Genomic DNA, 115,343 nt, shown 5'->3' with positions numbered 1-115,343 from the left:
GAAACTGGAGATGCCTCGCAACTGGAACCTTTGCTGGATCAGATCAACAATGAGATTGATCAGTTCACTGCCGATGGAGCCTATGATGGTGCTCCCACCTATGACGTTGTCCTGCGTCACAGCCCAGGAGCAAGGGTAGTCATTCCACCGCGCTCGAATGCGGTTGAAAAGCCCAACGCCCAGGCGTTCTGCCAGAGACACGACCACATCGCATCCGTGCAGATAGACGGCCGGCTTAAATGGCAGGCATCTACCGGCTATGGCAAACGAGCATTGGTTGAAACCGCGATGGGTCGATATAAAGGCGTCATTGGACAGCGTTTGCGCGCTCGGTCATTCCTCGCTCAACAGACCGAAGCTGCGATCGGCGTCGCCATTCTTAACCGAATGCTCGCCTGCGGACGACCGAAATCCGTTCGTTGCCGAGCCTCGGCAGGAGCAGCCAAATAAGCGGACCCATCAAAGAACGAGATCCGCTGATTAGCTGAGCCGCGCACCAACGTCAGCTGGCAAGACAAACAAGGAAATTGCGGTGATCTTGTCAATATCTCCCTTCATGGTTCGAATCCACGTGTCAGCGATGGGGCGCGCGCTTGGCGTTTCGTCACGCTCTGCAGCAGTGACCAAGGGCATCAGTGAAGGCTTGATCAATGTATATGACAAGCAGTTGGAGTGATGGGCATTCTACCAGCACCTCCATCAGTTGCCTGTCGCGACTAGTACAGCTGTTCTAATTGCGCCTTATGCACTTCTATTGTTTATTTTTTTGCGGGTGGCCATGTGCCTTTCAGGCTGTCCGCTTCAATGTTATCAAAAGAGGAAATAACATGGAACATTTGATGGTTTCGCAGGAAGATTCGTATTCGACCCTGCGCGAGTTAACTGATACCGAGCTTGATAACGTCAGTGGCGGCTTGTCTTTCGAAGCTGCGGGATACAAGTTCGAACACACGGGCATCGCAGGCGGCGGATCGATGACCACAATCACCAAGGGCGGCAGCTACGTTTATTATGACGTGTGCTGGCCAAAATGATGGCTTGGGGAGATCGACTTCCGTGATAGTTGCGACGGATTTGTAGATCACCCGATCAAAGTTCATCTTATGAGTCTTCAGAAGCGGCCGAGCCTTTTGCAGAAAGGGCTCGGCCGCACAATTAGTGAATGCGTACCATCTTTTTGATCGAAAATTCACGAGCTCGGCAAACGTCTTGCTGTTTTTCAGAGGGCAGAAGTTGGCTTTTCTGATCTGCCGACTCGCATTAGCATATCGGCAACAGCAAGAGACGAGGGCCTATGAGCCACAATAACGCGTGTTATGGGCAGATGCTTGATGGCCTGGTTCACGCGCTCTTCATTCTCCTCATCCAGATGGCTTGTCGCTTCATCGAGAAAAAGGATCTTGGGCTTGCGATACAGCGCCCTGGCGAGCACGATTCTCTGCCTCTGCCCTCCTGACAAAGCACTTCCCATATCGCCGACTACGCTGTCGTATCCCATTGGCATGCGCATGATATCGGCATGAATAGCGGCAACCTCCGCGCAGAATTGCACATGCCTGACGTCAACTTCACCTGCAAAACCTGCAATATTCTCGGCAATGGATCCCGCAAATAGCCGGTCTTCCTGGAGTACAAAGCCAACATGATCGCGGAAATTTGCAAGCCCCAGTGCGGCGATGGACTGGCCGGAGAATGATACCTCGCCGCGCGTTGGTTTTATCAGTCCACCCATGATTTTAAGCAGTGTCGATTTTCCTGCGCCAGAAGGCCCTGCGATTCCTAAACATGCCCCTGCGGGAATATCCAGATCTATCCCGGACAGGACCTCCGGCTCGTTCTCCGAATATCGGAAGGCAATGTCCCGCAACGCCAACGACCCATATGCAGCAGCGGTCCTATCGACGCTTACAATAGGTGCCGGATAGGTTTGCTCGTCGGTAGTCAAGGCAATATCCGCAATTCTCTCTCCGTGCAGAGACATCATGCGTAGAGAAATTGCTGTGTCGAGGAAGCTATTGATCCTGTCGGCAAACTGATCTTTGTATGTCAAGAAAGCGACGAACATCCCGACGGAAAGGGTTCCCCCGAGAATGGCATGGCCTCCCAGGTAAATCATGAGGATTCGATCCGCTCCGAAAAGGGCTTGCGCTGCCGCCTGAAAAACAAGGTTGAATCTCTCGGTCTCTATGTTTGCGCTGACGCGTTCGACAAGATAGTTCGTCCAAAGGGAGCGGCGTTGCTTCTCAAGACCGAGTGCTTTGAGGCTTGCCGCCCCGCGCACGGTCTCAATGAAGTGAGACTGTTCTTTAGCTTCATGGATAATCGCCTCGTCGGACAAGGCACGATATCGGGGGTAGGTGAGCGAACGCAAGACGGCATAGAGGCAGACGGAGGCGATCGCGACGAATACGAGGCTACCACCGTAAATGATCATCATCGCAACGAGCGCAATCGACATCAGGCCATCCACCATGGCGAAAACCGCCTTGTTGGTAACGGTTCTCTGGATTTCATCCAGGGACCCGAACCGGGACACAATATCCCCCACATGGCGTTTCTCGAAGAAATCGAGAGGAAGCTGCATCAATTTGTCGAACAGCCCGACCTTCCACTGAAGGGTAATGCTCGACCCGACGCCAAGGGCTGTCCTTGACCTGATAAATCCAAGAAAGACCTTCATAAACAGAAGAGCAGAAAGGCCGATGGCTATCAGAGCCAGAAGGTCGTAATCTGACGTCACGACAACCTGGTCTAAAACGAGCTGGAAGCCGATCGGCATCGCAATCGTCACTGTTTCGAGAAGGAGGGAATGCGCGAGGATCGCTAGGACGACTCTGCCGAGACCCTGCGTTCTTGAGACCATTCTCCAAACGCTCACTGCGTCTTTTTCCGTCTTCTCGAATTTTTCTGTCGGCCAGGCCTCAAGCGCAACACCAGTAAAGTGCTTTGACGCCTCGCTGATCTTGATGACGCGCCGACCGTGGCCTGGATCATGAAGGACGAGACTGCGCCGACCGACCTTGGTTAAAAGCACGAAGTGGTTATGATCCCAGTGAAGAATACAAGGCAACCGTAGCTTCGAGAGTGCACTTAGCTCCGCTCGTAGCGCTCGGGTGGCGAGCCCAAGCGCCGCGCCCATCGTTACAAGATTGCGAATTGTGACGCCTTTGAGGGAAGTCGGAAATTTGCGCCGAATTGCTGGCAAATCGATCTGATAGCCATAATGACCAGCAAGCATCGCCATGCACGCAAGACCGCATTCGGTTGCTTCAGCTTGTATGATGATCGGCGGCTGTGATCGCATTCCGCTGGACATTTTTGAGCTGAGAAGGGACAGGACTGGCGGGACATTCATCGGACTAATCCGTCCGTGGAAGTTGCGCGTCCCAAACTGTAAAGCGGATCCAATATCCACTGATAGAGTGGGCGCGCGTCAGCCAAGATGCTTGCCTCCAATTTCATTCCAGGTTGTATCGAGACCAATTTTCCGTATGCAAGTACCGCTGGTTGGTCGGGGTGAACGGTGACGCGGTACATATGTTCACGCTGGCCGGCTTCTGGTGTTCCCAGGCCGGAGACCTGCATTTCTTCTCCCGACAGCGTCGTACCAGAGATTGCGGCGACCACCCCGCGGTATTGTCCAAATTTCTGATAAGGGAACGAATCATAGCGCATGAGAACGCGTTGCCCCTCCTTGACGAAGCCGATGGCACTGCTGGGGACGAGCAACTGCGCTGATAGCGGATCGCCTTCGGGCAGAACCGAAAGAAGCGGCGCGCCACTGGAAACCGTCTGACCAACGTGGCCGATTAGCGCAGTTACAGTGCCATCTCTCGGCGCAGTGAGAGTGATTTCCCATTTTGCTTCGCTCTCAGAAAGCCGTTGTTCGACGTCGATGATTTCCTGCTTCATTTTGCTTAGCTCGGACGCGGCGTTGAGATCGAAAGAGGCTAGCTGGGACAAAGTGTCTTGTAAGCGCGTCTCGATTTCGGCTCGATCACGCATCAATTGTTTTATCTGTGCCTGCTGTGACATGACGTTCTGCAGGCGTGGTTCGTAATCAGAATCCTTGGCAAAGCCGCGTTTTAAATTGGCCTTCTGCTTGTCGGCCATTGCCTTCAACAGATCAACATGTTCCGACGCCAGGGCAATCTGGTCGTCAATCAGCCTTCCCTCGGCTTCGACACTCTGGCGAACGTGTTCTAGTCCGGCCTTTTTTTCTCGGTTGATCGCATCCTGCCTGCCGAGGTCAGCGCGTAAAACTCCTCTCTTCTCTCTCAATAAAGCGATCACAGCTTCTTCGGTGGATCCACTCGACGCCGTGATATCGAGGCGAAGAGTGTACAACGGTTGACCGAGAAAGACTTTGTCTCCGTCGTTAACCCATTGCTTGCTGATCCATCCGTTCTGGGGTGAAGCAATGCGGCTGATTCCAGTCAAAGGCATCATGATCCCCTCAACCCGGACTCGCCGTGCGTAGTGCCCGAATGTTATCATCAAGACAGCGGCGGCAACGAGCAACAGCGACACCACCGCACTCAATTGAAACGGTAAGCTCTGAATGACAACCGGTCTACCCATCCAACCGAGAGACTGAGCTTCACGAACTTCTGGACGGAAGAGATGTGGAGGTTCGTGTTTCAAGGTCGGCTCCTGGCGGTTGGGAGCCTGAAGTGCGATGCTCCGTAAGGTCGTAACCATCGCGGACGCCGTTACTCTTATCCGCGGCTTGGCGTCCTGCTGCGGCTTTCATTAATATGAGTGCATCATTTATCGCAAAACACACCGCAATGTAATTAGTACAGTTGTGTTATGGCGGCGGTCTAGAGAAGGCTTTCCCCATTCAAGGTCTACAAAAGCAGCATAGCTCACCCCAATCTCGCAGGCACGTGCCTATGGGTGGAATTTCTAGAGGATCATTCGAAGAGTCAATCGCTAACTGTTTGTATTGTCGCAAGATTTGAGAAGACTGGCTCGATCTCTTTGCTCCTGCATGACCTTAGGGCAGAGACCCTATCCCGTTCATGAAGTTCGCCGGCGGCGCAAGAGCGCCGCCATTTACCTCACCCTTGCGGGGCTTCGGGATTGTTGGTGATTTTCGGCGTCCGATCATCCGTCGTTCGCCCTGAAATAAAAGTGATCGTCGGAACGTCCACGTCATGTTGCCTAACGCGGATCGAAGGACCGTCCGGCAAGCGACGACCAACATCGCTGCTGACGACAAGGCTGCTCGGCTCCACGAGGCGACGGATGACCGCATCCCGATGATCCTTGCCTACGGCGCTAGCCTCCTCCCCACGATACAACTCTCTCAAGGATTTCTGCACGAAATCCGGTGGCGGAACGCCTTCCTCCTTCCAGCTACCGGGCGGGCACAGGATTGCTTCGATCCCAAAAAAGTGCTTCGGCAGATGGCTCAGCCGCTTGTGATCCAACCTTTTCTTCGGCGCTGAAGCCAGCTTCAGCTCCAGCTCAGCGGCGATGTCACTGGCAAAGGCCAGAATTTACGCCCAACCCAAAACGTAGGCAACTGCAAGCCAGTTAACGTGACAACACCAGACGAACAGTTTCCCGGCCGACAATCACGCCACGCTCGGTCAGAATGTCTTCCACCTCGGCCGTGCTCAGGGCAAACCGATGGTAGATCCAAACCAAGTAGGCAATAATTTCACTCGGAAAACCAACCTCCTTCAGACGGGGAAATGAGCTGGGTACCTTCATTCGTCTCGCTACCCGAAATGCTGGGGTCAAACAACCTGGCAATACCAGCTACACTATGCCGGTGAGAGTCGCACTATCACGCCAAAGCTCCTGTGCTCGTCCCTCGTCATACGATTCAACCGAAGACGGAATTTCGCGCATGCCCTCGAAATATCTTCCGTTCGTTGCGGCAAGCGCCGGGTCCACGATCAGTCTCGCCAGCGCCGAGCCGGACTCCTCGGGCGTGTGGATGTTCTTCACCAGGATCAATCGCAACAATGGGAGCAATCTTGGAAGGATGGCATGCCATGCAAAGCGCGCGATCGCGGGATAGTCGCGGGCAAGCCCGGTTCCCGGCATAATCCGGGATCGAAGGCGTTGACCGTGATGCCCACAGGCAGCAGTGGCGCGAGGCCATAGGTGAAATAGACGTTGGCAAGCTTAGTGGTCGAATAGCGCCGACCACGGTCCGCCCCGGCGTCGTCATTTGCCGCTTCCGGACCGAGTTCGCCTTTGGCCAGCGCAGCTGGCGTGTTCCAGGCAGGCACGGGCACACCGGCGCTGGCCGGCACCTTCGCCAGCTCCGCTGGATCATGCACGCCGCTGGCCACGACGGCGATGCGACCCGGCTTCTCCATCAGCGGCAAGAGCAGGTTGACAAGCAAATAATGCCCCAGATGACCGACACCGAAAGTCGTCTCGAAACCATCGACTGTGAACGTCTTTGCACCTTGCACAGCGGCATTGCAGACGAGGCCATGAAGCGGAGGCAAACTCGCCGTTTTTAATGTGCCGTCCAGCTTCGCCGCAAAGGCACGGATCGATGCAAGGGATGCGAGATCAAGATCCATCGCTTGGACCTTCGCGCCGGGCGCCGCGAATTCACGCAACGCTTCAACAGCGCTTTGCGCACGTACCGGATCGCGGCAGGCAATAACGACGTGCCACGGCGGAGACGCCGCAAGCAACGCGCTGGCGCAGGCATAACCCAGACCGGAATTGCCCCCGGTGACTATAACGGTCTGCAACGGCGGAGCGCGGTCCGAGCTATTACCATTCACCATCATCAAAAGTGCCCCCAATGCCAGGCGCCATCGAGCGAACGCTTCGCCTCCTAAATAGTGCGGCATATATTTTATTCAATCTTCAGATGTACGATCCGCCTATTAAACTTGTTGAACTGCTCTCGCTCGGCCGAGCGGAAGTCGCTGGAGCATCATGCGGTAAAGGGGCTCTACAACGCTAAGCGGCCGTGAGGTGGCCGCCAACTCGGACAGTATCTCCGAGGGCGAACTGGTTTAGCTCCGCGATGGCAGTAAAGATGACACGAAGGGTCTGACCGAAGATGGAATCGACGACCTTCAAAATCTCCTTTCCAACATACGGGCGTGCGACGGTAGAATACGTCAGTTCCTCGATGGCGAACAATGCGATACCGATACGATCGAGCGTGTCATGGCCGATGAGGCAAAGCGCATCCCATAGTCGTCCGCTCGACCAGACGAAAATGCGTTCGCCGGACGTGTGTGGACGCTCCCTCGAATGCAAGCAAAATCTTCACTCAGTCTTGAACGTTGTTCGGGTGCTGACGTGTGTCCGGCCTCTCGTTGCGACCGTAGTACGTCGCGGGCCCATATGGGAGTTCGCAGATCAGGTCCAACACGCTCACGCGCACTCGAGGTGCCGTCCGGCAGAACTGGTTTTCCTAATCCCGTCTCTTGACCGTTTGTCCATATCCTTCGTTCGACCTGCCTACACTCGCAATGGCGGATTAGAAATCCTCTCCGCCAGAGCTGATCTTATGCTGCGATCCTCTTTTCCTCGTAGCGGCCTCCGTTTGTCATAAGCGCCCAGGCAATACGCCCCATACGGTTGGCGAGTGCAACGGTGATCAGCATCGGCGGCTTTTTGCCGATCATGCGCGACAACCAGGACCCTTCAACCGCCCCGCGCCTTGACGCCCAGCGAACAACGGCTGATGCCCCTATGATCAACAGTCGTCGAAGATCTCGCTGCCCCATCTTCGAGGTCTTGCCGAGCCGTGGCTTGCCGCCAGACGAATGCTGCCGCGGTGTCAAACCCATCCACGCGGAGAAATCTCGACCTCGTGTAAATGTCTCAACTGGCGGCGCTAAGGCTTCGAGCGCCGTTGCGATGACAGGGCCAATTCCGGGAATGCTCATGAGCCGCTTGGCAACATCATCATGCCGAGCCCTCCGACCAATCTCCAGATCAAGTTCCCGAACCTTATCAATGAGTGCCCGCAGCGTCAAAACCAGTGCCAAACAGGGTGCGCGTGCTGCCTCCGTCAAGCTTGAGCTATCATCTTCAACGTGATTGATCAGAACTCCGACATGTGAGGGCCCTTGTGGAACGGTAATTCCAAACTCTGCCATTAGACCACGCAGCGCATTGATAATCTGGGTCTTTTGCCGCACGAGAAGGTCACGTACTTTGAATACCGTCGCCGCAGCCTGCTTCTCCTCACTTTTGACTGCGACGAAACGCATAGTTGGTCGCATAGCCGCCTCGCAGATAGCTTCCGCATCGGCTGCATCGTTCTTCTGGCGCTTGACGAACGGCTTGACGTAAATGGGCGCAATCAGCTTCACTCGATGCCCAAGTTTGGCAATCTCGCGGCCCCAATGGTGGCTTCCGGCACATGCTTCCATCGCCACAACGCAAGGATCGACCTCCGATAGGAAGGAAAGCAACTTCTTGCTCGAAATCTTCCGCCGAAAAAGCACCGAGCCGTCTACGCTGGCCGCATGGATTTGAATTATGCTTTTGGCCAAATCCAAGCCGATTATGCTAACCTTTTCCATGGACGCTCTCCTTTGTAATGGTTTCCAACACAACCATTCTGGCACGAAGATGCCGTTGAGTGGGAGCGTCCACCCCATCGCTCACGCTGATCTGAAGCGAAAGCGATAGGATCGTAACGCCGCAATATAGCGCCGCCTTCGCGGCGGCGCTCCCCAATGCTAGGTTCGAGATCATCCCTCGCGCCGTTCGCGTGACGCAGACTGAGCGACCCTAGGCAACGTTCACATTCATCGACGCCTTCATCGCGTAGATTGAGCGGTCGCCCGTAGACGGCGACAGTTTTGATGGGGTCCCCTGCGCGGCGTCGCTCCATCAGCCACTCGCCTTTCCGCAGCTAAATCAGGGCTGCCGAGGCCGCTGTCCTTCGTCACCATCAACGAAACTTCGGCACGCTGCACATCGCGCAATGCTGTCTGCCTTGTTTCGTCTGTCTCGCGACCGTCGAGCGGACGGGTATCTGCTACCGTGCCGAGGAGACCGCTGTCATTCATTCTTGAGCTTCTCTTCGACATCGGTCCGGCTGTTCCCGACAGACTTTACAGCCTCCTTGACCTCTGACTGGGACACGCCCTCCTTCTTCGCCTCGTAGCTCACTTCGTGATCCTGTCCTGCCGCGACACGAGCCCTGTCTTGATTGCGTCCGCGAGTTGTGGTTACCATTTCGAACCTCCTGGTTGGTTTGCGGAAATAACTCACTCGGATTCTTGAAGTTCCTTCGCCACCTGCCGCACCGTCAGGGCTGTGCTCGATAAGAAGTGGTTGGCGTCCTCGACATGTTTGGTCCGATATCCATCCTCCCGAAGGAGACGCTCGACGTATCGGAGCTCAAATCGAAATGCTCAGCCTGTGTTACCGGACCGTGTTCTCAGCTCGTGCTGTAATTGTTCAGATGTCGTACCTGTCCACGTTCGAAAGCATGATAGAATGATAGAACGAGTGCGGCTCCAAGTATCCGAGGAGAAACGAAATCTCTGGGATAGCAGCGACGTGAACTGATGGGGTGATGCCCCCTCCGGCCGGCATCGAAGTATGATGCCTGCCCAGCGCCATGGTGGCGCTCACGGAGGAAAGGCAGATGACGCAGGTGCATATCCTTGCGATCGACCTCGCGAAGCGGAGCTTCCAAGTCTGTGGAACTGATCGCGGCGGGGCAGTTCTATTCAACCGGCTTCTCTCGCGAACCCGATTACAGCAACTTTTGAACGAGCAGTCGCCGTGCATCGTCACTATGGAGGCCTGTGCCACCAGCTATTTCTGGGGCCGCTTTGCTCAAGGCTGTGGTCATAATGTACGGCTAATTCCACCGATCTACGTAAAGCCGTTTAACGTGACAACACCCACTTTTGCGTCTTGAAGCAGGCTGCTTAGCTCGACACGAAATGCTGTGATGACTCACGACACCAAAGACGCGTTATGACTCATCATCAAAAACGTTTATTAAATCATCACCTTGAACGCGTATTGATTCAACGTTAAAAACGCGCATATAAACGACATCAAAAACGTGTAATGATGCAAGCATTGCCTTATGAGACGCGGCATTGTGAGTTCGCGCAAGAACAACGAGGTCGTGAGAACCAAAATGGCTACACCAAATGAAAAGTTGGCTGACGCCCTGCAAGCCCTCAAAACATTGCAGGATGGCGGGCGTCGAATATTCAAGTCCGACGAGTTCAGCCGACTACACCGAGAGCGCCTTACACGGAGCGGATTTCTCCAAGAAGTCATCCGCGGCTGGCAAATGTCAACGGCACCCCAGTCCCAAGACGGCGACACAACCCTTTGGTACGCTTCATTCTGGGAGTTCTGCTCCCTCTACTGCAACGACCGCTTTGGACGGGAATGGCATCTGTCACCGGAACAATCGATGCTACTCCACGCAGAAGCAACTGCGATTCCGCCCCAGGTGATCGTCAACAGTCCAAAGGCAACGGGCAACAATTTATCACTGCTTTTTGGCACATCCATCTACGATCTCAAGACCAAGCAAATGCCACCGCGCGAGGATCTCATCGAGAAAAACGGATTGAGGTTCTATACTGCGGACGCCGCCCTGGTAAAAGTTGCTGAAGCGTTTTTCCAAAGATCACCTATCGAAGCCCAGATCGTGCTGAAATCCATGCGCGATGTGTCGGGTGTCCTCGGTCGATTACTCGACGGAGGGCATTCGGCCGTGGCAGGCCGCCTGGCCGGGGCATTTCGGCGCATAGGAAAAGGCGAGTTCGCCGACGATATCTTGAAAACGATGAAAGGCGCGATGTACGACGTTAGAGAGACCGACCCGTTCGATCAAAACCAGCAAGTCTCCACCTTAGCTGTCGGTGGATCTCCCATTGTGGCGCGCCTCAATGCTATATGGGAAAGCCAGCGTCAGGCGGTCCTCGATGTTTTTCCTGCTGCACCCGGACTTCCCTCGGACACAGTCGCTTTCATGAAATCGGTCGAGGACATATACAAGAACGACGCATACCATTCACTTTCGATCGAAGGCTACAGCGTTACTCCGGAACTCATTGATCGCGTGCGCGCTGGTACGTGGGATCCGGATGTGGATCAGCAGGATAGGCAAAACCGGGACGCCCTGGCAGCACGCGGTTATTGGCAGGCATTTCAGAGCGTGAAGGAATCTGTTACTGAGATTCTCCGCGGTGCACCGGCAGGAGCCGTTATCCGTAAACAACATAGGGATTGGTACCGCGAACTGTTCGGCCCGTCGGTCGCCGCAGGTATTCTGAAACCCAGCGCCCTCGCGGGCTATCGAAACCACCCTGTATATCTCCGCGGATCATGGCATGTACCACCGCGTTCCGAAGCAGTTCCGGATGGAATGGAGACCCTGTTCGATCTACTGGAGAAGGAAAGCGAGCCAGCGGTTAGGGCAGTCCTTGGCCACTGGTTGATAGGCTATGTTCATCCCTACCCTGACGGCAACGGACGGATGGCGCGCTTCCTGATGAACGCCATGTTCGCCTCGGGTGGGTTTCCATGGGCAGTGGTTAGGGTTGAGGATCGGTCAACTTATTTGGCCGGCCTTGGACAGGCGAGCGTCCACATGAACGTCAAACCGTTCGCGGAATTCATCGCTGAGCGCACCTCTTGGTCGATGAGTAAGGCACTCTAAAATCATCGATCGCCTTGAACGGATTCCAACCTTCAACCCGTCTTTTATAAGACAGCGATTTTGTCTAACTCATTGAATTTTCAATTTCAGGCAGGCTAGTACAATCCGACCTGTACGAATCCGGATGGCGGTTGACTTCCTTGTAGAGCAGGTAGCGGAAGCGTCCCGGGCCGCCGACATAACAGGCCTGAGGACAGAACGAGCGGAGCCACATATAGTCGCCGGCCTCGACCTCAACCCAGTCCTCGTTCAAGCGATAGACGGCCTTTCCCTCCAGCACGTAGAGCCCATGCTCCATGATATGCGTTTCCATGAAGGGAATGATGGCGCCCGGCTCGAAGGTGACGATGTTGAGGTGCATGTCGTAGCGCACATCGGCCGGATCGATGAAGCGGGTCGTCGCCCATCGGCCCTCGGTATCGGGCATGGGGTGCATCTCGCAAGCGTCTTCATAGGTGAAGATGGCCGGCGGCGGTTGCAGGCCATCCACCACCTAGGTGTTTGATCCCGGACTTTAATGGTGCATTATTTTCCCTCGAATGGAAGGAAGCACTATGGGCCAGGTTCTACACGGTCGCGCCACAACGACAGAGGCAATCCGTCGAGCAATACAAAATAGTCAAGAGAGCCTGAGAGCGCTCTCAAAGCGGTATGGGATCAACCCGAAGACCGTTGCCAAGTGGAAGAAGCGCACATCGGTTGCCGATTTGGCGACCGGGCCGAAGGAACCGCATTCGACAGTCTTGAGCCTTGAGGAGGAGGCCGTGATTGTCGCCTTCCGCAGGCACACGCTTCTACCTTTGGATGATTGCCTTTATGCCCTTCAGCCAACAATCCCGCATCTGACGCGCTCGTCCTTACATCGATGCCTACAGCGCCATGACATTTCACGACTGCCGGAAGTCGAGGGCGACAAGGAGCCAAAAAAGAAGTTCAAGAGTTACCCCATTGGCTACTTTCACATCGATATCGCTGAAGTCCAGACCGCTGAGGGCAAGCTCTATCTGTTTGTGGCCATTGATAGAACGTCCAAGTTTGCCTTCGTCGAGCTTTACGCCAAAGCCGGAAAGATGAATGCAGCCCAATTCCTGCGCAATCTGGTCAAGGCTGTGCCCTATGCCATCCATACGGTTCTGACGGACAACGGCATTCAGTTCACCAATCGGGCCTGCGATCTCTACGCCTTCCATCACATCTTCGACCGGGTCTGTGACGAGAAGAATATCGAACACCGGCTGACAAAGGTGAAGCATCCTTGGACCAATGGGCAGGTCGAGCGAATGAACCGGACGATCAAGGAAGCGACCGTCAAGCGTTTCTACTACGACAATCACGACCAACTCAAAAGGCATCTCGCCGACTTCATTGATGCCTATAATTTCGGGCGAAGGCTCAAGACCCTAAAAGGCCTCACGCCCTACGAATTCATTTGTAAACGATGGACTTTGGTGCCGGATCGTTTCATCATTGATCCGATCCATCAAATGCCGGGACTAAACATCTAGGCCTCATGTTCGGGGCGCTCGCCGCCTCACCTCCACGGTAATCCCCCCGCAAACTACCCGGGTTTAAAAGTAGAATTTTCTCACAACGATTTTGGAGAGGATTTCGATGAAGACCTCACGATTTAGCGACGCTCAGATCATGGCGATCCTTCGGCAAGCCGAGGACGGCGTTCCGGTGGCGCAGCTTTGCCGGGAGCACGGCATGAGCGACGCCAGCTTTTATAAATGGCGGGCGCGGCTGGGCGGCATGGATGCGTCGATGGTTTCGCAGATGAAGAGCATGGAGGACGAGAACCGGCGACTGAAGAAGATGTATGCGGAACTGAGCATGCAAAACGATCTTCTGAAGGAAGCGCTCGGAAAAAAGCGCTGAGGCCATCTCAACGCAAGGAGATGGCCATGCAAGCGGTTCAGGATCACGCCACACGCTGGCTCTGGACATACAACAACGATAGACCCAATATGGCCATCGGCGGCATCACGCCGAGGCAGAAACTGACAATGCCAGCCTAAATTCTACTGGTCGGCCCCGTTAATACGGGGGGATTACCACCTGTCAGGTTGAAAATAGCTGCCTGGCCTTTGCGCAAAGTGCGCATGACCTCAAAACCCTTGATCGTGGCGTAGGCGGTTTTCAGCGTTTGAACCCTCTCACCGGTCTGATCACCTGCTTCAGCTTGCCGTGATCAGCCTCAACCAAGTTGTTCAGATATTGAACCTGCCGATGCACGAGCTCTCCGGGGCATTTGCCTTCAGTCTTCAGTTCTGTAAGCGACGATACCGTCGGCGTCGGCCAGTGTCTTGTCAGTGTTGATGACAGTCGGCTTCTCCCAATCCTTCAGGCAATTTAAGACTTTACCGTGAAAGCGCTTTGCCACTTTGGCATTGCGGGTTGGGGAAAGATAAAAATCGATCGTGTTGCCGAATTTGTCGACAGCCCGGTAGAGATAAGTCCATTGTCTGCGGACCTTTACATAGGTTTCGTCGACACGCCAGCTCGTTGATTGCCGTCTGCGCCAGCGCCAGCGCAGCCGTTTTTGAATCTCCGAAGCGTATTTCTGGACCCAGCGATAGAGTGTGGAGTGATCCACCGCCACGCCCCACTCACCCATCATGTGCTCAATGATCGCGGTAGCTGACACCATAATGACAGTACCAGCATACCTCCCAAAGGATAACCTCACCCTGAAAATGTCGCCACTTGAACCGAAGGTCCGCGTAGCGATGGAGGTGCTCCCCTTCTTTCCATGCTGAAATAATATCCTGTGAATACTTTGTGACGTGCCCCCATAAATTGGGCCATTTTGAACTGGAATTTTCCACTTATGATCCCTTTTGGGAAGAAGAGGAGAATTTGATGAAGGCCTCGAGGTTTACGGAAGCGCAAATCGCGTTTGTGTTGAAGCAGGCGGAAGGTGGAACGCCCATTGGCGAGGTCTGCCGCAAGGCAGGAATTTCCGATGCGACGTTCTACAATTGGCGCAAAAGATACGCCGGCCTGATGCCCTCGGAGATGAAGCGCCTGCGGCAGCTGGAAGAGGAAAATGCCAAACTGAAACGGATCGTCGCCGACCTTTCGCTGGACAAGGCCATGCTCCAGGATGTGCTGTCAAAAAAGCTCTGAGGCCTGACGGCAAGCGTAATCTTGTCGACAGGATCAAGACGTTTCGATCCGACGCGCATGCGCTGTGTTGAAGATCGACCGGTCCCTTTATGTCTACAAGTCCAAGCGCGGCGATCAGGCCGAACTGAAGCTGAAGATCAAGGATATCTGCCAGACGCGGGTGCGCTATGGCTATCGTCGTGTGCATGTCTTGATCAGGCGTGACGGCTGGGTGGTGAATCCGAAGAAAATCTATCGTCTTTACAAGGAGATGGACCTGCAACTGCGCAACAAGGTGCCAAAACGGCGCGTCAAAGCAAAGCTGCGATCGGACCGCACCGCAGCCACCCGTTCGAACGACGACTGGGCCATGGATTTCGTGCATGACCAACTGGCCACAGGTCGCAAGATCAGGGTTCTCACGGTTGTCGATACCTTCTCGCGCTTCTCTCCGGCGGTAGATGCCCGCTTCAGCTATAAAGGGGAGGACGTCGTGCAGACCCTCGAACGCATATGCCGGCAGGTCGGTTACCCGGCCACCATTCGGGTGGACAACGGCAGCGAATTCATCTCTCGTGACCTCGATCTCTGGGCCTATCATAGAGGCGTCGTGCTTGACTTCTCGCGGCCGCGCAAGCCGACGGACAACAGCTACATCGAGAGTTTTAATGGCAAGTTCCGAGCAGAGTGCCTGAACGCCCACTGGTTTATGAGCCTTGACGACGCGAGGGCAAAGATGGAGGATTGGCGTAGAGACTATAACGAGTTCCGGCCACACAGCGCGATCGGCAACAAGGTGCCGATTTCGCTCATGAACGGCTCATCGGCACCTGCGCCAACATGAGCCTTAACCCCGGAAAATTCCAGCTCCCGCTGGCCCAAAATCGGGGTGCACGTCATACCGCGGAAAACTCTACTTATGAACGGTCCAGTTTTGGGGGATCAGAGCACATTTGAAGGGGCGTTTTGATAGTTAGCAAAAAAACTACTGATGATGAATTGCACCCTCATAAGTACCACCATCAACAACACCGACCAAATGGCTGGAAAATAGTGAAGGGCTACACCTCCGAGAGCTGTCCCGCACAAGATTCCCACCTGGCGACAGATAGAGATCCGGATGGAGAGCTTCATGCGCAGCTATTCATCGCCGGCCAATTGGACGATCCCATCTAAAACGCCGGCGTTCATGGCGGTGCCTACCGAAAACAGAACAGCGTAAGCAAACAGCCATGGTGCAGATGGAAAACTAAGCGCACCGACTGCCAAAGCGGCAACACCAAGAAGTCTCAAAGCTTTGTCTTGACGAATAACATAACGACGGTTCTTCCGATCAGTCACCATTCCGGCATAGACAGAGAAAACGAGTGAGGTCGCGCTGCTGGCGAAGAACAATTGATTTGAGGGCAATACCGGTAGCAAGGGCAGTGTCGGATTCGCTGGTTTCGCGGCCACGCGACGGTGTCCAGGTTGGCAGGCAAGGCGACCGAGTTGATGACGGTTCCATTGCGGGAGTGAGCGAAACGATGCGAGAGAGGGTAAATCATGAGTGCGGGTTATACCGAAAAAATCGCAACAAACGGCACGAAGCGTCGTGAATATTAGACGTCCAATAATCTTGCATTATCAGTTTTTATATTCATTCTGGAAGGAAATATCCTGATCTACCAGCACATTGAACTTGTAGCCGGGGCGAATTTCGAGGGTCGGCTGGACATCCATATTGCGCTGGATGGTTCGATCAGCAACCCGACCGAACGTTTCTGCGAAATTCCTACGCGCCGCATCCGAGGCTGTATCCTGTGTTGCCAACGTCGAGCTCTCCGGAATGGCCACGTCGATCCCCGTCCCGATCAGGGCAATCAGCATGGCCGAGCCGAAAGTCTTCAAATAATGGTTGTTCACCTTGTCATTGAAACCGCCATACCCTTGCGCATCGGTCCCCGACATGCCGCCGATCTGCAAAGTCGAACCATTCGGGAAGATGATGTCGGTCCAGACAACCAGCACACGTTTCTGTCCGAATGACACTTTGCTATCGTAACGGCCGAACAGCTTTGTGCCCTGCGGGACCAGCAGACGATGCCCGGTGGCGCTGTCATAGACGTTCTGGCTCACCTGGGCGGTGATCCTGCCCGGGAGATCGGAATTGATGCCGGTGATTAGTGTGGCGGGTATGACCGACCCGCGTTTCAACTCGAAGGGCGATTGCTGAGGCACCACACGGTTCGACAAGTAACCGAGATCTTTGAGATCAGCGTTGAGAAAGTCCTCTTTTGAGTTCTGTCCGTTGGGATCGGCGTTTTGACCACCCAAGCCAGCGCGCAACGCAGCCGCATAGAGATCGGACGGCTGCCCCGCCGTTGCGGACGGCGTTGTGGCAACTGCGGTCGTGTCCGCTGTCGCGCCTTTTGCTACCCCGCGCGCTTTGAACTTGCTGTGATCAATGGCGAGCGGCGCGTCGTATGCGGCATTGTTCGCCTGCAGGCGAGCCATCCGCTGGCGTTGCTGCTCCCGCAGATATTGCTCTTGCTGTTCTCGCTGAAGTCGAGCGCGCCAGACCTCTTCGGGCTCAAGCTCACGGACCCGCTGCTGGTTCTCTCGCCCTTCCGGCTGCGACGCGAAGGGATTGCTGGTCTTCTCTTCGACCCGCTTTGTTTCGACCGGCGTCGGCTTGAAGGTGGTCTGCTGCTGCGGCTCGCCGATAATGCCATCGGCGACGCCGCGCTTGATCTGGTCGGCGTAGGTGGAGGCAGGGTTGCCCGAACTTGTCTCCGGACCGCGGTCCCTACCGAAGTAGAGCCCGCGGGAGGCTAGGCCATAAAAGATGACGGCAAGGAATGCGACCACCAACACGATAATGACGACGATCGGCAGGCGGTTGATCCGCCGCATTCCAGACTGGGATTGGTTGCCCTGTGCGCCGCCGAGATTGAGAGATTGCACCATGGTTGTTCTCCTCACCCGCGCCGCATCAGCGACAAGGCGCTTGCCGGCGTCGCGCCGTTGTCCGTGACTGCGTATGCCCGTCCGAGCTCGATAGTGTTGGTCGAAAGCCGGGCCAGCACCTGACCATCAACAGCCAAGATCACATAGGCGAGCGGGATGACCGCGGTGCCGCTATCGGTCTTCTGATCGGTAACGACGGCGTAGCCCCATCCCTTCAACGTGGCTTCCAGCGCCTGGCCGAAGGGCGAGGCATCCGCTTTAAGGGCGACCGTCGCCTTCCCCGGCCCGATCTGTTCGGCAAGGCGGCTGATCATGTCTCCGGCAATGGCACTTGCCGCCTGGCCGGAAATCTCCGGCGGCGCATTGCTCGTGGCGAGGCCTTCGGCTCCGGTAGACTGGCATCCGGCGAGGAGGATGGTGAGGGCGCAGGCTGCGGCAAATCTTCGGATTGGGTTCAGGAAGCTTTTCGCACGGGCAAAGGTATCCATCATTGCCCTCCCCTTTTGATCGTTACCTTTTCCTGTTTCCACCCGACGCCGGAAACGAGCACTGCGCGGTCGATATGATAGTCGACGACCATCATGTTGCTTTTCAAGCGGTAGTTGACGATGCGGTTCTGTCCGCCTGATGTCACGAATAGGACGGGTGCATCCTGGCCGGAGATCGAGCGTGGGAATTGAATGTAGGTCTTGAGCCCATCGGAATAGACGCGGGTCGGTCGCCAGCCAGCGCTGCCCGAAACAGAATAAGAGAAGTTCAGCTGCTCGGCGGGGACACCCGCACCTGGGACGGTGCTTGCCTCCAACCGCGCGTTGACGTCAGCAAGCTTGGTTGAAACATCCTCTGGATATTCAAAGCCAACACGAGCCATATATTGGGTCGAATGGGACTTCAGCTGGATATGATAGGTGCGCCTCGACGTCGTCACCACCATCGAAGTAACGAGACCGGGCTCCGACGGCTTGACGATCAGATGGATGGCTTGACCTCCAGCGGCTCCCGATGTCGCGGGTTCGACCTTCCAGCGCACGGTATCGCCGACCAACACGTCGCGGACCACCTCCCCGCCCTGAAGCTCAATGTCGCAAACCTGCAGCGGCGAGCAGACGACGGAGGGCTGAACCTCGCCATAGAGGAAGATCACCTTGCCATCAGCGCCCTTGGTGACGAGACCCCGCGACCCACGCCATTGGGTGGAAATCCCCATCCCCTTGGCCTCGTTCGCAGTGACGCCGTCAGCAGCTAAAGCGTGGAGAGGGTTGAGCAAGACCGAAGTTAACATCACTGACCCAAGGGTACTTAAAGTCAGCCTGGCCGAAAAATTCTCAAGTCGGATAATCATGTTCAGGCCATGCCTTTCAAAGCTGTGCTGTCCAGTCGAAATCGCGGAGATAGAGACCAATGGGGTTCAAGCGAATGACACCCTCATCCTGCGGTGGAGTGAGGGTCACGGTGGCGATGCCACGGAATCGGCGGACGGCGGTTTCCTTGCCGCGCCGGTCGCGCTCAAATTCGGTCCAGTCGATCTGGTAACTCTGGTTCGACAGCGCGACGATGTTGTTCACTTCGATAGCCACGGTCGAATTCTTTGCTTTCTCGAAGGGCGAGTTCGAGCGAAACCAGTCATTGACCTTCTCGGTTGCCGGGTCCGAGGTCCTGAGCAGTGCATAGGTCCGGTCGATATATTGCTTCTGCACCACTGCATCGGGCGTTACGCTCCGAAAACTCGAGACGAAACTGCCGAGGGTGGCGCGTACCACCCGCGGATCGGCATATTCGATCTGCTGCGGAAACCCGGCATTGACCGCTGTACCCAGCTTGTCGACCTCGACCACATAGGGGATGAGCTTCACCTGGGTGCTCTGGTAGAGTGCGTAACCAAAACCGATCATCGCCATGGTCATGCCGATGATACCGACGATCCGCCAGGCGGCGGCGGCCTTTACGTAGGATCCATAGCGCTCGTTCCATTCGTTGCGCGCAGCGAGATAGGGATTATCTGGCATGTTTTGTCCGGCCATGGTGGATCGGCCTCCAGTCATTTGGTGTCGTTGATCGGCGGGGGTGGAGGCGGAGCTCCGGGGCGGCTGGCCTGCTGGTCGAGTTTGGCATTGGCAAGGCCGAGCAGCGAACCGGCATAGGCACCGGGTGACCCGACCGCTTTGTCTTTTGCGGCCGAACCGACAGCACCTGCCGCGCCACCGATGCCGGCCTCCATGCCGCGCATCGCGGCACTGCCAAGGGACGCTCCCCCTGCCCTTGCCGCACTTGCAGCCTGAAACCCTCTGCTGGCTGCTGCGGTAGCCAAAAAGCCGGCGCCCGCCGCAACAGATGCGGCCTGTCCGCCGTGGCGGATCGACTCCATGCCACTGGTTACGGAGGCGCCCTGAACGACACCCTGCAGGATTGGCGGCACATACATGGCGATGACGAAGACCACGACCGATATGCCGGCGATCGCGAGCGTCGTGATGAACTGCTCCGAGGTTGCGGTTGGTGCCTCCGCCAGGCCCAGCAGGATGTCGGAGCCGATCTTGGCGATCATCACCAGCGCCATCAGCTTCATGCCGACAGAAAAGGCGTAGACCAAGTATTTGATGGCGAAGTCCTTGGTATAGGACGTTCCGCCCAATCCGAGCATGATCATGCCGGCAAGCAAGCCGACATACATCTCGACCATGACCGAGACGAAGATGGCAGCAACAAGCGAGAAGCAGACGACGACCACGACCATGGCGAAGACGGCGGCTATCGCCAGGGCATTATCCTCGAAGAGGCCAAATTTCGCCTGTTCCGACATCTTGGTCGCAACGCGAATGCCGGCGTCAAAAATGTTGGCCGGCGACGCAGACCCACCGCCAGCACCAATTTGGTAGAGGCTGTCGACGACAGCCTTGGCGAAGGCCGGCCCCCGGTCGAGGATGAAGGCGAATAATCCGATGAACATGATGCGCTTCACCAGCTCGGCAAACCAGCTATCAAGCGAGGCAGCGCTAATCGCCAGCCACACGGCGGCGATGCCGATCTCGATCCCCGCCAGGATCCAGAACAATGACCGGGCCGCATTCATGACCGTCGTCTCCCAGCCTTTGGCTGCAGTAACAACGGAATTCTCCAGGGTGGTCAGCACCTGACCCTGTTGTGCAAAGGCCGGCGCGCTCGCAAACAACACAAGGCCGATCGCGACCAGGGCGAGTTCGAGGCGGAGGGGACGTGCAACGATCACCATCTCGGTTTCATTTCCTGGCCACCGCGAATGTCGCGATCGGTATCGCCACCGAAGAATTTTTCTCGATGTTCACGTCGGGCCGCATCGGATGTGGTTGCTTGCGAAGCTTCTCCCGTTCCAGACACTGACGCCGGATGGGGCTGCACGATCCACCGGGCGACGCCTACACCCGATGCGACGATCCCCACGACAACAAGGATGATAACAAGACGCGGGCTCACCAGCGAGGCTCCATCGTCTGCCCACTGCGGATGTCATGCTCGCTTCCGCTGAAGAACTGTTCACGGCGCGCCTGGGCCAAATCCTTTTGCGCCTGTTCCGACTGGAACCATGTGCCCATCATCGTCATCTGCTGGGAAACCAGGCCACGCAGCTTTTGCATTTGCGCGACCTGCTGGGCGGCGATCTGGTGTCCGACCTGCAGCGCCTTCATCTGGCCGTCGGCCGTCTCCGACATTGATCGCAGCGACGACATCGTGCTCTCCTCGCTCGAGAACTGGTCCGCTGTAAGGTTCGCGGCCTTCAAGGTGCCGCCGATCGTATCGCGATTGGTGTCGGACCAGTTCTGATAGGTCGACGAGAAGCTTGCACCATCCGGTAGATTGCTCTTCATCTCGGAAAAACTCTGGAAGCGCTGTTTCAGGACATCGTCGATATTGCCCATCGAGAAGGCGACGCCCTGCCCTTGGGCCACGACGTTTTGCAAGTTTTTCAGGTCGTTCTCGACCTGGCCCCAGACATGGTTTGGCAATTGCGCCGTGTTTTGAAGCATGTTGTTGTAGATGTTGATCTGGTTCTGGATTTGCTCGGCAAGCTGCGAGATCTGGGTAATCTGGTTGTTGACCTGCTCGGCCGACTTGCCGACAAGTGAGATCAGTTCGGTATTGTTGGCGAGCTGTGTCCATTCGGTTGCCTGTCCCGTCACGCCGCCGGCCTCAGCTGGAAGCGGCAACGCCATCGTAAGCGCAGCCACAACGACGGCGACCACGTTTGCAGTCTCAAGAGGTCGGAAAGAGTGTTTCGGCATGTGCGATCCCCCTTTGCTGGAGCCAGTGGAGAGGCCAGGAGGCCCCCTGTTCGGAATGCAGGGTGCGAATTTGCTTCAGGTCTTCCTTACCCGTCGCTCCGTTCGGTAGGCAGATCTTTGTCGGGCAGCTCTCCTTCAAGACATCGATGATCCCGGATCGCTCGGCATCCGAAATCGACTGGGTGGCAAGTACGACGGCGCAATTGGCTTTGCGCAACACCTTCAGCCATTCGCGGATCTTGTCGCGAAACACCGGATGGCCGAGCATCAGCCAGGCCTCGTCGAGGATGATGAGACTGGGCGCGCCGGTTAGGCGTTTCTCGATGCGCCGAAACAGGTAGGTGAGAACTGGGACGAGATTGCGCTCGCCCATGTTCATCAGTTCCTCGATCTCGAAGCACTGGAAAGCGCCAAGCGCCAAGCCGTCCTCTTCGGCATCGAGCAACTGACCCATCGGACCGTCGACGGTGTAGTGGTGCAGCGCGTCCTTGATTTCGCGCATCTGGACGCCGGAGACAAAGTCCGACAGCGAGCGGCCGCGCGCCTCCGCCATCAGTGCGATCTGTCGGGAGATGGCGTTGCGATAATCCGGGGTGATGGTCACACCTTGCAGCGCCACCAGCATCTCGATCCATTCGGCCGCCCAGGCACGGTCGCCCTCGGTCGAGAGTTCGGCGAGCGGGCAAAAGGCAAGCGCCTTCACCTCACCACTAGCCGACGGGCCGATATCGCCGCCGACCTGGTAGTGATCGCCGTTGAGACCGAGGGTCAGCGGCAGCATCGAGCCGCCCTTATCGAAGGCAAACACCTGGGCATCGGCATATCGGCGGAACTGTGCGGCGATCAGCGCCAGCAGCGTCGATTTGCCGGAACCGGTCGGGCCGAAGATCAGCGTGTGTCCGACATCATCGACGTGCAGGTTTAGTCGGAACGGCGTCGAGCCGGATGCTACCTGCATCAAGGGCGGCGAGGCCGGCGGATAGAACGGGCAAGGCGCGTTAGGACTGCCCGACCAGACGGAATTCAGCGGAATGAGATCGGCGAGATTGCGGGTGTTGATCAGCGGCTCGCGGATATTGGCGTAAGAAACCCCGGGCAGGCTGCCGAGGAAAGCGTCCGTGGCGTTCAACGTCTCGATGCGTGCGCCAAAACCTTCGGCCTGGATCAGGCGGCGGATGGCTTCGCACTTCTCCTGAAGGCGGGCCTGATCCTCCTCGAACAGAACGATGACCGGCGTGTAATAGCCGTAGGCAACCAGCTGTGATGAGGCTTCGGCGATCGCGTCCTCGGTTTCCGCCACCATCAGCATGGCGTCCTGATCGACCGAGCGGGATTGCGTCTGAAACAATTGGTCGAAGAACGGTCGCACCTTCTGCTGCCACTTCTTGCGGGTGCGCTCAAGCCGCGCCCTCGCGTCCTCCGCGTCGAGAAAGATGAAGCGAGACGACCAGCGATAGGTGAGCGGCATCAGGTCCAGCGTGTTGAGAATGCCCGGCCAACTTTCGGCTGGCAGACCGTCGATCGCGACCACGCCGAGAACGCGGTTCTCGACCATTGGTGTCAGACCATGCTGCAACTCGGCCGTCACCAGCCAGTCGAGGTACATGGGAATATCCGGCAGGCGCACCGGGTGGTTTTCGCCGGTGACGCAGAAACGAATGAACTGAAAGAGTTCGTCGTATAGCGCGACGCGGAATCCGCCCCGCTCTGGCGTCTCTCGCGTCATCATGCGACGGATCGACACGACGTTGGCGAGATACTGCTCGACTTCACGGATCGAGGTCAGAAAGCTCTGCAACATCGTGTCGGCATAGGTCGCAGAACGGCTGGCCGCATCTGAATAGACATACCGCGTCAGGCCGGAGCGCCGCGGCTCCGGCGGCCGCCAGGTCAGGATCAAAGCATGGCGGCTCTCGAAATGCCCCCTCTCCTTCTGGAAATGCGCCCGCCGCTCATCGTCGATGGCGCGCGTGACCGGATCGGGAAAGTGGGATTGAGCCTCGGTCGGATAATCGCCGGTCGGCACCCGGATGGCCTCGACCTGGATCATCCATCCCGAGCCGAGCCGCGACAGGATGGCGTTGATCTGTCGCGACACCTCGTTACGCTCAGCGTCGGTAGAGCTTTCGCTATCCGGCCCGGCGAAATACCAGCCGGCCATCAGCGAGCCGTCTTTCAGCAGGATGACACCGTTATCGACGAGACCAGCGTAGGGTGCCAGATCGGCAAACGACGGTCCGGAATGACGAAACGATTTGAGGGCGACCATCGAAAGCCCCCTTCAAAACTTGCGCCACGGCGACGACGTCGCGCGGTAAAAGGTCTTGTAGGAAATATGGCGGAGGTAGACCTGCCGCATAAGCGGGTCGGCTTTGGCCATCATGCGAAGTGCCGCAACAGCCACCAGCCAAATCGCGATGCCGAACAGAGCCGCGTACCAGGTCAGCACGACGAAAATTAGGATGACCGCCGCAAGCGCGGTCAGCAACACCAGTTCGCGGTCGGCGCCCATCAAGAGGTTCGGGCGCGATAACGCCCGGTGTACCCGCGAGCGTGCGAGAGAGGAACCAGCCTCAGCCATGGGCCCCCTCCCCCACAGTGGCCGCCGTCATCGAGGGCTCGGTCATGCTGCGCCCAGCCTGCGAATGAGCCTCGCCGATCGAGGCACCGGTCGCGCCGAAGAGAGCGACAATCTGGGTAGCTCCGAGAAGTACCCCGCCAACGAGGGCGACGTAGCAAAGCCGCCTCGCGAAATCATTCAATTCGCCGCCGAAGATCAGCATCGCACCGGCAATGGCGACCGCCGCCAACGCGATAAAACCGGCGACGGGTCCAGTGATCGATTGCTGGATTTGCTCCAGCGGCGATTCCCACGGCAGACTACCGCCGCCCGAAGAGGCGAGTGCGAAGTCGGCATAGCCGACAGAAACGGCGGCAAGCGCTGCGCCAACGAGAAGAATGGAGATTTTACGCGACATGGCTGTCCTCATCGATCTGGGCATAATGCTCGGTCTGGTAGCGGCCGTTGCGGTATCCCTCGATGTGGATGACCTCACGGACCCGCCTCCCCTTCCCCGTTCGCTCAATGGAAACGACGAGATCGACGGCCTCACCGATCACCTCCTGCATTGGCTGCTGGCTGGCTTCCGCCGTCAGTTGCTCCAGTCGGCGTAGAGCTGACATCGCCGTGTTGGAATGGATCGTGGTGACGCCGCCGGGGTGGCCGGTGTTCCAAGCTTTCAGCAGCGTCAGGGCTGCACCGTCGCGGACCTCGCCGACAATGATGCGGTCGGGTCGCAGGCGCATCGTGCTTTTCAGTAGGCGGGCCATGTCGATGGTATCGCTGGTATGTAGCGACACGGCGTTCTCGGCCGCACATTGGATCTCAGCGGTGTCTTCGAGGATCACCATCCGATCCTCCGGGGCAGCAGCCACGACCTCGGCTATGATTGCATTGGCGAGAGTGGTCTTCCCCGATCCCGTGCCCCCTGAAATGACGATGTTCATCCGTGCGTCGATCGCGCTACGGATGGCGGACGCCTGGGCCTCGGTCATCACCTTCGACTTCACGTAGTCGGTGAGCGGGATGAGGCGCGAAGCGCGCCGGCGGATGGTGAATGCCGGACTTGATACGATCGGAGGCAACAGGCCCTCGAAGCGGTGTCCGCCGATTGGCAGTTCGCCAGAGATGATTGGTCGCTCGTTGTCGGCCTCCGACTGGAGCGCGTGGGCGACGCTGCCAATGACGACTTCGGCGGCGGTAGAGCTCATCGCGCCGGCAGCTGCCACGCCATGCCCCAGCCGTTCGATAAACAGCCGGCCATCGGGATTGAGCATGATTTCGACCACCGTCGCGTCTTCAAGCGCAACGCAGAGCTGGTCGCCCAGGGCGTCCTGCAGTTTGCGGACCAATCGTGGATGGGAACGAAGTTGGGTCACGCAGCGCTCCTAACCTGATGACCGCGATATCCGGCTATGATCGACCGATAGTCCGGTGGGCGGACCCGCTCAAAGCTTTCCCGATCGGCTGGAAGTGTCCCAGCCACTGCCACGGTGTTGCCGATCGCCACGGGATCGCCAAGCCGCTTCATTGGCCATCCGGCTCGGTTCAAGATGCGCTCAAAACGGAGGTCGGTTGCTGTGACGATCTCGTCATAGCCGTTTTCCATCGACCATTCGATGATGCCTGCAAACATGGTAAGTGTCGCGAAATGCAGTTGCCCCCCTCCCCTGCCCGCAGGCAAGGATGTGTCGACGCAAAAGCGGGAGCTTTCGATCATTCGGTCAGATGCGTTGAGGGAACCGGTTGCCAGCAACTGCGGAAACGTTCGCTCAAGCATGGTCGGTCCTATTGCCGGAAGGAGACGAGCGCAGCCGACGACCCTCTCATCATCGGTGATCGCAAGTATGTAGGTCGGGTCGAAATCGTCGTACTCGTCTCGTTCTCCTGCCTCAGTAATCGTGACTTCCCACTCAAGACGTTCGCGGAAGACTGCCGCGCGCAAGCAGTGCATCTGTTTTAGGAGATTTGAACGATCGACGTATCGATCCGGGGAAGCGGTCAGAATCAGCATTTCTATCTCCGCATGATGTGGACATGCGGCAGACAAACCATCTCTGGCGATTGATGGCTATCTGCAGATCTGCAGATCTGCAGAGAGCTGAGTCGGCTTGTAACTGCGCCTTCGGTTGTTCAGACCCGGCAAAGCCACAGGATTTTGTCTGCAGATCTGCAGAACCCAGGGAATAGATATTACGTTAAGAATCAGCTTAACGTGCGGATACATATCGAGAATTCAACCTCCCGCCAAAATTTCAGGAAATTGTGTTAACTTCTTGTTAACTCTAATTCTCTTGCAGCATCGCTAGAATCGTGCGTTATCATGAGACGGCATAAGCGCGTCTGACGCTTGCAAACCGTCTTGAACCTGAGGTTAAAGTGAACGTGATCGACAGGCACATCAGTAGAGCAGCAACGTCTGCACATATCACGCAGCGCGCTGAAGCGCTGTCTGCGCGACTCCGTGCGGTCGGTGAGCGCGCCTTTCCGCCAACAGCGCAAAAGTCGCTTCGCTCATTCACGTCTGGCGAAGTTGCCGAGATAGTTGGCGTGTCTGATGGGTACCTGCGCCAACTGTCGCTGGATGGCCTTGGCCCCGCGCCGGATATTGGCGCGGGAGGACGGCGCTCCTATACCTTGGAGCAGATCAACGAGTTGCGGCGATACCTCGCTGAGGCGCGTCCGAAAGAGGCTGGGCGATTTTGGCCACGTCGTCGTGAAGGTGACAAACTTCAGATCATAACCGTCGCAAATTTCAAGGGAGGGTCGGCCAAAACGACCACCTCACTTTATCTCGCACAGGGTTTGGCGCTACAGGGTTACAGGGTTCTCGCAATCGATCTCGATCCTCAGGCTTCGCTTTCGGCGATGTTCGGGTATCAGCCCGAGTTTGACGTTGCCGAGAATGCCACCATCTATGGCGCAATCAGATACGACGACCAGCGCGTGCCGATGAAAGATGTGATCCGTTCGACATACTTTACGGGCATCAGCATTGTCCCTGGCAATCTCGAATTGATGGAGTTCGAGCATCAGACGCCTCGCTTCATGCTTCAGAACCGAGGTCGGCCGGAAGATCTGTTCTTCAGGCGTGTCGCGAGCGCCATCAATCAGGTTGAAGATGAATACGATATCGTCGTCATCGACTGCCCTCCTCAGCTTGGCTTTCTAACCATGGGGGCTCTCAATGCCGCCACGGGTATGATTGTTACCGTCCACCCACAGATGGTGGACGTCGCGTCTATGAGCCAGTTCCTTCTCATGACGTCCGATCTTGTCTCCGTCATCGAGGAGGCGGGCGGTAAGCTTGATTATGATTTCCTAAGGTTCCTTGTTACTCGCCATGATCCGCGCGACGTCCCTGAACAGGAAATCGTCGGTCTGCTTCGCGACGTATTCGGAACTGATGTCATGGCTGCAGCAGCCTGGAAGTCGACTGCGATCGCCAATGCCGGTTTGACCAAACAATCGCTCTATGAGCTTTCGCGTGGTGCTGTAGGTCGGTCGACTTACGATCGCGCCATGGAATCGATCAATGCCGTCAACCATGAAGCTGTCGGCTTAATCAATGACGTATGGGGCAGATGATCATGCTTCACGATCAAAGAAATCAATCGTTTAGCTTGTTGTCAGCTGACGACACAATGTCATTGCCTCTACGAGGGCTAGGTTTTTATCGGGGAGACCAAAGATGAGCAAACGAACTCAATCCGTTCGCAATCTCTTTGCCGCTGGGCCTGATGTGGTGCCCACGGCGGAGACCCGTCAACCGATGCAGCGTGTAGCGTCAGGCGCGGTGCGATCCTTGAAAGATACGTTCTCGGAAGTTGAGAGAGATTACGAGGAACTCAAGCAGCGGGTTGCGGACGGCGCTTTGCCGATTGAACTCGATCCCTCACTGATTGATCCCTCCCCTTTCGCTGATCGTTTCGCAGATCAGGATCCTTCCGCTGTCGAAGCACTCAAGACTTCTTTCCTGGAGAACGGCCAGGAAATACCTGTCCTCGTTCGCAACCATCCGACCGAGCCCGGCCGCTATCAGATTGCCTACGGCCATCGCCGTGTGCGCGCTGCCAGTGAACTCGGCATCAACGTCAAAGCTTACGTCCGCGAGCTGGGGGACGACCGGCTCATTCTTGCACAGGGCATCGAAAACTCCGCGCGCGAAGACCTTACCTTTATTGAGCGCTCGATGTTCGCTCTCAAACTCGAAGACGGTGGCTTCGATCGGACACTCATTCAGACTGCTCTCTCAGTTGATCGTCAAGAGGCCTCGAAGCTCATCAACGTAGGCCGCGCGGTTCCCACATGGCTAAGTGAAGCGATAGGAAGAGCTCCGAAAATTGGTCGGCCTCGGTGGCAAGAGCTTGCCGACGTGCTGAAGAGCGAAGGCGCGGAAACCAAAGCGCGCAAAGCAATGAGGGACGGTTCTTTCGACCACAAGACGTCCGATGATCGCTTTATCGCAGTGCTTCGTGCCGTTAAGGCAATCGATAAGCCGATCTCTGTGAAACCCCAAGCCGTTGTCGCAAAGTCTGCAGATGGATCCGAGATCGCGACACTTGCTGTCTCAGGGAAGGTTTGCAAGATCCAAATTGATAGAGATCGAGACGAGGCATTTGCCAAGTTCGTGATGGATCGTATTCCCGATCTTTACGAGAGCTTCCGGCAGAGCGCGTCCGGATCCGAAAGTTAGAGAAGGAAGAAACCGCAAAAGAAAAAGGCCCCCAAACGTTGCCGTCGTGGAAGCCTCTCTCATTGGTCTAAGCAGCCCGAGAATCGCATTTCCATGAATCCCAGTCAAGAGTCTTTGGCACCGTTTTGGTGAGCGGATTTCTTTTGCCGATCGAAAGGTGAAAGAAAAATGCAAAATGGAAGTGTGACGACGCCCTTCGGGCGGCGACCGATGACGCTTGCGTTGGTCAAGGCCCAATTCAAAGCATCCGAGATTCGAGAGGGAAAGTCTGCGGATAAGTGGAAAGTGTATCGTGACGTTTGTGACGCGCGAACGCTTCTTGGCTTGCGCGATCGAGCGCTTGCCGTACTCAACGCCCTCCTGTCATTTTATCCCGAGACGAAACTCAGCCACGATGAAAACCTCGTGGTCTTTCCGTCCAATGCCCAGTTGATCGCTCGAGCAAACGGTATCGCTGGGACGACCCTGAGAGAGAACCTGGCAGTGCTCGTAGATGCAGGGTTGATCAATCGCAACGACAGCCCCAATGGCAAGCGCTACGTGAGGCGTGCCAAGGACGGTGCTGTCGAGACAGCTTATGGGTTCAGTCTTGGCCCCTTGCTTGCAAGGTCGGAAGAATTCGCCCTCATGGCGCAACAGGTTGCCGAAGACGCCCGACGCCTGAAGGTTGTCAAAGAACGCACGACTATCGCCCGCAGGGACGTTCGAAAACTCATCACTGCTGCGGTTGAAGACGGCGCGGCTGGGGACTGGGCGATGATCGAGGCCGCCTATATCGCAGCAGTAGCAAGGCTGCGGACAGCCAAATCGAAAACGGACTTCGAAGCAATCCTGGACGAATTGTCGCTTTTGCGGGAAGGCATTCTCAATATACTGGAATGTCAGGTTTTTTCCGAGAAATCCGGCACCAATGATAGCGATATCCGCCAGCACATACAGAATTCAAATACCGAATCTATAACTGAACTTGAACCTAGCTCCGAAAAAGACCAGGGCGAAAAGACGGAGGAAAACCTTGAGCGTCGTATCGAGACACTCAAGGTTTTCCCAATTGGATTGGTCATGCGTGCGTGCCCTGAAATTGCGGCCTATGCACCTGGTGGCGAGGTGCGAGGGTGGCGAGACCTGATGTCTGCCGCAATTGTTGTCCGGTCCACTTTAGGTGTAAGCGCGTCCGCCTATCAGGATGCCTGCGAGGTTATGGGCGCCGAGAATGCGGCCGTCGCGATTGCTGCGATACTTGAGCGGGCAGGGCACATCAATTCGGCTGGTGGATATCTCCGCGACCTCACGTCCAGAACGCGGCGCGGTGAATTCTCTCTGGGGCCAATGCTGATGGCGCTTCTCAAAGTCAATTCAGTCGGGGCAATGCGGGCATGAAATAAGCAGAACAACTGCGGATGTGTGACTTTTCGGCAGATTCGCGTGCTGTCGTCAGCTGACAACATACTAAGGCATTGATTTTGCAACACTTGGAAAAACAAGCTGAAGGGGATCGTCGAGACCGGGTGACGTGGTTTAAGATGGTCAAGACGCGTCAGGGTTCGATGAGCGGAGTTTCTGAGCGGATCGAACTTTCCGAGAATGCGAGGATAGTGCCGGTGGCCTCGCTCGGTCAGTCTAAGGGCAGAATATCCGAGTTATGACCGACCAGCGTGAAGCGGACTGCCGGCAAGAAAAAACTCACCTCCGCCATTGCACTGGGCAATGCCGCCACGCTTTGCCAGCTGAGACGTAATGGGGTAGCTTCTGGCCGAGCCGTGTTCCACGGATCGCCCTGGCTACACTGACCATCACGTCCCGGCAGTGATGGTCGCCGAGCAACATTGTCTGAACTGGTCGCGCCCGCGATACGTCTGCGGCGATTTTGACTATCGATTTTACCAGTCGGCTCATCCCTCGATGAGCTATCCGGGTTTTCTGTCCGGCGCCAGCCTGCATGGACTGACGGAGGCTGCGCGGCAGCTTGGACTCGGACGCTCCACCGTCTATCGGGAAATTCATCGGCTGTGTATCCAACGAGCCTGCTTTCGTTGCAAAGTCACATAAAAGCCGCAACGCCGCAGGTTTTAGCTTAAGGATGCGACAAAGGACTCCAATTCGGATAGATCATTTGTTATCGCTGTTGTTGAAGAGCATTGGCGCATCGAGGTAGACTTTGCCTAAGTAAATACCGGTCTCAATCCAGTTTCACCCGTACTGCCGGATAGCAACATGCTGTCGGCGTATGATCATGTTCATCGGGTGGTGGCAAGAGACCGGTTTGGCATTGTTACAATGTGCCATGTGCAGCTCCGCTGTCTCAGCTCTTCAGCCGCCCAAAACATCGCCACGCCGTGCCCGCAAGGGTTTTCTCATGCACCATCTTGGTGGACTTCCGAACGGAAGACCAAGACGATATGTGCAATACACTTCGGGTCCGATGGACCATTATTCCCCAGACTGCTCCCCAGCCTTGGATTGTGTGCAGCGGATGTGGGGGCCTCAGAGCCTCCCAATCCAGCGGCAAAATCCGGCTCAACGCCAATGGTCGCAAGCTTGATGCGTGGCTTATCTACAAGTGTGTGACCTGCGAAAAGACATGGAACCGGCCAATCTTTGAGCGACAGAATGTCCGCGACATCGATCCTGTCGTCCTTGAAGCGCTACAGTCCAACGATCCACAGTGGATACGGACGGAAACGTTCAACCTCGAAGCTTTGAGGCGCAAGTCGCAGCGCGTCGATGAGTTTGCGGATTTTCGCATCGAAAAAGCGATTCTGCATGAAACTGACAATTGGACGAAATTGCAGATAGAACTGGTGGTTCCATTTCCAACGAGCACACGCCTTGACCGTCTGCTGGCGTCAGAGTTGAGCGTTTCGAAGATGCCAAGCATAAGCCCTATCAGGGATGGAGACACGAGCAGTTCAAAATCCTGCGCCAAGACGCGCCAGATAGTGAACCGCGCCGCGAACTCTCATAAAGCTCTGTGGGCGGATAGCAAACTTCCGAATGGTGGCAACGGAGATGTCGTTGCCACCAACGTGCTTTTTGCTTTCGCTTCGGGGTGAAGGTCGTGCCTTGACGCCCTGCTTGCACGTTAAGCCGGTCGGCGTTTTGGTCGATCAGCAAACACAATCAAACTGTGTGACGCGCCCTTAACCGCCGGACGTGACCCATGATCTTTCAATTTTACCATCCGAATCGAGCCCAATAGTCCATCGGAAAAGACGCTTTTCATGCTCGACGTGGTAGGTGTCATCTCCGTTATCTTGGACCCCAATAAATCTAATAGACTTTATCGCACCCTCCTTTCCAATAAAGGGCTGCAAGCCACTTAGTTGAGGGCATCGCGTTGGTTTCCCGCTGAACAACGGTTGGCGTGAACAGGGACAGAACACTCAGGCTGCCCGCGCTCCGTCAGAGATGACAAGTGTTTTCCGGGACCTGCTTTTGGCGGCCTGCTCCCAGAGGAAGTCGCCGGAGAATGCGATATGCTCCCATCCGACGGGTGAGGTATGTGCCATCATCGCGTCATCCACGATCTTACCGGTCGAACGTATATGCGCAAGGGCGTCGGCCATATAGGTCGAATTCCAGTACACGATCGCGGCGATGACGAGGTTAAGGCCGGACGCGCGGTACTGTTGGGCCTCATGGCTGCGATCGATGATACGGCCCTGCCTGAACGTGCAGATAGCCTGCGTAAGGACATGACGCTGCTCACTTTTATTCAGGCCAGCCTGGCAACGCTGGCGCAGTGCCGGATTCTCCAGCCAATCCAGCATGAACAGGGTTCGCTCGACCTTGCCGATTTCCTGAAGGGCGACATCGAGTTGGTTCTGACGCTCGTACGCAGCAAGTTTTCGCAGCATGGCCGAAGGTGCGACGTGACCCGATTTCAGAGAGGCAACGAGCCGCAGGACATCATCCCAATGCTCTCGGATGATGTCCGCGCGGACCCTCTTTCCGAGAAGGGGCGCTAGGTGCGGATAGCTGCCGGTCGGCTCGATCGGAATGAGACGTCGATCCGGGAAATCGCGCAGCCGCGGGCAAAACCGGAAGCCCAGAGCAGTGCAGAGAGCGAAGACGTGATCGGTGGCTCCGCCAGTGTCGGTGTAGTGCTCCGAGATATTGAGACTCGTGCCATGATGCAGCAAACCGTCGAGGACATAGGGCGCTTCATGCGTAGCGGCCGAGATGACCTTCACGTGGTAAGGGCCATGCTGATCCGATACATGGGTATAAAAGCCGAACCCCGGATCGACGCCGTATCGGGCATTCACATCACCGCCGGTTTTTGCACGCTTTCCACCCCGGAAGAATTGACCGTCTGAGCTTGAAGTCGTGCCATCGCCCCAGACCGACGCGATCGGCAGCTGGTGGTGCGCATCGATGATCGTTGATAAGGCGGCGGTATAAGTATCGTCCCGAATGTAGGCGTCCTTGGTCCATATCAACTGATCTCGGGTGATGCCTTCGCTGGCGCGGGCCATGCGGGAGAGGCCGAGATTGGTGGCATCGGCGAGGATTGCGGCCAGCATTGCACTGTCGTTCGGGCATGTCTGTCCCGTCCTCAGGTTCGTAAACGCTCCAAGGAAGCCGGTCTGACCGGCGACCTCGTGCAGCAACTCGGTGATCCGTATGCGCGGCATCATACCTTCGATTTGGCTGACCAGAGTTTCCGCACTCGCGGGCACCACTGATTTCAAAGGAGTGATGCTCAGGCGGCTTCCATCGAAGTTGACGCCTTCAACCTGATTTTTCTGGAGACGTTTTGAGAACCGCTTCAGCCGCCAGTCCAGTTCCCGGCCCCGCTGCTCCAGCCAATCGTCAGCAGATGCGGGCAGCCCTAAATCTTTGACGACTGGCGCCGCCATTTGCGGAGGCAGGAGATAGCTGTCGAAGCGGCGATATGACGATGAGCGCTCTACCCAGACGTCGCCCGACCGCAGCTTATTGCGCAGATGCGCGAGTGTCGCGACCTCGTAGAGCTTACGATTGATCTTGCCGTCCGCGCCGACCACGATCTTCTGCCAATCCTTTTTGAACGGCATAGGCGCGTCGGCAGGTAATTCGCGTTTTCCCGTTCGATGAGCCTCTCTAAGCACCCTGACAGCGGAAACGGTCCGCGCGCTGCCTCTTCCGGCCTTGAACTCAAGCGCCTCGATCAGGGCCGGCGCAAATTTTCGCAATGTCGCGTATCGGTTAGCGGCAACAATCAGCGGATCCTGATCCGCAGTGTCCGCTATTTCTGCCACCTCTTGGCGCGCTCGCAACAGGTTTGCCCAGCCGACCGATGCATTGATGGTGTCGATCGGATCGCTGTCAGTCTCGATGGCATCCGCCAACGCGTCAATTGTGCCTCGAAACAGGCGCATCAATCGCGACACATCCTTGGCTGTCGCCTCGTATCTTCGGGCCTTGGCGTTCTTGGCGCGGGTGAACATAGAACCGATCAGCTTGTCCGCCATATCGATTGCGGCATCTGTCAAGCGCTCTTCGGCGTCGATCAGGAATGCTACCAATGTCGCTCGTCGTCGTGAAAGGGTGTAGCGCTCGATCATATAGGACGGCGACATACGCCCTTCACGGACAAATTGGCGATACCGGTCGGGATGCAGGGCCATACTGTTGGCTGCCGGAATGCCGATCGCCCGGACAAAGGACAAACGTTCCAGAATATCGCGAACGTTGTCGGCCTTCGCAGCAACGGGCATGGCCTTCAGCCACGCCAGAGACGACAGGCCAGTCTTCGAACCAATCTGAACGAGGCTATCGAGCATGCCGAGCTGATGGGAACTTAAGCCCCTGATAAGCTCCTGGCTGGCATGTTTACGAGCTCGCGCCCTTCCGGCAATTCCTGCTCTCTCGATTGTCGAAATGGTGGGAAGCACGATGCCCGCCTGCCGCAATGTCGTGACAATGTGAATCGCGATCGGCATTCCCTTATCTGTCGCCGTCGCGGCGACCGCTCCCGCTTCGATCATCGTAGGGATATCACCGCGTTCGGCCGCCCGCATGCCCATCATCTGCGCTATTTCACGCGCATGGTCCGTCATCGTCTGGCTTCGAAGAAGGCCATAGCTGGCTAGATCGTCAGGTCGAACGTCGATCTGCTCTGCCACGAAGGAAACCATTGAAGCCGGGATCGTGCCGAGGATTCGAGCCAAAGGCACACCTGGATGACGAAGGGTACAAAGCTGTAAGGCGAAGCCAAGCTTATTGTGATCCTCGCGCCGATACCGGATCAGGTCGAGATCATCTGGCTCAAAGGTGTAGAGGCGAGCCAGGCCGTCTCGGTTTTCAGGAATGGATAAGAGCTGTCGCCGTTCATGCTCGGTCAGAAGTTCATGTTTGCGCATCTCTACCCCTAAATCGTCCACAAAAGGCCCTGATAATCTATGGACAGCAGGGAATAAAGAGACGTATTCTATGGACGATTTTTCAGTGTCGGAATGAGGATGACTGCCACCGTCCACAGAACGGCCGTTTCGGAGACGCTATCATGGGGGCAATCCTCGGCTATGCACGTGTCTCGACCGGCGATCAGGATGTCGCGGGTCAGACGCTACGCCTTGAGCATGCCGGTGCAATCAAGGTGTTCACCGACGTGAAGTCCGGAAAGAGCATGGACCGGCCTGGTCTCACAGACCTGATTGCCTATGCTCGCGCTGGCGACACACTGGCGATCGTTCGGCTCGACCGCCTTGGCCGGTCGTTGGCTGAACTGCTCGAAATCGTGAAGATGCTCCGCGAGCGCCAGATCGACCTGTTGAGCCTGGAGGAAAAGATCGATACGTCTTCCGCCTCCGGCGAGCTTATCTTCCACGTATTCGGCGCCATCGCTCATTTTGAGCGACGGCTGATCTCGGAGCGGACGAAGGACGGTATCGCCGCAGCAAGGGCGAAGGGAAAGAAGCCTGGTCGCCAGCCACTTGACCTGAAGAAAGTCGAAGCCGCCATTAAACTCATCGAAGCAAAAACGTCGCCAACAGAAGCTGCACGGCAACTCGGGCTCGGGCGATCAACCATATACAGGGAAATGCGTCGCCTAGGTCTCAGCCGCCCTGCGTAAACGTCGTTTCGATCCGTCGCTATCGTAAGCGATACGTCTCCTACCAGAGTTGCAAATGCGGCAGTCCCTCGCGGTTGTATGCTGCCAACACAGTGTTGTGCATTAGAACCATAATCGTCATTGGCCCAACGCCTCCGGGTACTGGTGTAATGGCACTGGCTCTCTCAAGAGCGGCTGAGGAATCCACATCACCCAGCAGCCGCTTTTTGCCATCCAAAACTGCTTTCGTGGTTCCCACATCGATCACCGTTGCCCCTGGCTTGATCCAATCACCTTTGATCATCCCGGCTTGGCCCGCCGCTGCTACCACGATATCCGCCTGACGCACTTTGTCAGCAAGGTTTCGCGTTCGAGAATGCGCCATTGTTACCGTGCAGTTCGCTCCCAACAATAGCTGTCCCATCGGCTTGCCGACTAGGATAGAGCGACCGATAACGATTGCATCGAGCCCTGTTAGATCGCCCAGTTGATCACGAAGCAGCATCAGGCACCCGAGCGGGGTACAGGAGACCAGCCCAGGTCGCCCGGAGACCAGACGACCGGCACTTTCGGGGTGGAGACCATCAACGTCCTTATTCGGATCGATTGCCTGAATAACCGCCAACTCATCAATGTGAGCGGGAAGCGGCAACTGTACGAGTATGCCGTCTACCTTATTATCGGCGTTCAATTCTTTGACGAGTTCCAAGAGTTCGTCCTGGCCCGTCTCGGCGGGAAGAATATGCTCGAAGCTGGCCATGCCGAGCTCCCGGGTCTTCCGCCCCTTGCTTCGGACATAGATTTCGCTGGCCGGATCACTGCCAACAAGTATCACTGCCAGACCCGGCACGCGTCCGGTCTTTTCTATAAAAGCTGGGACGGCGGCAGTTATTCGGTCTGCCAGCCCGTCAGCATAGGCTTTTCCATCAATGATTTTCGCGCGCATATGGGCTCTCTCTTAAGAAAGTGATCGGATTGTCCGACGGCCCAGGCGAACGGCGCATGTTTCGTGCGCTCCCCGGTGGTCCTCCACCTCAAATCGCCAGTTGCGCACGCCTCAACTTAAGCGGCTCCAAACTTCACGTCAAAGTCAAAATTCGGGTCCCAGTTGTTTCGGAGGTCGCAATTTGTTCACTCGTAGCGTTGTTTGGCGGGAAAGCAGCGCGACGCCCTCTAGTTGATCGCGTATCGCTTGAGCTTGCTCGGACGCCATCTCATCATAGTTCGGATTTCCTGACGTTATTCCGTCGATAAATCGGCGGAGCGCGTCCTCTGTGCCTGCTCCAGGTAGATTATTCTTGATGCGACGCTCAAGCGCAGTGATCAGTTGGTCTGCTGTTTTTTTATCGATACGTTTCCAATGTCTTTCAAAGCCATCCTGGTGCAGAATGAGCTCTGTCACTTGATCACGTGAATTGGTGATGAAGCTTACTTGAGCGTGAACAACAGTTGTAAAAAACTTTTTGTCACTTTCCGCGAAGATTTCTATGGGTGCTTGCCCTGTGATTTGGCTGAAAAATCTTCCGCCTTCGCGATAGATTTTAAAGAGGATGCCCGGTTCCAGCTGATAATAACCCACGAACTTATCGAAACGTTGAGAAGCGAACGGAATCGCGGTTCGCGGCGCGGATTGCTCCGCTAATTTTTGGCTGCGTTCATCTGTTGAAATCCCCAAACTGTCGGCGTTGTTTTGGTTGGATGCCGCGCCATTGCGTTCTCCCTGGATCTTCGCCGATAAGGTGTTCCAATCGGGGAGCCCAAGCATCTTCGAAACGAGCTCGAGGCTTTCACTATGACTGATCGTAAGGTCTTTTATGGCAAGAGAATCGCGTAGAGTCCGAGCCATGACTTTTGCTTCACGGTAATCGCGCATAGACGTGTCCTTTGCATGAGCGAACCAAGAGCGCCAGATGGTTGCGTTAGCTGACTTAGTCGCTCGGGCAAAGGGAAAGCCGTCGAGGCGTGATACGTTCACCATTCCCTCACGGGAGCAACCAGCAGGTCGTATCAACCTTTGCTGATGCTGTATCAGGGCGAAAACAGAGTCAACTACGGAGTTGCCTGCAGTTTATTAAATCCAAGGCTAGAGAGCATATCCCTATTGTGAACACGCCCTGCTAGGCGGCCCGCATCATCCTGCCGGCAAGCCGTAAGGATCTGAAGCTTTCGGGAATTTGCTGCTCGGTGTCCCAGGAATAGATGCTGGTCAGGTTGATATGCTCCTATCAGCTTCGCATCAGCTGACGGGAAGGGTCTTGCCTGCCTTACACGATGATCAGCAAGCATCAGCGAGTGATGAAGGAGGGGTGTGCTGCTTTGTGAGATGGGCTTTCGACTTGGACGGTCTGAAGTCGACACCTTCGCAGGATCCAGACACTCGAACATGGAAGAGCTGCGCATCAACGTGTTGAAGGTGCAATGGCGGTTTGCCTTTGCCTTCGATCCGGAGCGAAAGGCTGTGGTTCTCTGCGGTGGTGCGAAGAGCGGTGTGAGCCAGAAGCTCGTCCACAAGCGGCTGATCGACCTGGCGGACAAATGGTATGACGAGCACATGAGCGCGTTGGATAAGAGACATAGCTGATGTCGATAAGTGGTACAGACGCTTCCTGAAGATCAACAGCGCGCCGTTGCGAAGCGCACCGACGAGCTTGTTGCGGCGCACAATCTACGGAAACTGGGGGCATTTGCTGGACGGACGCAGGAAGATGTGTCTGCTGGGACAGGTTTCAAGCAGACCAACGTCTCAAGACTGGAGAAGCGCGCCGATATGAAGTTGTCGACCCTTCGCGATTATGCCGAATCCCTTGGCGATACGTTGAAGATCGTTGCTGATGTTGCGGGCGAGAAAGTTGATCTTTCCAGCATCGCTGAGCGCTCTCGCCCCGGTTCGCAGGTCTGAGACGGCTCGCCGGGTGGGGGAGGGAACTATAGCCCAGCGGCTTTGGTCAGATTGACCCTGAAGCGATCCCTTCTCCGCTGGTACCTGCGGGTCATCTCGGCTGAGGCATGACCGAGTTGCTTCTGGATATAGCGTTCGTCGACTTCGGCGGAGGAGGCGAGACCGGCGCGCAGGGAATGGCCGGAGAATTTGAAGGCGCGCTCGATCTCGCTGAGATCGCCGCGAACCCCGGCAGCCATGGCAGTCCGCTTCACCAGCCTTGCCACTTCCTTATCGTTCAAGCGTTCTGGGCCAACGGACTTGCCTTGTCCGGTGACGCGGCGGAACAGGGGGCCATGGGCAAGCCTGGCAAAGGTGATCCAGGTTTGAACAGCCACCACCGGGCAGGTGGTGTCGGAGGAGCCACGGCCGATCTCGACCTCGCGCCAGCCGGTCTTGCCGCGCAGGGTGACGAGCATGCCCTTGTCGAATATTTCGATCCAGCCGCGCCCGTCTTCGGTCTGGTCAGCCTTGATGTCGAGCCCGACAATCTCGGACCGCCGCAGGCCACCGGCATAGCCGATCAGCAGCATGGCCCGATCGCGCAGGCCGCGCAATGTTCCTCGATCGAGTGTCTCGATCATGGCGATAATATCCTCGGCCAGCACCGCTTCCTTCTGCACGGGTGGGCGTGCGTGGCTGTTGCGAATGCCGGCCATGACGGTGGCGATATGCCGATCCTTGCGATCGAGCATCAGCCCGCGTTGCGCGTAGTTCCAAGACAATGAGGAGAGGCGACGCTCAACGGTCGAGACAGCATTTGCCTTGGCGCCAGGTTTCGATGTGCCAAGTGCCGGTGTGCCAAGTGTCGGCGTGCCAACGGTCTCGCCTGAGGCACAGGCGGTGATATAGAGGCCAACGGTCTGTGGGTCCGGGGGGAGGGGAGCCAAATTCAAACGCCGGCACCAGGCGCTAAAATGCTTCCAATCGGAGGCATAGGCTTTTCGGGTATTGGCAGAACTTGCCGCCGCCACATAGTCGCGGGCGCGGTCCGCCAGGCTGGCAAGATGCGTTGGCATCTGCTCGTCGGTGGAGGAGAGGGGAGGGGCCTGCATCGAGGTGCCAGCGGCCGACACCTGCGGCGCGCAAACATCACCCTCAGCCGCCGTGCTGAGCGACGGCGCGCCGCTCTCCTGGAGGGGAATATCGGTGTTTTGCGCGATGATTTGGGCCATTTCTTTATAATGCGCATAATGTCCGATAATGCAATCTTATTGGACGTATTTATTTGGCGACGGGGAGTGCGGTTATTTCCGTGAATTCTCGTCTAAACCGCGCATCTGATCTACACTCCGGCGCATGGATTCGCTCACGCCCTCCGCCTCAACCGCTCCCACCTGGTCGCCTCGCCTGCCAGGCTGGACGCTAGCGCGGCGTCGCGACATCAACGAGACGGACACCGCCTTCGCCGCCGGTATAGCTCTAAAATCACTAGGCCGTAGACTCATAACGATCTGATCCAAATTCTTGCTGCTGCCAATTTGACAGCGGCGAGAAAGTTCAATGGGTCTTTGTCGTAACGGGTTGCGATGCCTCTGAACTGTTTGAGTTTGCTGAAGAAACGCTCAACGAGATTGCGCTGTCGGTAAACCCATTGGCTGAAAGGGAAGCTTCCCTTCCGATTGCTCTTGGCAGGAATATTGGCCGATGCCTGCCTTTGCTTTGCAAATGCTCTGATCGCGTTGGTATCGTAGGCCTTGTCCGCCAGCAGTATCGCACCCTTGGAGATTGTCTGTAACAATGGTTCTGCCGTGCGACCATCATGGGCTTGACCGGCTGTGAGTGCGAGACGGATCGGTCGGCCATCGGCATCGACAACGGCGTGGATTTTGGTGGTCAAGCCGCCACGGGAGCGTCCCATGCAGCCATCGTGTTGATCCCCCTTTTTCCCGTGGCCGCATGTTGATGAACACGGACACAGGAGCTGTCGATCATAACGATATCGCCGTCGAAAGCCTTGGAAATCTCGCCCAGAACATGATCCCATACACCCGCCTTTCGCCATCGCACGAACCGGTTGTAGCAGGTTGTATATGGGTCATATCGATCAGGAACGTCTGCCCAGGGTGAGCCTGTCCGAAACCGCCACAAGATGCCGTTGATCACACGCCGGTCGTCAACACGTGGCACCCCACGCGGCTTGTTGGGCAACAAGGGCTGGATGACAGTCCATTCGAAATCGGTGAGATCAAACCGGCGACGGGTCATGAGAGGCCTCCAAATCAAGGCCTCAGTGAATCAAAATCAGGCCGATTTGCAAACCCGGTTTATGAGTGCGCGGCCTAGACGATCTGATCCTCGCCGACACGCCATGGCTCGGCTGCTGGCGCGATCGCCTCGCCCTGAAATCAGCCGCCGTCGCCGCCAGAATGCTCGGCCGAAAGGAGGAGGAAACCGCCATCCGCGATGCGGTTTTGCTCACCGCCACTGGCGGCGATCCTGGGCCGGCCGGAAAGCTGTTTTTGGCCACGCGAATGCTGACGCGGCGATCGGACACGATCGGCTCGGTCTTCGTCAAAGAGCTTGCGGGAATGTTAGAACTTCGCTGGGACGAGGGGCTTGCCTCGATTCCAGACATGGTCGATTCTGCCGTTCGCCCGGATGCCGAGGTATTGGCGCTTGGGCTTGCCGAGGCCGTTTTGGCGCATAAGCTGAAATGGCCGCGACCAATTCCCCTCTTGCTGCCTGAACGCTATGGCCCGGCCTTCCGCACGATCGGCGGTAGAGGCCGCGTCCGGCCAAGCGAACCGGCTTATCCAAAAGCGATCTGCCTGGCACTGGTTGACGGCGTCGATTCTGCCCTCCGCTCCGCCGTCGAGATTGACCGCCGTGCCGCACGGCTACTGGCTGTAGTGCAGAAGCTTCGAACAAAAGGCGACGAGCCGGTGATCCATAAATTGCTGAACGAGGATGCCGTGGCAGCCTCCGCGTCTACCAGCGGCATGTCGCGCTGGGCGGCCAACCGGTTGTTCGAGCGGCTCGAAAGGTTAGACGCCGTGCGCGAACTGTCGGGCCGATCATCATTCCGAATGTTTGGTTTGTGATCATGACCGAATTCACTGCAGCCAAATCATCGCGTCGGAGGGCAAGCGCCGCAGACGAACATCTGTATGATCGTGAACTGGATCAGTTCCCGCCGGAGATGCGCTGGCGGGAATGGATGCTGCGGGTCGAGGCGGTGATTTTTGCTTCGGCCGAGCCTGTCAGCCGCGAGACCCTGGCGCGGATGGTCGGAAAAGACTGCAGCATCGATCTGCTGGTCGACGATCTGCGCGAGGACCTCAGTTCTCGGCCCTACGAACTGGTGTCGGTCGCCGGCGCACGGGGAGGGACGGCTGCTCTGTCGGACTTCGAGGCGATGGTGCTGATGGCGGTGGGATATTTCCAACCGATTACCCGCGGTGAGCTTTCGAAGATCTTCGGCAAAGAGGTAAGCCGCAACACGATTGGTGCGCTCCGCGGCGCGGGTTTCATCGGTTCTGGACCGCGAAGCCCGACCCCGGGCGCGCCCTATACCTACGTGACCACCCAGCATTTCCTTTCGGCCTTTGAAATGGAGACGTTGCGCGATCTGCCAAACATAGAAGCACTGGAAGATGCGGGATTGCTTAGCCGGGATTCACTGCCAGACGTGGTGGAGGCGCTCAAAGATTTGGAAGAGGAGGAGACATACGATCAATAAGCGAAGGAGTCTGGTGTCAGCAAACCGCATTCGCTTTCAACGCCAGCTTCTTTGTATTTGCTTAAACTACTATCTATAGCAGAACATCCGGGCGTTTACTTTGCGACCAGCTCGTGTTCGGACCCGCAAAAGTGGCGGCCAGTCGCTCTGCCATCTGATCAACTCGCCGGCGTCCTTGGACGATTGCCACCGCCAATTTTTGCCTTCGGCATGTCACCGTCCGTCTTCTTCGACTCTAAGATAATCTCCGCGTTGGATGCCGAATCGGCATAAATTACACGAACCTTTTGTAGTCTTTCTTGACTGCGCATCGAAGTATCGTCATCGTTACGTTGGCGCAACTATTAAGCGAGGACGTAATCCTGATGAGAACGCTCTTAATTGCCATAGGTTTCATTGCGGGGTCGACTTGTTGTGCCTCGCAGGCGTTTGCCGACTACTCTGTCTTTCACGGACCCGGCTTCGGAGGCACGTGTACCGTAAGGGTCTCAACAGCGAGCGCCCCGCAGTACCCTGATGTGTTTGTTACTAAGCCAACCTTCGAAGCGGCTTGCAAAGAAGCAAAAGCCCTTAAGACGGACGACTCTTCAGAGACTAAAAAGTGCTACACTTACGATACGGATACCGTCAAAATGTGCAAAGCCAAGGGCGTTGTATTGAAGGAGTAGTGTGACTGCTTGAAAACGCTGAAGCTTTCCTCCCAGCTGTAGACCAAGGTATACTTGGTAATTTTGAACCCTGGAACTCGGTATCGCCCTTTAGGAGTGGGGCGCGTTGTTTAGCCGCTTCAGAAACCGAGTCGCTGAGTTCGTTTTTCTGAAAAGTGTCTGACGACCTATTTCAGGGCGTGGCATGCCTAGGATGATCTCCCGAAGGGCTGATGCCAATTTGTCGCCTAAGTCAAGCCTCGCAAGGATGTGCTTTACACTGTTGTCATCTCTGCCGGAAGTACCGGTGGCCGAACGTAAGAGCTACATGGAGACTGGCTCCTCCGTGAGCCGGTCCAACCTCTGCTAGTGTGTGTATGCCGGAAGATTCATTTCCGCATCGACGGGACTCGGCATGCGCGCATATGATTTCTCGAAACTGTCTTCAAATGCGAGGCGGTGAAGGGACAAACGATGGTTACGATGGGTAAGAAGCCTTATTAAAATTTCCAGTACGAATTGACTCGACAACTAGTCTGAGTTGTGAATTATTAAGGTATCCCAGGAATTTCAGAAGCAAGCGCTTCTGAGAAACATGTATGATTCCATGCCTACCGTGTATTTAGTTCTCCAGATCGTCTTGCACTAACTAGTCTTCCTTTATTTCTCGACTACAATTTTCATCCAATTTAGTCTAGTCACATATGAATCCGTGGGGAGAGACATGGCAGATGGCAGTTTGTCTGCGAATTCGTCCGATTTAGATCCATATCCTGAATTGTTTGAGCCTGACGCAAGTGTTCGAGGCAGAGGTCAGGCTGGTATCGTTCTCAGCCGTCGGCAGTTGCTGGTGGGGGTGGGCGCGACATCTGCCGCATATGCGACCGGCGCCGCCTCTGCGAACGTACCCAAGATCTGGGCGGTCGCCATCAATCCCGACCCGACACGTCCCACCCGATCCATCATCGAAATCACCTTTGGCGGAGATCACGTCCGTTCGTTTCGGGAAGTGGATTTCGGCGAACGGGCCAAAGCGTACATGACGCAAATTCCGGCGCGGTACAAAGGTCGCCTTCCAACCGCCATCCGCGACATACGACTGACAATCTCCGGAATGGAACTGGCGCGGGCCGGTTCGGCACCTGAATTTTTTGAGCTGATCTTCGAGTTCCGACACTCTAACATTCAGCTTGACGCAGATGACCCTCACAAATTCCAGGCGACCGGTGAGACCTTCATCAAAGCCACCAACTGGGTATTCGGGACGGGCACAATCTCGCTGGTAAATGCGGTTTCGCTGGACGAACTGAAAATCGAAAAGCCTTTGAAAGTCGACTGCGGGACCAAGATTGCCAACGCCTTCCGCAGCAAGATTTTCGGACGCCGGCTCCTTATGTCCGACAGCCGCTCGGCATTGGGTCTATTCATCAAGCTGCCATGGTCATCCGCGGCCAAGCCGATGCGGTGGCTGCTGGCGGTCCGCAGGAAGAATGAAGCTTTTACAGGGCGCCTCTCGATCGCGACTCGCCCTATAGCCTCAAATGTCGCGTCTGCTCCCGCGAACCTCACGCTGATATGGGCGCCGGAGGTAGAAATCTGGCGTGAAGTCCCTCCGCCGGAAACAGGGGACGTCACGCAAGCTGATTCCGGCCGGCCCCAGGACGCCGCGCTGATCCGCACTATCGGGATGCTTCGCGATCCCACGACGGTCGGCGGTACCGAAACGTTCCTCGCCGAACACAACCTCAGCAACAAGCAAAGGCCGTCGGCTATCCTTAAGGACCACGCCGTCAGGGAGGGTACACTCGTCTATCTGACGCGCGTCGATGGCGCCGGCAGAAATGGCACGCCGGAAATCGTCACGGTCGCAAAGTTGAGCGGCGGCTTGGTCATTTCGACAAGCCGGCCGAAAAGGCCCCCGCTGGAGGAAGGACCGTTCCGTTTCTCCGATTCCCGGTTGACGCTGTCAGGCCCGCCGGACGCCTCGGTTCTTAACCTTGAGGCACAGTTTTCGCTGCGGGCCGCCGCATTCGAGGTCTCGACGGCGCACGGTCCCCTTATCGCATCTTCACCAGAAGAGAAGCGGTCCGAGCCGGGGGATAACATCGTCCATGCGCCGGCTCGCCTGAGGGCAAGCAATGGCACGCTGACAGTATTTGAACTTCATGCTCTCGTCTTGAGTACGGCGATCGCACTGAAGGACCTCGGCCCCCCAAGCGGCGACCAGAAGCCATCGACCGGGGTGCAGGAACATAGCGTCGACCTGACTTTCCCGAACGGAAGGGAAGTTTTGTTCCGTATGCACGGCCTCAATGGCGAGGCAGCCGTGGAGCCTGGTCTCGGGCGGATCTCGCTTGGCTGGACAGCAAGCGCGAAGCCGGCGGACGGATTATTTGGGGCACGGTTCTCTCTCCCGATGGAAGGAGCGATGCTTCGTATCCTGCGGTGGCGCGACCTTGCCACCATGACCTACAGTTTCCTTGGGCTCGATCTGACCTATGAGGACAACGGTCCCTACCTACGGCCGCGTGGCCTGGCCCAGGTGCACAGAGGATCCAATGCCGTTCCGGGTGATCCGACCTATGACCCGCGACCAATGATGATCGTCGAACTGCCCCCGCAGCATATCGCGGAAGAGGCTTTCTTTGAGCAGCGCGAGGCCCGTCCGGCGTTGCCGGCCTACCCACTTGCCGCGCTCGGCAAGCCGTCGTTGGACAATGGCAAGCCCAACCAGGCGCTTCTCGCGCGGCGGCTTCTCGACCAATTGCGCACCGCCTATGTGGTGGACCCAAAACCCGGGGTGCAGTTGGAAGCGGCGCCCGAATTGGAAAAGCGACGGAGAGGCTGGCGAACCGACCTAAACAAAATTGTCGATGGGCTTTCCGAGGACGCCGCCAAAGTCGACGCCGTCGCGAAATTCCTTGCTTTCCGCGAAGCGTGGGACGCGTTTGTCCCGCCCGCCGCGAAGTTTGCCCTGACGCCGGAACAGAAAATCTACGTAGGACCGGATTTCCTCGATCCGGCAGCACGCTTCGCCGCCGAAATGGTGTCATCCGTGGCATCATCCAAGAGCGTCCTGTTCGACGATGCTCCGGAAGATCCGGTGTTCGCCGAGGAAAAGGCGGCCTTTCTGGACAATGCCAAGCGCAAGTTTCCCTCCTCCGAGGAGGCTCAGGCGAAAGCAGTCACCGCGCAGACCGAACTTGCAAGAAGCATACGGGACCCATTTTTTAGCGAGTTCAAATGCCGCTACGACTCGCAAAGTTCAAGCCTCGCACTCGTCAAGGCAATCCCGGAACTTCAAACTTTCGAGGGTCGCCGACAAATGCGCGGCCTCATCGAAAGGCAGCGTGGCGAGCAGGGAACGACCGGCGTTGTCAAAAAGGTGAAGGATGACGATCTCGCTGCCTTCGCACAGTTCATCAGCCAGAACGCAATTGCCGCGCTTACGACGCTCGGCCTAGGCGGCGAGGAAAAGCCCAGGAAAGTCGCGCGAGCTCGCCTGTCGGGCCCCTCAAGGCTCGCGTTCAGGATCAACACCGACGATTTCGACCAATCCCGACCCGGCGGTGGGATGCCGCTATCAATCGAGGAACTGACGAACTGGTCACGCCATGAGTTGGCGGTCGTGCGCCGGGCCGAGAAGATGTTGAAGCCCTATCGCGACGGCAGCCGCCGCCCGGCGTGGGACCAGGTCGAGGATCACGATCTTGCCAGCCAACTTCTCCATCAGGGCTTCACACGGGGCGGCTGGCTTTCAGACGAGGACGGAAAGCCGATACCCCAGCCATGGCCTGACACCTATGTCAGGGCCGAGGATCGTATCGCGGCGGCGACTGCGTTTGCCACGGCGCCGCCCTCCCGCTTCGAGACGGCAATCGAAATGCCGTTCAGGCTTTTCCTTTCGCCTGCGCAGGACGGCCGGTTCCGTACACGGCGCGCCGTTCCTTCCTGGATTTTCGGTGACGCGGCGCCTGGCGACAAAACAGTCAGCGAACCGCTTTGGACAGCCGAACTCGAAACTAACCTTAGCACAACTGTCCGCGCTGTTTGGTCGCCAGATTTTTACCCCGAGGCCTTTGTCCGCGACATCGGCTACGCTACCGCGGGGTTCTTCCGACGACCGGCCCCGGCGCGTCGCAATCGCCCGCCGTTGCGCGGCCCATACGCGCCGTGGGAAATGTCGCGTGGCCTGACCACGCAAGACTTCCAGACGAAAAGGGTTTCGCTTCCATCGAAGTTCCGAACTTCGCTGGATGCCTTCGACCGACACGAGCTCGTCGCCTTGACATCGCTGCATGGGCTTCCCGTCATGGGGCGCATTAAGCCGGAGACCGGCGCCAGGCTTGGCATCGACCAGCGCGAGCCTCCCGCGGGTTTCCAGGTGTCGACCGACGGGTGGCCGGCAACGCTCGCCAGTGGCGAAAAGCCTTGGTTGTTCAATGATGTCTATGTGCCGCGCCCGCTCGATCCCGAAGGCCTCGAACTGGCGCTTTCCTCGCTTGGCGGGTTCCTGCGCGTCAATGCCAGCTTCGAGCCTCCCGCCTCGATTCTGGATGGACGGGGCGATTCGTTTTTCGACGCATTGTCCATCGAGCGCTGGCGGCACCGCATTGTGCTCGGGCGCGACATCAGCGCCGAGGTCGTCTACAAGGGCTATCTTTTCCCCATCGGCATACGGTGCGCGCTCATTAAGATCACCGAGCGGCGTTTCCAGCTCGTCGAAGGCCGGTCGGGACCCGTCGCGGTCCTTCGCCAGCGAATGTTCCTGCGGATTGGCAAGCCCGACAAGGCGTTCCCCGCCTTCCGACAGCCCGACGACGGCCGCAGGCTGCCGTTCAGCGGGCTTAAGCTGGTAACGACGGTGACGCCGGACATTGTCGATCCGTTCGACCGCGGGCTCGGCAATCCCGACGACAGCGGTATCCTGTCAAGCGGCCTGATCGCGTTGCCCGATGATGCCACCGGCGCGGCATTCTGGCCGAGGACCGCGAAGCGCCGCGGCAGCGAGGTGAAGTTCGACCTGCTGGTTGATGGTCAGATTCCCGTGCGCATGCCGCTCATCTTCATCGACAACGCGGCAGCGAACAACCAGGCTTCGATCAAGCGAATTTGCGAGCACTATAACGCGCTCGGCAATTTCGATGGACCAACCACGAATCTCGGTCTCGTCGAGGTGGATGTCTATGGCGCGAAACTAACTTACGCGCCCGAAAAAGAGGCCGGCGACACCCAGTTGGAAACGCTGTCGATGACGTTTGCTGCTGAAGGCGGCCAGCCGGTGGCGGATCGCTCGGATACATCCGCGTACAGTCCCCTGGTGGACAACACCATGTTCGCCAGTGACGCCTACATGCAGGGCGTGGATCAACCGCCGTTCTATCCCGCCGTGCGGCGAGCAAGGGTCAAGCTCGGTCAGGTCGAGCGCTTGACGACGCAACCGATGGCCCCGGTCGATGTGGTGTACGACCCGAACTACGCGTTGAACGGCTTCGGTGAAAAGCCGTTCGCGGATGGGAAGAATATCAACGAGGTCTTTCTGCTCGTGCTCCATTCGTCTCCGGCGATGAGCTACGGCGCGGCTGGAGATCGCGGCGGCGCCGTCGGCCGCGGCGAATTCGACATTAAAGCCATCTGCCGACCGCTCGGCGCCATCGGCGCCAACGACGTGAAGCCGAAGGCGCAAGTGCAACTCGAGCAGGGGCACGTATCGGTTCCGGTACCAGAACAACTGCCCGACAATATCGACGCATTGAAAGCCGTCCAAAAAGCTAGCGACATGTTCAACATGAACGCAAAGCTTCTTGGTCTCGTCTCGCTTAGAGAGATCATCGAAATCGTCATCGGGAGCGCATTTACACCGAAGCTGCAGGAATTGACGGAATTCGGCGGCGGCCTGGCCGGCGACGCTGACCGGCTTGTCCGGGAACGCGTCCTGCTTCCGGCGCAGGCGATTCTAATGGAGTTTACTGAGCGCCTCAACGCAATGAAGTTCAATGGGCTTGAGGGTTCCGCCGCGCTTGCCAAGATTTACCCCGATGTCATGTCGACGCGGACAGCGCTGGTGGACGCCATCGCTGTCGCACTGGCAGCGCCACCCGCCAATGACAACGTGACGGCTTCTCTCGCCGCCTATACGACGGTCTACACTACCGGACGCGGTTTTGTCAGCGCGTTGGATAGGGTGCTGCGCGATCCGGTGACGCCCATCCGCGAAGCGGGGCGCAAGGTTCTCGATGACGCATCCACGCAGTTGTTGGAAAAATTCAACGCGGAGGTCGCTCCGCTTCTAAAAGTCATCGAGCCATTTTTGTCTCCGCAGAAATTGCGAAGCATTGCACGCGACATCCTCCGCGATGAGGTCATGAAGCCGCTGAAGAGCAGCGTGTTCTCCTTGCCGCTGCCTGATGTCAAGTTCGGCCTGGCTTCCATTGACGAAGACGCGGTCGCCAAGGCCCTTTCGGACGCGATCGATGCGGGATTGAACGCCGATTTAACTTGGCCGGGCGTTACGGATACGACCAAGCAGCTGTTTGATTTCGCGGCGTTCCAGGCCGGTGTTGCCTCGAGCCTGGAGGCTAGCGTCGCATCGCCGTTGGAGGCGCGCCTCAAAGCAGAAGCCATGTCCATCAGGAAAGCCGCGGCGGAGCAATTGCAGGGTTATATCTGGTCGCAGATATTCGACATTGTTGATACGGTCGACAAGCGGACGAAAGCACTGCAGGAAAACGGCCTGCAGTCGGTCCTCACGGTTCTCGAAACCCTTGACGACGCCGGTCGAGTTATAGGCGCCGCCGAGACGCGGCTTCTGTCCCTGGTCGATATCGGACGATCGCTGGCGAAGGATGCATCCTTCTTTTGCCAGAACATGCTGGGTGGTCTCGATGACCTCGTCCACACGATCCTGCCGATCGATCTCGTCGAGGATCTGGCTAGCTGCATTGTCGACGGAACCCAGGACTGCACAACCTGGGACGACAGCAAGTCGGGCCCCTTCGCGCTGGCGGCCGCACTAATCAGGTTCCGGATCGGTGTGCTGGCAGTGACCGACCCTTCAAGCGGAAAACTGGTCAAGCTCGAAAAGAAGCTGATGGCGCTTGGCAGCAAGCACAAGTTGATCGCAGGAAACCTGGCTAAGCTGCGCGTAAACCTGAGTCAGTTGGCGAATCAGATCAAATTCGCGGACGACAAGTTTGTCCATGCGATCGTCGGATTGAATCACGGTATAGCAGCCTATCGCGCGTTCTCGGACAAGATAGCTGCCGGATGTACCCAGCCGGACGATTTCGCCGCACCTCTGATGCTGGCGTTACGGTCGCTGCAGGAACTCAACAACGACCGGCTGGCGGTGCTACAGACGGTTCAGGGGATCGTCCTGCCGCTGGCCAGCTTCCTTAACGACGATGACGCCTTTGGCAACGGTCTCGAGCCGCCGCCCTACGACCTGCCCGCGCAAACTTCCCCAAGCCCTAATGGCGATCCGGCGCTCTGGAAATGGGCCGATGTGAGCGTGACGGACGAGCGCGACGCTAGCAACGCCGCCGTTACCGCCCGAAAGGATATTCTCGGCCTCGTCCTGCCAATTCTCACCACCAGCGTCCAGCTTGTCGAAGCGACCTCCATGGCGGGCGTGCCCGTCATGCCGCTGGCGAACAAGTCCGATCCAAAGGCATCCCGGGCGCAGCACAGGGAGGATCTCACCAAGAAACTAGACGCACTGCGCTTGGCCGCCGACGCCCAAATTGGCGGGGTGGGCGCTTGGCTGACTGCCGCCCATGCGGCCCTGACGGACAAGACGCAAAATTCATACCTGACCAAGATCGCCACCGACCTCGACGTGGTCGTGGTCAAGATCAACGTCGCGGTCACGGCGATCCGCAATGTCATCAAGAGTTCCGACACCCCCCTTTCCGAAGTGGAGTCGTCGATCAAGGACGTTCGGGAGGCCCTGAAGACGAAGGGGCTACATGAAATTGGCAGCAGCATCCTCAACAGGCTGATCGGTTTCGGGGAGCAGAAGGCAGCCGATGTGTTGAAGGACTTTGAGGCCGACAAGGAAGCGTTCGAGCGCCGCGTGCTGGCATTCCTCGCGCAGGGCGCCGCCCGCATCGACCAGGTCTATGACGCGATCGTCAAAAAGGCGGTCACCACTGCCAGTTCGCCATTGGCTGTGGTAACTGGCGATCTCGCTTCGGTGTTTGAAAAGGCGAGGGACGCCAGGGGTCAGCTTGATACGTCAATCGACGATCTATCAAAAATGCTTCCGCCTGCCGTGGCCGCGGGCGTCGTAAAACGACTGAAGGGCTCGCTCTACGCTTATGTCCCGACAGTGCCGGATCCGCTGCCCAAACCCCCAACGGATGGCATGGTGAAACAGGCCATCCTCCTGCGGACGATCGCCAACGATCTCGCCGGGCACGGCGAAGTCACGGTAAAAGTGTCGGCGGCCAAGAAACTCCTCGGGTTGCTGCGGTCGTGGGACCAGGAAGCGAGCCAGCCAACACAGTCCTATGATGAACAGGGCAATGGACCGAACGCACCGCTGTTCATCCTGCGCGCAATGACGCGAACGTTGGAAGAACTCCTGAAAGAGGTGCTGCGCGGCGATGTGGCGTCGATCATCGACTTCGGAGCGATCAAGCAGGAAATCGAACGCCGGCTGAGGGAACTGATCCCGTCCCGGATCACACTTGCCTACGACCTCGACACGGAAGTTGGCTCGCTCCCTCCGATCTTCATTCCTGAGAACGGAACACGGCTCACCTTAAAGGCACGTACGGTTATCGATCTGGTGAAGGGTGGGACACCCGAGGTGAATTCGAGCGGAGATCTAGGCCCGTTCTCACTTAACCTTTTTGGCGACGCGTTCGACATCGTGACACTGTCATTCGATGGTGCGAAATTCGGCAGCGAGACCGGCGGCAAGTTCAAGACCAACATCGTCGACGTCGAACTCGGCAAGATGGTCGAATTCCTACAGCAAGTGAGTTCGTACCTATCGTTCAGCAGCAACGGCTTTTATATCCGCCTGCTGTTTGATCCGCCGGGCATCGAGGCCGGTTATGAAATGCCGCCCATGGGCCTCAGTCTCGGCGTCCTTGGCATCAGCAACCTTTCGCTGACTACCTCATGCATCCTTCCCTTCGATGGCACCGAGGCGATGTTTAAAGTCGGCCTCTCCACGCCCGAAACGCCCTTCCTCATCAATATCGGCGTTTACGGCGGAGGCGGACATCTGGCGCTCTACGCCACGCCCGGCGGGATCGTCGGGTTTGAAGCCTCCTTCGAATTCGGCGCCGTCGTCGCATTCGAAATCGGGCCGCTCAAGGGCAACGGCCGCGTCACAAGCGGCATATTCCTACGCAGCTTCAAGAAGGACGGCAGGACGCTCAGCACTATCGAGGGTTTCGTGTCGGCTGGCGGGCAGGCGAGCATCGCGATGTTCCGCTTCGCGGCACTCCTGCAAATTCGCGTCGGTCAGCAGCCGGGAGGCGCGCTGGTTGGCACTGCGATCTTCACGTTCTCGTTTTCGGCCGGTATCCGCGACATTAAGTTCAGGATCGTTACCAGGAAACAATGGGGCAAAGGGTTTTCCAGCGGCGGCGGCGGCGTCGGCAGTAGCGCGATGCTGGATTTGCCTACCTCGCCCGGCCCGGTCCGCCTGGCCTCAAAAGGTACGGATGCCGAGATCGCACAATTGGTCGCGGCGGCGGCGAAGAAAGGCCCGCCGGCGGAGCCGACCCCGCCGAAGCTCGTGTCGGCGGCCGTGTGCAAAGGCAAAAGCTACGCGACGTACCAATCCTATTTCGCGGATCTCGATCCATGGCGGCCGAAGGTCTGGTGATGTGCATCAAGAGGGCTGGCGCCCAGCGCTGGAGGTAATCCATGGTCGACAAAATTGCAGCCTATGTCATGCCGACCGCCTTGCGACGCGACGGGGAATCCGTCGTCGTCAGTGCCACCCTGGCACTTCGTCCGATCGTCGGCAAAGCAGGCGACGGGCTTGAAACGTTTCCCAAGTGGGTCGAGACTCTTTTTAGCACAGGGAAGGTCTCGGCCACGCTTCGAACCGCGGATGGCCAGACGCCCAAGCCGGGAGTCGCGGTGAGCCTTTTCAAGGGGCATTATGCCAAGACCGGTCTCGGCATGAAGGCGATAGATACGATAACCGATATCTGGAAGGTGCTGCTGCAAGATGCCGGCGGCGACTTCACGGGTCTCAGGGGCGCCTTGGCGACGAGCGAAACGGACAATTTCGCTGACATCTCGCGCGATCCTCAACCGAAGGACATGAAAGATTCCGCGTCGTCGAATATCGCGGATGCCAAAGTTCCCGATATCCTTTCGGTGGCGCGCAACGACCTGTCTCATCTCATCACGGCGGAGCGTGCAAACTCGATCGTCCAAAGCGTGAAAGGAGCGACCAAGACAGTCCAGTTCCAGACCGGCGAGGGCACATGGTTCAGTCGTCCGTGGTCGCGATCGCCTACACGGCTGGAGCGACTCGCGATGGCAAGCCCATCAACGCCGCAATGGGGCGGCGTCGCGGCCGGATCAACCCCGGACGGGACCCCCATCATCTTTGCCGCGGTCGAAAAACCGTCGTTCACCTATGATCCTTATCGCTATACACCCGGCGATTCCGGATCCGGAGGACAGGCAGAATTGCGTGATGCGCTTGTCGCCGAGCGTAGCGACCTGGACCAGCAGCTCAAAACCAACTTGAAGCCAGAGCGGGAGGTCGTCGACAGACTGGCGCAAGCAGCGCGGCAACTCTCCGAAAGCAATGCAAAGACAGGGCTGGAAGAGCTCAAGAAACTGCGCGGCGCAAACCGGTTGGGTCTTCAGGGCGCCATAAAAGAGGTATCCTCGGGAAAGTACCACAGCGCCCTCGACAAGCGATTGGCGACCCATGTCGCGGCGGGCCTGGACGATTATGGCGCGGAACCCGACGCCCAGGATTTTGCAAAACAGCTTCCCGCGAAGGAACGTGCGGAGCGGCGCTGGTTTGCGCTGCAAGGCTTGCCCTCGCTGCAGAGGCTTCTACACTTGGCCATCGACGTCGAACTCACTTGGCCGGAAAGTGACTTTGCAATCTCTGCAAACCAGTCCGGCCTCGACCCTTCGAGCTTTGTTCAGATCGGTGTACAGTTCGGTGCTGGCCCGACCCTGTTTACCCTCACGCGGATTTTTCTGCCCGCGGATAAGCAGGTCGCCGGAAAATGCTGGCCATGCACCATGGAGGAATTGCTCGAAATCAAGGTTGATGCGCCGTCCGCGCGGGACGATCTTCGCGGGCGGGCGACGATCGACCAGTTCGACGGCATCGTTGATTTGGAAGCTTGGACCGGAACAGGAAAAGACCGCGTCGCCCGCTTCGACGTCGATTGCCTTGATGTCATAAGCGCAGCCGAATCCGAATTCAACCGGTCGCGCGCGATCGACAACGCGGCCCTGTTCGTAAAAGGCGAGGAAAAAGAGGCTGCCAATGAGGCCTTGGAAAGCGCCCGAGCCGACCGCAAGCTGCGCACCGCGGGATTGCGCATCGTGGACCAATGGCGGGGCAGCGTGGCGGTCAAGGAGTTCATTCGGGCGCACGACCACGTCGCCAATTCCCTGGACGGACTGGTACTTGACGCGGACGATCTTACCACCGGTTTCAAGCTCGATGTCGCCGCCCGCAATCCGGTCACGAACAATCGACTGTGGACCAGCCTTACCGACCGTCGCGTAACCTACGGTTTGCCATCTGGGCTCTTGACCCTGCCTGCCGGCGTCACCCTGGAAAAGCTTATCAATGTATTCGTGGGGGGAAAGACGAGCGACGAGACGCAAGCGTTGCGCCGGTCCCTTGATGGCGTGACGCTGACAATGCCGACCAGGCTTCTGCAAAATGCCGACAGCCAGACTGCCTTTGCAGAGCCGGTCCTGTCGACATGGGACGGCGATCCACTATCCCTGGAATGTCGCGAGGAGGAGTCCGAAGCCGGCCCATCCGACCTACCGCTGGACCTGACATTCGATCTCGACAAGACTGGCAAGCGGCGTCCCCACCGTATGCGTTTGGGCGCTTCCTATTGGTTGGGCGCAAGATGCGCCATGATGGCAGGCGTATCGCAAACGCTCGAAAATGCAAAGGCCTATTACGAAAACGGTTTCGGCAGTTCGCCGGCGGGCAGGGGAATGGCGCTACCCGCAAGCGTTTTTGAAGTCCGGCGGCTGCTTCGCTTCGAATGGATTGATGCACCCATGTTGACGGTGCCCTGGCCCGACATCTCCGAAGAATTCTCGAAAAGGGAGGGGCTTGACGGCTCGACTATCGTGGTGCGCAGCATCCCATCGGGCCCGAAGCTGTCGAGCGAAGAAGAAGATAAGCGCCGATTCGGCCCCACTCTGGCAAGGAGGGTCCTTTTTGCGCCTGCGGTCGATCTGACATTCGGGCATGTCCATGGTGTGTTCGACCATCTCAACCTACCGAAGGGCGTCGCGCCGCCGACTGGCGTGAAGGGTGTAGCATACGACATCGAACTGGGAGGGTTTCCGTCCTTCGTGCCGGGCTCACCGGTCGCTGAGACGTATATAACGCACCGCATCAAGGACGAGGCCGGCGATCCTTTGCCCAGCGGTCTTGCGGTCTACCAGCCCGCTGGCAAAGGTCTGAGCGCGAACGGCTACTATCCGGATCCGGCGGCGCGCTACCTGGTCGTTGCGATCCGGAAGGGTGGGCGCAATGGACCCTATCTGCCGGGAGATCCTATTGTTGTCAGTCTCTACCCCGATCATGCCGTGCAAAGCGGTCCGGTGACGCCCGGCTACCCCAACGCGGCGCCGGTAGTCGTAACGGTCAAGACCTGGCATGGCGAGTTGAAATCAGAGCCGCTCACCTACCAAACGCTGCTCAAGCGCACCGGCCAGTTAAGTTGGTCGAGGCGCGTCAACTTCGACTTCACCCGCCAAAGTTCAGGCAGCGCAAAGGCGATTGAAATCGAACTGGCGCTGGCGCCTGGCGAGGATCTCGAACTGGAGGCCTGGTGCGTGCCGGAACGGGCGCATCTCGCGGCGTGGTTCGATGCCCCGGAGTCAATCGCGCTAATGAGTGCCGGGCGGATGGCGACTTTAACGCCCAAGCCGGAATATCCGCTTGCTTCTGCAACGAAAACGGTCGCGCGGGTCCGCGAGGCGCTTGGCGGAACCGACGACAAAGCAACGATAACCACTTCAGATTTTGTCATCCGACGTTCCGCATCGGTGGTCGACGCCGAAGGCGTAAAAGAGGCTGCACGTCTGCTGCAAGCCGCCATGTTGCGCGCCCCCGTTCCGGGCATCGCGGCGGTGCGCCGTCTGCGCGCCGTCCACGCCGTCGAAAAGCCAATCGAAGCACCCGCTATCGCACCCAGCCAGGAGGCGTGGCCTTTACGTCTGCGGCGGATTCGTGAGGACGAGCGCGACAGCTTATTCAAAGCCGCCAACTGGCAGGGATGGAAGCGAACGGACGATGCTGAAGGAGCGACAGAGATTATGATCGGCGGAGCCGCCCTGCTCAACCAATGGGCGGTGGAAAGGCTCGAACTCAGATTATCGACCGTTAGTCCGCGTGCGCGCCCCATCGATGATATCGAGACTCGGCAGGACAGCCGAAAGTCGCATGAGGGGCGATTGGGGCGTCCAACCTGACGGGTCGGTGGCGAACCCGACGGAACGACTCTATGGATTTCGCGTCGATCCGCAGGGATATGTGACCTTGAAGCCGGAACAGATTGTCCATTCCCGTTGGCGCATCGATGCTTCGGATGCGACATCGATCGACCTGCTCGCCCTATCGGCCGCCGAGCAACAGAAGAAAAAGAACAAGCGCGGGGAAACCTCCGACCGTTTCTTCACCGATGGAACAGCACGCCGCATCGTCGGATATCTGGCAGGTACGTCGCGAACTGCAAGGTTGATACCCGAGCGAAAGGTCTATCCCAGCACCGAACAGCTGGCACTCGACGAACGCCGCCGCTTCGCGGTGAAATCTCGGTCCGGTGATGCAGCAGTGATCGAAACGGTCTCAACCGTGCTGAGGTCGACCGTCAGACCTCTCGCTGTACCGCCCAAAAGTCTGTTGCCGGCATTTTTCTGGAAGCCCACATCCGACAATAATGGCCGAGTGCGAGAGATGGCGAGGCGCACGCGCATCCGCATCCGGATCGACCGTCCATGGTTCACGTCCGGCGAGGACGAGCGTCTTGGACTGGTGGTTTGGCCGCCCAATATCCTCGACGCGACGCCGACGCTCAAGACAGGAGATACGACTGTGGATCAGGCCAAGAGCGAGGAAGGCACGAAATGGAGCGACCTGGCGCTTTCGCAGGGCCGCGTGGCCCGCTCCGAACCTTTGTCCAGCGTCAATACCGATCTCATTGATCTGATCGGTCAGAATCAAGACGGCGATCCGCAGAAGTCGCTGAAGACCTGGCGGCCACCCTACTTTACCGATGAAGACCTTGGACCGGGTGGCAACTACATCACCCGCTGGGGCGCCGATCCCATCCACGAGGAAGGCAGTGTCAGCTGGTTCCTTCATGCCGGGGCATTCAAGGATGTCGAGGACTGGAAGTCGACCGCCCTCGACAGTATCGCAACCGAAGCGGACGACAGCGGAATTCTATGGCCCGACGCGGACCGTTACAAGCCGCGCCTTGTCGAGAACGTGCTGATGCCCATCCCGGAGAGAGAGGCAATTCCGGACCGGGGTGACAAACCGGATCCAACGGAAGACGCCGGGCGGCGCGACACCAGCTTCATGCTTGTGTCGATCGTGACTTATGCACCGCGTTTCGATGTCGACATGGAACAATGGTATGTGGATGTGGAGATCGACCCCGGAATCGCGCCAGATCCGTTCCTGCGCTTGGGCCTGGTTCGGTTCCAGCCACATGCCAACCGAAGGCTACAGGTTTCGCATCCGATCGCGGAATGGGTCCAGGTCACGGGTTTCAAGCGCAATGTCTCGCTCGAGGTTGACGAAGAGACGTGGACCGCAACTTTGCGCGCGGAAGTGCCGCGTCTTCCCACTTTCGAAAAGGAGGCGCCTCGCACGATCCTGCGAGCAACGCTTATCGAGCGCACAAAGACCGAGTCCGGCGTAGTGGCTGAACGCGTTGCGCGAGAACCAAGACCGGGGGACCAACTCGGACCGCCCTATGTCCATACCGTGGGCGCCGAGCCGCTGGCATCCGGCAGTTGGATAGCCAAGTTCAACCTGCCGCCGCCGAAGGAAGGAGTTTCATTTGCTGTGCTGTTGGAGGAAGTCTATGTCCTGCCGAGGGCTACGTTTGATGGCGAAGCGAAGTTGGAAACCCCGGATGGCGACAAAGGAATAACAGATCCTGCCCTTTGGCAGGAATCGGGGCCGCGTTTCGCGGTTAGGCTGGAGATCTGACCAGACCGAGCAGTCTACGAGTAGATCAACGGCTATTTGAATTGTACCGGCAAATGTGGAGGAAAATATGCGCTCAATTTTGATTTCCGCGGCTATGATCGCGTTCTGTGCCTCACCTGCTGCGGCGGAAGTAGGTTGTGATGGAAAGCTGGTTCCGGCCACCGGCGGATTTTATTCGGCCCGGGTTATGTGCACAAACACGGAGAAAGCAAATCAGGGCTATAAATGTTCTGGTACCTGGCGACTGATTGGCGAAGACGACAAGGAATATGCCTTTGATGATCCTGTGACCACCATCGCAAAAGGGTCGGTTAACGTTCTGAAATATGAAAATGACCGTGTCGGCAACGGCGAAAAGATCAAGGGGCAGGCGCACCCTTATGAAGGAAAATGCGAACTGTAGCACTGATTTATGCTAGGCAGCCCATAGGCGAGAGATGAGACAGGTCGTTGCGCGCGCCGCTCCGCACGTTCCTTCGCGGGAAGCTGTTTTGCAAAATCCTGGGCGTCGGGTTCCGCGCCATAATCGTCCAGGCCCGCCGCGACATGGGTCGCCAATCGCTTGTTGAGGGCGCTGTGGTACTTTCCCGAGGATACCTCTTTTATGGCGGTCTGTCGACTTTGTAAGGACGTCGTCGCGCTTCGATGCCTCAAGCTTACTTCATTGGCAGTACATCATGAACCTTTATGGCATATGAATGTGATGGTGTAATAAACGTGAGGGTTGAAAGTGTTCGTCCAGGCGAACGGGGGGCAGTGCGCATCGCTGGGTATCGGCAAGTTGATCGCCCGAAAAGGGTCACTCTGCTCTGTCGAATATTTCGAATCGCCTACGGCCGAACCGGTTATCCACCACATTGAAGCTCAGCAAATCGAGCGGGTAACACTCGCTGAGCAGACCCGAATTTATCATTACAACGATGCGGCGGTCGCATGGGAGATAGGCCGGCTCCTCGACGACCACGGCGACAGTCAACTTGTCCAGTTCCCGAACAGCAAAACAAAGCACCTAAAGATCGATACGATTTTCGTACGCTGGGCACACCCGATTGACGACCCGACCCCGTTCCTCGCTAACCGGATCAATGAAAGCCCGCGATTTTCCGATGGTCGCAGTGCGTTCGTGCGTTCGCAGACGCGACAACGCGCAGCATCGATGGGAATGTCGGCTTTGCTTCCGTCCGCGATCGAACTCGAAGCGCATCAAGTCGAGGTAGTGCGGCGCATCCTCCAGGACCCCGTTCAGCGTTATTTGCTCGCGGACGAGGTCGGGCTGGGCAAAACGATCGAGGCCGGCGTACTTATCCGGCAATGCATTATCGATACACAGCAGAAATGCAGCGTTCTTGTGATTGTGCCTGCAGCGCTAGTCGATCAATGGCGAAGGGAGCTAGCGAACAAATTCTTCCTCGGGCCCTGCCTAGACCGCAGCCTTCATATTGTTGCACTGGACGATTACGACAGCATACGCGCGCTTCTGCCTAGCGCTACGATGCTAGTGATCGACGAAGCGCATCATCTGACTGGGCAAAAGACGGGCATCGGTGACCGAATTTACGCCGATGTTGCTGCAGCGTCGCCATCAATCGACCGTGTCCTGTTGTTGTCTGCCACGCCAGCGCTTCACAATGAGCGCGGCTTTCTTGAGATGCTACACCTGCTCGACCCCGCTATTTACCAACTCGACGGCGAGGAGTCGTTTCGGCGAAAGGTCGAAAACCGGCAAGCGCTGGCGGAGATCGTTGCCGGTCTGACACCCGAAAACGCGCTATACCTGGACTATACCATCGAGCAGTTGGCCACCCTATTTCCTCATGACGAATTGCTGCAAGAGCATGCGGACGACTTATGTAGCGTCCTCGAGACGATGCCCGATCCCGAGGATCCTGCACTCATCGTGGCGATCGGACGGCTACGTGCCCATCTCAGCGAAGTTTACAGGTTGCATCGGCGTATCCTGCGCCACCGCCGGCGAAGCATCGGGGGACTAACCCCTGACCGTTCTGGCGCCGAGATCATCCGATACCCGAGCGTCGATCGCGCAGCATTGACAGCCGCTTTGGATGACTGGCGGTTCGATGAGGCCGTCAGACTCGACGCAGCAGGCTCCGAAAGCCTCTGGAGCGACCGTGTAAGTACCTTCTGGCAGATGCTTGATCGCGCTTCGCAATATCCGATTGCTGGCCAAGGGAAAAACGGATTCCTCGCCGGTCAAACCGCGATGATCGGCGATCACGAACGCTTTACGGCGATCAACCGTTCTCTCGAGCGCGCCGGCTTGTTTGAAGACCGGTCACAGGCACTGCTTGAGGTGCTCGCTCCGCTGGTGCGTAGTCGCGCCCAGTGCGTCGTTTTCTGTTCAGATCCGAAAACCGCCGACGCCCTTGCGCGCCTCATCCGAGGCGCGCTGGAGATCACGGTCGATCGGCACGATCCAGAGGACGATTCGTGGGTAGCATTTGCAGGGGCGGCCGATCATCCTGTGCTCGTCTGCGACCGACGAGCCGAGGAGGGCCTCAACCTCCAGGGCGGAAAGAAGGTGGTTGTCCATTATGACCTGCCGCTCAACCCGAACCGGATCGAGCAGCGGCTCGGACGGGTGGATCGCTATGGATCCGGCGAGGCAGTGCGTTCGCTCGTGCTGGCTTGCGAGGACGATCCCTTGGAAGTGGCTTGGATAGGCTATCTCGACACCGCCCTAAGGGTATTCGACCGCTCGGTTGCGAGCCTTCAATATTTGATCGAGCAGACCTTGCGCGAGATCGCGCGCGCACTTTTCACGGATGGCGCCGAGGCAATTACCGATCTGACAGCGAGCGGCGCAGGCGACCAGGGTTCAATTGAACGCGAGATCAAATCGATGGATCAACAGGATGCGCTTGATGCGCTGGGAGCGCCTCCGACCGATATGATAGATGAGATTTCGGAAGTCGACGAGGATTGGCAGTCGATCGCAAGCGATACGGCAGCCTGGCTCGACCAGACTCTCCAATTCGGCCGCGCCGACGAGGCGCGCCTGCTCGCCGGCACCGGTGCGGCAGCACCATTTCGTTACGTCTATTCGACCTCCAATCCGCAAACCCTGATCTCCCTTCCGGCGTTCATGACGCAGTGCGCGGACGCACTCGATCTGGTGCTCGGGTCGAGGGGTGGGCGGACGGTCAGAACGATTCCGTACACATTCCGCAGACGAACTGCGCTCAGTCATGCCGCGCGCGCCAATGGCGTTGGTCTTTTGCGCTACGGTGATCCCCTGATCAGCGGACTGACCGTGCTCACGGAAGCCGACGATCGCGGTCGATCCTTCACTATGTGGCGCTTTGTGCCCGATCATATCGGCGACCCGGTTGCCGAGTTCTATTTTCGCTTCGATTTCCTCTTAGAGGCGGAAATCGCCCCGGCGATGAGCGTGCTGGCTACATATCATCGTGACACGAGCGCCGCCCGCGCGGCCGTTCGCCGACGAGGCGACATGGCGCTCGCCCCATTTTACCGCTCGATTTGGCTCGATCGTGAGTTGAATCTCGTGGACGATGGGGCGCTGTTGGCGCGCTTAGGGCGCCCGTATAGCGTCAAGCCTGACCGTAGCGGGGCCCTCGATCTCAACCTGAACTCAAGAAGATGGCAGCGTCTGCTGCAGTTGCAACTCCCGGAACTCGCCTATTGGAGAGAGCTTTGCGGAAAGGCTAGATCGGTGGCAGAGGACGCGCTTCGTGCTGATCCCGAATTGATCGCAAGCCTTGGTCAAGCAGAGCAGCGGGCAGCCCGCGTCGATCAAGGGCGCCTCGGGCAATTGCGGGTACGGGTACGTACGGCGACCGCCGAAGGAGAAAGTGCCGAGCTGATGTTCGAGGAGCAACTCGCCGCAGAACTGCGAGTCGGCATCAATGTCCCTCGTGTGCGGCTCGATACGATTGGCGCAGTATTCATCTCGGCGAGCCGATCGGCGACCGATCAGATTTCGGGCGGTATCTGATGGCCGTGCATGATTTCGGAAGCTTGCAAGACGCCCTGCTAGACCTCGCCAAGGTCGGCACCCAGTCGGTCACCGATGGTATTTTCGAAAGGCTAACCCAGGTCCTCCTAGCATCGCAGGCAACGGGGCGACTGAACAGTCCGCAGGACGCGATGGCGCTCTTTCGGCATGTTCTGCGCCGGCAGGCGTTGCGTGCGGGTCAGCAGGCCCAGTTGCGCATTCCTTCTGGAGCGGGTTGGCCAAGTCGAACTGATTGGGCGAACTTTGGCATCCGTGCCCATAGTGAATCGAGCGGACATTTCCTGATCGAGGCCCGGCCATGGCGTGCGGCCTGGATCGAAGACAGCGACAACCCGGTCTTCGAGGATGTCTTCGCCGAGCGAAATGTCCGGCTCGACTGGCAGCGGCCGATCGATCCGTTTCTTGGCGAGGCAAGCGGTTTCGACACCTATGTGTCCCCGGGACAGCGCGAAGCGGTGCGCAGCGCCTTTCTGCTGCCGGCGGGAGAGACCTTGGTGGTGGCGCTGCCGACCGGGTCGGGCAAGAGCTTCGTTGCCCAGGCCCCCGTCCTCTCGCGGGGCCTCGAAGGCGGCCTATCGCTCTGTGTTGTGCCGACGACCGCACTGGTGTTCGATCAGGCGCGGCAGATGCGGCAGATGCTCAAACACCGCTACCCACGCCGCGAAGTGCCCGCGCTTGCATGGCATGCCGGCCTCCGCACGGAGGAGCGCGCCGCGATCAAGTCCGCCATCCGCGTGGGTCGCCAAGGCATTCTCTATTGTTCGCCCGAGGCGGTGACGGGCGCGCTGCTGCCCTCGCTTTACGATGCGGCGAGCGCCGGACTGATCTCGTATCTTATCGTCGACGAGGCCCATCTGGTGAGCCAATGGGGTGATGGCTTTCGCCCCGCCTTTCAAATGCTGGCGGGCGTGCGCCGGGGCCTGCTGGACGCATGCCCCGAGGGCCGGCGGTTCAGGACGCTTCTCATGTCCGCGACTCTGACGCCTGACACGGTGGAAACAATCGACGCGCTGTTCGGGCCCGCGCGCACGGTCCAGATGGTCGCCTCGGTCCATCTTCGGCCAGAGCCACAATATTGGGTGCACCGCGAGGACGATCCCGAAGACAAGGACCGTAAGGTTCTCGAACTTCTGCGGCACGCCCCGCGCCCATTCATCCTCTATGTGACGAAGCGCAGTGATGCCAAACGATGGATCCGGCTGCTGCGGAGCGAAGGTTACGCGCGTATCGATTGCTTTCACGGCGAGACGCCGCATGCCGACCGTCAGCGCATCATCGACCGGTGGTCTGAGAGCCGGCTCGATGGGATCGTCGCCACTTCGGCCTTTGGGGTCGGCATAGACAAGCGCGACGTGCGCACGGTCATTCATGCCGCCGTGCCCGAGACGCTCGATCGCTTCTACCAGGAAGTGGGACGCGGCGGACGCGATGGCTGTCCCTCGGCGTCGTTCCTGATCTACTCGCGCGAGGACCAGGAGACGGCCAACCGGATCGCCTCGCCTTCCTTGATCAGCGGCGATCTCGCGTTCGAGCGGTGGTCGACCATGTATAGTCAAAGCGCGCAACTCGATACAATCGGGCAATTGCTCGAGGTGGACCTGGCGGCCGTTCCCCCGCGCCTGCGGAGGCAGTCAGACTATAACCATTCGTGGAACATGCGCACGTTGATCATGATGGCTCGCGCCGGCATGCTGGAACTGGAATCGCAGCCGCCTTCTCGCATCGCGCAGCAGGAGGATGAGAGCGAATCCGCCTTTGAGCTCCGCAGCGATGAGCATTGGTCCGAATATTTTCTGCGCACCGTCGTGGGCATGTCGGAGTTCGGCCACCTCAGCCGCGAACGCTTCGAAGCGCTGATCGGTCAAGAGCGGCAGCGCTCGTTCTATGCAGCAACCGAGAATCGCGCCCTCCTCGAGAAGCTGCTGAGCGGTTCGACCGAGGTATCGCTGCTGCTGGATCGTCTTTATCGCAGTAACGCCCCGGGGCGCTCAGTCATTGTATCACGTGCATGCGGGGGATGCCCGACTCATCGCCGCGAGGGGAAGGCTAACACCAACTATCCAGCGCCACCCGCCTATGGCATCGAGCAGGTTGGCCAGTTCGACCTCAGCCTCTTTTCAAGTCGTTTCCCGCATCTCGACTTGAACGAGCCGATCATCCTGCCCGTCGAGGACCCGCTCGACGATGCTGCGCTCGTCGGCCTGCTGCGCGATTTCGTCGCGATGTTCGGCGTGCGCGAGATCGCGACCTTCGCGTCATTTCGCCAGCGCAATCCGGCGCTGTCAGTCCTGCACAAGCAGAGCGAGGATCATGTGCTATTGCTGCAGACGCTCGAAGAAGAAATGCTCCGTCCCTCGTCCTACGAGCTTCCCCGTGTAACGCTCTGGACGGACACAATTGGCACGACGTTGCCGAAAGATCTATTCATCATGAAGCGACCGCTGCATGTCATCATAGCATCGGCCTCGACGCCGGACCCATGGAACTTCGCGCGCCGCATTGGCGACACCGGTACCAATGTGCTAGCGGTCGATCAATTCAACCTCGGAGCGCGTCTGTGAGTCTCCTCAATCAAGCAAGCGACGGGCTTTTCAATGTGCTGATCGTGCTGGTTCGCGCGCTCGTTCGCTTTGGGCCAAAGAACCGCGAAGAGCTAATCCTTGCATGTGGCGGCGCCGCCGACGCGTGCGATTCCAGCCAGTTGACGCGAACATTAAACCGCTGGACGGAACTTGGCCTGTTCGGCGAGGAAAACGGGTCCGTTATCATCGCCGAGCCATACCGTTCTGTGCTCGGCAAGAACGCTGACGGAGCGGAAGGCTGCCTTCCGAAAGTGGCGCGCACAGTGGCGTTGCAGTCGGCAAACAACGCGCGTTTTTGGGAGAGCGAGGGAGCCAAGAGCGCGGACCTGTCGCGCGGCGTGGCTTGGATGCTCGCCCAGGACGTTTATACGCTTGACGTCAATTCGGACCGTTTGGCTGAACTAGAGGGGCGGCAGCTGTTCGACAGCGGCGCGCAGAAGATCGTCCAGAACAATACGCGCTGGAACGGCCTCAAAACCTGGATGCTCTATCTGGGGTTCGCCCAGGACGGCATGCAGTGGGTCGTCGATCCAACGCAGGCGCTGCGCGAGGCGCTTCCCGAGATCTTCGGTTCGAACCGAGAATTGTCCGCTCCTGCTTTTGTCGAGCGGGCTGCCGCGGTGCTGCCGGTTCTCGACGGGGGCGCCTATCGGGTCCAGGTCGAGGGCGCGCTGAAGGAGAGCGCCTGGCCCAGGCTCCGTGCCGGCCTCGTCTCCTCGTCCATGTCGCGGGCGATCCAGCGACTCGGTCATGAGGGGTTCATTACGCTCTCAAGCCGAAGTGATACCGAGGGCGTCGTATCTCTCACCGGCAGTAATGCGCGCACTTGGCGGGACGTTTCGCATGTAGCCCTGGCGCAATCAGGAAAGGCGCTTTGATGCTCGAGAGATATTGGCCGGGGGCCGAAGAGGTCAACGTCTGCATCAAGAACGAAGCTGAGACCGCGGACGTATCAGTCCTGCTGGCGGTTCATCAGCCGACTCCGCTCACGACGCGCAACGCGGGTACGAATATCGAGGCTACGGCAATCGAGCAGGACCTGCTCGATGCTTTTCTTTCCGACGACGTGCCGGGCGGATATCTGCTGTTTCCGATCACCGGGCCTTCCGGCGTCGGCAAGTCGCACATCATCCGCTGGCTCGACGCGCAACTCCGGCGCTCGCCCAAACGCGATCGCCTCCACATCATCCGTATTCCCAAGAGTGCAAGTCTCCGACGCGTTGTCGAACTCATCCTCGAGCCGTTGGATGGCGACCCTCGCTTCGAGAGATCGCGATCGGAACTCGCGCGTGCGTTTGCGGAGATCGACAAGCGCAAGGCCGTGGTACTTTTCCGTGCGCAGATCGAGAATGCGCTGGCAAGCCGGGCGGAGGCGCTGCTGCTCGAGGCGCGTGAACATAGGGACCGGGCGGTGGAGTTGAGACCGCTGATTGGTCATGCCCAAATGCTGCCGAAGCTGTTTGGGGACGCCGCGCTCAAGGACCATTTCGACGAGGCCGTCCTTGCCCGAGTCGTCGCGCGTGCTCTGCGGGGCCGGGAGGACGGTGCGGAGGGAGACGAAACCCAATCGCAATTCTTCGCCGAAGACCTGCTTCTTCCCGATGCGATCGATCTCAACGAGGCGGCACTGACGGTAAAGACCTATTATCAGACACAGCTCGCCGTCCAGGACGTGCGCCGCCGCCAGGCCGCGGCGGACCTTCTCAACACGATCGTCGACACCGCAATCGGGAATGTCTTCCAGCTTGAGCAGAGCACCGGAGGCATCACCTTGCAAGACATCATCCTGGGAATCCGTGAGATCCTGCTCAAGGACGACATGGACCTTGTCCTGCTTGTCGAGGATTTCGCTGCGCTATCGGGCATTCAGGATGTGCTGCTCAAAGTCTGCGTCCAGGAAGGCACCCATGACGGCAAGAAGGTCCGCGCCACCATGCGCACGGCGCTCGCGCTGACCGACGGTTATCTCGCCTCGCGCGACACGATCCTGACACGCGCGCAACGCGTCTGGGTGATCGGCCACCGCGAGCAGGGCGACGACGAGATCAAGCGCGCCGTGATCGAGATGGTCGGCTCCTATCTGAATGCGGCCCGCTGGGGTGAAGACGGTCTGCGCAAACGCTTTGACCGTCGCAGTGCCGACGAGGGGCTCACCGGCTGGTTGCCGGCCTGGCAGGACGAGGAGCAGAGCGACGAGGAAACCGAGGCGCTGACCGCCTTCGGCTTCTCTGCGCGCGGACATGCGTTGTTTCCGTTCAACCGTCTAGCGATCGAGCAACTCGTCCTCCAGCATCTAACGGAGGCAAATCGGCTCGTCTTCAATCCGCGCCGGGTGATCAACGAGATACTTCGCCGACCGCTGCTGATGCGAGGCACGTTCGTCAGCGGGAGTTTCCCGCCGCCTGAATTCCACGGGCTGCGCCCGAACGCCTATCTCGCCGGGCTGGTCCGGCAGGTAAGCCAACCCGAGCAAGTCAAGCGGCGCTTGGGTTCGGCGCTGGCGGTATGGGCTGGCAATGCGGCGGATCAGGCCGAGCTTGCCCATGTGCCGCCGGCGATCTTCTCCACCTTCTCGCTACCGACGCCGGCTGATCTCGCCAACGTGGTGTTCGTGCCGATATCCACTTCGCCAACCTCGCCGACAGGCCCGGTCCCCGGAGAGACTCCGCCATCCACGCCTCCTCCTTCACCGCCAGCGCGAGCCGAGCAGGATCCGCGTGTCACGGCCTGGTCGAAAAAGCTGGATGCTTGGGCGTCTGGTATCGAGCTGGTTCAGGCTGACGCGCGTGAGCTTCGAAGCGCTTTGGTGGCGATGCTGAAGGGCGCGGTCAATTGGCCGGCACTTCGCATTCCGGATCAGGAGATCAAGGCCACGTGGCTCTCTATCGCCGGGGCGCGCAACAATCCGGTCGGCGGTCGCATCCTTGTGGTTTGCGATACCCATGACGACCAGGATGGGACGCTGCGCGAAGGCTTTCTTGGTGTACTGCGGTTCGGCTTCAAAGGTCATCGCTGGGATTATCCCGAGGCAGACATTGACTATGTCGCGAGCGCTGCGATCATCGATCGTCTGGTCGCGCAGTTGGTCCCGATGCTCGTTGCGGAAGCAAATGCGCAGACCGCGGTCATCGGCCGAGCTCTGCTCAATCAATCGCGCATCGTCGGCCTATCCCCGCCGGTTCGGCCGGCAGGCGCCGAACCGCTTCTGCGCGGGCTCTTCTCGCCGACGCCGCCGGTGGAGACGCAAGCGTTTGAAGAAGGCTGGGATCAGCTTCGCGCCCAGGCAACGGGGTCGGTCAACGGCCGGAGCACGCGCACGATCCTGCAGCAGCTACTGCTCGATCGCAGCGCCAGCTTCCAGGGCACCGGAAGTAAGCCCTTCGCGGTCGACAGCCCCCGGCTCCTCGACGTGCTTGCCGGGGATTCGCTGACCGGGCCGCTTCCGGACGGATTGCCGGACGAGGCGCGGACCTTTATCCCGACCATGACCGATGCGCGCATCTGGGGAAAGCTGCAGTCGGTCATAGCCAAGCTTCGTGCCTTTCGCACCGAGATCGCTGATTATGTCGACGAAAACTTCGACAAAGGCGCATTCGTTGCCGATTTGCGCCAGATCATCCCGCTGCTGCAGAAGACCAACTGCTGGCCCGACAATGTCACGATCAATCGCAGCGAGTTCGAAATTCGCCTAACGGAGTTCCAGACCAGCCGCTTCGTCGACTTGGTGGAAAAGACGGCGATGATCGTCGAGGAAGCGGACCGTGAGCAAATCCCCAAGTTGCTCAACGCGCTAGGGTCGCTCGATCTCGGATTGATCCAGCGGACCATGTCGTTCCTGGCCCTCGCCAACCAGATCGTGTCGCAAGCTGAGCCGCGCGTCACTCAGCAGGAGGCGGTTCGGGGCCAATCGGATCCCAACTCGGTTGCGGCGGAGATCACTAGCCTGCTCGAAGGCGCGACTGGAACGTCGCACGTGGCAGCGGAGGCCGCCGAATGAGCACCTCGCTTCCTGCTCGCTCCAAGGCGCTTCGCGAACGGCTGGTTGCGCTCGACCTGCTTGGTGCGAATGTCGCAGAAACAGGACTGCTCGAGGACCTGCGCTCAGACCTCGCGTCGCCTGCGGCCGAACTCAGCCGCGCCCTCGACCAGCGTGCGCTGCTGCTCGGTTCGGGAATCGAAACGCTCGAACCGCCCTCGCTCGAGACGGCACGCAAACGGGCCGCGACACTTCTCAATCGCTTTACTGCAGAGCAAAAGGCATCCGCCCTCAAGAAGGGCAATGGTTGGGCCAATCTTCTCAAGGAGATGAAGACGGCCTCCACGGACGTCTCCGCATCCGTCGTGGGTGCCTGGAAGGGATATCGGCAAACCGTGTTTACCGGCGAGACGCCAGCATTGGTGAAAGGCCGCATTGCCTTCACGCCGGCGAACAATGCCGCGTTCAAGACCTATGAACAGCTCCACCAGACGTTCCGGGCCGAATTCGACAAGCTCCCGGCGGACCAGTCAGCGATCGAACGCGTGAAGGCACTGGCGGCACGGCTGACCGAGACGGCAAAGGAATTCGACTTCGACGTTCCGGCCGACGTGAAGCGCTTCCTCGAGGCCATCCAGAGCGGGGGAGCGAAGCTCGACCTGCTGACCGAAGCAGTCCTCAAATGGCTCAACGAGAATGATGCCTTCGACAATTACCATATCGTGCCGCGGAGTGCAGATGGAAGCCGATGAAGCCCTACTGCTTGCCGCGCTCGATGACATCGAGCAACGTGAAGCCCGGCTCCTGACATGGGGTCTGGTCGATGGTCACCTCTCGGCTGGCGAATTGCACGGCATTTTCGATGCACTGCTCGACGATCCGAGACTGGGCGCCGGGGTTTCGTTCGCGGATGCAGGTCACGTCATCGTCGCGCTGATTGATCGTGGCCTCCTGTTCGACATCGGTGAGGTATCGGGCTCGCGATATCGGTCGCGAATGGCGGAAGGCGTGCGTCTCCTGTTCCGGCTGCGCCAACTTTTCCCGCAACATCGCGGACCCACCGGCTGGCAGACCGCGCCGACCCTCGTTGCCGACTTCCGCTTCATTTGGCGACGGCGCCGGTATCCGCGGCGCGAAATCGACGCGGCGAATGCGCTCGCTCGGATTGCGCCAGTAACGCCCGATCATGCCGCGCGCGCTGCCCTGTCGGCGCTCGTCGATAGCCATGGCCCAAGATTTGCGCTTGCAGGCTTTCAGGTCGCGGCAGCAGCGCGGATCCTTGGGAGCTTTGAGGGCTCGCAATCGACAGCCACGCTGGTCAGCGCCGGGACCGGTAGCGGCAAGACCTTGGCCTTCTATCTGCCCGCGCTGTCGCGCATCGCCTCGCATATTCAGCGTGATGCCGTCGGCGAGCGGTGGGTGAAGGTCCTCGCCCTTTATCCGCGCAACGAACTTCTGAAGGATCAGTTCGCCGAGGTCTATGGCCAGGCGCGCCGTCTCGATGCCTTGCTCGCGGCGCGCGGGCGCAGGAAGATACTGATCGGCACGTTCTTCGGTCCAACGCCTGGGTCGGCGGAAAAAGCCCACGAGGCGCGCAGCGGCTGGCGGCAAACCTCAGCCGGTCTCGTCTGCGAGTATCTCCGTTGTCCCTCTTCGGGCTGTGACGGTGACATGGCGTGGCGTGACGCGGACCGGCGCACGGGGCGCGAGCGGCTCGAATGCCTCGAATGTTCCGCCGCCATCGAGAGCGACGAGATCATTCTCACCCGTGACCGGTTGCGGAGGGAGGCGCCCGACATCCTGTTCACCACCACGGAGATGCTCAACCAGCGCATTGGGGACGACCGTTTCCGGCATCTGTTCGGAATCGGAGAGCGTGCGCAGCGACCGGTGGAGATGATGCTGCTGGACGAGGTCCATACCTATGCCGGCAGTTCTGGTGCTCAAGTCGCCTTCCTCTTGCGTCGCTGGCGGCGACTCCTCCGGCGCCACGTCAGCTTTGTGGGCTTGTCCGCGACGCTCAAGGATGGTGCGCGCTTCTTCGCGCAATTGACCGGCCTGCACGAACAGGCATCGGCCGAGATCGCCCCTTCCAACAGTGACATGATCGCGGAAGGCGCCGAGTATCTGCTCGCTCTGCGGGGCGATCCCGTGTCGCGCACCGCACTGCTGTCGACGACCATCCAGACGGGGATGCTCCTCTCCCGGCTTCTCGACGCGCCGGATGAACGCAAGAGCCGGGGCATCATCGGCGAACGTGTGTTCCTGTTCACAGATGACATCGATGTTACCAACCGCATGTATTTCGCTATGCTCGACGCCGAGGGCCGCCGCAGCAACGGCACACCCGACCTGGTGAACAAGCCGGACGGCGGCCTGGCTTCGTTGCGCCGTCCGTTGCCGGCCCAGCACCGCAAGCTGCATGGGCAGGATTGGGAGGCGGTCGTTGAGATCGGCCACACTCTCCAACCGCAGGATCGCAAGGCGATCGGGCGCGTGATGTCGATGGATCCGGGCGTCGGTAACAATCTCGACATCATTGTCGCGACCGCTTCGCTCGAAGTTGGATTCAACGATCCGCGCGTCGGTGCGGTCATCCAGCACAAGGCACCGCGCGACGTTGCGCAATTTCTCCAGCGCAAAGGGCGCGCTGGCCGATCGCGCCAAATGCGCCCTTGGACCGTCGCGGTGCTGTCCGACTATGGCCGGGACCGTCTAGCCTACCAAGGCTATGACCTCCTGTTCGATCCCGAGTTGCGGCTGCGCACGCTGCCGATCGCTAATCGCTATGTGATGCGTATTCAGGCGGTCTATGCGACGCTCGACTATTTAAGCCAGATAGTGGGTTCCTCCCGGCAGGGAAGCGTGTGGCTGGACCTGTCGAGCAGTTCCCACAACAATTACCAGCGGGCTCGACAGACAGCGCTCGCCGGCCTGATTCGCCGCATCCTCACCGTTCCCGCCGAACTCGACCGCTATGCGTCCTATCTCGCCTCGGCGCTGAAGGTCGATGAAAGCGCGGTCACGCCATTGCTCTGGGATCACCCCCGGCCGCTGATGACGCAGGTCCTGCCGACAGCCCTTCGCAGGCTCGAAAGCAACTGGCGCGCCTGGGGCCAGGCGGGCGAGGATCATCAGGTCTTCAACTCGCCTCTACCCGAATTCGCGCCGGCCAACCTGTTCAGCGACCTCAACCTTCCCGAAGTCGATATCGTCCTGCCGCAACCCGGCAGCGCAACGCCCGAGCGGGTTGCGATGCCGATCACGCAGGCCCTGCGCGAGTTCGCCCCCGGCCGCGTGTCGAGGCGATACGGCATCAGCCATGCATTCGAGCGTCATTGGTTATGCCCGGCCCTCGACCAGAACCGCGAGCAGGCCGTGCCGCTCGAGCCGCTCGCCCGTCTCGACCGCCTCGGCGATTGGCGCATCAATGTCGCCGGTTCGGTTCGGCTGGTCCCCGTCTATCGGCCGCGCGTTCTCGAAGTCCAGCCACCGCCCGGTAATGTCGTCGATACGTCCAACGCCCGACTTCGCTGGCGCAGTCAGCTTGTCGCGCGTGATCAGGGTTTAGTGCTCGATCCGCCGCGCGGTAGTCCCTGGACACCGCTGATCGAAGACGTGCGGTTCTACTCACACGAAGGACTGAGCCCGATCGAGGTCCGCCGGATGGCACTTGGAAGCCACGCGGGCATTCGCTTTCGCGACGGCGTATCACTCCCCAAGGACTTCCACTTCGAATTTGATGGTGAGGCGGTCGCCCTAGGGTTCAGTCTTGCTGTCGATGCCATGTGCATGCGCCTGCGGTTCCCCGAGGCCTTGTGGCTGAACCTCGGAACGGAGTCGGACCCGCGATATCGGGCGATGCGCACGGCGCGCTTCCACCATCAGGCATTGCACGGGCCGCTTGGCGAGCGGGTAGAAAACCCGTTCGCGCGTGAGTGGTTGGCGCATCTTATGCTCGCAGCCCTCAGCAATGAAGCGATTGCGCGTGGGATCTCGTTGAGGGAAGCGGCTGCACGGTTGGCGGTCGGGAACGCCGAACTCGGCCTCGACCAGACGCTCAAACTCCTGTTTCAGTCTGCGATCGTTGATGATGCCAATGCGCAAGATAACCAGCAGGACAAGCTGCGCCAGGATCTGGCCGGCTACCTCGCCGACCGGCAAGTGGTGGCCAGCCTGTTTGAATTGGCTGAGATCCTATGGACGCCGATCAACGCGGGCTGGGAGCCATGGCTGCGCGAGCGATACGCTTCGACCGTTGGGGCGGCTGCGCTCAGCGCCATTACCAGCCTAGGTCCGCAAATCGACGGCGACAGTCTGGTCCTCGATGTGACGGCCGGGGTTCGGGAAGAGGATGACGTGCTCGCCGGCACGCCCCATGGCGAGATCTGGATTAGCGAGATGACGCCGGGCGGTAATGGGCAGATCGAAGAGGCGCAGCGTCAATACGTCGAGGACCCGCGGCGGTTTTTCAGCCTGATGACGGCGGCGCTACGCGACAATGACTTCTCCCTCAGCGATTATCAACTCGTTCGCTTCCTCGCATCGGTTGTGGAGGGCGACAGCGACGATCCGTTGCTGACCGCGACGCGTGCGTTCCGGCATGCCTCGGGCGCGGAGGAAAGCCATGCGAGTTTCACCGCATTGCGTCACGCGCTCGCGGAGGAAGGATTCGTCACCTTTCACGCGTTCGTTGTCGCGCTCGCCAACCGCATCCTCCGGCCCGGCTCCAGTGGCGACAGCGATGCCTTCTTCCTCGACGCAGTACGGTTGTGGGACGCCGAGGAGGCGCGGCTCGGCATCGAACTGGATGCCCGCGTGCTCGCCTACCGGCTAGCGCGCTCCGACGACATTGATGCGGCACTTGCCCTGGCCGGCATCGATCCGCCGACGGTCAACCCGGATCAGTGGCGATTCGGCGTGATCTACGGATTGCTCTGGCCGCGCGGCGTGCAAATTCGGCAATCGGGCCTCCGGCCCTATTCGCCATTTGCCGATCTGCCGCTGCCTGATCCGCTGCTGTTGCGGACCTATCTGGCAGAGGATGCTGCGCTCATCAATCTCGAGGCTGACGGCTGGCAGGATCTTTGCCTTGATCGTCTCGCCGATGTCGGCGCCGCGACGTTGGTCTGCCCAATGACGGCTTCACGGCTGCTGGCGGACGCTCTGAGCTTTCTGGCGACCAATCCGGTGCAGTCCGCCTATCTGTCGGTCTTTGCCCGCGTCCAGGCGGTGCGGCGGATGGAGGGTGACTTCCATGTCGATCTCGATGTCGCGGAGGCGCTGCAATGAGTTTTCAGACACGACGGATCTTCAAGAGCGCGGTGACCAGCCAGAATCTCATTCGTGAACTCCTGCAAATGATGTTCCTCGGCGAGCTCCTTGCGCCGGGCGGAGAGCGCGCATGGCTGGTCAGCCCCTGGATCAGCAACGTGGTGTTATTCGACAACCGCGCAGGCGGTTTCGGCTCGATAAATCCAGAGTGGGGTAGCCGCGAGATCAGATTGGTCGAGGTTCTGACCGACGTCATGGCGCGCGGCACGGCGCTCGGCATTGCAACGAGCTTAGACGATCACAACGATCCGCTCATCGATGCGCTCGCGACCGCAGCCGACGAGGCCGGCCTCACCGAAAAGTTGTGCGTCGTCCGGCGACAGCATCTTCACATTAAGGGCGTGCTGCTCAAACGAGGCCTGCTCACCGGGTCGATGAACCTCACCTACAACGGCCTCGAATTGAACGACGAGATGGTTGTCTACGACACCATGCCGAAGACGCTCGCCGAAGCACGGATCAATTTTGAATCATACGTGGGCAAGGCCGCATGATCGAACATCTGCCCGCGAGTGAGCATGAATGGCTGGAGGGTTTCTTCGTATCTCCGAACGAGTTGAGTTGGAGATCGCTTCTCAGCGGCGCCGCGCCTGCGGAACAAGCGGATCAAGTTCGGCGATGGCTCGCCCTTCTCGGCGCCGAGAGGGCCAACGCGCCGCTGGTTCTTCCGTTCGTGCGCGGTGGAGAGGTGACGGGCTGGTATGCCACTACGCAAGGAGCCGCCGGCGGATTTGAGCTCGGGGACGAGCTCAAAGCGTGGCTTGGGCCGACATGGCTGAGCCGCCTCGACCGAGTGCCAAGCGATGCCCCCGATCCGATGGCGGCCGCGCTTCGCAGCCGCTTTGGTGGGACTGTGTATCGCCTCACCGGACCCGATGCCGCAGCAATGCGGACGATCGCCGGTCGGTTAGGTGATTTTGCCGCGCTACTCGGGCGAAAGCCGCGAGTGACGCGCGCGCAGATCCGCCCGGTCGGAGCGATCCGTGGCGACTTCGAGCGCGCGCTTCTGGCCGGCGACGAGACGCAGGCTGAGGCAATGATCGCCGAGTTAAAGCAGACCGGACGTCTCAGCGAGGAGAACCTCAAATATCTCGACGTGCGGCTGAGCGCTGGCCTCGGGCTCTGGCCGCAGATCGCGCGCGATCACTGGCTCATCAAGACGCTCGCGGATCTTGCCCTTCCGCCGCAGATTCTCGCAGACCTGATTGAGGCGCTCTACCGCACCTATGTCGACGAGGCGGAGGCGAGAGGCGATCCGGCCGCGCTGCGCGAAGCCTTCACCGTTCACGTCGCAACACCGTATCCCAAACTGTTTGCGTCGCGTCGGGGCATTCGTGCACCACGCGTGGTCAAGGCGTTCGCGCTGTTCGAGCAGATGCAACCGACCCCGGACCCGGCGATCGTCGCTTCGCTCCTCGCGCTGTTGCCTGCACGAACGGACACCGCTGTGTTCGAACCGTCTCCTGTAGCAGAGCCCAAGTCCCCATCTGCCACGACGTTGGACGAGGCGGACGAAGCTTTTGACGACGGGCAGGTCGATCGCGCTTTCGAATTTTACCTGCGGCTGCCGCCGAGCAGGAAGACCATCAGCAGGTTGGTGTCCTGCGTGGGAACGATTGGGACCGGCGAGGCTCAGGATCGTCTCCTTGCGCTACTTGAAGGCTACGATCCGGCGCTCCTCGATTCTTTGGCGCCCGCCATCGCCGCGAAAATCGAGAGCCTGAGGCAGTCGCAGATTGACGATGCAGCGGCCGCGGGAGCCGACCTGACGCCCGCAGTCGCGATCAGCCCCTGGTTGCGGTGGGCGGAGCAGTTGCAGGCGGGGCGAAATCTCGTCGTCGCCGAACGCGACGTGCAATCCGCTCCGACCAACTGGAATGCGTCAGAGATAAGAGAAAGCAGTCCACTCGCCCAGCAGTTCGCCGATATCATCGGCGGCCTCGACGGCGAGGCCAGCGCGGTCGCTCGCGCTGCCGTTCCCCAGATCTTCGCAAGTTTCTTCCCCGACGACGTGAAGGCGTCTCCGGCAGCAAAGCCGATCGCGTCGTTGCTGTTCCTGCTGATCGCGGTGAGCGATACGCTATCACGATCGGACCTCGACCTACTCGCACAGTTGACGACACTGCTAATCGAGCAGGGATTGTCGTCATCCGAGTACGTGTCGCTGATGGATGATCTCGAAGATGTGCAGAAGAGGATTGGCTCCTACGCATATCTGCCGTGGAGCCTCGACGTCGCTGAGTCGCTCGCGATCCTTCCCAGCCCGTCGGATCAGGCCCGCGACGCCCGGCTGAGGCTTTTTCTGCACGTGCTTGGCCAAGCCGCCGGTTTTGCCCATCGACTGGCGCCGGCAGATCTAGTTTCGGTCGACACGCTGGCGAAAGACTATGGCGTCGGGCCCGAGGCTGTCAACGCCCTCAAGCGCGAGCAGGACGTAGACGACGTTGCCGTCGCTGCTCTGCCCAACCTTGAGGGCAAGACAATCGGCATCTACACGCTGGCCGAAGCGGCGGGCAGTCGGGCGAAAACCGCGCTTGAAAAGCTGTTTCCCGGCTGCAAAGTGGTCGTGAATTCGGACCTGGTCGCGACGACTCAACTGACGAATCTCGCCAAGACTGCAGACCTGTTCGTCTTCGCCTGGAAGAGCAGTAGCCATCAAGCCTTCTACTGCGTGAAGGATGCGTTGGTCGGTAAAGAGCCGATCTGGGCGCCGGGTAAAGGAACGGCTAGCATACTACGGGCAGTCCTCGATCGGCTCAACTGGAGCTGAAAATAGTGTTGCTTCCTCGAAGGTTTTCACACCGAACCTCGTGATCGGACGAGTGACAGACTGCTTATATGTTGGGGCAATCGGCAGAATAGTCGCTAGAACAACCTGAGTTGCTGAGGTGGTGGCAATTTCTCGATCAAGACTCTCTCAAGATCTCGCTGCTGGTCCGGTTTGAGCCTCGAAATTGGGAACAGTCGCGTGAACTGTTTCCGCCACGGGTTCTCTTCGACAAGCGGATCGATCATCCGAGCCAATTTTCCTTTATCGACGAGATCGATCGTGACGCCCACCTCTGCGGCACGGCCTATTTGCTTATGGACAGCGTGGGTGAAGTGATCGGCGGTTGTGGCAATTATCCCATGTCGGCCGCCCTTCAGTAAAAGAGTTCCTAGAAGTTTCTGCAATGTTTCAAAACCTTCCGATGCGCCTTTTCTTCTGCGTTTGACCTGAATAAGCCATTCCCGACCTGCCGCCTCAATGAAGACGACATCGACCCCCAAATCTCCTGGCCCCCCCACATGGATCACGTCGGCATGGGCGTAGTTCGCCCTGAAAATGTCGGCAACTAGCTTTTCCAAAGATGTTGGGTGAAGATCGTGCCATCGATCTGGATCACGAATGAGATATTGTGCGAGTTCGGAGGTACATGGCGCAGGCAGCTTTGGGTCAAATGATCGAGTAATGGATGTGGCCGCCCCGGACCAGATGTCACCGTGATCCTGCAGAGCGTGCCACTGCCAAAAACCGCAGCGTGGGCATAGCCAAAGCTCGGAAAGCCCGTCATCGTCCGACGTCGGCCCTGGCAATTCGTGTCGTACCTTCGCAAGAGGCGTCGAGCAGTGCGGGCAGCACGAACGCGTCCGGAACTCGTTTTGAATCCATTGATCAAGGGGATAGCCCATCCCTCTTGATTCAAACTCTTCTTTCATCTCTTCTGAATAAAGATCAGTTTCGCATTGCCCGTCTACGTGCCATAAACCTTCGATAAGCTCGGCTTTATCAATCTCGGGACCGCGCATTTTTCTCCTCTCCAAATTTGATGCTTTCTGCTACCCCAGATAGCGGTAGGCCCGAATAAAATCTTGACGAGGCGATACGAAATTAACAGAACATGTTCGTAGGGACATTAGGCGCTTGAAAATTGCAGAGATCTTTTAATGGAACCAACCGGTATTACTTTAGGCCGATCATACGTCTTGTCCGAAGACCTCGAAAGCAAAACTGCTCATTGGGGAGAAATTCTCTGGAACCTCTTAAGACGCGAAGCGACTATTGATCTTCCGAGAAGCCTAAGAAATCTCGATGAGTTTGAATTCATCAATATTCGTCTTACTAATTATCTGCTCTCGAGATTAATTGTACAGGGCATTGTTACCTTCCGGAATTATAAGGACTTGGATGATGATACTCTTCAGTCGAAGCTTGAAGAAGTCGTCGATGATCTGCTCAATCTGTCGGTGCCAGCCCGGGATCAGGTCGTTTCCTATGTCCGATTGATTTGCGAACGACTCGATACAAATGCCGGCGCGTCACTCACCAAAAATCAAAACCAACGGATCAAGGCCTTCGCCGGCCGAAAAGGGCATCGATGCTACATTTGCGGTCAGCGACTGACCTATGAAGAGACGGTCGACAACAGTAACGGAAATGGCGTCGGTCGAGACACACGGGCCTTCGAGGTCGATCACATCTTCCCCCAGTCAAAGGGAGGGGGACGAGGAACCGATAATCTCGCTGCGTGCTGTAATGCCTGCAACAAAATCAAGGGGCACAGTATCAGTTATGCTGACTTCCCTATTGAAAAGGCGATAACAAAATCGGAAAAGCCGCACAACGTCAAAGCGGATGTTGCATCTTCTGACATGAAGTTCGCTCTTTTATGGAAGCAAAGGGGTTCCTGCTCGGTCTGCGGAGTACATTTTTATGCGCAGGAGGATGAACAACTGTACCTTCTCAAGAAAAACAGGCGTGACACTTATCATTTTCTCAATACGCAGATCGTTTGCGTCAGATGCGTCGAAGAACACAGCCTGGATGGAGTACTCATTCGTGAATAGCTATGAAGCATTTTTTGTCGACCAGCAGCCCGGCGGACAAGTCCCCTTTCTGGTTTTTGTGGCGAACCCGAAGGACATCATCCGTTGGGCGCATGCTGACGATATTAAGAGGCTGCCTCAAAAAGAGGTGGGTGATTTCAACAGGTTATGATTCCTTCGGATTTGCGAAGATTCGATGGAGTACACGATGGCCTGGACTGAAATCACCCGTCGGCACTATGCCCGGCGCACGGCACGCTACGCAAGTGACATGACGGATCGGGAATGGGTTTTGGTTGAGCCTTTTCTGCCGATACCCCGCCGCTTGGGCCGTCCCCGCACCACTGATTTGCGCGAGGTCGTCAACGCTCTGCTTTACATCGCCACGACCGGTTGCCAGTGGCGCATGCTGCCAAAGGACTTTCCGCCCTGTTCAACCGTCCAGCGTTATTTCTATGAATGGCGTGCACTGGGACTTTGGACACGTATCAACCATCATCTGGTGATGGAGGCTCGCGAGTTGGAGGGCCGAGAGGCAAGCCCGACGGCTGGCGTGATCGATAGCCAGAGCGTGAAAACCACGGAAAGTGGCGGCATACGAGGCTACGATGCGGGCAAGAAGGTCAAAGGGCGCAAGCGCCATATCATCGTCGATACGCTCGGCCTGATGGTCGGCCTCATGGTGCACAGCGCCGACATCCAGGATCGCGACGGTGCTCCCGATCTCCTGAAATCCATTCGCCACAGGTGGCCATGGTTGCTGCATGTCTTCGCCGATGGTGGTTATGCAGGCGACAAGCTGAAGCGGCGACTGAAGAAGATCGGGCGCTGGACGGTCGAGATCATCAAGCGCTCGGACAAAGCGAAAGGCTTTGACGTGCTGCCACGACGCTGGGTCGTCGAGCGGACCTTCGCCTGGCTTGGCAGATGCCGAAGACTGGCAAAAGACGTAGAAAAGTCCATCGCCTCCTCACAGGCATGGATCATGATCGCCCACATTCGCCTGATCACTCGGCGCCTTGCAAGGTATCGATATCATTGAAGGCTTTTCGAGTCCGACTCTAAGATCGACAGCGGGAATGTCCAACGGGCTTTGGTTGATTCCAGGCTGAAGCAAATCACCAAATTCTTCAAGGCGTCCCCCAACAATGTGATCCCGGCTGGGGTGACTATTGCGTTTGATGAAACTGTTGCCAAGGTGGACACGCTAGAGGATATAAAAGCGGACGCCGCATGCTTCCACATGACGGCGCCAATCGACGGCAAGGTCCAGATAACGTTTTCCGATGCAGTGAAAGAATCGTCGTTCATTATCGATGGTCAGCACAGGCTCCGAGGGATGGCTCTGCTTGACTTTGATGCTGCAATCCCAGTGTCTCTTTTTGTTCAGATGCCGAAGTTAGAGCGCGCATTCCAGTTCGTTACAATTAACAACAAGGCTCACAAGGTCCCAACAGACAACTTGCGAGCGTTGATTGCTAACTTTGATCAAATCGAGTCGACGCTTCGCACGCGACTCACACAAGCGTCGGTCACGGTGCCAAAGTTCGCGACCGCCATTGACGTTGTTTCTGAAAATGCTGACAGCCCGTTCTATCGAATGATCGATTGGGTGAACAACAGGCACACAGAAGGTCCAGCGGCAAGCCTTCCTCCCAGTGCTGTTGAGCAGTCTATACGGGCGATTGTGCGCGCATTTCCGGAGGCCAAAGAGGATGAGAGCGACGCGCTGTCTGTCCTGTACGCTATCTGGGCGGCTGTTTTCGGTGAATACGGAATCGACTACAAAAACGCCGCTCAGTTTCCCAACCTTGTGTTGAAGGCGAGTATTCAAACCCTTACTGAAATGATCGTCGAAAAGTTGAAATCCGACTATGACCCCGTTTTTTCGGACGCGCCTGTGATGGGCGACAACGGCTTGACGGCAGGCAAAAAGGCCAAAGATCTGATCAAGGGAATCCCCACTGACTTTTGGCGTGATCCATGGTCGCTCAAGAGCTTGGACACGTCATCCGGTCGCGAACTGATAGAACGCGATATCCGCACGCTGAAGATCAAGTTGCACGAGAAGATAACCGACTGGCCCCAAATCAAAAGCTACCTCAGCCTTTACAAGACGAGCGACCAGGAGTGATTCTTGGTCAGAGACGGCTCACGGCGCTAGACTGGTGGTGAGGTCGATCTGATTCATGCTGGCGATAGCCCCGGACGCCGATCGCGGCTCCGGCTCCAGATCGGAAACGGTGGTGTCGCGATCACCGTGATAAGTTGGACACCTCGATTTACCGGTCGCAGTTGGCAAGATGGTGCCGTGGATGTATTTCCGCGATGAACTCGCGCGGATGATCGCCCATTTTTTGTGATGATTGCCGCATCTGCGGCATGCATTTCGGCCTTCCGGCCAGCTGCGCGTTATGCGGTCCGTGGTTTTCCAGTCAGCCAGACATAGCGAAGCATGTTGTAGGTGATATTGGCCATGCCGATCTTCACCCTCGCTCGGCTGATTCCGATGGTGCGCACGAAGAGCTTCATCTTGTCCTTCTGCCGCGCAAAGACATGTTCGATGGCGGAGCGGACCTTCGAACGACGGCCGTTGGCGCGCGACATCGCCTCCGGCATGGGTTTGCCCTTTGGCTTCTTCTGATGGATGTCGGACTTTAGGCCATTGTCCTGCAACCATTCCTCGTTGGTCTTGGAGCGATAGGCCGTATCGGCCCAGACCGTCGACGCGGTATTGTCTTTGGTCACTACGTTTCGAAGCTGGGCTCCGTCATGGGCGCTCGCACTCGTCACCGTCCATCCCCGGATAAAGCCATGGGCTCGGTCGATGCCTGCATGGTTTTTGTAACCAAACATTGGAATGGCAATATCGTGCTGGCCAGTCGTCGTCGACGTCGGCGTCTCCGTTGGCCGTTTCGCCTTGGAATACTTCACTGTCCATCGCGCGTCGCGGTCCTTCTGGGCCAGCCTGGCGGGTTTATCCTTCCAGTCCTCAGGGATTTCGCCGGCCTTGATCGCGTCTTTCTCGTCCTGGCTGTTATGTTGCTTGGGAGCCTGGATGATCGTGGCGTCAACGATCTGCCCGCCTTTGGCCAGATATCCGGAACGTGAGAGATGCTTGTCGAAACGGGCAAACAGATTATCAATGGCACCTGCACGCACCAAACTCTCTCGGAACAGCCAGATCGTCTTGGCATCCGGCACCTTCTGCGAAAGGGAAAGGCCAAGGAAACGCATAAACGACAGCCGGTCCTGGATAACAAACTCCGCTTGGTCGTCGGAGAGATTATAAAGCGCTTGCAGCACCAGGATTTTAAACATCAGAACCGACGGAAATGGTGGACGTCCACCCTTCGATCCGTCGGACCGCTTCAGCGCCTTCGCTAAAGGTTTTTCAAATATCGCCCATGGAATGATGCTGTTGAGCTTCTCCAGCGGATCGCCGACGGCACTCAGCCGTTCGTAACGATCATCCAAATCCCAAAAGCCCGGTTGCCCACGCATCATCCGCTCCCAGAAAATCACACTGGCCGGATTGAATCATGAAACGCGGAAAATGGGGAGGTTTTTAGAGGTGTCCAGTTTACTGACAACTTGGCCAGCCAGGAAATCCAGCGAGCCGAAGGCGAGTCAAAGAAACGTTCTGCTGTCGACGATGAGGCCGGCAACACTGCTGACAAAAGCAGGTTCACGAGCCCCTTCTTCTGGAGCGGCGTGAATACGAGGAGGTCGGCGAGGATTACGTCCTGTTCTGGACCCGCAAATAGTTCGGGTTTTCACCCGCCTAGTCGGCCGGGCGGGTATCATCTTCGGAGTGAAGCAGGAACGTCACCGCCGCATCGAACGAGGGAGCTTGGAATGTCGGCAGGGTGCCGGCTTCGAACTCCCACTTCGGCTGAAAGCCGCCAGGTATATAGATCGTCTTGACACCAGCCTCGTTTGCCGGTCGGATGTCGCGGGTAAGCTGATCGCCAATCACATAGACTGACTGGTTGACCGTCGCCAGTTTCTTCACCCGCTCAAACATGCGGACCGTTTTTGGCGCCTCAAAGACACGATCTACGAACCCGCTGAGTTGGTGCGATTCGATCGTGCGCATCACACGCTTACGGCTCCCTTCCGTGAAAACGACCGACGTCGCGCCGATGGAGGCAAGGTCGCGCAAACCCTTAACGACGCCAACAAGGAGCTTTGGCTGTTTTGCGATGTTTGCGAAGAACTGGCTCTCGATGTTGGCCACCACAGCACGGCCGAGACCTGAATCCGCACCATTGCTCCAGGCACGCCGCACAGCCTCTCGAAAATCCACGCCCCGTAGCCCGAGTGTCAACGCATCGATGAGCAGGCGCGTAGGATAGCGAAGACCAAGATGATGCCTCTGAGCCAATTCCTGATCGAATTTCCGGACGAACTCTAGGCGATTGACCTCAGGACCAGTCAACTCGGCGGCATGCTCGACCGCGTCTAGAAGACCCAACTGCGCTTTGGCAAAAACGCCATCCGTGTCCCAGAGGGTGTTATCCGCATCAATCAGGACCAGCGGTCCCGCGCGACCCGTGTCAGGGCGAGGTGCTGCAAGGCTGGCCGTTTGCTGCCGTGGAGACATTGTTTTCACCAGTAATGCACACCGAGGAAATCGGCGTTTCTATTCGAATCACCGGATTAGACTCTTTTTTAACCGGATGCACAAAGGCAAATACGCCAGCCGTTGTGATAATCCAAGAGAACAAGGCCGTGATAGCCCAGGACTGGATGCGCTGCGCCGGCTCTAGAAACCTCACTTTATCGGCGACCTTAGCGGCGATCAGATATGTTTCGACAATATAGTTCCTAAGGTATTCCGTCCGCAGTTCCGGTGCGACTTTTGTCGCATCGGCGGGGTCAACGAAGGCTTTTGCCCACCGGTTTGGCTGAGTACGCGAGATCCCCATCCAAAAAAGCATCGAGACCGGAGGCTTGTCCTTCGCAACTGCTCTTGGATAGCGGAAGCGAACCCTGATCGCATGAAACGTCACCAGAGCCCCGGAGGTGGCTAGCAAGGCAAACGCTGCGAAGAGCAGATAACTGACGACAACCAGGCCGCTGTTGATTGCTGACCATTTATCGGCCCAGGATATAATCGAGAGCGGATAGCCATCCGCAAGCCGGTTGAAGGCAAGTCCGGAGAAGGCGGACATAAAGGTCAAGATGGTGAGTAACCGCGTCGCTTTTCCGTCCTGATAGTCGGTCTGAGCAGTGACTTCGTCGAGAGACTCGCGAGCGACCTTCAACGCGGCCTCAAGGGAGTCTTTGTCAGGCGCCAACTGCTTGACCTCGGCACCAATTACTTCGATCGCTTCCTTGTCGGTAAGCGTGCGCAGCTTGCCCGGGGCGCGATTGTCGTCGACTCGAGGAAAGAAGGAGATAGACTTACCCCTAATGGCCTCAAAAACGGCCTGGATACATCCCAGTTTATCCTCGGCCTCTGTCGTCATGCTGCCATCAGCCCCAATCGTCGGTCGCGGTTGCGGATCCAGAACAGTACTGGAAGCGCCGCTACAACCATGATCAATTTCCCTACAACCTGTCCAGCCATAAAATCAAGCGAACCGAATGCCAGCCAAAGAAACATCACGCTATCGACGATGAGGCCGACAATACTGCTTGCAAAGGCCGCTTTGACCAGGCCCTTTTTCTGCAGAGGCGTGAACACCAGCAGGTCAGCGAACTCGGAGATCAGGAAGGCGCTTGCAGAGGCCAGCGCCAAAGACGGCGCCGTGAAGGTCGTCGACAGGAAAGCGCCAACTATGATCGCTCCGAGCGACCACAAAAGGCCGAGGCGACGCTGCACCAGGTCGCGCAGAACGAGGGCAAGCCCGACGAGCAGGACACCGCTTGGCGCCGTCAGACCAAAGCCGACGGGGATCATGCAGGGACCGTTAGGCACGCAGATCGTGCCGACATGGCCAATCATATAATTGGCGAGCGGGATGCAGGCGGTGAAGCCAGCAAGAAAAATCCCGCCCTCGATCCATTGTCTGTTTCGCGTATTCATCCCGCTCTCCTTGTCACACTCCTTCCGCGACGAACTTTTCGTATCCTTTTGCCCGCAGGTCACAGGCCGGGCACGTGCCACAGCCATAACCCCAATCATGAAACACGCCTCGCTCGCCGAGATAGCAGGTGTGGCTATCCTTCACGATGATATCCACGAGCGCCCGGCCGCCCAAATCCCTGGCCAGTTGCCAAGTTTGGGCTTTGTCGATCCACATCAACGGTGTGTCGAGGACGAACCGCTTTTCCATTCCAATGTTGAGCGCCACCTGCAAGGCTTTGATCGTATCGTCACGGCAGTCGGGATAGCCAGAATAATCCGTCTCGCACATTCCCCCTACGATATGCTTTAGGCCGCGACGATACGCCAGGGCGGCTGCAAAGGTCAGAAATATCAAGTTTCGACCAGGCACGAACGTATTTGGAAGTCCGGATGCGGACATTTCGATCTGCATGCCACTGGTCAACGCGGTATCCGAGATCTCACCGAGTGCGGCGAGCGATATCGTGTGATCATCTCCAAGGCGATCCGCCCATACAGGATTGAGCGCGGTCATTTTAGCGCGCAACGTGTCCCGGCATTCGAGCTCGATCCGATGGCGCTGACCATAATCGAAACCGACGGTCTCCACGCGCTCGAAGCGGTCGAGCGCCCAGGCCAAGCAGGTCGTTGAATCTTGGCCGCCAGAAAATAGCACCAGTGCAGTCGTCGACATCGCCCGATTCCTTTTAATTGCCTTCAAACTCCGCCCAGCAGGATGGCGTTTCGAATACCTTCACGGAATTCAACTCGTCGAGCAGCGGCTTGACCTTTTGCCAAATCCAGACAGCGATATTCTCCGCTGTCGGGTTTTCGAGGCCGTCTATGTCGTTGAGTGTATGATGATCGAGGCTCTCGAGAACCGGCCCGAAAACTTTCTCCACATCAAAAAAGTCGATCACAAAACCAGTCCGTGGATCAACGGAGCCTTTGAGTTGCAGTTCGACCCGGTAGGAATGCCCGTGCATGCGGTGGCATTTGTGCGTTGTGGGCACATTTGGAAGTCTGTGGGCCGCCTCAAATGTAAATGCTTGTGTGATTTTCATGGGATCCCGATCATTTTGTGTGTCTGCAGGCTGAGCCGCCAGCGGGGGTTTTCGAGACAAAATGCCGTCACGGCCGCGATATTTTGAAACTGTTCCGGCCCGTCCATTGGCTGCAGGAAATAGTGCTCGAAGGAAACCTCGGGGAGATCGTCAGGAAGCAACTGCGCCTGCGGATAAACCAGCTTCAGTTCGCTGCCGGATTTGAGATTGAATGGCGCGCCGGCCTTCGGACTGACGCAGATCCAATCGATGCCCTCCGGCGGTTCGATCGTCCCGTTGGTTTCGATTGCGATCTCGAAACCGTGTTCGTGGACCGCCGCAATCAGCGCATCATCAATCTGCAGCAGCGGTTCGCCGCCGGTGAAGACAACATAGCGCCTGCTCTGCACGTCCCCCCATGTCCGAGCGATCTCCGACGCAAGCTCGCCGGCGTCACGAAACTTGCCGCCGCCTTCGCCATCTGTCCCGATGAAGTCTGTATCGCAGAACTGGCACACCGCATTTTGGCGGTCCTGCTCGCGGCCGGACCACAGGTTACAGCCGGCGAAACGGCAGAAAACTGCTGCGCGGCCGGCCTGCGCGCCTTCTCCCTGCAAGGTTTTGAAAAGCTCTTTTACCGCATAGGTCATTGAGCCCTCTCGCTTGGTACCGAAATTTTCAGGTCTTGCACTTCGGTCGCCGCCGCCCGACGCGCTTTGACGTCCTTCCTCACAATTGTATTCAGGTATTGCCCCAGAGTGACAATGTCACGATTGACGTTTTGCACCGATTTCCAATGCCGTTGATCGCCGTTGCCAAAGTCCCACTGCCCAGATGTCCACGCGGTACGGCCGACAAGGCACGCCAAGCCCTTGGCGAAATCTTGCCATGACCTGGCCCCATCGAGGAGCGCCAGGATTTCCATGACGTATCCCAGTGCCATAATGCCCGCGCCATGGACCAAGCGAGACGTTTTCGGAGTGTGGTCGCGCCACTCGTCTCGAAACACGTATTGAACGGCCCGATAGAATTCATTCACCAGATCAAAACACAATTCTGTGCCGTTTGGCTCTTTGACCATCTCGCGCATGATGCCATCGCTGACCGAGTTGATGATCACGCGTTGAATGGCGGTGTCGCGGATAATACCCGTCGGGTTCGTGTGCTGATAGATATATCCCTTCAGCGATGAATGTGGGTCGAAATTTAGCTTTGCAGCCAATTCCGCAGCAAGTGATCGATCGCTAAGCCTGCGCGGCAAACCCCGAACAGTGGGCAACAGTTCGTAGATCAAAGATTTGGGCAAAGGCCGCGTGTTGTTGATGAGGACGAATTGTCGGCGCAATTCGGCTTCATCCGCACAGATCACGGCCGAAACGAATACCTGAAAATCCTTCTCATGAACTTGGGAAAGGGCTGTCAGGCGTTGTTGTCCATCGACGACGAGACCTGGCGCGCCGCGGGCGAGGTTAATCTCGACAGTACACCGTCCATCAACATCGACAGGCCCAACCTCGACGCGGTCGATAAACGCAACCACGATAGGATTCGGAAGGATGGCTTCCGGCTTCTCCAGATAGTCCCGGATTTCCCTGATGTGACCAGCGATCTGAGGGCGCTGAAAACCACTCAGCGCACCCGCTTCGTTACGGGCAACACGCTCGATGGTGGCGAACTGCTGAAGTTCAGATGCAAGGGCTGCAAACGATAGGACCGTGTGGGTCTGGCTTTGCTTTGCTTGTATCGCCTGGAATGTCAGCTTCGTCATTTAATTCACTTCTAGATGGGAGTTTGTTTACGAGCGATTTGTAGACGCCCAGGTTATGGATTCCGCGGCGCTTGTTACGGTTACTCGCCCTGAAAATAAGAACCTCGATCGAGAGTGCTTGGCAGATCGGACAGGCGCATGCCTTCCACGGCCGATCTTCCAACGTTCGCCTGTAACGCGCCCTGAGATCGTCGACTGCTCGCGTTCCAGGAAGATCGGCAAGAGGCGCGCCCATCAACGCTGGCGTAGCGTAGGTCAAGACAGCCTCAAGTGTGTCGTCGATCGACGCTTCGTATCGGTCGTAAGCTCGGAGCGCATCTAAGGCGCTGCGTTCCATCTTGACCAATTCTTCCTGATTCAAAGCGCCGCGCTTCGCAAGCCGCTGAAGTTTCGGGTTCTCCAGCGCCTGCGGCACGCGTATTGCCGTGTAATAGTCTAGTCTTCCCGCAGAATTCGGCAGGTAGTAGTTCGCCTTCGCATCTTTGAAAGCACGGATAAGCGGCGAGGTCGTGTCGAAACTCGTGATGTTGAAGGGTTCGAAAGTTTCGATTTCGTCTGCCTTGGCAAATCCAAGGACATGTATTCTCGTGCTTTGCGGAACTGCCTCCCTGATTTCTCGGAGGCAGGCCTTGATCTGCGAGGCTTTCAGAGGAACGGTACCCCCGAGAGCAAGGTAGTCGTAGCCCATAGCGACGAGTTGACGGGCGGCCTCTGCCATGCTTCCGGGCGACCATCCCTGAATGACCCCAAGTGGGGTGAAGCGGCTAGACATGTGGCGGGTGGAGACTTTAAACTCGGCCGCGTTTTGGAGAGTTATGTCGAACCGGCGGCGGGCGTCTTCCGTCCCACCGTTAAAACCCGTCAGGTCTTCGTCGAAGTCGAAAATGATATGGTCGACGGAGCAGCCATGGGTGAAACGGCCGTCATCGTAGAACTCGGCGGTATCCTCCGACGTGTACGGTGGTCGCTCTTCCTTATGATACGTGAACGCACCGCAGTCCCCAAAGATAGGAAGTGTGCTGAACGGTGGCTTATCGAGCCGAAGAAAGCTTCGAGCGCCGTCGCGACGGAAGCGCATGGCCTGGGCTTCAGTATATTTTCCGCCGACTGCCGTCCCGCCGACAATCCCGCGCGAAACAAGCATGCCATCGTAAGGCGCATAACCCATAATCTCATGGGGATAGACGTCATCCCAATATGGCTTGCGATCTGCAGAGTATCGGTCGCGAAGGAAATCGTATCCGGGATCGACGTGGTCGAGGCTGTCGGCAAAAATGAACTTCATCGTGAGGCCTTTGAAAGCTTGCGATCAAGTTGAATGAGATACTGCGAAAGCCTGTCGATATGTTGCGAGGTGCCCTGAAGGTCGTTCCACTTCCATCCGAGATCATCCCACTTGCCTGCCGTCCAGCAGCAATATGGCTTCAAACGACCGAGAGATTGGCGAATGTCTTGCTCGACGTCCATGCTGCTTTCAGCACGCAACATGACGGGATCCATGAGGGCTCCCATCGCACGGATCCCGGCCATGTGCATTAGCCTGCTCTTTTCGGGCGCCTTCCCCCACGCTTCAGGGAAGGTGTCTTTGACTGCTGTCCAGTATTTCACCAGCATGTTGAACATCTCATCGGCATCAGAGGTGCCGTCTGTGTTGACATATTGGCTCAGAGCACTGGTATGGAGCTTCAAATTCGCTTTGACCGCCGCGATGAGAGCAGAGTCCACGATAACCGCGTTGGATGATTTCTTATCAGACTTTCTTTTGATCAGTCGGTAGAACGGCGAGTCTTTGTGCGTGTTGAGCAAATTGCAAAGTTCGCTTGGCAGTTTGTTCTCAGCCAAATCCTTTGGCAAAAGTGTGCTGACTTCAGGAAGTAGTTCGTCAATCAAACGCGTGTCCAGCGCTTTCACCTTATTGACCAAAATGAACTGCTGACGCTGAACTTCAATATCGTGGGAGACGAACGCAATGACAGGAACCGGTATGTCCTTGTTCTGCGTTCGCGAAAGCGCGAGCGAGCGCTGCTGACCATCCACGATCCAAGCGGCTTTGCTGCCGGATGCGGGAACTGGGATACGTAAAGTGCCCGACGTCACGATTTCCACCGCTTCGGAAGGCTTCGAGCCTCTCGCGGCTGTGAAAGTTACATCCTTTGAGAGGGCAAGAATGATCGCATTGGGGAAAAGAACGGGACCACTATCCAGGAATTCGACGATGGAATTGACGTGACTGCGGATTTCTTGCCGCTGGAAACCTTTCAATTCATTGTCGTCGCGCTGAATCCGACTGATTTCGGCGATCTTCATGACCTCGGATCCCGGAAGGAAAAACGCGTACACATCCGTTTCGACGCCCTGCTGCGTTTTGACCGCCCGTACCGCGATATGATCTTGTGCACTCATTAGGCTTTGACCTCGTTTCGCACAATTGCGGCAAGTCGCGAGAAGCGGCCTTGTTCGCAGGCGATGTTCATGTCGTCCCGGAACATCCGCAATAGTTTTGTAGAACTGCCGTTAGCCACGGCCCAATTGTCGCGCAGCAGTTTTAGGACTTCTTGGTCACCTACACGCTTGCCCGCTTTTCGCTCCGGGAACCGCCAATCGAGTAGCCTGGAGCGCACCGCATCAGCGTGATCAGCTATGTTACCGTCAGGATTATCGAGCAGAACGTTGGTTACGAAGTGCCTTAGCGCGCGCGAAGCATAGTCGCCCATGGTTACTGGGATGGGGCTGTCGGGGCCATCCAGGCGCTTGTCATATGGAAGTAGGAAAGGTCTCAAGGCAGGGGCGAGATCCACTTTGGTGGAGGTCGTCATGATCCGCAATCGCCCTGCATTCGCCGTCGAAAGGGAGATAAGAAGCGGCGTCAGCATCAGAAGGTAGGAATGTGGGAGCGACACAAGTAGTAAGGCGTGAGAACTGCCCTGCAGCACCTCGGACACCGCCTCGGCCTGCCGACTGGAGAATACCTCCAGCCACCAGTCGTGGGCATCAGCTTCGGGTGGAAGCTTCCTTAAGATCGAGTCTACTGAACCTGGCGAGACAGTAAGGTTGTAGCTCGGAATCTTCTTTTCCGCCGGTACCAACCCAAGACCGGCCGACGCTATGGTCAATTTAGCCCCAATTGCTTGGGCGGCCGTTTTGGCCTCTGCCATACTCCTTCCGGCGTACAGGTCGGATGCCGAAACTTGAGGTTCCGCGCGCCGTATCCGATCACGCCAATCTTCTCCCACCGAACGCGTCGTTCCCGCCGTGATTGCCCTGGCATTGAGCAATACATCTGGGGAAAAACGCTTGCGCATCGTGCATGCGGTGAGAATTACGGTCATGCTAAAATCGAGCCATGATAACTGCGAGGGCTTCCTGCAATACTTAATAACTGTGATCACTAGAATCATCAACCAAAAACTGCGGGCGCGCAATACATGTCAGGAAAACTGCGCCCGGTTGTTCATTTGATAGGATAGGAGCTTGGTTATGAGGGATGACGAATTCGGGTACACCCCTTGGGGCGCCAAGCTTGGCGGCCAAATTTACTGGAATGCAGTCAACGCATTGAGGGACGTATGGTTGGAGATTTACGGCGAGCACATTGAAATTTCAGTGCAAGGCAAAGCCGGCTTCAAGCGTCTTTTAGACGAGATCAAACGGAAACTCGTTGAGAAACGCGGGCTTGAAAAGATCGTCAATGAACTAAGGGCTCGCGGCTACGATCTAGCTAACCCGACAAACCCGGACCAATTATTCACAAGCCTTCTAGCGCCCATCCCATCGGGAATTCGGGACGTGGACGATATAACTCCGAACGAGTTTAAAGCCGCGGTCTATTCCGTCGCTGACCAAGCGCGTGAAAGTGGAAATGACGGGGAAGATATTCCGTTGGACCAGTTTCTCCGCCGAGCGTTAGATCATCTTTGGGGTGTTAAGGGGCTGAGTGGACGTATCAACGTTGGTGAAAACCGTCACTTTCCCCGCATGTTTCAGTGGCTGAAAGAGGTTGCCGGCGAAACAGACTGGGGCGAAGGAAAAGGCCTGAAGATCATGAACACCAGCAGGAAAGGGGCGGTACGTTCTAATCCATCGGGGCCCCACGGGCTGACTGTGCGACTGAACTTCAACTATATCTAAGGCCGCCACATATGAGCCTGTATGACTTTTTCAAAGACCCAAATAACTTCGTTGCCCGGGGAAATATTCTCCATATGAAGGCAGCGCTGGATCTAAAGCAGACAACCGCACAGCATGGGATCCAGTTGCATCTTACTGAGCCCGAGATAGACAACCAGGGGTATGACTTTATCGCGGCCGTCGGTTACGATCAGGTTTACCTACAAAATAAAGCAACCTTGGACGATGCAAACGTCAGTTCGTGGAAGATTCATCCCCTGCACTTAAATGTTCCACTTCTTGAGCGCGATCTGTCGCCGAGCATCGACGGTTGGCCCATTTGTGGCGGGGAAGGAGCCATGGGCGGCGTCCTTCTCCATTTGATTGATGCCGAAGCAGCGAAAGCGGACGGGCGTTTCTTCCCATTCGTTCGCCGAGTTCTGTCCTTGCCTTCCGTCTACATCCGCGTCGTGATGCCGACATGGTGCAAACGATGGTCGAAACTGGTTTGCAATAACGGTAGACGTGGCTGGTGCCGGCCACATTTGCTTTGATCTCTTTTGAGGAGACGTTGTGATGCCCCATGGGTCGCACTATTCCGTTCATGGCAGGAACGGGCGATAGGCGGGGCGGAAAATCTCGCGCCACACTCACTTTTGGTAGCGTGCCACCGCCGGCATGGCCTATAGGAATGCCACCGCCGAGGTTTGGCCCTGGTCCCGTCCCCGCCGCTCCAAGCTCCGACATGTTGCAAGCACAAGGGCGATCACCACGCGTTGGCTTCGCCTGCAGGAAAAAGTAGTGATACCGACCGAGAGCTTACCATCCACCGTCTATGCCATTGCCGACGTCCATGGACGCGCCGATCTTCTCGAAGCCATGCTTGGATACATCGCCGCCTATGCGAATAATCATCAGTCTAAGCCTGTTGTGATCTTTCTGGGCGATCTGATCGATCGCGGCCCTCACAGTCCGAAGGTACTCGATCAGGTCTGCTCGACACTCGATCTCTATCCGGGCTCCCGGCTCATTCTCGGCAATCATGATTTTTACCTGCGTGAGTTCCTTCGCGGTGCTCTCACCTATGAGGACGCTGTCAATTGGATGGACTGGGGAGGCGTCGCGACAGTGAGTGCATATTCCAGTCGTCCGGTGCCAGATTTTGAGAACATCGCCGCCGATATCCGCCGCGTCTTCCCACATCATGTGGACTTGCTCGAAAACGCGTATACGTTCATGGAAATGGGCCGCTTCTGTTTTGTTCACGCTGGAATACGTCCCGGCATTCTGCTCGCAAAACAGGACGAATACGACTTGCGCTGGATCAGGGCCGGTTTTCTCGACCACATGGACGTTCTTGACCACGTCGTTTTACACGGTCACACGATCACAAAGTCGCTGCGGCCCGAAGTTTACTCAAATCGCATAGCACTGGATACCGGAGCGTACCGGACTGGCCGGCTGAGCGCCGCCGTCATCACGCACGATGAGCTTTTACACTTCGTATGTACCGAACTGACCGAGAACGGTTCCATCGAGGTCGGCGAGTGGCGGCCCGACTAATCGATAGGGAAGAGTAGATCGTTGTCACGGACTGTGTCGTGAAACTCGGACGTTGGCTCCGCCTTCGCGACAGACTGAAATGGAACGTTTCTTCCGGGGGCAGTCGGTCCCGCCTTCCGCTTTGCGGCGCTTCTCTAATTGGCGGGCTGAGGTCAAGCTCTATCCCGTCTATCCGTTAGCCAAGAAAGCAAGGGTTCGTCCGCAGTCTGCCCATTTCGGTCATTAGTCATCGCAAAACCCGCCGAAAAGTTCCAACTTTTGCGACATGGCTTGCAGCAGAAGCCTCAAGCGCTTTTAGGGAAGAGCGGGGCATAGAAAAAGTCAGGAGTTTCTCAACGTCGAGACAATCGCATACAGCAGCTTCGCGTTGCTATAACCGATATCCTCGCGGGTTAATCCCATTCGCAGAACTACGAGTTTACGCGAAGGAATGATTGCAATCACCTGACGTTGGTGCCCTTGCATCATGAATGTGTCGGTCGGCAAGGTAAATCCTTGGCCGGGTCCTAGCCAAAGCTGTCCACGGCCGTAAGCGGGACCATGTCCCTCATCGGAGACCGGCACAGGTGAGCGCATGTAGTTGACAAAGCCGTTCGGCAAAAGCTGCTCACCGTTCCACTCCCCGTTCAGGCGCAGGAATTCGCCGAAACGTGCCCAATCGCGTGCACTAGCGTAGAGATAGCCTTCACCGAGAAATGTGCCTGAGACGTCTGATTCAAGTACGGCACTTTTCATGCCCAAAGGCTTGAACAATCGTTCCTTTGGAAAAGTTTGTGAGTCTGCTCCCACCGCATTCTGCCAAAGCCGCGCCAGAAGGACCGACGAGCCACCTGAATAATTGAATTTTGTTCCCGGCGGAGTGACAAGAGGCCGGTCTCTCGCGAATGCCGCCGCATCTTTAGCGAGATACTCCAGTATATACGTATCCGGAAAAGTGCCTTCTTCACTCCATTCTAGGCCGCTTGTCATGGACATCAAATCGGCCACGGAAATGTTCTTACGTGCGTCATTGGCCCATTGCGGGAACAGACTTCTCTGATCCAGCGATAGCTTTCGGTCTTTGATCGCCATGCCGACCAGCGCAGCGTTCACGGTCTTCGTCATGGACCAACCTAGCAATGGTGTTGAAGGCCCGAAGCCTGCGCCATAGGTTTCACCGACAATCTGTCCATCACGAACAACGACGATCGCGCGCATCCCTGGCCCCTGAAGAGCCGCATCGTTCAGCACGGCCTGTAATTGTTTGTTGTCTGACAATTGCACCTTGTCGCCGACCGGCCAGAGCGCATCAGACGTCGTTGGCGGCAGAAGAGTTACGACTTCGCGATAAGTGACTTCATCCGTTGAGTCCAGAGTACAGCCGCGCCCCTCAGTGTATTGGGCGCGGCGTTTGCCGAAGAGGCCAAGGTATGCAGCGTCAACACGTTGGTTTTCGGTGTTAACCTTGATTTTTATTCGCTTGGTTGTATTTTTAAGCGCTAGCTTAACATCGGTTGCAATAGCCGCATCCGGGTCACGTTTGGCAATGAACACGTTCGAGCAAACCATTTTGGCCGCATAGCCTGTGGCGACTAGCAGCAAATCGGGTGGGCTGAAGGTCAGCCATCCGCCAATCCCGAAAACCCCAAGAACGATAATCGTGATAACAACAATGGAGAATTGTCGAATGCGGCGCATGTTCCACGACCTGCTAATTAGGCAAAAAACTCACGACTGGAGTCGCAAGAATCCGCTTGAAACGCCACTTGTTTTCCTGACCGCTGGCACGTCGGAATATAGACGGTTTTGCAATGCTGACAATGACTGCTGTTGGCGCGAGAGAGACCACCGGCTAGAGCCGATGGCCGCGAGCCGATAGCTATAGCTACAGCTCAATCTGCTCCGCAATTCTAAGGGCGTCGTCGACTTCTACGCCAAGGTAACGCACGGTGCTTTCCAGCTTGGTATGGCCGAGCAGAATCTGGACGGCTCGAAGGTTGCCCGTTTTCTTGTAAATCTGGGCTGCCTTGGTTCTCCTCAGGGAGTGAGTGCCATAGGAGCTGGTGTCGAGCCCGATTGACCTGACCCATCGGTGGACAATTCGCGCATACTGCCTTGTCGACAGATGCTGCGACGTTTTTCGGCTGCTGGGAAACAGATAGCTGCTGCCGTTCCTTCGAACAAAGGGAAGCCACGCCGCGAGCGCGATCTTTGTCTGCTCGGTGACTTCGAACTGGACAGGCCGCTTCGTCTTCTTTTGGATGATGGTGGCTCGATCTCGGATCGAACTACCGGACCATAAGTCCTCAACCCTCAGCTTGACGAGGTCACAAGCGCGAAGCTTGCTGTCGATGGCGAGGTTGAAGAGCGCCAGTTCCCGGATCGCGCCGCTCATCTCTAGTCGAACGCGGATCGACCACACGTTCTTTGGCTGCAGTGGGCGCTTCTGGCCTACCAGGATTCCTTTATTCCATGGATATCGATTACGCAGTACGACGGCGTCCATGCCAAGCCCTCCGCCACTCCTCCCACCGCGTCGCCTCCGTCAGGCAGCCGGATCATAGCATGTCTCGTCATTACTTGGCCCATTGCGCTCATCGCACATACTGCGAAGGCCGAGCAGCGTTGCCGAATTCGGCTATTTGGCAAATCAGTTCGCGAAGTATCGCGTTGGCGTTGTGCCCAATGCCTTCTTGAACATGACAATGAAAGCGGTAGCGGATTCATATCCCAATTCGCTCGACACCCTCTGGACCGTCGCTCCGCTGGCAAGTTCACGCAACGCGATGACCAGATGCAGTTGCCGCCGCCACCGGCCGAAGGTCAGTCCCGTTTCCAGGACCATCAACCGCTTCAAGGATCGCTCGCTCATGGCAACGTACGCCGCCCACTCCACGAGCGTGCGACGGTCGCTCGGCTCCGCCATAAGGGCAGCGGTGATCGCGGCGATTTTGGGATGGCTGGAAGCTGGTAATTCCAGCCCCTGTATCGGCATTTGTGCGAGTTCGTCCAGCAAGACCCGCACCATACGGCCGACATGATCGTTCGGAGCATAGTTGGCAGATACATCTGCCAGTCGAAGGATCATCTCGCGGAGCATGGGCGACACAGACAGAGTGCAGCACTCCTGCGGCAGGGTCGCCGCGTCTGGATGAACGAACAGATAGGACAGGCGTGCGTTGGACGTAACCTGGTTGCTGTGCGGCACGCCGCCGGGTATCCAGACGCCGCAGTCTGGCGGGACAATCCAGATGCCATTCTCCGTTCGGCATGTGACGGCCCCGTGCAGCGCCAAAATGAGCTGCCCTTCCTTGTGCTGGTGCTGGGGCACTTCAGCCTCATAGTCACTGAAGTCGAGACGGACAGCGAAGGCCGGACGATTCGACCGGTCGGGTTCAATGTCGTCGGAGCAGGGACGCCGTTTTGCGGATTGGCCCGATTTTGAGATCATCTGGCATTATCTCCAAATTCGTACGCACGGCAATAGTCTATTCCTGGGTGATTAACAACCGAATGGAGACTGTCATGCGAATTTCTGTCGTCGGCGCCACGGGACGAATTGGCGCCAAGCTGACCCGGACCCTGTTGAGCGCCGGGCATCAGGTCAGAGCGCTGTCGAGAGGTGGCCCAGCCTTGGACGCACTGGTCGCGCTCGGAGCCGAGCCGTTTATCGGAAGCTTCGACACAGGCGCGGGAGACCTTGACCAATTTTTCCAGGGTGCAGATGCCGCGTTCCTGATGGTGAAGACCGATTGGAACAACATCGAGGGACACTACCCCGCTGTTGCCGAGCGCTTTGTCGATGCGCTCGAAAAATCCTCCGTCAAACTGGCCGTTAGCCTGACGGCCATGGGTTCGGAGGTCAAAGGGAAAACCGGCCATTTCGAAAGCTTCCACCAGCTGGACGAAAAGCTCAACCAACTCGACACTGTCAATCTGGTCCACCTGCGCGCCGCCTGGTTCATGGAGAATGTTTTGGCGTGGACGGGGCCGGTTGCCCAATACGGTCGAATTGCCTGGTTCTGCAAACCTGATTTGAAGATGCCCTGGGTGGCGACCGATGACATCGCATGGCTGGCGGCGAAGGAACTGACCAATCCGACGGGCATACACCGTGTCTATCGCGACGTCGGCTCGGAAGATATCTCGATGAACGAATTGGTCGCGATGATTGGCAAGGAGATCGGCAGGCCGGTGGAGTACCGACACATCGAGACGACCCGCAAAGACGTGGAAGCTGAATTTCTGGCGCGGTTTGGGACGCCGGAGAAATGGCAGGACGACACACTGAGTGCTGACGCTCTCAATAATGGCATCGTCAGGTTCCATGGGGAGCACGCGGATCGTCCGAAATTGCCCACGACCATGGAGGTCTTCATAGGTGATGTTTGGAAGCCGCGCTACCTGGAGGCAGTCAGAGCGGGAGACCAACGAGAGACGTTTGCCCTGTGGACCGCGCGGGACTAGCGGGAGGTCATGCTGGCTCTCTTGAATTGTGCCGGCAGTTTTCAGCCCTTACTGGGAGCTACCGCAAATTTTGTCTTGCGGTAGCTATGACTGCTATTGGCGCTTTTCAGCCGAAAGCGTTGCTCTACAGGAGCAGGTGTTATCTGCGTCCGGCTGATGCAGCGTTCAACGTCTTTTCGCGGCCCGCGCTGCTCTCCAGGATCGGCACTCGGCCCTCCCATGATGGGGTCCAGTAGATGATGTGGCCCAATCTATGCTGCATCCTGATGACGGATCATCGGAATAAACGCCGCCACGAACTCACATCACCATCGTCCGCGAAGGACGTCTTCCGCCGCTACGCGGAACCTTAAACTCGAACTTCTCGCCTTGGTAGCTGACCGTTATGCCGCAACAGTTGAGACATTGTCATCCCTCGTCCACCGAAACTCGGTGCCATTCATCCAAATGCGATGCATGACAACGGCGAGGCGGCGGGCCAGTGCGACCTTGGCTTTCTTGCTGCCGTGGCGCTTGGCGATGTTCATGGCCCATGCCTTCAACCAGCACCATTCCACCACGCGTGTCATCATCGACTGGGCGGCCTCATAGAGTAGTCGCCGCATCATGGCGTCCCCGCGTAGAGAGACATGGCCAACCCGGCTCATTTCGCCGGACTGTTTCAGCACTGGAGTGAGGCCCAATATCGCTCCGACCGATCGGGAATGACGAAACCTGCTGGGAATATCGATCGTCGAGACATAGGCGAGCGAGACGATGGGTCCAGCGCCAGGTACTGTCATCAGCCGCCTGCAAACCTCATCCTGCTTGGCCTCCGATAAAACCCGCTTCTCCAGCTTGGCCAAGCCTTCTCGCAACTTGCGTCGTCCGGCGAGCAGTGGCTCCATGATTTCCGCCAGTTCAGTGTCGTCTTCGACGAGTTCGAGTATCCTTCTCTCGAACGTGCCGCCAGAGGCATGGCCGACCTTCAGCCCGAAGTTGCGCAGAAGCCCGCGCATCTCGTTCTCCAGGTCAATTGCCTTCTCCTGCAACAACGATCGGGCCGTTAGCAAGGCGCGGCGCTTCTGGCTGGTGAGCGTCTTCACATGCACGTCCTTGAACAGGCCGACCCGCATCATATGGGCAATGCCGCGCGCATCGTTCCGGTCGCTTTTGTTCTGTTGCAGAGCGTCAAGGAATGCCTTGGTGTGTCGCGTCTCGACGCAAAAAACGGGAAGCCCGCTTTTGCCAGCCCTTCAAACAGCCATTGAGACAACGGTCCAGCCTCGATACCCACTCTCTCAAGGCTAAATGCCGGATCGCTCAGGATCGCTACAAGGTCCTCCGGATGAGATGCCACCTTCCGTTCCTTGCATAGGTTCCCGCTTTCATCGACGATACAGACGCTCGTTTCTTTGACCGAGACATCGAGGCCGACATAGTGTTTCATGGCTGCGCTCCTCTGCATGATGGTTATGCCTGTTTCCGACAAGTGACTGTATCATCGGCAGTGTGGTGCAGCGCCTTTCTCCGTACGGATGGGATGGGGCACGAAGCCGATTAGCCCACCTATGCTAAGGCTCCTGCGGCTCCCCTTTTCCGGGCGATCCATGTCGAGAATTCCCGCTTTCCCGCCCTGTTCGGCCGGCGCGATGCTGAAAGCTCCGATGCTCTTCTATGTTTTGCTCCGGGCTATGCCCGCCTGCAGGTGGCGCGAGGTCGCATGCCGGTAGTGTCCGCTGCGTTGGTTCGACCCCTGAGTAAGAAGCCTGCGGCCCGCCGAGCTTGAGAATGCAGTGGGCTCAAGCAAACATATTCTCAATCTCCCCACGCTGCATAGCGTGTTTTTCGGGGTTCTGCTGCTTCAGCTTTGCTAAATTGAGCAATTTCCACCGTACTGCCGGTAGTGCCGCTGCCTGTGGCAACCCGATGGCGTCGAAATCCGGTTCCGTATCATGGAGAGTAAGCAGGAATCGCATCGCTTTATCGTCGAGGCGGGCTCGAAGGTCATCTGTCAGCCGGACTCGCGCGTCTTTCAGTTCGATCAGGCTGACAGGCTCGATGGTCATGCCTTCGAATTCTTTCACGAAGGCGTCATCGATTTCGGACAATGACGGCCTGATCAACTCATGCGGGGGGCGGCCGGAGCTTGCAACGTAGATGAGAAAGGTCCGAAACAACGCATCGGTTAGCCCTTCATGATCGTAGAGCAGCTTCACGTCGAAGAGATCGCGCGGATGCTGGCGGTCCACGGCGGCATGAAGCTTGCCACCAAATAGATCCTCGAATGACACGACCTGCATTTCTGCAAAGCCAAAGGCATTGGCCACCCCATCCGTGACCGTCCGCAGTTCCGGAGGATGCACCGTTCCACGCGCGACCGGCGAGGTCTCGATCTTGATGTCAGTGGTGCCCTGCCGGACGAGCACCCGCGTGTCATTGTTGCCGCCACCGGCGATCCGCTGGACATCGACGCCGCGCAGGTTTTTCAGCAGGTCGTCGCGAATTCGGTCAAGCGCCGCGTCGATACCGCTGAGCGTTGTTTCCCGATCCTCGATGGGAAGGTAGGTGAGGTCGATATCGACCGACAATCGAGGCATATCCCTGTAGAATAGGTTGATAGCCGTTCCCCCCTTGAGAGCGAAGACATCCTGCCGCGCGATATAGGGCAACGTCCGGACGAGCAGTTCGACCTGCCGCATATAGCGATCACGCGCCATCGACATTCTCCTTTGGCAGCAGGTCGGCAGGGACCGTTACGCGATAAATCGGGTGGAGCCTTCCGCCTGGAACGAGTGCTCGATCGCCCCGTCCCATATCGATCTGCGATCTGTCGATATGCTTGAGCCAAGCATGCGCGTGCTTGTCGGCATAGACGAAGAAAAGGCGTTTCACCTTCACGCTGCGACACTGGGTCAACAGCGTCGTCAACATTTTCGGGCGCAGATTGACCATTCCCTGGAACACCATGTCGATGTTGTGAAAGCTCTCGTTCTTCGGAAGTTCATCGAGAACCTCCAGTATCGCCCGCTCTGCAGACGACATTTTGATAGGCCAGCGCCAGGGGCTCATGGCCTGTTCCTCATCTGGATTATCGGAGAGGCTGAATTCGCTGTTCTCCACGCCGTTGTTCTCGTCGGGGAACAGTCCATGACCTCGTCGGAAGAACCTGGCATCGGTTGTCAATGTCATAAGCCAGTCAGGTATATCGGAGCCATAGAGATAGACGCGCGTATTGCCGCCGAACTGCAGGTAGTGGGAATGGCCGCGCAATCCAAGCGCGGTCAGACCTCCAACATGAAATGCATGTCCCATGATCCATTGCGCGGATAACAAGGGAATTTTCCAGCCCGTGACGGCTTCCGACGTTTCTCTTGCCGAAAATGGGCGTCGGTAGACGCCTGTCGCGATCCGCTCGAGCCAGCCCTGTTTGATATACGCCGATACGGATTGCCGTGAGATCGCATGACGTGCCGTCCAGGCCGCATCGACAAGGAAGCCCGGTGGGACTGATTGAATCAGGTACTTTAGCTTCGGCGTTTTCTGTTCATCCATAATGGACATCATGGCACGAGTTCAAAGTGAATATCAAGTTTACTTTAAAACATTTATCTTTTGTCAATCCAGAATTGACAAGAATAGGAAATCTCGAAGCTGCGTACCGGGCCAGTTGGCAGCGCTTCGTTCGTTGCGTCTTAAACGCAATGCCAAAGTCTCACCCTGTGTGCCATGGCACATGATGCGATCGATGAACACCTGTCCGACAAATCGAACGCTATGCGCCTAAGTCTCACATTGGAAGACAAAGCCGTTCCCTATTTTCACTTCATTCCGGTTGATGGCAGTCCGGATGATCCGGACGAAGGTCAGTGCGGCGAGATCGAATACCAATCCACTCCAGCCAATGGCGTTGCCAAACCCAGCTCTCTTGTCTGGCATCCCTAATCCAGTCCCGTCCTTGGACGGTAAACCCGCACGGGGTTCGCAGCTACTGCGACCTCTCCGGCTACGCCTGCGCGGTGACCGCGGCCGGGCCCGGATCGAACGGGCGCCATCGAGCGGGGATCGGCCCCGCCAACGGATGGAGCCTCACATGTCGGATCTCAGCCTCGCACAAAACCACGCATTCGATCTTGCCCGGACCCTGATGGTCCCGGTCATCCTCTTCGAGGTGGATGGCGAGATCGGCGTCATGATTTCCGCCGAGTATGACGGCGACGAAGACGCCATCATCAACGAATACGATCCATTTGCTTACGGATCGGCTCATTGAGCCGATCACCCCTTCGGGGGAAGGCGTGCCGCTTGCGCTGATGCGCGCGCAAGGGAGGCTTCGCCGCGAGCTTTCCCAGCAGATCTGCACATTGCGAACCGCGCCCTTGCGCGCTTCCATCTTCGCGGCCTGGGCGCTGCCAGTCCGAAAAGTCAGGAAGGCTAAAGGAAGTGAAATGGAAAAAAATGAGATCGAGCAGCTGCGCGCCCTGGTGGGCTGCGCAGCCGTCCTCGAGCATGAAGACTTCGCGATAGACACGAAAGAGAGCACGCGCCGGGCGGTAAAATTCCGGCGCGACGATGACATCGTCATCGTCATCCATGATGACAGGGGCTGGTTCGATGCACGTTCAGACGCCAAGGGCGACGTTTTCGCGCTCGCAAGCTATCTCCATGGGATCGGCTTTGCCGAGGCCTTGGCGGTGGTCAGCGATCTCGTCGCGTTTCAGCCCACCGCACCGACCTGGGACAAGCCTCTCCGTCAAACCCAAACAGGGGCTGCGGTCGCTGACCGCTGGAACCACCGAAAACGGCCGTGGCGCGGATCGGCGACGTGGACTTACCTCCAGCGATGCCGGCGCTGCCATGGCAAGTCATCTCCGCGGCGATCGAGGCGGACGTTCTTCGAGAAGGCCCATATGGCTCGATGTGGGCGAAACATGTCGATGAGGCTGGCGCCGTCATCGGCTGGGAGGAGCGCGGTCCGGACTGGCGCGGGTTTTCCACCGGCGGCGCCAAGGCGCTCTTCCGGTTTGGAAAGGTGGATGCCCGTCGGATCTGTGTGACGGAGGCGGCGATCGATGCGCTCAGCCTGGCCGCGATCGAGCAGACACGATCCGACACGCTCTATGTCAGCACCGGCGGCGGGTGGTCGCCGCTAACCGCGCTCGCGTTGGAAAACCTGGCTTCCGGGGAAGGCGCATGGCTGGTGGCGGCGACCGAAAACAATGTTCAGGGTGAGGTCTTTGCCGATCGTCTGCGCCAGATGGCGGAATGCGCCGGGTGTGACTTCTCGCGGCTGAGGCCGGAATCGGAGGATTGGAATGAGGAATTGAAGGAGAGAAGGGAGAGAGGAGAGCTGCCGCATACGCGGACAGCGCATCAAGGGTGAAGCTGCCGCCCGCCTTACGGCGGCCCTTGACCCGCTGCTCGCGAGGCGCCGGCTGAGGAGGGGTGATCAAAGGACTGAACAGAGAGGTCGATCAGGCTTCGCTTCAGTCGCAACCCCGAAGGAGCCGCAGATGTTCAATCCTCCCACCATCCGTAAGGTGTTCGAAGGCGTGGCCAGCCGCCATGAGATGTACGCCCTGTTCAACCGCCACAGCCAGTCACCATTCAACGATGACCGTATTTCCGGCACGCGTTATGTCGGTGAGTGGTTCGAGATATCCGAAGCCGACCACGACCGCATGTTCGAGATCCTCCCTCCGCTGTTTTACCGCAGTGACATGTTCGCCATGCGGGAGTTTCTGGCCGCCAGCGTCACCAGCGTGTTTTTTGCACTGACGATCGATGATCGATCCCGATGGTTTCACGGCTATTGCGACCTGGGCGATCGCCAGTCACCCGACCGCATGTGTGCCGAGATCATCACCCGCGAATCCCGTCCGGTGCGTGCCATGAACCGACAGGAAAAGCTCGATCATATCTGGAGCGCGACCGGTCCGGATTTCCGTGGTTATGCCGACGCTCGCTTTCCAGCCGATCTGCGCAATCGCCAGATCGTGCTCGTTTATCCCTCTGCCCAGGGCAAAATCTGGAAGCTTCTTGCCGATCTGACCGACGAGGAGATCGCCGCCAAACTGCCGGTGCAATTCCGTCTTCTGCCGGAAACCATAGCTGCCTGACGGCAGTCTTCACGTCCAAACCTCCACCATCCGCAGCCTGGCAACACCGCTTCTTCCCGCGAGTGTGCCTCGGCGCGCCCACTCACAGGAGTTTACCAATGGCGCATGACGATCCTTTCGCTGTCGACCTATTCGGCAATACAGCTCTCGCATCCGGTTTCGATCTCGGCTTGACGGGTTTCGCAGCAGACTTCGCGACCGATATCGACCCCCGGCCCTTGACGCCGGCACCAGCCGCTCCGGTCCGCAAAGAACCGAAGCCCACGCCGCAGATACGGGAGAAGGTCGATTTTCGGCTGGAGGGTTCTCGCGGTCTCGCAAAATCTTGGCGCGACCGTGCGCGTGACAATATCGCCGCCATCCTGCTGGCGAACGAGATCGAACGTCACGGCCTGCCTGCCCGACCTGACCAGCAGGCCAGGTTGATCAAGTTCACCGGCTTCGGCGCCTCTGATCTGGCCAACGGCATATTCCGGCGTCCGGGCGACGAGGCGTTTCGCAAAGGCTGGGAGGAGCTCGGCAGCAATCTCGAAAGTGCTGTTGCGCCAGATGATTACGCGTCGCTGGCGCGCTGCACCCAATATGCCCATTTCACGCCGGAGTTTATCGTTCGTGCCATCTGGTCGGGCCTGATCCGCATGGGGTTCAAGGGTGGACGAATCCTCGAGCCGGGGATTGGCACGGGGATGTTTCCGGCGCTGATGCCGGATGCTCTCTCCAAGGTGATCCATGTCACCGGTATTGAGCTTGATCCCGTCACCGCCCGCATCGTCCGGCTGCTGCAGCCCAGTGCCAAAATCGTCACCGGCGATTTTGCCCGCACCGACCTGCCCGACCATTTCGATCTGGCGATCGGCAACCCGCCGTTTTCTGACAGGACGGTGAAGAGTGACCCAGCCTTCCGCTCTCTTGGCTTGCGGCTGCATGACTATTTCATCGCCAAGTCCATCCACCGGCTAAAGCCCGGCGCGCTTGCTGCTTTCGTGACCTCATCCGGCACGATGGACAAGGCTGACGCCCGCGCCCGTGAACATATCGCCGGCATGGCCGATCTCGTTGGCGCGATCCGCCTTCCCGAAGGCAGTTTCCGCGCGGACGCCGGCACGGATGTGGTCGTCGATATCCTCTTCTTCCGGAAGCGCCGCGCCGACGAGCCGGCTGGAGACAGCAGTTGGCTCGATCTCGCGGATGCAAAGGCGGCAGGCGAGGGAGACAGCGCCCGTATCAACAGGTGGTTCGCCGATCATTCCGACATGGTGCTGGGACGGCATGCGATTACGTCAGGTCCCTTCGGCGAAACCTACACATGCCTCCCGATCGGTGATGATCTTGAAACGAACCTGAACGCCGCAATCAGTCAGCTCCCGGCCGGGGTCTACGACGGCGAGCCTTCGGCAATCGACTTCGCTCTTGAGGACGAAGTCGCGGAAGCCATGGCAGAGCGCCCGGATGATCCCAAAGTTCGCGAAGGCAGCTATTTCATCGGCAAGGCGACGGCCTTGATGCAGGTGGTGGACGGTGTTGCTGTTCCTGTCGAGGTCAGGAAAGGTCGCAGCACCGACGGCATCTTCGCCAAACACGCCCTTATTATCCGCAAATTGATCCCGATCCGCGACGCGGTCCGGCTCATCCTCAAGCTTCAGGAGCGCGACCAGCCCTGGACGCAGGCACAGGTCGCACTTCGCATCGCCTGGTCGAGCTTCATGCGCGAATTCGGCCCGATCAACTTCACATCCGTTTCGACATCGGAGGATCCGGAAACCGGTGAGGTCAGGGAAGTCCATCGCCGGCCGAACCTTGCGCCCTTCCTCGACGATCCCGATTGCTGGCTGGTCGCCTCGATCGAGGACTATGATCTGGAGACCAACACCGCCAAACCCGGTCCGATCTTTACCGAACGCGTCATCGCTCCGCCTCCGGCACCTATAATTACCTCTGCGCTCGATGCGCTCGCGGTTGTTCTCAACGACCGCGGGCGTGTCGATCCCGATCATATCGCCGATTTGCTGCATCGTGACGTGGGCGATGTGATCGATGAGTTGGGGGACGCGATCTTTCAAGACCCGTCCGATGGTTCCTGGCAGATGGCCGATGCCTATCTGTCCGGCGCAGTCCGCTCGAAGCTCACTGCTGCCCGCGCTGCGGCCGAGCTTGATCCAGTCTTCGCGCGAAACGTAGCCGCTTTGGAGCGCGTCCAGCCGGTCGATCTCCGGCCCTCGGATATCACCGCACGTCTCGGCGCACCGTGGATTCCCGCCGACGATGTCGTCGCCTTCGTCAAGGAGACCATGGAGGCTGACATCTCCATCCACCACCTACCGGAACTGGCGACCTGGACGGTCAATGCGCGGCAGCTGGAATGGTCGGCCGCTGGCACCACGGAATGGGGGACCCATCGCCGCCATGCCGGACAGCTTCTGTCCGACGCCCTGAACTCGTCCGTGCCGCAGATCTTCGATACGGTCCGCGACGGCGAGACCGAACGTCGGGTGCTGAACACGGTGGAGACGGAAGCCGCCAAGGAGAAGCTCGCCAAGATCAAGATGGCCTTCCAGTCGTGGATTTGGTCCGATCCGGATCGCACCGACCGGCTGGCGCGCGTCTATAATGACACCTTCAACAACATCGCGCCGCGATCCTTCGACGGCGATCACTTGCAACTCCCCGGCGCCTCTGGCGCTTTTTCTTTGTACGGTCATCAGAAACGCGGCATCTGGAGAATTATCTCCGCCGGCGCCACATATCTTGCCCACGCCGTCGGCGCCGGTAAGACGTTGACCATGGCTGCCGCCATCATGGAGCAACGACGCCTCGGGCTGATCAACAAGGCGATGCTGGTCGTGCCCGGCCATTGCCTGGCGCAGGCGGCGCGTGAGTTTTTGGCGCTCTATCCCAATGCCCGCATCCTGGTCGCCGACGAAACGAACTTCGTCAGGGAGAAGCGCCATCGCTTCCTGTCACGGGCGGCGACCGCCAACTGGGATGCGATCATTATCACCCATTCGGCGTTTCGGTTCATATCCGTTCCCTCATCGTTCGAGGCGCAGATGATCCAGGACGAACTGGAGCTCTACGAGGACCTGCTGGTCAAGGTCGATAGCCAGGATCGGCTGTCGCGCAAGCGCATCGAGCGCATGAAGGAGGGCCACAAGGAACGGCTGGAGGCGCTCGCCACCCGTAAAGACGATCTGCTGACCATCTCCGAGCTTGGGATCGACCAGATCATCGTCGACGAGGCGCAGGAGTTCCGCAAGCTGTCGTTTGCCACCAACATGTCGACGCTGCGCGGTGTCGATCCGAACGGCTCGCAGCGCGCCTGGGACCTGTTTGTCAAATCCCGCTTTATCGAAACCAAAAACCCGGGCAGGGCGTTGGTGCTGGCGTCGGGCACTCCAATCACCAACACGCTCGGCGAGATGTTTTCCGTGCAGCGGATGATGGATCCGGCAGCATTGTCGGAACGTGTTCTGCACGAGTTCGACGCATGGGCATCGACCTTCGGCGATACCTCGACCGAACTCGAATTGCAGCCATCGGGCAAATACAAGCCGGTCACGCGCTTCAGCCAGTTCGTCAACGTGCCGGAACTGATCGCCATGTTTCGGTCGTTTGCCGACGTCGTGCTGCCGGCGGATCTCAGGACCTATGTGAAGGTGCCGGAGATATCTGGCGGCAAGCGCCAGATCGTCACCGCCGAACCGACGCCGGCATTCAAAACCTATCAGAAACAGCTAGATGTCCGCATCAAGGCGATCGAGATGCGCGACGGGCTGGCCAAGCCCGGTGACGACATCCTGCTCTCGGTCATCACCGATGGCCGCCACGCCGCCATCGATCTGAGGCTTGTCGATCAGGCCATGGGCAACGAGACCGCCAACAAGCTGAATGCGCTTGTCATCAATGCCCACCGGATCTGGCAGGAAACGGGGGAGGCGGAATACCGCCGTAAGGACGGCAAGCCGTTCGACCGGCCGGGCGCCGGCCAGTTGATCTTCTCCGATCTCGGCACGATCAATGTCGAGGCATCCCGCGGCTTTTCTGCCTACCGATGGATCCGCGATGAGCTCGTCCGCCTTGGCGTGCCGGCCTCCGAAATCGCCTTCATGCAGGACTACAAGAAGTCGGATGCCAAGCAGCGGCTGTTCAACGACTTCAATGCCGGCAAGATCCGCGTACTGATCGGGTCCTCGGAAACCATGGGCACCGGCGTCAACGTCCAGGCAAGGCTGAAGGCGCTCCACCACCTCGATGTGCCGTGGTTGCCATCGCAGATCGAGCAGCGCGAGGGCCGGATCATTCGCCAGGGCAACCAGCATGACGAGGTCGATGTCTTTGCCTATGCGACGCTTGGTTCACTTGACGCCACCATGTGGCAGAACAACGAGCGCAAGGCCCGGTTCATTGCGGCGGCCCTGTCGGGCGACACAAGCGTGCGCCGGTTGGAGGACATGGGCGAGGGGCAGGCAAATCAGTTCGCCATGGCCAAGGCCATCGCGTCAGGCGACGAGCGTCTGATGCAGAAGGCCGGGCTGGAGGCCGAGATCGCCCGTCTCGATCGACTGCGTGCCGCCCATATCGATGATCAGCACGCGATCCGGCGGCAGATCCGCGACGCCGAACGGGATATCGAATTTTCCACTCGCCGGATCGAGGATGTGGAAAAGGATATCGAGCGGCTGGTCCCGACATCTGGCGACGCCTTTGTCATGCAAGTTGGCGAAGATACATTCGACGAGCGCAAACTCGCTGGCCGCGCGCTGATGAAGGAAATCCTGACGCTGGTTCAGCTTCAGCAGGAGAACGAGGTGATCATTGCCACGATCGGCGGCTTCGATCTCGCCTATCGGGGCGAACGGTTCGGCAAGGATAGCTATCGCTACGACACGCTGCTTCAACGAACTGGTGGCGACTACGAGATCGACTTGGCCGTGACCACGACCCCGATCGGCGCGATCTCCCGGCTCGAACATGCGCTTGGTGGGTTTGAACATGAGCGCGAGAACTATCGCAATCGGCTCGCCGATGCGAAACGTCGCCTCGCCTCCTACACACCGCGTTTGGGAGAGAGCTTCTCATTCGAAGCCGAGCTCGAACTCAAATTGAGCCAACTGGACGAGATCGAAAGGGATCTGGCAGCAACCGCCGATGAGGCAGAGGAGGATCGCCAGGAAGCCGCGTAAACAGCGGCATATTCACCGTCACTTGAAACGGGCTCGGCCTATACACATCTATAGGCCATCACCCGTTTCGATGGTTTGCCTCACAGTGGCGATTGCCGCGCGTGCGTAGCTGTCCGGGTTGGAAGGGCGCTCCCCGAAAGGGTCGAGCGCCCTTTCGTTTTGAGACCTTCGGACGCTACTCGCCGAGTTTGTAGATCGCCGCGTTGTCCTGCAGCTCCCGCAGGCCCTTATACGAGGCATGCCGCAGCTTGCCGTCGTCGGTCCAGGCACGATATTCGATCTCGGCAATCAAAGTCGGTTGAACGAAGACGGCCTCCTTTTTATCGACGGCAACCGGAGCACGCTTGGTCTTCAACGTGTCCAGCATCCGGAGCAGTTTGATGGCATCTTTCTCCTTGAAGCCCGTCCCGACCGAACCGACATAGACGAACGCGTCGCCCTGATACGCTGCGAGCAACAGGCTGCCGATCCCGCCGCGCGCCGCGGTGGACGGCTCGTATCCGACAATCACAAAGCTTTCGCTCTGGATGCATTTGATCTTCAGCCAGTCGCCGAGCCGGCCCGAGCGGTAGGCACTGTCGCGGTGCTTGGCGATGATGCCTTCCAGGCCGTGCTCGCGCGCGGCCGCCAGAAGTGTCGCGCCATCCGCTTCGATCTCCTGCGAAACGCGGATCGTTCCCTCGTTCTCGCCGATCAGGTCTTCCAGCAGGTGACGACGTCCGGACAACTCCATCATCGTCAGGTCATGGCCATCGAAATACAACAGGTCGAATGCGTAGAGGATGGCATCGTCTGACGCCTGCTTCCCCCCGCGTCCGCCGAGTGAACGCTGCAGCGCCCCAAAATCGGAGCGGCCCTCGGCATCAAGGACGACGGCTTCCCCATCGAGAATGGCGGTCCCGACGCCGAGCTTGCTCGCAGCGGCAGCGATTGCTGGAAACCTGTCGGTCCAGTCATGACCGCCACGTGTGATGATCCGCACCGAATTCGGCTCGATGTGAACCGCAATACGATAGCCGTCCCATTTGATCTCGTAGATCCAGTCCGGTCCGGACGGCGGCTTTGCTTTCAGCAGCGCCAGGCACGGTTCGATGCGATCAGGCATCGGGTCGAAAGGGAGCTGCGGCTGCGCCGGATCGCGTGGTTTGCGCGGCCGCGAGCGGATCGGAGCGTCCGTCTCCCGCAAAAGCGGCTGGGATTTTTGGCGCGGCGGCTTTGTCATCGCCAGAGTTCAGCAGCAATTGCTTAAAATCGTGTGACATCACCAGGGATGGAGGAGGGGAGGAAAAGATGGGGGAGGAAAAGGAGACGGAAACCGGTTCGCAAGGACGGTCCAACGGCTGCCGCTTCCCTCAATCGCGCCGGTCGCCGAGACCGGGCCAGCTTGTCTCGCAAGGCAAGTGTGCCTCGCTTTCCCGCAAGCCAGGTCTGCTCCGGCGCAATTGCAGCCGCCGGCCCGTCCTGCGGCTCGGGAGATGTCTTCGAAATGAAGATGAGGAGGCAAGGACAGTCCGTCCGCCCGAAGCTTAAGAGGTCATTCACATGCAGTTGATTACAGCCGATCCCCGCAGCCTGAAAGACAATCCCGACCGGTCCCGTCAGTCGAAATCTTCGCCCCAGTCCGACGCGCTGTTGTGCGCATCGATCAGGGCCATCGGTGTCGTCCAGCCGCCGATTGTCAAACTCGATCCGGAAGGCGGCAACAGCTACATCATCGTCTTCGGACACCGCCGCGCCGCCCAAGCGATTGCCGCGGATCTCATGGAAATCCCGCTGCTGCTAACCGATCCCTCCGACGATCTCGGCGCCATGCAGTCCTTTGCGGAAAACATCGCCCGTGAACCGTTGAACCCGGTCGACCAGTGGCGAGCCATTGAGCGGCTGGTGGCCCTGGGATGGACCGAAGAGTCGATCGCCATGGCGCTGGCGCTCCCCAGTCGGCAGATCCGCAAACTCAGGCTTCTGGCCAATATCCTGCCCTCGATGCTCGACCAGATGGCGCGTGGCGATATGCCGAACGAGCAGCAGCTGCGCACAATTGCGGCTGCCGGTCAGGACGAGCAGGCCGAGGTCTGGAAAAAGTACAAGCCAAAGAAACAGGATCCGCAAGTCTCTTGGTGGGAGGTCGCCCGCGCGCTGACCACGACCCGGATGCTGGCCAAACATGCGAGCTTCGGCGAGGATCTAGCGCAGGCTTACGGCATCACCTGGGTCGAGGACCTGTTTGCCCCCGCTGACGAGGATAGCCGCTATACCACCGACGTCGAGGCGTTTCTCGGAGCGCAGCAGGAATGGCTGGCCAACAATCTGCCCAAGCGTGGTTCGGTCATCGAGGCCAATGAATACGGCCAGGCCAAGCTCCCGGCCAAGGCGCAACAGGTCTATGGCAAGCCGGGCAAGGGCGATCTGACCGGCTGGTACATCAACGCGCGCGACGGCTCGGTGCAGTCGGTTGCCTACCGAATACCCGAAGTGAAGAAGGCCCGGCTGGTCAAGGATGCCGAGGGTGTCGAAACCCTCGTAGAGGAGGTCGAGGCACCGAAAGAGCGGCCCGATGTGACCCAGAAGGGTCTCGACATGATCGGTGATCTGCGAACCGATGCTCTGCACGAGGCACTCGCCCGTGCGCCGATCGAAGACGACACGCTGATGGCTCTGCTCATTCTAGCCTTCACCGGTACGAATGTCAGCATCGCCAGCGGTGCATCGGACAATCCCTATGGTCATGCGAAATGCGGGCCGCATGCTGCCCGGTTGATCGGCGAGAACGGCAAGCTGTCCTTCGATCGCGAGACACTGTTGCAAGCTGCGCGCTCAGTGCTGATCGAAGTCCTGTCTCTGCGGCGCAATCGCTCCGACAGCGGCCTGATGGCCCGTATTGCCGGGGATGCGATCGGCGCCGATCAATTCCTGCCCAACATGGCGACCGAAGACTTCCTCTCATGCCTGTCACGCGCAGCACTTGAGGCCGTCGCGGAAACGGCGGGGGTGCCCGGTCGGATCAAGGTGAAGGATACCCGTGGGGCATTGGTCGAGCATTTTGCCGACGGACGGCTGGTGCATCCAGCAGCGCTGCTCGCGCCTTCCACTGTGGACCTGCGGTCATGGGTTGGACGCTACATCAGGGCTGACAGCGGACTGGAGGATGCCCACGACGACCCCGATACACTCGCAGAGCAGCCTTCCGGTGGTGACCTCGTAGACCATTCCGTCGCCGAGGAAGAGGCCGACGAGGGTTTCCGCGAGGCCGCCGAATAGCATCGGTCGAACGAGTCTGAACCCGACGCCGCTGGCTGATGCCGGCGGCGTTTTTGTTTCCAGCAATCAGAAGGAGTTTGTCATGGCAGAGATCCATGATGACATGGCCGCGGAAAAAGCGGTGCATGAAGCCGAAATAAGGGCATTGGAACGGCCAACAATACAAGCAGGAGCATCGACACCTTGGGGCATGGCACAGGTCTCGCGGCAATATGCCGACGATATCGTTCTGCATTCGACCGCCAGTCACGGTGGTTTCCATCTCGCCGAGAATGCCAACGCCGTCGTCCATCCCCTCTATCGCAATGACGACGGATTCTACGAGGAGGATTGTGAATGGGCAAAGGTCGCCCATGCCTTCCCGCAACTGTTCACTGCCTATGAGCGGCGCTTGGCCGATCGCACGCTTCGCGACTATTTCCCTCATGCCTACGAGCGCGTCACGGGAGCAATACTGAACGGCGGTCAATCTCGCATGCGGGACAGGCAGGAATTCGAGAGTCTCCACCGCAACGACTGGGTCGTCATCGCGGCCCTCAATTGCGATCACCAGCCTGGCTTTGTCGAGTGCGTCGCGACGCTGGGTGGGATCCGGGGCGAGACCGGCGAACGGCGGTTTCTGGTTCCGCGCTCCGACTACACGATCGGCCGGCATGGCTTCGTCATCGATCCAGTGAAGCACCAGTCCTATGATGGTCCGTCCAGCTTCGTGACCTGGGCGACGAGGCAATGACTGTCGCATTCACAGACAGCGACACACCTCGAAATCAGGTGATCGACTTTACCGGGCTCTATCGCAGGATCTGGGCACGGCAGCGGGATTATCGCTTCCGGCGGGCTGAGCTGACACGACAAACGAAGGCGCGGTGGAAATGAGAGGAAAGCCCGGCCACAGTGAGGGTGCGATAAAGCGTTGATCGAAGCGCGGAAGACATGGCACGGGGCAACCGGCTTGCAATGGCGTGTGCTTGGGGCCGAGATTTGTCAGTGCCCCTTGTGGGTGACGCGGCGTTGCCAAGGTGGGATCGCCATGGCGATTGCATCATGCTGTCGTGAACCAGATCGTCGGCCGGCACAGCACCTCGGTTTTGCTGCGGTCTGACATGGGCGCGCCCCGGTCAAAGGCCGCTTTCGCGCCGCGTTGCGGCAGGATCATCGCCTCGTCGCAGGGCAGGCCCGCGTCTGTTGCAGCCCGCCTGAGGCGGGCAGCACCATCCGCAAACCTTCCCCGCTCCTCCTGGCAATGGCCTGACCTTGGGCCGGGCCGCTGGTGCCCATGTCCTTTTGCCCGCACCCGAGGGGCTGAGCCGGAAGACAACCGGCACCCCGGGCTTCGCTGAAACATCGCTCATAAAGGATCCGATCATGGCACCGCTCAACCGCCCCACCCAGAAAAACCGTCTGGCAAAATCCCAACGCGCCACCACACTCGAAATGGTCAGGCACGCCTGCCCCGATACAGCCCAGGCACTGCGCATCTCCGAGAGCTTCGGCCTTGCCCTCATCGACAGCGACGGGATCCGCGACCTCCACCGCGGCCAGTTGATCAAAAGCGCCGATGCCCTGAAGGATGGCCTCGCCGAAAAGGCCATGCAGATCCACATGCAGCGCATCGTCGGATCGTTTGTCGGCTCCGCCTACGGCGCCGGGCAATTCTACAGCCGCGCGGTCACAGAAGCTCGCGATCTCACCACGAAACTGTCCAATGATACCAGAGACGAGGACCTGGACGGCCCAGTAGGCTTCGACAGCCGCGCCCAGCGCAAGCGCGAGTTCGCAGCCGACATGGGCCTGCAGGCCCACGTGCTCCGCATGGCAGCCGAAGGCGCCATCTCGGCCTACGAGGATGTCACCGGCGAAACCTGGAAGCCTTACGAGCGCACGGTCGAGCAGCCCGCCAACTCCGTCGATCAAAAGGCAGCAACGGCCCAGATGGCAGCCTTCGAATAGGACGATCGCGGGGCTTCGGCCCCGCCTTCCTCCAGCGTCCGCAACGCCCGGTTCGGAAAAAGAAAAAAGGGCCGACGGAAAACCGCGGCCCATAAAGTGTGAAGGTCATGGACCTCCAGAGGGGAACAGCTGCTGCGGCGGAACTGGGAAGAAGCCGCCATATGCATCAGCCGAAGTCTGTATGCCCGAATTTTCATCGCGTTGCACTTAATTTTTGTGCAGTGCAGCTATGCG

The 115,343-nt window shown here is 58.2% G+C and carries 85 protein-coding genes, 10 pseudogenes and 1 riboswitch (1 of these 96 running past the window's edge); of the genes and pseudogenes, 47 read left to right on the top strand and 48 right to left on the bottom strand.

Annotated elements, in window-relative coordinates; all coding sequences use genetic code 11:
* From V6582_RS21005 to V6582_RS20995, 3 genes and pseudogenes are all read left to right on the top strand, one after another.
* Positions 1–450, top strand: partial view of an IS5 family transposase gene (locus V6582_RS21005; RefSeq protein WP_156634554.1) — the final stretch only. It extends 549 nt beyond the left edge of the window; the window shows 450 of its 999 coding nt (coding positions 550–999); its start codon lies beyond the left edge, outside the window; it ends in the stop codon at positions 448–450.
* A gap of 52 nt (positions 451–502) precedes the next feature.
* Positions 503–676: pseudogene (locus tag V6582_RS21000) on the top strand (response regulator transcription factor); the annotation flags it as partial.
* A 151-nt stretch (positions 677–827) separates the two neighbouring features.
* A complete protein-coding gene (locus V6582_RS20995; protein ID WP_156634555.1) occupies positions 828–1,034 on the top strand; it encodes a hypothetical protein in 207 nt (68 codons plus the stop codon).
* 185 nt (positions 1,035–1,219) lie between these two features.
* On the opposite strand, the gene V6582_RS20990 is transcribed toward V6582_RS20995, so the two are convergent.
* From V6582_RS20990 to V6582_RS20970, 5 genes and pseudogenes are all read right to left on the bottom strand, one after another.
* Positions 1,220–3,355: a peptidase domain-containing ABC transporter gene (locus V6582_RS20990; protein WP_156634556.1), complete on the bottom strand. Its 2,136-nt coding sequence runs from the start codon at positions 3,353–3,355 to the stop codon at positions 1,220–1,222.
* Positions 3,352–4,644, bottom strand: a complete 1,293-nt coding sequence (locus V6582_RS20985; protein WP_197434502.1) for an HlyD family secretion protein — start codon at positions 4,642–4,644, stop codon at positions 3,352–3,354. The genes V6582_RS20990 and V6582_RS20985 overlap by 4 nt, the downstream gene beginning before the upstream one ends.
* A gap of 419 nt (positions 4,645–5,063) precedes the next feature.
* Positions 5,064–5,501, bottom strand: coding sequence for a DUF6615 family protein (locus tag V6582_RS20980; protein WP_349508978.1), 438 nt, complete (start codon positions 5,499–5,501; stop codon positions 5,064–5,066).
* A 43-nt stretch (positions 5,502–5,544) separates the two neighbouring features.
* Positions 5,545–5,721 (bottom strand): annotated as a pseudogene (locus V6582_RS20975) (IS6 family transposase); the annotation flags it as partial.
* A 245-nt stretch (positions 5,722–5,966) separates the two neighbouring features.
* The gene (locus V6582_RS20970) at positions 5,967–6,767 is read right to left on the bottom strand and encodes an SDR family NAD(P)-dependent oxidoreductase (RefSeq protein ID WP_234889863.1); all 801 of its coding nucleotides are present in this window, start codon (positions 6,765–6,767) and stop codon (positions 5,967–5,969) included.
* Positions 6,768–6,954: 187 nt separating this feature from the next.
* Between V6582_RS20970 and V6582_RS20965 the strand changes: the two are divergent.
* Positions 6,955–7,185 (top strand): annotated as a pseudogene (locus V6582_RS20965) (hypothetical protein); the annotation flags it as partial.
* A gap of 314 nt (positions 7,186–7,499) precedes the next feature.
* Here the strand turns inward: V6582_RS20965 and V6582_RS20960 are convergent.
* Positions 7,500–8,525, bottom strand: a complete 1,026-nt coding sequence (locus tag V6582_RS20960; protein WP_070149668.1) for an IS110 family transposase — start codon at positions 8,523–8,525, stop codon at positions 7,500–7,502.
* A gap of 484 nt (positions 8,526–9,009) precedes the next feature.
* Positions 9,010–9,186 (bottom strand): DUF3606 domain-containing protein, encoded by a 177-nt coding sequence (locus V6582_RS20955; protein ID WP_156634929.1) that lies wholly within the window; start codon positions 9,184–9,186, stop codon positions 9,010–9,012.
* Positions 9,187–9,601: 415 nt separating this feature from the next.
* On the opposite strand from V6582_RS20955, the pseudogene V6582_RS20950 reads away from it, so the two are divergent.
* Positions 9,602–9,850, top strand: a pseudogene (locus V6582_RS20950) (IS110 family transposase); the annotation flags it as partial.
* Positions 9,851–10,069: 219 nt separating this feature from the next.
* Positions 10,070–11,647: a Fic family protein gene (locus V6582_RS20945; RefSeq protein ID WP_337739424.1), complete on the top strand. Its 1,578-nt coding sequence runs from the start codon at positions 10,070–10,072 to the stop codon at positions 11,645–11,647.
* A 64-nt stretch (positions 11,648–11,711) separates the two neighbouring features.
* Here V6582_RS20945 and V6582_RS20940 read toward each other — a convergent pair.
* A pseudogene (locus V6582_RS20940) lies at positions 11,712–12,137 on the bottom strand (cupin domain-containing protein); the annotation flags it as partial.
* 64 nt (positions 12,138–12,201) lie between these two features.
* Here V6582_RS20940 and V6582_RS20935 point away from each other — a divergent pair.
* On the top strand, positions 12,202–13,152 hold the full coding sequence (locus V6582_RS20935; protein WP_349508977.1) for an IS481 family transposase: 951 nt from the start codon (positions 12,202–12,204) through the stop codon (positions 13,150–13,152).
* Positions 13,153–13,258: 106 nt separating this feature from the next.
* Positions 13,259–13,572, top strand: a pseudogene (locus V6582_RS20930) (transposase); the annotation flags it as partial.
* Positions 13,573–13,661: 89 nt separating this feature from the next.
* On the opposite strand, the pseudogene V6582_RS20925 reads toward V6582_RS20930, so the two are convergent.
* Positions 13,662–14,409 (bottom strand): annotated as a pseudogene (locus V6582_RS20925) (IS6 family transposase).
* Positions 14,410–14,509: 100 nt separating this feature from the next.
* Between V6582_RS20925 and V6582_RS20920 the strand changes: the two are divergent.
* Positions 14,510–15,599 (top strand): annotated as a pseudogene (locus V6582_RS20920) (IS3 family transposase).
* Between the two features lie 296 nt (positions 15,600–15,895).
* Here the strand turns inward: V6582_RS20920 and V6582_RS20915 are convergent.
* The 13 genes from V6582_RS20915 to traI all read right to left on the bottom strand — a co-directional run bounded on the left by V6582_RS20915 (position 15,896) and on the right by traI (position 26,534).
* Positions 15,896–16,210, bottom strand: a complete 315-nt coding sequence (locus tag V6582_RS20915) for a hypothetical protein (RefSeq protein ID WP_156634761.1) — start codon at positions 16,208–16,210, stop codon at positions 15,896–15,898.
* A gap of 171 nt (positions 16,211–16,381) precedes the next feature.
* Positions 16,382–17,704 carry an IncP-type conjugal transfer protein TrbI gene (gene trbI, locus V6582_RS20910; RefSeq protein ID WP_156634760.1) on the bottom strand — a complete coding sequence of 441 codons (1,323 nt, stop codon included), beginning with the start codon at positions 17,702–17,704 and terminating at the stop codon, positions 16,382–16,384.
* An 11-nt stretch (positions 17,705–17,715) separates the two neighbouring features.
* Entirely contained in the window at positions 17,716–18,195 is a 480-nt protein-coding gene (trbH, locus tag V6582_RS20905) for a conjugal transfer protein TrbH (protein WP_197434518.1), read from the bottom strand.
* Entirely contained in the window at positions 18,192–18,986 is a 795-nt protein-coding gene (trbG, locus tag V6582_RS20900; RefSeq protein WP_234889889.1) for a P-type conjugative transfer protein TrbG, read from the bottom strand. Before trbG ends, trbH begins: the two co-directional genes overlap by 4 nt.
* A 76-nt stretch (positions 18,987–19,062) precedes the next feature.
* Positions 19,063–19,725: a conjugal transfer protein TrbF gene (locus tag V6582_RS20895; protein WP_156634758.1), complete on the bottom strand. Its 663-nt coding sequence runs from the start codon at positions 19,723–19,725 to the stop codon at positions 19,063–19,065.
* Between the two features lie 17 nt (positions 19,726–19,742).
* The gene (gene trbL, locus V6582_RS20890; protein WP_156634757.1) at positions 19,743–20,933 is read right to left on the bottom strand and encodes a P-type conjugative transfer protein TrbL; all 1,191 of its coding nucleotides are present in this window, start codon (positions 20,931–20,933) and stop codon (positions 19,743–19,745) included.
* A complete protein-coding gene (gene trbK / locus V6582_RS20885; RefSeq protein WP_337739411.1) occupies positions 20,927–21,154 on the bottom strand; it encodes an entry exclusion protein TrbK in 228 nt (75 codons plus the stop codon). Before trbK ends, trbL begins: the two co-directional genes overlap by 7 nt.
* The gene (gene trbJ, locus V6582_RS20880) at positions 21,151–21,960 is read right to left on the bottom strand and encodes a P-type conjugative transfer protein TrbJ (protein ID WP_156634755.1); all 810 of its coding nucleotides are present in this window, start codon (positions 21,958–21,960) and stop codon (positions 21,151–21,153) included. The genes trbK and trbJ overlap by 4 nt, the downstream gene beginning before the upstream one ends.
* On the bottom strand, positions 21,932–24,229 hold the full coding sequence (locus V6582_RS20875) for a conjugal transfer protein TrbE (protein WP_156634754.1): 2,298 nt from the start codon (positions 24,227–24,229) through the stop codon (positions 21,932–21,934). The genes trbJ and V6582_RS20875 overlap by 29 nt, the downstream gene beginning before the upstream one ends.
* Positions 24,230–24,241: 12 nt before the next feature.
* Complete coding sequence (locus V6582_RS20870) at positions 24,242–24,541, bottom strand: conjugal transfer protein TrbD (RefSeq protein ID WP_156634753.1); 300 nt, start codon at positions 24,539–24,541, stop codon at positions 24,242–24,244.
* Positions 24,534–24,938: a conjugal transfer pilin TrbC gene (trbC, locus tag V6582_RS20865; protein ID WP_070165908.1), complete on the bottom strand. Its 405-nt coding sequence runs from the start codon at positions 24,936–24,938 to the stop codon at positions 24,534–24,536. Before trbC ends, V6582_RS20870 begins: the two co-directional genes overlap by 8 nt.
* A complete protein-coding gene (gene trbB, locus V6582_RS20860; RefSeq protein ID WP_337739410.1) occupies positions 24,928–25,899 on the bottom strand; it encodes a P-type conjugative transfer ATPase TrbB in 972 nt (323 codons plus the stop codon). The genes trbC and trbB overlap by 11 nt, the downstream gene beginning before the upstream one ends.
* Positions 25,896–26,534 carry an acyl-homoserine-lactone synthase TraI gene (traI, locus tag V6582_RS20855; RefSeq protein ID WP_156634752.1) on the bottom strand — a complete coding sequence of 213 codons (639 nt, stop codon included), beginning with the start codon at positions 26,532–26,534 and terminating at the stop codon, positions 25,896–25,898. Before traI ends, trbB begins: the two co-directional genes overlap by 4 nt.
* A 365-nt stretch (positions 26,535–26,899) precedes the next feature.
* Between traI and repA the strand changes: the two genes are divergently transcribed.
* The 4 genes from repA to V6582_RS20835 all read left to right on the top strand — a co-directional run bounded on the left by repA (position 26,900) and on the right by V6582_RS20835 (position 32,269).
* The gene (gene repA, locus V6582_RS20850) at positions 26,900–28,108 is read left to right on the top strand and encodes a plasmid partitioning protein RepA (RefSeq protein WP_174113407.1); all 1,209 of its coding nucleotides are present in this window, start codon (positions 26,900–26,902) and stop codon (positions 28,106–28,108) included.
* A 103-nt stretch (positions 28,109–28,211) separates the two neighbouring features.
* The gene (gene repB / locus V6582_RS20845) at positions 28,212–29,216 is read left to right on the top strand and encodes a plasmid partitioning protein RepB (protein WP_156634750.1); all 1,005 of its coding nucleotides are present in this window, start codon (positions 28,212–28,214) and stop codon (positions 29,214–29,216) included.
* Positions 29,217–29,384: 168 nt separating this feature from the next.
* Positions 29,385–30,596: a plasmid replication protein RepC gene (gene repC / locus V6582_RS20840; RefSeq protein ID WP_156634749.1), complete on the top strand. Its 1,212-nt coding sequence runs from the start codon at positions 29,385–29,387 to the stop codon at positions 30,594–30,596.
* Between the two features lie 1,019 nt (positions 30,597–31,615).
* A complete protein-coding gene (locus V6582_RS20835; RefSeq protein ID WP_234889888.1) occupies positions 31,616–32,269 on the top strand; it encodes a DUF1062 domain-containing protein in 654 nt (217 codons plus the stop codon).
* 330 nt (positions 32,270–32,599) lie between these two features.
* On the opposite strand, the gene V6582_RS20830 is transcribed toward V6582_RS20835, so the two are convergent.
* Positions 32,600–35,563, bottom strand: a complete 2,964-nt coding sequence (locus V6582_RS20830; RefSeq protein WP_156634919.1) for a Tn3 family transposase — start codon at positions 35,561–35,563, stop codon at positions 32,600–32,602.
* A gap of 143 nt (positions 35,564–35,706) precedes the next feature.
* Between V6582_RS20830 and V6582_RS20825 the strand changes: the two genes are divergently transcribed.
* Positions 35,707–36,276, top strand: a complete 570-nt coding sequence (locus tag V6582_RS20825; protein WP_045023446.1) for a recombinase family protein — start codon at positions 35,707–35,709, stop codon at positions 36,274–36,276.
* A 40-nt stretch (positions 36,277–36,316) separates the two neighbouring features.
* Here V6582_RS20825 and folD read toward each other — a convergent pair whose 3' ends face one another.
* Both folD and V6582_RS20815 read right to left on the bottom strand, forming a co-directional pair.
* The gene (gene folD, locus V6582_RS20820) at positions 36,317–37,201 is read right to left on the bottom strand and encodes a bifunctional methylenetetrahydrofolate dehydrogenase/methenyltetrahydrofolate cyclohydrolase FolD (RefSeq protein ID WP_045023444.1); all 885 of its coding nucleotides are present in this window, start codon (positions 37,199–37,201) and stop codon (positions 36,317–36,319) included.
* A gap of 32 nt (positions 37,202–37,233) precedes the next feature.
* A riboswitch (ZMP/ZTP riboswitch) is annotated at positions 37,234–37,315 on the bottom strand.
* A 30-nt stretch (positions 37,316–37,345) separates the two neighbouring features.
* Positions 37,346–38,128, bottom strand: a complete 783-nt coding sequence (locus V6582_RS20815; protein ID WP_156634431.1) for a glyoxalase superfamily protein — start codon at positions 38,126–38,128, stop codon at positions 37,346–37,348.
* A gap of 450 nt (positions 38,129–38,578) precedes the next feature.
* Here V6582_RS20815 and V6582_RS20810 point away from each other — a divergent pair, with 450 nt between their 5' ends.
* Complete coding sequence (locus V6582_RS20810) at positions 38,579–38,836, top strand: type II toxin-antitoxin system RelE/ParE family toxin (RefSeq protein ID WP_156634449.1); 258 nt, start codon at positions 38,579–38,581, stop codon at positions 38,834–38,836.
* 9 nt (positions 38,837–38,845) lie between these two features.
* The gene (locus V6582_RS20805) at positions 38,846–39,154 is read left to right on the top strand and encodes a helix-turn-helix domain-containing protein (RefSeq protein ID WP_194415694.1); all 309 of its coding nucleotides are present in this window, start codon (positions 38,846–38,848) and stop codon (positions 39,152–39,154) included.
* Positions 39,155–39,180: 26 nt separating this feature from the next.
* On the opposite strand, the gene V6582_RS20800 is transcribed toward V6582_RS20805, so the two are convergent.
* Positions 39,181–40,368, bottom strand: coding sequence for a site-specific integrase (locus tag V6582_RS20800; protein ID WP_156634432.1), 1,188 nt, complete (start codon positions 40,366–40,368; stop codon positions 39,181–39,183).
* 124 nt (positions 40,369–40,492) lie between these two features.
* Between V6582_RS20800 and V6582_RS27590 the strand changes: the two genes are divergently transcribed.
* The gene (locus tag V6582_RS27590; RefSeq protein WP_156634433.1) at positions 40,493–40,651 is read left to right on the top strand and encodes a DUF1403 family protein; all 159 of its coding nucleotides are present in this window, start codon (positions 40,493–40,495) and stop codon (positions 40,649–40,651) included.
* On the opposite strand, the gene V6582_RS20795 is transcribed toward V6582_RS27590, so the two are convergent.
* A protein-coding gene (locus V6582_RS20795; RefSeq protein ID WP_156634434.1) for an IS5 family transposase occupies positions 40,638–41,401 on the bottom strand; the annotation gives its coding sequence in 2 pieces (ribosomal slippage) (positions 40,638–41,086 and positions 41,086–41,401; 765 coding nt in all). The two genes, V6582_RS27590 and V6582_RS20795, sit on opposite strands and share 14 nt — an antisense overlap.
* 65 nt (positions 41,402–41,466) lie before the next feature.
* Between V6582_RS20795 and V6582_RS20790 the strand changes: the two genes are divergently transcribed.
* From V6582_RS20790 to dpdD, 14 genes are all read left to right on the top strand, one after another.
* Positions 41,467–42,237 (top strand): DUF1403 family protein, encoded by a 771-nt coding sequence (locus V6582_RS20790; protein WP_420360229.1) that lies wholly within the window; start codon positions 41,467–41,469, stop codon positions 42,235–42,237.
* Positions 42,238–42,239: 2 nt separating this feature from the next.
* Positions 42,240–42,875, top strand: a complete 636-nt coding sequence (scpB, locus tag V6582_RS20785; RefSeq protein WP_156634435.1) for an SMC-Scp complex subunit ScpB — start codon at positions 42,240–42,242, stop codon at positions 42,873–42,875.
* 1,371 nt (positions 42,876–44,246) lie between these two features.
* Positions 44,247–53,366 (top strand): hypothetical protein, encoded by a 9,120-nt coding sequence (locus V6582_RS20780; RefSeq protein WP_156634436.1) that lies wholly within the window; start codon positions 44,247–44,249, stop codon positions 53,364–53,366.
* A 41-nt stretch (positions 53,367–53,407) separates the two neighbouring features.
* Complete coding sequence (locus tag V6582_RS20775; RefSeq protein WP_349508975.1) at positions 53,408–57,196, top strand: hypothetical protein; 3,789 nt, start codon at positions 53,408–53,410, stop codon at positions 57,194–57,196.
* Positions 57,168–58,946 carry a hypothetical protein gene (locus V6582_RS20770; protein WP_349508974.1) on the top strand — a complete coding sequence of 593 codons (1,779 nt, stop codon included), beginning with the start codon at positions 57,168–57,170 and terminating at the stop codon, positions 58,944–58,946. The genes V6582_RS20775 and V6582_RS20770 overlap by 29 nt, the downstream gene beginning before the upstream one ends.
* Positions 58,947–59,013: 67 nt before the next feature.
* A complete protein-coding gene (locus V6582_RS20765; protein WP_156634438.1) occupies positions 59,014–59,349 on the top strand; it encodes a hypothetical protein in 336 nt (111 codons plus the stop codon).
* Positions 59,350–59,676: 327 nt separating this feature from the next.
* Positions 59,677–62,922, top strand: coding sequence for a protein DpdE (gene dpdE / locus V6582_RS20760; protein ID WP_337739382.1), 3,246 nt, complete (start codon positions 59,677–59,679; stop codon positions 62,920–62,922).
* Entirely contained in the window at positions 62,922–65,504 is a 2,583-nt protein-coding gene (gene dpdF, locus V6582_RS20755) for a protein DpdF (RefSeq protein ID WP_156634440.1), read from the top strand. The genes dpdE and dpdF overlap by 1 nt, the downstream gene beginning before the upstream one ends.
* Positions 65,501–66,403, top strand: a complete 903-nt coding sequence (gene dpdG / locus V6582_RS20750) for a protein DpdG (protein ID WP_156634441.1) — start codon at positions 65,501–65,503, stop codon at positions 66,401–66,403. The genes dpdF and dpdG overlap by 4 nt, the downstream gene beginning before the upstream one ends.
* Positions 66,403–69,522, top strand: a complete 3,120-nt coding sequence (gene dpdH, locus V6582_RS20745) for a protein DpdH (protein ID WP_156634442.1) — start codon at positions 66,403–66,405, stop codon at positions 69,520–69,522. The genes dpdG and dpdH overlap by 1 nt, the downstream gene beginning before the upstream one ends.
* The gene (locus tag V6582_RS20740) at positions 69,519–70,253 is read left to right on the top strand and encodes a hypothetical protein (protein ID WP_156634443.1); all 735 of its coding nucleotides are present in this window, start codon (positions 69,519–69,521) and stop codon (positions 70,251–70,253) included. The genes dpdH and V6582_RS20740 overlap by 4 nt, the downstream gene beginning before the upstream one ends.
* The gene (dpdJ, locus tag V6582_RS20735) at positions 70,240–74,793 is read left to right on the top strand and encodes a protein DpdJ (RefSeq protein WP_197434490.1); all 4,554 of its coding nucleotides are present in this window, start codon (positions 70,240–70,242) and stop codon (positions 74,791–74,793) included. Before V6582_RS20740 ends, dpdJ begins: the two co-directional genes overlap by 14 nt.
* On the top strand, positions 74,790–75,329 hold the full coding sequence (gene dpdK / locus V6582_RS20730) for a phospholipase D-like domain-containing protein DpdK (RefSeq protein WP_130829175.1): 540 nt from the start codon (positions 74,790–74,792) through the stop codon (positions 75,327–75,329). The genes dpdJ and dpdK overlap by 4 nt, the downstream gene beginning before the upstream one ends.
* Positions 75,326–77,605 (top strand): protein DpdD, encoded by a 2,280-nt coding sequence (dpdD, locus tag V6582_RS20725; protein ID WP_156634445.1) that lies wholly within the window; start codon positions 75,326–75,328, stop codon positions 77,603–77,605. Before dpdK ends, dpdD begins: the two co-directional genes overlap by 4 nt.
* A gap of 95 nt (positions 77,606–77,700) precedes the next feature.
* On the opposite strand, the gene V6582_RS20720 is transcribed toward dpdD, so the two are convergent.
* Complete coding sequence (locus V6582_RS20720; protein ID WP_156634446.1) at positions 77,701–78,624, bottom strand: restriction endonuclease; 924 nt, start codon at positions 78,622–78,624, stop codon at positions 77,701–77,703.
* Between the two features lie 138 nt (positions 78,625–78,762).
* On the opposite strand from V6582_RS20720, the gene V6582_RS20715 reads away from it, so the two are divergent.
* From V6582_RS20715 to V6582_RS20700, 4 genes are read left to right on the top strand one after another with little or no spacing between them, the layout of a single operon-like run.
* A complete protein-coding gene (locus tag V6582_RS20715) occupies positions 78,763–79,662 on the top strand; it encodes an HNH endonuclease (RefSeq protein WP_156634447.1) in 900 nt (299 codons plus the stop codon).
* Positions 79,655–79,813 (top strand): hypothetical protein, encoded by a 159-nt coding sequence (locus V6582_RS20710; RefSeq protein ID WP_156634448.1) that lies wholly within the window; start codon positions 79,655–79,657, stop codon positions 79,811–79,813. The genes V6582_RS20715 and V6582_RS20710 overlap by 8 nt, the downstream gene beginning before the upstream one ends.
* A 36-nt stretch (positions 79,814–79,849) precedes the next feature.
* A complete protein-coding gene (locus tag V6582_RS20705) occupies positions 79,850–80,683 on the top strand; it encodes an IS5 family transposase (RefSeq protein ID WP_156634951.1) in 834 nt (277 codons plus the stop codon).
* Between the two features lie 51 nt (positions 80,684–80,734).
* Positions 80,735–81,775 carry a DGQHR domain-containing protein gene (locus V6582_RS20700; protein WP_156634947.1) on the top strand — a complete coding sequence of 347 codons (1,041 nt, stop codon included), beginning with the start codon at positions 80,735–80,737 and terminating at the stop codon, positions 81,773–81,775.
* Between the two features lie 278 nt (positions 81,776–82,053).
* On the opposite strand, the gene V6582_RS20695 is transcribed toward V6582_RS20700, so the two are convergent.
* The 11 genes from V6582_RS20695 to V6582_RS20645 form a co-directional block, all read right to left on the bottom strand.
* On the bottom strand, positions 82,054–83,145 hold the full coding sequence (locus tag V6582_RS20695) for an IS5 family transposase (RefSeq protein WP_349508847.1): 1,092 nt from the start codon (positions 83,143–83,145) through the stop codon (positions 82,054–82,056).
* Positions 83,146–83,425: 280 nt separating this feature from the next.
* The gene (locus tag V6582_RS20690; protein ID WP_156634781.1) at positions 83,426–84,247 is read right to left on the bottom strand and encodes an HAD family hydrolase; all 822 of its coding nucleotides are present in this window, start codon (positions 84,245–84,247) and stop codon (positions 83,426–83,428) included.
* Positions 84,201–85,115 carry a hypothetical protein gene (locus tag V6582_RS20685; protein ID WP_156634780.1) on the bottom strand — a complete coding sequence of 305 codons (915 nt, stop codon included), beginning with the start codon at positions 85,113–85,115 and terminating at the stop codon, positions 84,201–84,203. The genes V6582_RS20690 and V6582_RS20685 overlap by 47 nt, the downstream gene beginning before the upstream one ends.
* The gene (locus tag V6582_RS20680; RefSeq protein WP_156634779.1) at positions 85,112–85,675 is read right to left on the bottom strand and encodes a VUT family protein; all 564 of its coding nucleotides are present in this window, start codon (positions 85,673–85,675) and stop codon (positions 85,112–85,114) included. Before V6582_RS20680 ends, V6582_RS20685 begins: the two co-directional genes overlap by 4 nt.
* 13 nt (positions 85,676–85,688) lie before the next feature.
* Positions 85,689–86,390: a 7-cyano-7-deazaguanine synthase QueC gene (queC, locus tag V6582_RS20675; protein WP_156634778.1), complete on the bottom strand. Its 702-nt coding sequence runs from the start codon at positions 86,388–86,390 to the stop codon at positions 85,689–85,691.
* Between the two features lie 13 nt (positions 86,391–86,403).
* A complete protein-coding gene (queD, locus tag V6582_RS20670; protein WP_065661845.1) occupies positions 86,404–86,760 on the bottom strand; it encodes a 6-carboxytetrahydropterin synthase QueD in 357 nt (118 codons plus the stop codon).
* Positions 86,757–87,389 (bottom strand): 7-carboxy-7-deazaguanine synthase, encoded by a 633-nt coding sequence (gene queE, locus V6582_RS20665; protein ID WP_156634777.1) that lies wholly within the window; start codon positions 87,387–87,389, stop codon positions 86,757–86,759. Before queE ends, queD begins: the two co-directional genes overlap by 4 nt.
* The gene (dbpB, locus tag V6582_RS20660) at positions 87,386–88,507 is read right to left on the bottom strand and encodes a DGQHR domain-containing protein DpdB (RefSeq protein WP_156634776.1); all 1,122 of its coding nucleotides are present in this window, start codon (positions 88,505–88,507) and stop codon (positions 87,386–87,388) included. The genes queE and dbpB (V6582_RS20660) overlap by 4 nt, the downstream gene beginning before the upstream one ends.
* Complete coding sequence (dpdA, locus tag V6582_RS20655) at positions 88,425–89,792, bottom strand: tRNA-guanine transglycosylase DpdA (RefSeq protein WP_156634775.1); 1,368 nt, start codon at positions 89,790–89,792, stop codon at positions 88,425–88,427. Before dpdA ends, dbpB (V6582_RS20660) begins: the two co-directional genes overlap by 83 nt.
* Positions 89,789–90,910 carry a DGQHR domain-containing protein DpdB gene (gene dbpB / locus V6582_RS20650; RefSeq protein ID WP_156634774.1) on the bottom strand — a complete coding sequence of 374 codons (1,122 nt, stop codon included), beginning with the start codon at positions 90,908–90,910 and terminating at the stop codon, positions 89,789–89,791. The genes dpdA and dbpB (V6582_RS20650) overlap by 4 nt, the downstream gene beginning before the upstream one ends.
* Positions 90,910–91,836, bottom strand: coding sequence for a hypothetical protein (locus tag V6582_RS20645; RefSeq protein WP_156634773.1), 927 nt, complete (start codon positions 91,834–91,836; stop codon positions 90,910–90,912). The genes dbpB (V6582_RS20650) and V6582_RS20645 overlap by 1 nt, the downstream gene beginning before the upstream one ends.
* 148 nt (positions 91,837–91,984) lie before the next feature.
* Here V6582_RS20645 and V6582_RS20640 point away from each other — a divergent pair, with 148 nt between their 5' ends.
* The 3 genes from V6582_RS20640 to V6582_RS20630 all read left to right on the top strand — a co-directional run bounded on the left by V6582_RS20640 (position 91,985) and on the right by V6582_RS20630 (position 94,177).
* A complete protein-coding gene (locus V6582_RS20640; protein ID WP_156634772.1) occupies positions 91,985–92,635 on the top strand; it encodes a hypothetical protein in 651 nt (216 codons plus the stop codon).
* A gap of 11 nt (positions 92,636–92,646) precedes the next feature.
* A complete protein-coding gene (locus V6582_RS20635) occupies positions 92,647–93,168 on the top strand; it encodes a hypothetical protein (RefSeq protein ID WP_156634771.1) in 522 nt (173 codons plus the stop codon).
* A 247-nt stretch (positions 93,169–93,415) separates the two neighbouring features.
* Positions 93,416–94,177 (top strand): metallophosphoesterase, encoded by a 762-nt coding sequence (locus V6582_RS20630; protein WP_337739412.1) that lies wholly within the window; start codon positions 93,416–93,418, stop codon positions 94,175–94,177.
* Positions 94,178–94,498: 321 nt separating this feature from the next.
* On the opposite strand, the gene V6582_RS20625 is transcribed toward V6582_RS20630, so the two are convergent.
* From V6582_RS20625 to V6582_RS20615, 3 genes are all read right to left on the bottom strand, one after another.
* The gene (locus V6582_RS20625; RefSeq protein ID WP_156634769.1) at positions 94,499–95,854 is read right to left on the bottom strand and encodes a serine hydrolase domain-containing protein; all 1,356 of its coding nucleotides are present in this window, start codon (positions 95,852–95,854) and stop codon (positions 94,499–94,501) included.
* Positions 95,855–96,041: 187 nt separating this feature from the next.
* Positions 96,042–96,662 (bottom strand): tyrosine-type recombinase/integrase, encoded by a 621-nt coding sequence (locus V6582_RS20620; protein ID WP_156634768.1) that lies wholly within the window; start codon positions 96,660–96,662, stop codon positions 96,042–96,044.
* Positions 96,663–96,806: 144 nt separating this feature from the next.
* Entirely contained in the window at positions 96,807–97,607 is an 801-nt protein-coding gene (locus V6582_RS20615) for an AraC family transcriptional regulator (RefSeq protein ID WP_156634767.1), read from the bottom strand.
* A 74-nt stretch (positions 97,608–97,681) separates the two neighbouring features.
* Here V6582_RS20615 and V6582_RS20610 point away from each other — a divergent pair, with 74 nt between their 5' ends.
* Positions 97,682–98,623, top strand: coding sequence for an NmrA family NAD(P)-binding protein (locus V6582_RS20610; protein ID WP_156634766.1), 942 nt, complete (start codon positions 97,682–97,684; stop codon positions 98,621–98,623).
* A 383-nt stretch (positions 98,624–99,006) separates the two neighbouring features.
* Here the strand turns inward: V6582_RS20610 and V6582_RS20605 are convergent.
* From V6582_RS20605 to V6582_RS20595, 3 genes and pseudogenes are all read right to left on the bottom strand, one after another.
* A pseudogene (locus tag V6582_RS20605) lies at positions 99,007–100,052 on the bottom strand (IS110 family transposase).
* 352 nt (positions 100,053–100,404) lie between these two features.
* A complete protein-coding gene (locus V6582_RS20600) occupies positions 100,405–101,322 on the bottom strand; it encodes a nucleotidyl transferase AbiEii/AbiGii toxin family protein (protein WP_156634765.1) in 918 nt (305 codons plus the stop codon).
* Positions 101,312–102,157: a type IV toxin-antitoxin system AbiEi family antitoxin domain-containing protein gene (locus V6582_RS20595; protein ID WP_156634764.1), complete on the bottom strand. Its 846-nt coding sequence runs from the start codon at positions 102,155–102,157 to the stop codon at positions 101,312–101,314. Before V6582_RS20595 ends, V6582_RS20600 begins: the two co-directional genes overlap by 11 nt.
* Before the next feature lie 174 nt (positions 102,158–102,331).
* On the opposite strand from V6582_RS20595, the gene V6582_RS20590 reads away from it, so the two are divergent.
* Entirely contained in the window at positions 102,332–102,547 is a 216-nt protein-coding gene (locus tag V6582_RS20590; protein WP_349508973.1) for a hypothetical protein, read from the top strand.
* 148 nt (positions 102,548–102,695) lie between these two features.
* Positions 102,696–102,875 carry a hypothetical protein gene (locus tag V6582_RS20585; RefSeq protein ID WP_156587883.1) on the top strand — a complete coding sequence of 60 codons (180 nt, stop codon included), beginning with the start codon at positions 102,696–102,698 and terminating at the stop codon, positions 102,873–102,875.
* Here the strand turns inward: V6582_RS20585 and V6582_RS20580 are convergent.
* The gene (locus V6582_RS20580) at positions 102,835–103,197 is read right to left on the bottom strand and encodes a hypothetical protein (protein WP_349508982.1); all 363 of its coding nucleotides are present in this window, start codon (positions 103,195–103,197) and stop codon (positions 102,835–102,837) included. The genes V6582_RS20585 and V6582_RS20580 overlap by 41 nt on opposite strands.
* Between V6582_RS20580 and V6582_RS20575 the strand changes: the two are divergent.
* The 3 genes and pseudogenes from V6582_RS20575 (at position 103,087) to V6582_RS20565 (ending at position 109,901) form a co-directional block, all read left to right on the top strand.
* Positions 103,087–103,985: pseudogene (locus tag V6582_RS20575) on the top strand (DUF3991 and toprim domain-containing protein). The gene V6582_RS20580 and the pseudogene V6582_RS20575 overlap by 111 nt on opposite strands.
* A gap of 130 nt (positions 103,986–104,115) precedes the next feature.
* The gene (locus V6582_RS20570; protein WP_156543424.1) at positions 104,116–104,721 is read left to right on the top strand and encodes a DUF1419 domain-containing protein; all 606 of its coding nucleotides are present in this window, start codon (positions 104,116–104,118) and stop codon (positions 104,719–104,721) included.
* A 98-nt stretch (positions 104,722–104,819) separates the two neighbouring features.
* Positions 104,820–109,901 (top strand): helicase-related protein, encoded by a 5,082-nt coding sequence (locus tag V6582_RS20565; protein WP_156543425.1) that lies wholly within the window; start codon positions 104,820–104,822, stop codon positions 109,899–109,901.
* Between the two features lie 175 nt (positions 109,902–110,076).
* Here V6582_RS20565 and ligD read toward each other — a convergent pair whose 3' ends face one another.
* Positions 110,077–111,123 (bottom strand): non-homologous end-joining DNA ligase, encoded by a 1,047-nt coding sequence (gene ligD, locus V6582_RS20560; protein ID WP_070150032.1) that lies wholly within the window; start codon positions 111,121–111,123, stop codon positions 110,077–110,079.
* Between the two features lie 320 nt (positions 111,124–111,443).
* Between ligD and V6582_RS20555 the strand changes: the two genes are divergently transcribed.
* Together V6582_RS20555 and V6582_RS20550 are read left to right on the top strand one after the other, a co-directional pair.
* Entirely contained in the window at positions 111,444–113,159 is a 1,716-nt protein-coding gene (locus V6582_RS20555) for a ParB/RepB/Spo0J family partition protein (protein WP_156634935.1), read from the top strand.
* A gap of 82 nt (positions 113,160–113,241) precedes the next feature.
* The gene (locus tag V6582_RS20550) at positions 113,242–113,892 is read left to right on the top strand and encodes a DUF7007 domain-containing protein (protein ID WP_070150034.1); all 651 of its coding nucleotides are present in this window, start codon (positions 113,242–113,244) and stop codon (positions 113,890–113,892) included.
* A 309-nt stretch (positions 113,893–114,201) separates the two neighbouring features.
* Here the strand turns inward: V6582_RS20550 and V6582_RS20545 are convergent, their stop codons facing one another.
* On the bottom strand, positions 114,202–114,504 hold the full coding sequence (locus V6582_RS20545) for a hypothetical protein (protein ID WP_143051701.1): 303 nt from the start codon (positions 114,502–114,504) through the stop codon (positions 114,202–114,204).
* A 20-nt stretch (positions 114,505–114,524) separates the two neighbouring features.
* Between V6582_RS20545 and V6582_RS20540 the strand changes: the two genes are divergently transcribed.
* Positions 114,525–115,109 (top strand): hypothetical protein, encoded by a 585-nt coding sequence (locus V6582_RS20540; protein ID WP_349508972.1) that lies wholly within the window; start codon positions 114,525–114,527, stop codon positions 115,107–115,109.
* Positions 115,110–115,343 lie beyond the last annotated feature (234 nt).

The sequence above is a fragment of the Agrobacterium vitis genome (assembly GCF_037039395.1).
Taxonomy (GTDB): domain Bacteria; phylum Pseudomonadota; class Alphaproteobacteria; order Rhizobiales; family Rhizobiaceae; genus Allorhizobium; species Allorhizobium vitis_E.
Note: the sequence above shows the minus strand (reverse complement) of the source record. Positions and strands in the feature narration are given on the sequence as shown.

What these genes read in the sequence shown, in the direction of transcription:
- V6582_RS20590 (WP_349508973.1), top strand. Translation starts at nt 102,332, where the DNA reads ATGGCACATGATGCGATCGATGAACACCTGTCCGACAAATCGAACGCT.
- V6582_RS20815 (WP_156634431.1), bottom strand. Translation starts at nt 38,128, where the DNA reads ATGCGCGATTACCGTGAAGCAAAAGTCATGGCTCGGACTCTACGCGAT.
- V6582_RS20935 (WP_349508977.1), top strand. Translation starts at nt 12,202, where the DNA reads ATGGGCCAGGTTCTACACGGTCGCGCCACAACGACAGAGGCAATCCGT.
- V6582_RS20635 (WP_156634771.1), top strand. Translation starts at nt 92,647, where the DNA reads ATGAGCCTGTATGACTTTTTCAAAGACCCAAATAACTTCGTTGCCCGG.
- V6582_RS20685 (WP_156634780.1), bottom strand. Translation starts at nt 85,115, where the DNA reads ATGACGACAGAGGCCGAGGATAAACTGGGATGTATCCAGGCCGTTTTT.
- queC (WP_156634778.1), bottom strand. Translation starts at nt 86,390, where the DNA reads ATGTCGACGACTGCACTGGTGCTATTTTCTGGCGGCCAAGATTCAACG.
- V6582_RS20585 (WP_156587883.1), top strand. Translation starts at nt 102,696, where the DNA reads ATGTCGGATCTCAGCCTCGCACAAAACCACGCATTCGATCTTGCCCGG.
- V6582_RS20595 (WP_156634764.1), bottom strand. Translation starts at nt 102,157, where the DNA reads ATGGATGAACAGAAAACGCCGAAGCTAAAGTACCTGATTCAATCAGTC.
- V6582_RS20870 (WP_156634753.1), bottom strand. Translation starts at nt 24,541, where the DNA reads ATGGCTGAGGCTGGTTCCTCTCTCGCACGCTCGCGGGTACACCGGGCG.
- queD (WP_065661845.1), bottom strand. Translation starts at nt 86,760, where the DNA reads ATGAAAATCACACAAGCATTTACATTTGAGGCGGCCCACAGACTTCCA.
- V6582_RS20615 (WP_156634767.1), bottom strand. Translation starts at nt 97,607, where the DNA reads ATGATCTCAAAATCGGGCCAATCCGCAAAACGGCGTCCCTGCTCCGAC.
- V6582_RS20680 (WP_156634779.1), bottom strand. Translation starts at nt 85,675, where the DNA reads ATGAATACGCGAAACAGACAATGGATCGAGGGCGGGATTTTTCTTGCT.
- dpdH (WP_156634442.1), top strand. Translation starts at nt 66,403, where the DNA reads ATGCTCGAGAGATATTGGCCGGGGGCCGAAGAGGTCAACGTCTGCATC.
- dpdJ (WP_197434490.1), top strand. Translation starts at nt 70,240, where the DNA reads ATGGAAGCCGATGAAGCCCTACTGCTTGCCGCGCTCGATGACATCGAG.
- dpdK (WP_130829175.1), top strand. Translation starts at nt 74,790, where the DNA reads ATGAGTTTTCAGACACGACGGATCTTCAAGAGCGCGGTGACCAGCCAG.
- V6582_RS20995 (WP_156634555.1), top strand. Translation starts at nt 828, where the DNA reads ATGGAACATTTGATGGTTTCGCAGGAAGATTCGTATTCGACCCTGCGC.
- V6582_RS20690 (WP_156634781.1), bottom strand. Translation starts at nt 84,247, where the DNA reads ATGTCTCCACGGCAGCAAACGGCCAGCCTTGCAGCACCTCGCCCTGAC.
- dpdD (WP_156634445.1), top strand. Translation starts at nt 75,326, where the DNA reads ATGATCGAACATCTGCCCGCGAGTGAGCATGAATGGCTGGAGGGTTTC.
- V6582_RS20695 (WP_349508847.1), bottom strand. Translation starts at nt 83,145, where the DNA reads ATGCGTGGGCAACCGGGCTTTTGGGATTTGGATGATCGTTACGAACGG.
- trbH (WP_197434518.1), bottom strand. Translation starts at nt 18,195, where the DNA reads ATGATGGATACCTTTGCCCGTGCGAAAAGCTTCCTGAACCCAATCCGA.
- V6582_RS20770 (WP_349508974.1), top strand. Translation starts at nt 57,168, where the DNA reads ATGAGGGGCGATTGGGGCGTCCAACCTGACGGGTCGGTGGCGAACCCG.
- V6582_RS20540 (WP_349508972.1), top strand. Translation starts at nt 114,525, where the DNA reads ATGGCACCGCTCAACCGCCCCACCCAGAAAAACCGTCTGGCAAAATCC.
- dpdF (WP_156634440.1), top strand. Translation starts at nt 62,922, where the DNA reads ATGGCCGTGCATGATTTCGGAAGCTTGCAAGACGCCCTGCTAGACCTC.
- trbC (WP_070165908.1), bottom strand. Translation starts at nt 24,938, where the DNA reads ATGTCGCGTAAAATCTCCATTCTTCTCGTTGGCGCAGCGCTTGCCGCC.
- V6582_RS20835 (WP_234889888.1), top strand. Translation starts at nt 31,616, where the DNA reads ATGTGCAATACACTTCGGGTCCGATGGACCATTATTCCCCAGACTGCT.
- scpB (WP_156634435.1), top strand. Translation starts at nt 42,240, where the DNA reads ATGACCGAATTCACTGCAGCCAAATCATCGCGTCGGAGGGCAAGCGCC.
- V6582_RS20570 (WP_156543424.1), top strand. Translation starts at nt 104,116, where the DNA reads ATGTTCAATCCTCCCACCATCCGTAAGGTGTTCGAAGGCGTGGCCAGC.
- V6582_RS20775 (WP_349508975.1), top strand. Translation starts at nt 53,408, where the DNA reads ATGGTCGACAAAATTGCAGCCTATGTCATGCCGACCGCCTTGCGACGC.
- V6582_RS20555 (WP_156634935.1), top strand. Translation starts at nt 111,444, where the DNA reads ATGCAGTTGATTACAGCCGATCCCCGCAGCCTGAAAGACAATCCCGAC.
- V6582_RS20705 (WP_156634951.1), top strand. Translation starts at nt 79,850, where the DNA reads ATGGCCTGGACTGAAATCACCCGTCGGCACTATGCCCGGCGCACGGCA.
- repC (WP_156634749.1), top strand. Translation starts at nt 29,385, where the DNA reads ATGCAAAATGGAAGTGTGACGACGCCCTTCGGGCGGCGACCGATGACG.
- folD (WP_045023444.1), bottom strand. Translation starts at nt 37,201, where the DNA reads ATGCGCGCGAAAATCATTGATGGAAAAGCCTATGCTGACGGGCTGGCA.
- V6582_RS20970 (WP_234889863.1), bottom strand. Translation starts at nt 6,767, where the DNA reads ATGATGGTGAATGGTAATAGCTCGGACCGCGCTCCGCCGTTGCAGACC.
- V6582_RS20580 (WP_349508982.1), bottom strand. Translation starts at nt 103,197, where the DNA reads ATGGATGACGATGACGATGTCATCGTCGCGCCGGAATTTTACCGCCCG.
- V6582_RS27590 (WP_156634433.1), top strand. Translation starts at nt 40,493, where the DNA reads ATGGATTCGCTCACGCCCTCCGCCTCAACCGCTCCCACCTGGTCGCCT.
- V6582_RS20565 (WP_156543425.1), top strand. Translation starts at nt 104,820, where the DNA reads ATGGCGCATGACGATCCTTTCGCTGTCGACCTATTCGGCAATACAGCT.
- trbI (WP_156634760.1), bottom strand. Translation starts at nt 17,704, where the DNA reads ATGGTGCAATCTCTCAATCTCGGCGGCGCACAGGGCAACCAATCCCAG.
- trbL (WP_156634757.1), bottom strand. Translation starts at nt 20,933, where the DNA reads ATGGTGATCGTTGCACGTCCCCTCCGCCTCGAACTCGCCCTGGTCGCG.
- queE (WP_156634777.1), bottom strand. Translation starts at nt 87,389, where the DNA reads ATGACCTATGCGGTAAAAGAGCTTTTCAAAACCTTGCAGGGAGAAGGC.
- V6582_RS20645 (WP_156634773.1), bottom strand. Translation starts at nt 91,836, where the DNA reads ATGACCGTAATTCTCACCGCATGCACGATGCGCAAGCGTTTTTCCCCA.
- V6582_RS20830 (WP_156634919.1), bottom strand. Translation starts at nt 35,563, where the DNA reads ATGCGCAAACATGAACTTCTGACCGAGCATGAACGGCGACAGCTCTTA.
- V6582_RS20810 (WP_156634449.1), top strand. Translation starts at nt 38,579, where the DNA reads ATGGGCTTTCGACTTGGACGGTCTGAAGTCGACACCTTCGCAGGATCC.
- V6582_RS20600 (WP_156634765.1), bottom strand. Translation starts at nt 101,322, where the DNA reads ATGGCGCGTGATCGCTATATGCGGCAGGTCGAACTGCTCGTCCGGACG.
- trbG (WP_234889889.1), bottom strand. Translation starts at nt 18,986, where the DNA reads ATGTTAACTTCGGTCTTGCTCAACCCTCTCCACGCTTTAGCTGCTGAC.
- V6582_RS20545 (WP_143051701.1), bottom strand. Translation starts at nt 114,504, where the DNA reads ATGTTTCAGCGAAGCCCGGGGTGCCGGTTGTCTTCCGGCTCAGCCCCT.
- V6582_RS20610 (WP_156634766.1), top strand. Translation starts at nt 97,682, where the DNA reads ATGCGAATTTCTGTCGTCGGCGCCACGGGACGAATTGGCGCCAAGCTG.
- ligD (WP_070150032.1), bottom strand. Translation starts at nt 111,123, where the DNA reads ATGACAAAGCCGCCGCGCCAAAAATCCCAGCCGCTTTTGCGGGAGACG.
- V6582_RS20875 (WP_156634754.1), bottom strand. Translation starts at nt 24,229, where the DNA reads ATGGTCGCCCTCAAATCGTTTCGTCATTCCGGACCGTCGTTTGCCGAT.
- V6582_RS20715 (WP_156634447.1), top strand. Translation starts at nt 78,763, where the DNA reads ATGGAACCAACCGGTATTACTTTAGGCCGATCATACGTCTTGTCCGAA.
- V6582_RS20955 (WP_156634929.1), bottom strand. Translation starts at nt 9,186, where the DNA reads ATGGTAACCACAACTCGCGGACGCAATCAAGACAGGGCTCGTGTCGCG.
- V6582_RS20720 (WP_156634446.1), bottom strand. Translation starts at nt 78,624, where the DNA reads ATGCGCGGTCCCGAGATTGATAAAGCCGAGCTTATCGAAGGTTTATGG.
- V6582_RS20625 (WP_156634769.1), bottom strand. Translation starts at nt 95,854, where the DNA reads ATGCGCCGCATTCGACAATTCTCCATTGTTGTTATCACGATTATCGTT.
- V6582_RS20800 (WP_156634432.1), bottom strand. Translation starts at nt 40,368, where the DNA reads ATGGCCCAAATCATCGCGCAAAACACCGATATTCCCCTCCAGGAGAGC.
- V6582_RS20765 (WP_156634438.1), top strand. Translation starts at nt 59,014, where the DNA reads ATGCGCTCAATTTTGATTTCCGCGGCTATGATCGCGTTCTGTGCCTCA.
- repB (WP_156634750.1), top strand. Translation starts at nt 28,212, where the DNA reads ATGAGCAAACGAACTCAATCCGTTCGCAATCTCTTTGCCGCTGGGCCT.
- V6582_RS20825 (WP_045023446.1), top strand. Translation starts at nt 35,707, where the DNA reads ATGGGGGCAATCCTCGGCTATGCACGTGTCTCGACCGGCGATCAGGAT.
- V6582_RS20640 (WP_156634772.1), top strand. Translation starts at nt 91,985, where the DNA reads ATGAGGGATGACGAATTCGGGTACACCCCTTGGGGCGCCAAGCTTGGC.
- dpdA (WP_156634775.1), bottom strand. Translation starts at nt 89,792, where the DNA reads ATGAAGTTCATTTTTGCCGACAGCCTCGACCACGTCGATCCCGGATAC.
- V6582_RS20550 (WP_070150034.1), top strand. Translation starts at nt 113,242, where the DNA reads ATGGCAGAGATCCATGATGACATGGCCGCGGAAAAAGCGGTGCATGAA.
- V6582_RS20620 (WP_156634768.1), bottom strand. Translation starts at nt 96,662, where the DNA reads ATGGACGCCGTCGTACTGCGTAATCGATATCCATGGAATAAAGGAATC.
- dbpB (WP_156634774.1), bottom strand. Translation starts at nt 90,910, where the DNA reads ATGAGTGCACAAGATCATATCGCGGTACGGGCGGTCAAAACGCAGCAG.
- V6582_RS20780 (WP_156634436.1), top strand. Translation starts at nt 44,247, where the DNA reads ATGGCAGATGGCAGTTTGTCTGCGAATTCGTCCGATTTAGATCCATAT.
- V6582_RS20990 (WP_156634556.1), bottom strand. Translation starts at nt 3,355, where the DNA reads ATGAATGTCCCGCCAGTCCTGTCCCTTCTCAGCTCAAAAATGTCCAGC.
- dbpB (WP_156634776.1), bottom strand. Translation starts at nt 88,507, where the DNA reads ATGACGAAGCTGACATTCCAGGCGATACAAGCAAAGCAAAGCCAGACC.
- trbJ (WP_156634755.1), bottom strand. Translation starts at nt 21,960, where the DNA reads ATGCCGAAACACTCTTTCCGACCTCTTGAGACTGCAAACGTGGTCGCC.
- traI (WP_156634752.1), bottom strand. Translation starts at nt 26,534, where the DNA reads ATGCTGATTCTGACCGCTTCCCCGGATCGATACGTCGATCGTTCAAAT.
- V6582_RS20895 (WP_156634758.1), bottom strand. Translation starts at nt 19,725, where the DNA reads ATGGCCGGACAAAACATGCCAGATAATCCCTATCTCGCTGCGCGCAAC.
- V6582_RS20960 (WP_070149668.1), bottom strand. Translation starts at nt 8,525, where the DNA reads ATGGAAAAGGTTAGCATAATCGGCTTGGATTTGGCCAAAAGCATAATT.
- V6582_RS20740 (WP_156634443.1), top strand. Translation starts at nt 69,519, where the DNA reads ATGAGCACCTCGCTTCCTGCTCGCTCCAAGGCGCTTCGCGAACGGCTG.